General features: G+C 40.2%; 98 protein-coding genes, 1 tRNA gene, 1 pseudogene, 1 CRISPR repeat array and 2 riboswitches (2 of these 103 running past the window's edge). Of the genes and pseudogenes, 49 read left to right on the top strand and 51 right to left on the bottom strand.

Annotated features, from left to right (window positions below):
- On the bottom strand, positions 1 to 637 hold the beginning of the coding sequence (locus ACMX3D_RS22095) for an iron uptake porin (RefSeq protein WP_482752400.1). It extends 1022 nt beyond the left edge of the window; 637 of the gene's 1659 nt are visible here — the first part of the coding sequence; it begins with the start codon at positions 635 to 637; its stop codon lies beyond the left edge, outside the window.
- A gap of 237 nt (positions 638 to 874) precedes the next feature.
- Between ACMX3D_RS22095 and ACMX3D_RS22090 the strand changes: the two genes are divergently transcribed.
- Positions 875 to 2293 (top strand): hypothetical protein, encoded by a 1419-nt coding sequence (locus tag ACMX3D_RS22090; protein ID WP_482747963.1) that lies wholly within the window; start codon positions 875 to 877, stop codon positions 2291 to 2293.
- 102 nt (positions 2294 to 2395) lie between these two features.
- Here ACMX3D_RS22090 and ACMX3D_RS22085 read toward each other — a convergent pair whose 3' ends face one another.
- The 6 genes from ACMX3D_RS22085 to ACMX3D_RS22060 form a co-directional block, all read right to left on the bottom strand.
- Positions 2396 to 3007, bottom strand: coding sequence for a PEP-CTERM sorting domain-containing protein (locus ACMX3D_RS22085; RefSeq protein WP_482747962.1), 612 nt, complete (start codon positions 3005 to 3007; stop codon positions 2396 to 2398).
- A 294-nt stretch (positions 3008 to 3301) separates the two neighbouring features.
- Positions 3302 to 4231, bottom strand: a complete 930-nt coding sequence (locus tag ACMX3D_RS22080) for a type I restriction endonuclease (RefSeq protein WP_482747961.1) — start codon at positions 4229 to 4231, stop codon at positions 3302 to 3304.
- Positions 4232 to 4364: 133 nt separating this feature from the next.
- Complete coding sequence (gene nifN, locus ACMX3D_RS22075) at positions 4365 to 5648, bottom strand: nitrogenase iron-molybdenum cofactor biosynthesis protein NifN (RefSeq protein ID WP_482747960.1); 1284 nt, start codon at positions 5646 to 5648, stop codon at positions 4365 to 4367.
- Positions 5649 to 5721: 73 nt separating this feature from the next.
- Positions 5722 to 7011 carry a nitrogenase component 1 gene (locus ACMX3D_RS22070; protein WP_482747959.1) on the bottom strand — a complete coding sequence of 430 codons (1290 nt, stop codon included), beginning with the start codon at positions 7009 to 7011 and terminating at the stop codon, positions 5722 to 5724.
- A gap of 355 nt (positions 7012 to 7366) precedes the next feature.
- The gene (gene nifH / locus ACMX3D_RS22065) at positions 7367 to 8341 is read right to left on the bottom strand and encodes a nitrogenase iron protein (RefSeq protein WP_482747958.1); all 975 of its coding nucleotides are present in this window, start codon (positions 8339 to 8341) and stop codon (positions 7367 to 7369) included.
- 263 nt (positions 8342 to 8604) lie between these two features.
- Positions 8605 to 9738: a substrate-binding domain-containing protein gene (locus ACMX3D_RS22060; protein ID WP_482747957.1), complete on the bottom strand. Its 1134-nt coding sequence runs from the start codon at positions 9736 to 9738 to the stop codon at positions 8605 to 8607.
- A gap of 474 nt (positions 9739 to 10212) precedes the next feature.
- Between ACMX3D_RS22060 and ACMX3D_RS22055 the strand changes: the two genes are divergently transcribed.
- Entirely contained in the window at positions 10213 to 10572 is a 360-nt protein-coding gene (locus ACMX3D_RS22055) for a hypothetical protein (protein ID WP_482747956.1), read from the top strand.
- Between the two features lie 169 nt (positions 10573 to 10741).
- Here the strand turns inward: ACMX3D_RS22055 and ACMX3D_RS22050 are convergent, their stop codons facing one another.
- Positions 10742 to 10951, bottom strand: a complete 210-nt coding sequence (locus ACMX3D_RS22050; RefSeq protein ID WP_482747955.1) for a TOBE domain-containing protein — start codon at positions 10949 to 10951, stop codon at positions 10742 to 10744.
- A gap of 284 nt (positions 10952 to 11235) precedes the next feature.
- Here ACMX3D_RS22050 and modA point away from each other — a divergent pair, with 284 nt between their 5' ends.
- Together modA and ACMX3D_RS22040 are read left to right on the top strand one after the other, a co-directional pair.
- Positions 11236 to 12069 (top strand): molybdate ABC transporter substrate-binding protein, encoded by an 834-nt coding sequence (gene modA, locus ACMX3D_RS22045; RefSeq protein ID WP_482747954.1) that lies wholly within the window; start codon positions 11236 to 11238, stop codon positions 12067 to 12069.
- 188 nt (positions 12070 to 12257) lie between these two features.
- A complete protein-coding gene (locus ACMX3D_RS22040; RefSeq protein ID WP_482747953.1) occupies positions 12258 to 14150 on the top strand; it encodes an iron uptake porin in 1893 nt (630 codons plus the stop codon).
- 350 nt (positions 14151 to 14500) lie between these two features.
- Here ACMX3D_RS22040 and ACMX3D_RS22035 read toward each other — a convergent pair whose 3' ends face one another.
- Entirely contained in the window at positions 14501 to 14692 is a 192-nt protein-coding gene (locus ACMX3D_RS22035; protein ID WP_482747952.1) for a hypothetical protein, read from the bottom strand.
- Positions 14693 to 15132: 440 nt separating this feature from the next.
- On the opposite strand from ACMX3D_RS22035, the gene thrC reads away from it, so the two are divergent.
- The 3 genes from thrC to ACMX3D_RS22020 all read left to right on the top strand — a co-directional run bounded on the left by thrC (position 15133) and on the right by ACMX3D_RS22020 (position 22984).
- Positions 15133 to 16224, top strand: a complete 1092-nt coding sequence (gene thrC / locus ACMX3D_RS22030; protein WP_482747951.1) for a threonine synthase — start codon at positions 15133 to 15135, stop codon at positions 16222 to 16224.
- 170 nt (positions 16225 to 16394) lie between these two features.
- On the top strand, positions 16395 to 21308 hold the full coding sequence (locus tag ACMX3D_RS22025) for a PAS domain-containing protein (RefSeq protein WP_482747950.1): 4914 nt from the start codon (positions 16395 to 16397) through the stop codon (positions 21306 to 21308).
- 5 nt (positions 21309 to 21313) lie between these two features.
- The gene (locus ACMX3D_RS22020) at positions 21314 to 22984 is read left to right on the top strand and encodes a hybrid sensor histidine kinase/response regulator (protein WP_482747949.1); all 1671 of its coding nucleotides are present in this window, start codon (positions 21314 to 21316) and stop codon (positions 22982 to 22984) included.
- Here the strand turns inward: ACMX3D_RS22020 and ACMX3D_RS22015 are convergent.
- Positions 22976 to 23851: a shikimate dehydrogenase gene (locus ACMX3D_RS22015; protein WP_482747948.1), complete on the bottom strand. Its 876-nt coding sequence runs from the start codon at positions 23849 to 23851 to the stop codon at positions 22976 to 22978. The genes ACMX3D_RS22020 and ACMX3D_RS22015 overlap by 9 nt on opposite strands.
- A 205-nt stretch (positions 23852 to 24056) precedes the next feature.
- Here ACMX3D_RS22015 and ACMX3D_RS22010 point away from each other — a divergent pair, with 205 nt between their 5' ends.
- Positions 24057 to 24992, top strand: a complete 936-nt coding sequence (locus ACMX3D_RS22010; protein WP_482747947.1) for an alpha/beta fold hydrolase — start codon at positions 24057 to 24059, stop codon at positions 24990 to 24992.
- 676 nt (positions 24993 to 25668) lie between these two features.
- Here the strand turns inward: ACMX3D_RS22010 and ACMX3D_RS22005 are convergent.
- The 5 genes from ACMX3D_RS22005 to ACMX3D_RS21985 form a co-directional block, all read right to left on the bottom strand.
- Positions 25669 to 26994, bottom strand: a complete 1326-nt coding sequence (locus ACMX3D_RS22005; RefSeq protein WP_482747946.1) for a CO2 hydration protein — start codon at positions 26992 to 26994, stop codon at positions 25669 to 25671.
- Between the two features lie 27 nt (positions 26995 to 27021).
- Positions 27022 to 27618 carry a CDP-alcohol phosphatidyltransferase family protein gene (locus ACMX3D_RS22000; RefSeq protein ID WP_482747945.1) on the bottom strand — a complete coding sequence of 199 codons (597 nt, stop codon included), beginning with the start codon at positions 27616 to 27618 and terminating at the stop codon, positions 27022 to 27024.
- 33 nt (positions 27619 to 27651) lie between these two features.
- Positions 27652 to 29154, bottom strand: a complete 1503-nt coding sequence (locus ACMX3D_RS21995; protein WP_482747944.1) for an NADH-quinone oxidoreductase subunit M — start codon at positions 29152 to 29154, stop codon at positions 27652 to 27654.
- Between the two features lie 290 nt (positions 29155 to 29444).
- Positions 29445 to 31304: an NAD(P)H-quinone oxidoreductase subunit F gene (locus tag ACMX3D_RS21990; RefSeq protein ID WP_482747943.1), complete on the bottom strand. Its 1860-nt coding sequence runs from the start codon at positions 31302 to 31304 to the stop codon at positions 29445 to 29447.
- Positions 31305 to 31667: 363 nt separating this feature from the next.
- Positions 31668 to 32174 carry a GNAT family N-acetyltransferase gene (locus ACMX3D_RS21985; protein ID WP_482747942.1) on the bottom strand — a complete coding sequence of 169 codons (507 nt, stop codon included), beginning with the start codon at positions 32172 to 32174 and terminating at the stop codon, positions 31668 to 31670.
- A 223-nt stretch (positions 32175 to 32397) separates the two neighbouring features.
- Between ACMX3D_RS21985 and ACMX3D_RS21980 the strand changes: the two genes are divergently transcribed.
- On the top strand, positions 32398 to 33906 hold the full coding sequence (locus ACMX3D_RS21980; protein ID WP_482747941.1) for a UbiD family decarboxylase: 1509 nt from the start codon (positions 32398 to 32400) through the stop codon (positions 33904 to 33906).
- Positions 33907 to 33970: 64 nt separating this feature from the next.
- Here ACMX3D_RS21980 and ACMX3D_RS21975 read toward each other — a convergent pair whose 3' ends face one another.
- Positions 33971 to 34852, bottom strand: coding sequence for a TauD/TfdA family dioxygenase (locus ACMX3D_RS21975; RefSeq protein WP_482747940.1), 882 nt, complete (start codon positions 34850 to 34852; stop codon positions 33971 to 33973).
- A 227-nt stretch (positions 34853 to 35079) separates the two neighbouring features.
- Here ACMX3D_RS21975 and ACMX3D_RS21970 point away from each other — a divergent pair, with 227 nt between their 5' ends.
- The 3 genes from ACMX3D_RS21970 to ACMX3D_RS21960 all read left to right on the top strand — a co-directional run bounded on the left by ACMX3D_RS21970 (position 35080) and on the right by ACMX3D_RS21960 (position 37491).
- Positions 35080 to 35619 (top strand): SH3 domain-containing protein, encoded by a 540-nt coding sequence (locus ACMX3D_RS21970; protein WP_482747939.1) that lies wholly within the window; start codon positions 35080 to 35082, stop codon positions 35617 to 35619.
- A 125-nt stretch (positions 35620 to 35744) separates the two neighbouring features.
- Entirely contained in the window at positions 35745 to 36566 is an 822-nt protein-coding gene (locus ACMX3D_RS21965; RefSeq protein WP_482747938.1) for a DUF4058 family protein, read from the top strand.
- 34 nt (positions 36567 to 36600) lie between these two features.
- Positions 36601 to 37491, top strand: coding sequence for a LysM peptidoglycan-binding domain-containing M23 family metallopeptidase (locus ACMX3D_RS21960; RefSeq protein WP_482747937.1), 891 nt, complete (start codon positions 36601 to 36603; stop codon positions 37489 to 37491).
- Positions 37492 to 37534: 43 nt separating this feature from the next.
- On the opposite strand, the gene ACMX3D_RS21955 is transcribed toward ACMX3D_RS21960, so the two are convergent.
- Positions 37535 to 38572 carry a cysteine hydrolase family protein gene (locus ACMX3D_RS21955; RefSeq protein WP_482747936.1) on the bottom strand — a complete coding sequence of 346 codons (1038 nt, stop codon included), beginning with the start codon at positions 38570 to 38572 and terminating at the stop codon, positions 37535 to 37537.
- A gap of 556 nt (positions 38573 to 39128) precedes the next feature.
- On the opposite strand from ACMX3D_RS21955, the gene ACMX3D_RS21950 reads away from it, so the two are divergent.
- From ACMX3D_RS21950 to ACMX3D_RS21940, 3 genes are all read left to right on the top strand, one after another.
- On the top strand, positions 39129 to 41054 hold the full coding sequence (locus ACMX3D_RS21950) for a galactose oxidase early set domain-containing protein (RefSeq protein WP_482747935.1): 1926 nt from the start codon (positions 39129 to 39131) through the stop codon (positions 41052 to 41054).
- A gap of 82 nt (positions 41055 to 41136) precedes the next feature.
- A complete protein-coding gene (locus tag ACMX3D_RS21945) occupies positions 41137 to 42573 on the top strand; it encodes a Dyp-type peroxidase (RefSeq protein WP_482747934.1) in 1437 nt (478 codons plus the stop codon).
- A 21-nt stretch (positions 42574 to 42594) separates the two neighbouring features.
- Positions 42595 to 42726, top strand: a complete 132-nt coding sequence (locus tag ACMX3D_RS21940; protein WP_482747933.1) for a hypothetical protein — start codon at positions 42595 to 42597, stop codon at positions 42724 to 42726.
- 6 nt (positions 42727 to 42732) lie between these two features.
- Here ACMX3D_RS21940 and ACMX3D_RS21935 read toward each other — a convergent pair whose 3' ends face one another.
- Together ACMX3D_RS21935 and shc are read right to left on the bottom strand one after the other, a co-directional pair.
- Positions 42733 to 43620, bottom strand: coding sequence for an NAD(P)-dependent oxidoreductase (locus ACMX3D_RS21935; RefSeq protein WP_482747932.1), 888 nt, complete (start codon positions 43618 to 43620; stop codon positions 42733 to 42735).
- Positions 43621 to 43888: 268 nt separating this feature from the next.
- Positions 43889 to 45802: a squalene--hopene cyclase gene (gene shc / locus ACMX3D_RS21930; RefSeq protein ID WP_482747931.1), complete on the bottom strand. Its 1914-nt coding sequence runs from the start codon at positions 45800 to 45802 to the stop codon at positions 43889 to 43891.
- A gap of 116 nt (positions 45803 to 45918) precedes the next feature.
- Between shc and ACMX3D_RS21925 the strand changes: the two genes are divergently transcribed.
- Entirely contained in the window at positions 45919 to 47079 is a 1161-nt protein-coding gene (locus ACMX3D_RS21925) for a glycosyltransferase (protein ID WP_482747930.1), read from the top strand.
- Here ACMX3D_RS21925 and ACMX3D_RS21920 read toward each other — a convergent pair.
- Positions 47067 to 47360, bottom strand: coding sequence for a type II toxin-antitoxin system YhaV family toxin (locus ACMX3D_RS21920; RefSeq protein WP_482747929.1), 294 nt, complete (start codon positions 47358 to 47360; stop codon positions 47067 to 47069). The genes ACMX3D_RS21925 and ACMX3D_RS21920 overlap by 13 nt on opposite strands.
- A gap of 203 nt (positions 47361 to 47563) precedes the next feature.
- Positions 47564 to 50070: a CRISPR direct-repeat array (repeat unit 37 nt; unit sequence ATTGAAATTTCACTTAATCCCTATCAGGGATTGAAAC).
- Between the two features lie 93 nt (positions 50071 to 50163).
- Between ACMX3D_RS21920 and ACMX3D_RS21915 the strand changes: the two are divergent.
- A pseudogene (locus ACMX3D_RS21915) lies at positions 50164 to 50856 on the top strand (IS1 family transposase).
- Positions 50857 to 51201: 345 nt separating this feature from the next.
- A complete protein-coding gene (locus tag ACMX3D_RS21910; RefSeq protein ID WP_482747928.1) occupies positions 51202 to 52335 on the top strand; it encodes a peptidoglycan-binding protein in 1134 nt (377 codons plus the stop codon).
- Here ACMX3D_RS21910 and ACMX3D_RS21905 read toward each other — a convergent pair.
- On the bottom strand, positions 52330 to 52785 hold the full coding sequence (locus ACMX3D_RS21905) for a DUF2141 domain-containing protein (RefSeq protein WP_482747927.1): 456 nt from the start codon (positions 52783 to 52785) through the stop codon (positions 52330 to 52332). The two genes, ACMX3D_RS21910 and ACMX3D_RS21905, sit on opposite strands and share 6 nt — an antisense overlap.
- 597 nt (positions 52786 to 53382) lie before the next feature.
- On the bottom strand, positions 53383 to 54768 hold the full coding sequence (locus ACMX3D_RS21900) for a sensor histidine kinase (RefSeq protein WP_482747926.1): 1386 nt from the start codon (positions 54766 to 54768) through the stop codon (positions 53383 to 53385).
- Between the two features lie 446 nt (positions 54769 to 55214).
- Here ACMX3D_RS21900 and ACMX3D_RS21895 point away from each other — a divergent pair, with 446 nt between their 5' ends.
- Together ACMX3D_RS21895 and ACMX3D_RS21890 are read left to right on the top strand one after the other, a co-directional pair.
- Positions 55215 to 55388, top strand: coding sequence for a hypothetical protein (locus ACMX3D_RS21895; protein WP_482747925.1), 174 nt, complete (start codon positions 55215 to 55217; stop codon positions 55386 to 55388).
- A 234-nt stretch (positions 55389 to 55622) separates the two neighbouring features.
- The gene (locus tag ACMX3D_RS21890) at positions 55623 to 56522 is read left to right on the top strand and encodes a S66 peptidase family protein (RefSeq protein WP_482747924.1); all 900 of its coding nucleotides are present in this window, start codon (positions 55623 to 55625) and stop codon (positions 56520 to 56522) included.
- A gap of 70 nt (positions 56523 to 56592) precedes the next feature.
- On the opposite strand, the gene ACMX3D_RS21885 is transcribed toward ACMX3D_RS21890, so the two are convergent.
- Entirely contained in the window at positions 56593 to 58041 is a 1449-nt protein-coding gene (locus tag ACMX3D_RS21885) for a GTP-binding protein (RefSeq protein WP_482747923.1), read from the bottom strand.
- A 473-nt stretch (positions 58042 to 58514) separates the two neighbouring features.
- Here ACMX3D_RS21885 and tpiA point away from each other — a divergent pair, with 473 nt between their 5' ends.
- Positions 58515 to 59240: a triose-phosphate isomerase gene (tpiA, locus tag ACMX3D_RS21880; protein WP_482752399.1), complete on the top strand. Its 726-nt coding sequence runs from the start codon at positions 58515 to 58517 to the stop codon at positions 59238 to 59240.
- Positions 59241 to 59381: 141 nt separating this feature from the next.
- On the top strand, positions 59382 to 60221 hold the full coding sequence (gene folP / locus ACMX3D_RS21875) for a dihydropteroate synthase (RefSeq protein WP_482747922.1): 840 nt from the start codon (positions 59382 to 59384) through the stop codon (positions 60219 to 60221).
- Positions 60222 to 60418: 197 nt separating this feature from the next.
- On the opposite strand, the gene ACMX3D_RS21870 is transcribed toward folP, so the two are convergent.
- The 6 genes from ACMX3D_RS21870 to ACMX3D_RS21845 all read right to left on the bottom strand — a co-directional run bounded on the left by ACMX3D_RS21870 (position 60419) and on the right by ACMX3D_RS21845 (position 67615).
- Positions 60419 to 61240: an SPFH domain-containing protein gene (locus ACMX3D_RS21870; RefSeq protein WP_482747921.1), complete on the bottom strand. Its 822-nt coding sequence runs from the start codon at positions 61238 to 61240 to the stop codon at positions 60419 to 60421.
- 210 nt (positions 61241 to 61450) lie between these two features.
- Entirely contained in the window at positions 61451 to 63109 is a 1659-nt protein-coding gene (locus ACMX3D_RS21865) for an alpha/beta hydrolase (protein ID WP_482747920.1), read from the bottom strand.
- Positions 63110 to 63189: 80 nt separating this feature from the next.
- A complete protein-coding gene (locus tag ACMX3D_RS21860; RefSeq protein ID WP_482747919.1) occupies positions 63190 to 64704 on the bottom strand; it encodes a polysaccharide biosynthesis/export family protein in 1515 nt (504 codons plus the stop codon).
- 539 nt (positions 64705 to 65243) lie between these two features.
- Positions 65244 to 66227, bottom strand: coding sequence for an ABC transporter ATP-binding protein (locus tag ACMX3D_RS21855; RefSeq protein WP_482747918.1), 984 nt, complete (start codon positions 66225 to 66227; stop codon positions 65244 to 65246).
- A gap of 272 nt (positions 66228 to 66499) precedes the next feature.
- Positions 66500 to 66584, bottom strand: a tRNA-Ser gene (locus tag ACMX3D_RS21850).
- Between the two features lie 113 nt (positions 66585 to 66697).
- Positions 66698 to 67615 (bottom strand): TIGR04168 family protein, encoded by a 918-nt coding sequence (locus tag ACMX3D_RS21845; RefSeq protein WP_482747917.1) that lies wholly within the window; start codon positions 67613 to 67615, stop codon positions 66698 to 66700.
- A gap of 620 nt (positions 67616 to 68235) precedes the next feature.
- Between ACMX3D_RS21845 and ACMX3D_RS21840 the strand changes: the two genes are divergently transcribed.
- The 5 genes from ACMX3D_RS21840 to ACMX3D_RS21820 all read left to right on the top strand — a co-directional run bounded on the left by ACMX3D_RS21840 (position 68236) and on the right by ACMX3D_RS21820 (position 72386).
- The gene (locus tag ACMX3D_RS21840; RefSeq protein ID WP_482747916.1) at positions 68236 to 69105 is read left to right on the top strand and encodes a zinc metalloprotease HtpX; all 870 of its coding nucleotides are present in this window, start codon (positions 68236 to 68238) and stop codon (positions 69103 to 69105) included.
- A 76-nt stretch (positions 69106 to 69181) separates the two neighbouring features.
- Complete coding sequence (locus ACMX3D_RS21835) at positions 69182 to 69586, top strand: hypothetical protein (RefSeq protein ID WP_482747915.1); 405 nt, start codon at positions 69182 to 69184, stop codon at positions 69584 to 69586.
- Positions 69587 to 69823: 237 nt separating this feature from the next.
- Complete coding sequence (aspS, locus tag ACMX3D_RS21830) at positions 69824 to 71611, top strand: aspartate--tRNA ligase (protein WP_482747914.1); 1788 nt, start codon at positions 69824 to 69826, stop codon at positions 71609 to 71611.
- 64 nt (positions 71612 to 71675) lie between these two features.
- Positions 71676 to 72152: a Uma2 family endonuclease gene (locus tag ACMX3D_RS21825; protein ID WP_482747913.1), complete on the top strand. Its 477-nt coding sequence runs from the start codon at positions 71676 to 71678 to the stop codon at positions 72150 to 72152.
- A 6-nt stretch (positions 72153 to 72158) separates the two neighbouring features.
- Complete coding sequence (locus ACMX3D_RS21820) at positions 72159 to 72386, top strand: hypothetical protein (protein ID WP_482747912.1); 228 nt, start codon at positions 72159 to 72161, stop codon at positions 72384 to 72386.
- A 132-nt stretch (positions 72387 to 72518) separates the two neighbouring features.
- Here ACMX3D_RS21820 and pirA read toward each other — a convergent pair whose 3' ends face one another.
- Positions 72519 to 72674, bottom strand: a complete 156-nt coding sequence (gene pirA, locus ACMX3D_RS21815) for an arginine synthesis PII-interacting regulator PirA (protein ID WP_482747911.1) — start codon at positions 72672 to 72674, stop codon at positions 72519 to 72521.
- 111 nt (positions 72675 to 72785) lie between these two features.
- Here pirA and ACMX3D_RS21810 point away from each other — a divergent pair, with 111 nt between their 5' ends.
- The 4 genes from ACMX3D_RS21810 to nadA all read left to right on the top strand — a co-directional run bounded on the left by ACMX3D_RS21810 (position 72786) and on the right by nadA (position 76118).
- On the top strand, positions 72786 to 73589 hold the full coding sequence (locus ACMX3D_RS21810) for an SAM hydrolase/SAM-dependent halogenase family protein (protein ID WP_482747910.1): 804 nt from the start codon (positions 72786 to 72788) through the stop codon (positions 73587 to 73589).
- A 41-nt stretch (positions 73590 to 73630) separates the two neighbouring features.
- Positions 73631 to 74287 (top strand): DUF2301 domain-containing membrane protein, encoded by a 657-nt coding sequence (locus tag ACMX3D_RS21805; RefSeq protein WP_482747909.1) that lies wholly within the window; start codon positions 73631 to 73633, stop codon positions 74285 to 74287.
- Positions 74287 to 74976, top strand: coding sequence for an ElyC/SanA/YdcF family protein (locus ACMX3D_RS21800; protein ID WP_482747908.1), 690 nt, complete (start codon positions 74287 to 74289; stop codon positions 74974 to 74976). Before ACMX3D_RS21805 ends, ACMX3D_RS21800 begins: the two co-directional genes overlap by 1 nt.
- Positions 74977 to 75143: 167 nt before the next feature.
- A complete protein-coding gene (gene nadA, locus ACMX3D_RS21795) occupies positions 75144 to 76118 on the top strand; it encodes a quinolinate synthase NadA (RefSeq protein WP_482747907.1) in 975 nt (324 codons plus the stop codon).
- A 172-nt stretch (positions 76119 to 76290) separates the two neighbouring features.
- On the opposite strand, the gene ACMX3D_RS21790 is transcribed toward nadA, so the two are convergent.
- The 3 genes from ACMX3D_RS21790 to ACMX3D_RS21780 all read right to left on the bottom strand — a co-directional run bounded on the left by ACMX3D_RS21790 (position 76291) and on the right by ACMX3D_RS21780 (position 77647).
- Positions 76291 to 76674: a C6orf136 family protein gene (locus ACMX3D_RS21790; RefSeq protein ID WP_482747906.1), complete on the bottom strand. Its 384-nt coding sequence runs from the start codon at positions 76672 to 76674 to the stop codon at positions 76291 to 76293.
- Between the two features lie 135 nt (positions 76675 to 76809).
- Positions 76810 to 77373, bottom strand: a complete 564-nt coding sequence (locus tag ACMX3D_RS21785; protein ID WP_482747905.1) for a hypothetical protein — start codon at positions 77371 to 77373, stop codon at positions 76810 to 76812.
- A gap of 49 nt (positions 77374 to 77422) precedes the next feature.
- Entirely contained in the window at positions 77423 to 77647 is a 225-nt protein-coding gene (locus ACMX3D_RS21780; protein ID WP_482747904.1) for a 2-oxoglutarate and iron-dependent oxygenase domain-containing protein, read from the bottom strand.
- Between the two features lie 539 nt (positions 77648 to 78186).
- On the opposite strand from ACMX3D_RS21780, the gene ACMX3D_RS21775 reads away from it, so the two are divergent.
- The gene (locus ACMX3D_RS21775) at positions 78187 to 78693 is read left to right on the top strand and encodes a fatty acid hydroxylase (protein WP_482747903.1); all 507 of its coding nucleotides are present in this window, start codon (positions 78187 to 78189) and stop codon (positions 78691 to 78693) included.
- A 309-nt stretch (positions 78694 to 79002) separates the two neighbouring features.
- Here the strand turns inward: ACMX3D_RS21775 and ACMX3D_RS21770 are convergent, their stop codons facing one another.
- Positions 79003 to 82122: an MFS transporter gene (locus ACMX3D_RS21770; protein ID WP_482747902.1), complete on the bottom strand. Its 3120-nt coding sequence runs from the start codon at positions 82120 to 82122 to the stop codon at positions 79003 to 79005.
- A gap of 515 nt (positions 82123 to 82637) precedes the next feature.
- On the opposite strand from ACMX3D_RS21770, the gene ACMX3D_RS21765 reads away from it, so the two are divergent.
- The 3 genes from ACMX3D_RS21765 to ACMX3D_RS21755 are packed head-to-tail and all read left to right on the top strand — an operon-like array spanning position 82638 to position 83351.
- Positions 82638 to 82841 carry a high light inducible protein gene (locus tag ACMX3D_RS21765; RefSeq protein ID WP_482747901.1) on the top strand — a complete coding sequence of 68 codons (204 nt, stop codon included), beginning with the start codon at positions 82638 to 82640 and terminating at the stop codon, positions 82839 to 82841.
- Positions 82842 to 82878: 37 nt separating this feature from the next.
- Positions 82879 to 83097: a high light inducible protein gene (locus tag ACMX3D_RS21760; protein ID WP_482747900.1), complete on the top strand. Its 219-nt coding sequence runs from the start codon at positions 82879 to 82881 to the stop codon at positions 83095 to 83097.
- Positions 83098 to 83138: 41 nt separating this feature from the next.
- The gene (locus ACMX3D_RS21755) at positions 83139 to 83351 is read left to right on the top strand and encodes a high light inducible protein (protein ID WP_482747899.1); all 213 of its coding nucleotides are present in this window, start codon (positions 83139 to 83141) and stop codon (positions 83349 to 83351) included.
- Positions 83352 to 83413: 62 nt separating this feature from the next.
- On the opposite strand, the gene ACMX3D_RS21750 is transcribed toward ACMX3D_RS21755, so the two are convergent.
- The 10 genes from ACMX3D_RS21750 to ntrB all read right to left on the bottom strand — a co-directional run bounded on the left by ACMX3D_RS21750 (position 83414) and on the right by ntrB (position 94143).
- Complete coding sequence (locus ACMX3D_RS21750; protein ID WP_482747898.1) at positions 83414 to 84538, bottom strand: sensor histidine kinase; 1125 nt, start codon at positions 84536 to 84538, stop codon at positions 83414 to 83416.
- Positions 84539 to 84563: 25 nt separating this feature from the next.
- The gene (locus ACMX3D_RS21745; protein ID WP_482747897.1) at positions 84564 to 84977 is read right to left on the bottom strand and encodes a hypothetical protein; all 414 of its coding nucleotides are present in this window, start codon (positions 84975 to 84977) and stop codon (positions 84564 to 84566) included.
- Positions 84978 to 85475, bottom strand: coding sequence for a Rab family GTPase (locus ACMX3D_RS21740; RefSeq protein ID WP_482747896.1), 498 nt, complete (start codon positions 85473 to 85475; stop codon positions 84978 to 84980).
- A gap of 2 nt (positions 85476 to 85477) precedes the next feature.
- Entirely contained in the window at positions 85478 to 87265 is a 1788-nt protein-coding gene (locus ACMX3D_RS21735) for an OmpA family protein (RefSeq protein ID WP_482747895.1), read from the bottom strand.
- A 77-nt stretch (positions 87266 to 87342) separates the two neighbouring features.
- Entirely contained in the window at positions 87343 to 87951 is a 609-nt protein-coding gene (locus tag ACMX3D_RS21730) for a hypothetical protein (RefSeq protein ID WP_482747894.1), read from the bottom strand.
- 156 nt (positions 87952 to 88107) lie between these two features.
- Complete coding sequence (locus ACMX3D_RS21725; RefSeq protein WP_482747893.1) at positions 88108 to 89445, bottom strand: SLC13 family permease; 1338 nt, start codon at positions 89443 to 89445, stop codon at positions 88108 to 88110.
- 261 nt (positions 89446 to 89706) lie between these two features.
- Positions 89707 to 90351, bottom strand: coding sequence for a universal stress protein (locus ACMX3D_RS21720; RefSeq protein WP_482752398.1), 645 nt, complete (start codon positions 90349 to 90351; stop codon positions 89707 to 89709).
- Between the two features lie 198 nt (positions 90352 to 90549).
- Positions 90550 to 90686: riboswitch (cyclic di-AMP (ydaO/yuaA leader) on the bottom strand.
- A 17-nt stretch (positions 90687 to 90703) separates the two neighbouring features.
- The gene (locus tag ACMX3D_RS21715) at positions 90704 to 91543 is read right to left on the bottom strand and encodes an ABC transporter ATP-binding protein (RefSeq protein ID WP_482747892.1); all 840 of its coding nucleotides are present in this window, start codon (positions 91541 to 91543) and stop codon (positions 90704 to 90706) included.
- A 54-nt stretch (positions 91544 to 91597) separates the two neighbouring features.
- Positions 91598 to 93040: an ABC transporter substrate-binding protein gene (locus ACMX3D_RS21710; protein ID WP_482747891.1), complete on the bottom strand. Its 1443-nt coding sequence runs from the start codon at positions 93038 to 93040 to the stop codon at positions 91598 to 91600.
- 251 nt (positions 93041 to 93291) lie between these two features.
- Entirely contained in the window at positions 93292 to 94143 is an 852-nt protein-coding gene (gene ntrB, locus ACMX3D_RS21705) for a nitrate ABC transporter permease (protein WP_482747890.1), read from the bottom strand.
- Positions 94144 to 94239: 96 nt separating this feature from the next.
- Positions 94240 to 94435, bottom strand: a riboswitch (cyclic di-AMP (ydaO/yuaA leader).
- A 305-nt stretch (positions 94436 to 94740) separates the two neighbouring features.
- Between ntrB and ACMX3D_RS21700 the strand changes: the two genes are divergently transcribed.
- Both ACMX3D_RS21700 and ACMX3D_RS21695 read left to right on the top strand, forming a co-directional pair.
- Positions 94741 to 95940 carry a sensor histidine kinase gene (locus ACMX3D_RS21700; RefSeq protein WP_482747889.1) on the top strand — a complete coding sequence of 400 codons (1200 nt, stop codon included), beginning with the start codon at positions 94741 to 94743 and terminating at the stop codon, positions 95938 to 95940.
- Positions 95941 to 96017: 77 nt separating this feature from the next.
- Positions 96018 to 96470 (top strand): hypothetical protein, encoded by a 453-nt coding sequence (locus ACMX3D_RS21695; protein WP_482747888.1) that lies wholly within the window; start codon positions 96018 to 96020, stop codon positions 96468 to 96470.
- A gap of 19 nt (positions 96471 to 96489) precedes the next feature.
- Here ACMX3D_RS21695 and rnc read toward each other — a convergent pair whose 3' ends face one another.
- The 4 genes from rnc to ACMX3D_RS21675 all read right to left on the bottom strand — a co-directional run bounded on the left by rnc (position 96490) and on the right by ACMX3D_RS21675 (position 99448).
- A complete protein-coding gene (gene rnc, locus ACMX3D_RS21690) occupies positions 96490 to 97173 on the bottom strand; it encodes a ribonuclease III (RefSeq protein ID WP_482747887.1) in 684 nt (227 codons plus the stop codon).
- A gap of 141 nt (positions 97174 to 97314) precedes the next feature.
- A complete protein-coding gene (locus tag ACMX3D_RS21685) occupies positions 97315 to 98106 on the bottom strand; it encodes an NYN domain-containing protein (protein ID WP_482747886.1) in 792 nt (263 codons plus the stop codon).
- A gap of 462 nt (positions 98107 to 98568) precedes the next feature.
- Positions 98569 to 99156 carry a Uma2 family endonuclease gene (locus tag ACMX3D_RS21680; RefSeq protein WP_482747885.1) on the bottom strand — a complete coding sequence of 196 codons (588 nt, stop codon included), beginning with the start codon at positions 99154 to 99156 and terminating at the stop codon, positions 98569 to 98571.
- 112 nt (positions 99157 to 99268) lie between these two features.
- Positions 99269 to 99448 carry a hypothetical protein gene (locus ACMX3D_RS21675; protein WP_482747884.1) on the bottom strand — a complete coding sequence of 60 codons (180 nt, stop codon included), beginning with the start codon at positions 99446 to 99448 and terminating at the stop codon, positions 99269 to 99271.
- Positions 99449 to 99631: 183 nt separating this feature from the next.
- Here ACMX3D_RS21675 and bchD point away from each other — a divergent pair, with 183 nt between their 5' ends.
- Both bchD and ACMX3D_RS21665 read left to right on the top strand, forming a co-directional pair.
- Entirely contained in the window at positions 99632 to 101674 is a 2043-nt protein-coding gene (gene bchD, locus ACMX3D_RS21670; RefSeq protein ID WP_482747883.1) for a magnesium chelatase ATPase subunit D, read from the top strand.
- Between the two features lie 135 nt (positions 101675 to 101809).
- Complete coding sequence (locus ACMX3D_RS21665; RefSeq protein WP_482747882.1) at positions 101810 to 102388, top strand: Uma2 family endonuclease; 579 nt, start codon at positions 101810 to 101812, stop codon at positions 102386 to 102388.
- Positions 102389 to 102645: 257 nt separating this feature from the next.
- Here the strand turns inward: ACMX3D_RS21665 and ACMX3D_RS21660 are convergent, their stop codons facing one another.
- Complete coding sequence (locus ACMX3D_RS21660) at positions 102646 to 103431, bottom strand: RNA polymerase sigma factor SigF (protein WP_482747881.1); 786 nt, start codon at positions 103429 to 103431, stop codon at positions 102646 to 102648.
- A 715-nt stretch (positions 103432 to 104146) separates the two neighbouring features.
- Between ACMX3D_RS21660 and ACMX3D_RS21655 the strand changes: the two genes are divergently transcribed.
- The 8 genes from ACMX3D_RS21655 (at position 104147) to ACMX3D_RS21620 (ending at position 110282) form a co-directional block, all read left to right on the top strand.
- A complete protein-coding gene (locus tag ACMX3D_RS21655) occupies positions 104147 to 104875 on the top strand; it encodes a Bax inhibitor-1/YccA family protein (RefSeq protein WP_482747880.1) in 729 nt (242 codons plus the stop codon).
- A 187-nt stretch (positions 104876 to 105062) separates the two neighbouring features.
- Complete coding sequence (locus tag ACMX3D_RS21650; RefSeq protein ID WP_482752397.1) at positions 105063 to 106124, top strand: PCRF domain-containing protein; 1062 nt, start codon at positions 105063 to 105065, stop codon at positions 106122 to 106124.
- 129 nt (positions 106125 to 106253) lie between these two features.
- A protein-coding gene (prfB, locus tag ACMX3D_RS21645) for a peptide chain release factor 2 (protein WP_482747879.1) occupies positions 106254 to 107376 on the top strand; the annotation gives its coding sequence in 2 pieces (ribosomal slippage) (positions 106254 to 106325 and positions 106327 to 107376; 1122 coding nt in all).
- 135 nt (positions 107377 to 107511) lie between these two features.
- Positions 107512 to 107664, top strand: coding sequence for a DUF3285 domain-containing protein (locus ACMX3D_RS21640; protein ID WP_229541808.1), 153 nt, complete (start codon positions 107512 to 107514; stop codon positions 107662 to 107664).
- A 42-nt stretch (positions 107665 to 107706) separates the two neighbouring features.
- On the top strand, positions 107707 to 108213 hold the full coding sequence (gene ybeY, locus ACMX3D_RS21635; RefSeq protein WP_482747878.1) for an rRNA maturation RNase YbeY: 507 nt from the start codon (positions 107707 to 107709) through the stop codon (positions 108211 to 108213).
- A gap of 139 nt (positions 108214 to 108352) precedes the next feature.
- Complete coding sequence (locus ACMX3D_RS21630; RefSeq protein WP_482747877.1) at positions 108353 to 108805, top strand: diacylglycerol kinase family protein; 453 nt, start codon at positions 108353 to 108355, stop codon at positions 108803 to 108805.
- 106 nt (positions 108806 to 108911) lie between these two features.
- On the top strand, positions 108912 to 109511 hold the full coding sequence (locus ACMX3D_RS21625; RefSeq protein ID WP_482747876.1) for an anthranilate synthase component II: 600 nt from the start codon (positions 108912 to 108914) through the stop codon (positions 109509 to 109511).
- Positions 109512 to 109514: 3 nt separating this feature from the next.
- Complete coding sequence (locus ACMX3D_RS21620) at positions 109515 to 110282, top strand: MBL fold metallo-hydrolase (RefSeq protein ID WP_482747875.1); 768 nt, start codon at positions 109515 to 109517, stop codon at positions 110280 to 110282.
- Between the two features lie 84 nt (positions 110283 to 110366).
- Here ACMX3D_RS21620 and ACMX3D_RS21615 read toward each other — a convergent pair whose 3' ends face one another.
- Positions 110367 to 111392 (bottom strand): ABC transporter permease, encoded by a 1026-nt coding sequence (locus ACMX3D_RS21615; protein ID WP_482747874.1) that lies wholly within the window; start codon positions 111390 to 111392, stop codon positions 110367 to 110369.
- 215 nt (positions 111393 to 111607) lie between these two features.
- Positions 111608 to 113260, bottom strand: a complete 1653-nt coding sequence (locus ACMX3D_RS21610; protein WP_482747873.1) for an ABC transporter substrate-binding protein — start codon at positions 113258 to 113260, stop codon at positions 111608 to 111610.
- Positions 113261 to 114055: 795 nt separating this feature from the next.
- On the opposite strand from ACMX3D_RS21610, the gene ACMX3D_RS21605 reads away from it, so the two are divergent.
- Positions 114056 to 114382 (top strand): hypothetical protein, encoded by a 327-nt coding sequence (locus ACMX3D_RS21605; RefSeq protein ID WP_482747872.1) that lies wholly within the window; start codon positions 114056 to 114058, stop codon positions 114380 to 114382.
- Between the two features lie 630 nt (positions 114383 to 115012).
- Positions 115013 to 115343, top strand: partial view of a photosystem II chlorophyll-binding protein CP47 gene (psbB, locus tag ACMX3D_RS21600; protein WP_482747871.1) — the beginning only. The gene runs 1199 nt beyond the window's last position; the window shows 331 of its 1530 coding nt (coding positions 1-331); its start codon is at positions 115013 to 115015; the stop codon falls past the right edge of the window.

Genomic DNA, 115343 nt, shown 5'->3' with positions numbered 1-115343 from the left:
TGATGACGTTAATGTTTGTCCCATTATCATCTGTATCTTTTACCCCATCTCTGGGATTAACATCACCACGATTGGCAGTTCGTCCTTGAATACCAGCAATTAACAGTCCGTTAAGTTTAGTTGTGGCAGAAAATTGGTTGGCTTGAATTTCCGCGTTGCGTGCTTCTAAGCTATCTACTCGTCCCCGCAAAGTTACCAATTCGCTGCTAAATTCTGTTTGTAGACGTTGGATAGTATCTAAATCTGCGCGAGTTACTAGTTCAGTGCTGGGTGCTGCGGCTGCGATAATTTGGTTAATTCTGTCTAAGCAAGCGTTCATCCCGGCGGCAAACTCATACCTCGTGACAGCGCGATCGCCACGAAATAAATTATTAGGATAGCCGGCAATGCAGTTATAGCGTTCTACTAAAGATTGCAAAGCCTCAAAAGCCCAATCTCTAGGTTGGACATCATTGAGTTGCGACACCGATGTGACTTGTGCCATCGGCTCAGTATTTTCTGTTACACCATGTTCTGGAGAAGCGATAGAAAATATAGGGTGATTGCTATTGTCTAAATTTAGACTTGGTTCTTTTTCTGTATTTGTATAATCTTGAGCGGATGCTGTTTGTGATCCGTTATGTAATCCCGCAATCATCAAAGATACGATTATCAAGACTTTTAAATAATTGTAGCGAATCACTTTAGCTTTCAAGTTCTTACACTCTACACACAACACTGAAGTAAGAGTGTAAGCAAAATTATCAGGTTCGGCATGAGAAATTTTACCGAGTTTATACTAGATTAGACGAAAATTATTCTAGGCAATAAGAGAAAACGCGAGTATAAAAGTAAGACAGCCTCACCAAAAATCCTAGATTGACCAAGAAGCAATATGGCACAACACTCGCGCAAACTATCGCTAAAATTTTTTAGACGCAATCAAACTTCCACCGATATAGAAGACAAAACGCCACAAAAGGGAGGTTTGTTGCCATCAACACTAGCGATCGCTATTTTATTTAGTACTGCTGGGTTAATTTTTGTGTTTGCTTGGATTAGTGTGCTGTTTATCTTCAATCCCGAAAAAATAGTTTGGCTGAATAAATATTTACCAGAATGGGCGCAAATTCCCTTCGGTTACAGCGAACATCCCCACACCATACCAGAAATTCAAGCCAGCTTGCGCGAACAAAAACAAACATCCGGGGCGACTCTAGCATTAGATCAAGACAAGAATTCAATTTTGTTGCCAGTTTTTCAGCAACGCGCCAATTGTCAGTCTAATTGTCAAGAACTAGTAGCACTGCGGATTTATCAACTAGCAAAAGACTCAGAGTTTCAATCACAACCAGAAAAATACTATCGTCTAGCCACGCAACTATCAATCACTGGGTTAGAAAAATCTTTTGTTGAAGGTACAGCAGAAAATGATGAGACTAACCCTCTGTTACCTTTCACAGAAGTGAAGCGTTTTGAAGATGAAACACCTGCATCAGGAGTTTGGTTTAATTTGCAAGGGCAATATAAACAAGCTAATAATGCGATCGCCTATGGTCAAATTTTGTACTACAATCCAGAACGAACTAACGTACTACAACTTCTGTCTTGGAAGACTTCTAACGGTCAGTTACCGAAATGGCAGCAAGTTACTGGTAACGATGTTAAAGAATTAATTATTGATCAAACAGTAGGCTTGGAACCGCAGTTACGCATTTACCAAGTTAAACCTACTAAGTTGTACCTCAACCCAATTCAGCTAGATAAAATTTCGCTGAAACCACCAGCTATCAAAGATACAGCTTACCAAAATGCTTTATCCATTGCCCGTAGCGGTTTGTGGACACCAGCTTTAGAATCTTTAAAATCTCTTCAAAAACAACGCAAAAACGGTTTACCAGCAACAGCACAAGCCCAAATCGATTTAATTCGCTTACATGCTGAAATCACCCAAGCGCAAGCTGAAAAAACTTGGGCTAGTCCAAGTGAACAAGTTTTAGCAGAGTTGATTGATGGACGTTGGGGCAAAGCTTTAAAAGTATTTAAAGCATCATCCCAAAATGTACAAGAAATTTCTATCCTCTTAAAAGCAGACAAAGGCAAGTTGTGGAACCGTGTAGCAGCAGCATTAGAAGTTAATCCCCAACAACCAGAAGTGCTATCCTGGGCAGCATTAATCATAGCAGTTCAACAAGGAGAAGAAAGCACTACTTCCTGGCTAAAAAAACAGCCAAAAATAACTAAAGCTACCATTGCAGATATTCAAGACTTGCTAAAACGGCTGAATCATGAGTCGGCAAAGTCTCCAAGCTAACCACCACAGCCAGAATCACTCAAAAATAAGTTGCCAATATCCAATAAAAGCTGCATAGTACTGATCGCACCTGCATCGGAATTGGCAATCAAAAAGTTACAACTAACTGCCAGTTATTCTAATACGCTTGCCTTTATACAAAATTAGAGCAATACCACTAGCTGTTAGCATACCAAGTGTTAATGCTGGTTCAGGAACTTTTGTAATTTTACCGGAACCACTAATAGTGTTAGTAAAAGCACCAAAATCAGTTGACTGACGACCAGTTGTGACTAAAAAGTAGTTTTGTCCCGTGTTTAATTGTTGGTTAAAAGCAAAAGTCCCGTTATTAGGAGCATTAATCGATACTAAAGCATTATTCAATTGATCAGTAGGATTAAAACTATTTTGATATAAAACCAAAAAATTATCCCAGGCTCCATTAGTAGGTAAAGTAGCTCCAGGTACAGTACTTGCAAAGGTATACAAACCTGATTCTTCTACAACAAACTCAAAAGCATTATAAGGCGGTCTCATCCCAGGCCCAGCGTCTGAACCACTAACTCTAATAGGGGGAGTTCCTGGTGCAGTACGCAGCCAAGTCGGCTGATTTGTTGTATCACCTTGGTAAGTTAATACAGAGGCTGTTGCGGGTGTAGCAATCAATAAAGCAGCTAGTCCCATCCCAATATTAATAATCAGATGTTTTTGGAATAATGTTGCTATTGCCACCATAATTTATAAAGGTTATGCTCACGAAGTTAACCTAGTTTTTTATCAAATTGGTCAGAAGAAATAACACAGTTTTTGCAAGACTAATAGCAAATCATCAATGTTTTTCTGACTTACACTTTTTGAAAAAACTAAGTATATATACGGTTTATTTTACCAATTAAATTGGTATTTATCAATATGGTTGGTAAGTAAGTGATAACAAAATCAATTTTTATTAAAAAGTAAGATGCTATTTGCTGTGTATATACAGCAGATATTGTGATATAAATTTTGATTTGCTTGTAACTGACAAACCTATTGCACAGTACAAAAAGGATAATGAAGTAATTTTTTGCTGAGACTGATTCCATTGTGTTCAAACACTATAGAATGTTTGATTAATTCTAAAAAGCGTCGCTTGTCAAAGATGCCTTGGATTAGCACATCTATTTCTGTTTCTTGTGGATGTGGAAAGTCTTCACCATCTATTGTGTGCCAAGGTAAAAACTCTTTCGAGGTACAAGTTAATGTCCCAATACTTGCTTGATTGCCATAAACAATTAATAAAAAAGCATTATAAAAAAATAATGTTGGAATATTTTGAATATATTTTTGCAAACACTCTTGAGCTTTTTTCAAGGTAACTGTTTTATAGCTTGGTTGATTCCATAGCACAGCCAAAGGTAAACCATTAATAAAAATAAGTGCATCCAACTGATAAGTATGATGATCAGCAACAATAGTAAATGGATGAATTACTAACCAATCATTGTTCAGCAAATTAGAGGAATCTATGAGCCATACTTTTTCGATAATTATTTGATGATTAATTATGTATGTAATATCAATTCCTTGAGTTAATAATTTGTGGAAATAAAGATTATTTTCAATTAGGTTATTATTTGGTAGAGCAGTCAACTGTCGGATAGTTTCTTGAAGTGCGGCTGATGAGATTTGCGGATTAATTCGCTGCAACGCATGATGCAGGCGATCGCTTAAAATGACTTCAGTCAAATTATTGCGTTCTTTTGGGTGTCTCCCAGCAGCAATATCTGCTTCTAGTTCTACGGTGTAGCCGATAACTTCAAACCATGTTAGTAAAGACTCTACCGCAACTGATGATGTCAAATCCCAGTCAGGACGCAATTTTTTAGCCAAGCTAGTTGCTTTGGCTATTGTTCTACTTAACTTGATAGGATGATTAAGACTCAAAGACTTGATTTTGAGTCTATGCCATGTTTTCACCTTACTTACTAATCTTGGTTGGTATAGTTTCCCTAATCAGCATCAAAGCGGAAATCGGCGATCAAGTTTGTATCAATTGCATCTTTTTACCAATTAGGTTGGTAATATTTTGGTAATTGACAACATAAGATGATTAATACCTAAAAAATAAATTAGCGATATCCAACAATAGCTGCTTAGTACCTTGGTAGCCAACTTTAGTAGATAAAGCATTGCCTAAGCGGTCGAAAATTGGGATTCCTTGATGGTAGAGAGGAATATTGAGACGTTGAGAAATTACCGCCGCGTAGGAATTAGCTATTAACAAGTCAGAACCAACCGCCATCTGTTCAAAATCTTCTAAATCACCGATAGTCACACAAGGAATTGCCAGTTTTTCCAGCACAGGAGAACGTGTAGTCACTGCGGTGTGAATTTGCACTCCCATTGATTGTAAAAAAGCAATGATTGACCAGAGTAAATCAGGTTCCAGTGCCACAGAAACGCGCTTCCCACTAAAGTAAGTATGAGTATGCAGCATCAAATCTTGGAGTTGACGGCGTTGGCGGCGGTATTTTTCTGGTACAGGTTGACCGCTAATATCTGCTAAAACTTGTAAAAATCTATCCGTAGCATCTAATCCTGTTAGTTCGCTAAAGACTTCGTAAGGTATGCTAAAGCGTTGTTCTAAAATTTTGGCTGCACCGCGCATACTTTCACCCAAAGCCAAAGTAAAGACAGAATGACCAACTTGTTGTAACTGTGCCAAAGTCGTACCACTGGCTGTGATACCTCTGTAGTCATGATTCCACTCACTATCTAATAAACCAGAAAGGTCAGGGATAGCGATCGCCTGCAAGCCAAAAGCCGCTATCATTTCTTTTACCTGTTCGATATCTGCGGGTGTAAACGCAGAACTCGCCAATACCACAACTTGTCCAAGATGACAGCCGCCAGTGTCTTGCGGAATTTCCTTAACTATACTTTCCACAGTTGCCGCAAAACCATCTTGCAAAGTCCCTTTAAAATCTGGCGTAGAAACCAAGACAATTGGTAAATCTTGCAATTCTGGATAACGCTGGCGCATATCTTTAGTCAAACGCCGCAAATCATCACCTTTAGTTTCCGTTAACCCCGTAGTACATAAACCGAGAATTTCCGGCTGATATCTCTGCACCATCTGTAAAATTGCCTGTTCAACCTTGTCCTCACCACCCATAATTGTCGAAACTTCAGTCATCGCCGTACTAGAAAGGGGAATTGCCTCCCGTAAATGCTGTGCTAGAGGACATTTAGTAAAAGCACTGCAACCAGGAGAACCATGTAATAAAGGCAGCATTCCCTTTAAGCCTAAAAATGCCAAAGTTGCACCAATAGCTTGACTTTGTTTCAGGGGGTTGACTGTAACTGATGTACTCGTAACACTAACAATTGCCATATTTCAGTTTGCTAGAAATTGATTGATGAGTGTGAATTAACGAAACTCCTTATTCTCTCTCTGCGTGAGAAAATTATTCCCAAGGTGCAGACTTGTTTACCTGTTGCCAAACAGGACTATAGATATTTGCATACAAGTCTTGTGCTGCTGCTAAAACCCCGGCGTAGCCTGCATAAAGTTCGCTATTGATATTCAGGAAAGGGACTTTGGCTTTGATGGCGAGAGATTGTAGATGCTCATCAGCTATAATTGCATCCACTTGATATTCATTGATTATCTGAATCATCTCTTCCAGGTTCTCATTTACCAAAACTACATCATCTTTATTCAGGCATTGTTGTAGCCTATTTTTATCCGCTTGATTCAATTTTCCCTGACTGATAGGAATCACTTTCATTCCTAAACTATTTGCAGTGGAAATTATGCCCCAAGCATGGAAATCACTAATATCAACTATTACCGTTTTATCTTGAAGTTTTAGTTTATAAAAAATTAGCTTTTCTACTAGATCATTAACTTCTTCATCAATTAACTTTTTGGTACGTTCTTGTAGCTCATGATCACCTAATTGTGCCGCAATATTTTGCAAAATCTCAGTTATATCATCTACACCATACAGTGATGCTTCAATATATGGTATATCAAACTTCTCCTGCATTTTTTTGGCAAACTTGAACATTACCTTAGAATAAATTAACACATTCAACTTAGCACGATGGGCATAACAAATTTCTTTGTAATGACTATCACCAGCAATTTTAGCTAATACTCTAATACCTAGTTTTTCGAGCAGAGGTATTATGCTATTAACTGCCTCCGCCATATTATATTCACTAATAACATTGATGTCGTAAGGTGTCGTAAACTCAGGTTCTGCTGTACCAATTACCTGTTCTATTAAAGTTTCACCCGCTAGACGAACACCTAAGTTTTTTCTCCCAGAAAAACCAGGAGAATCAACAGGAATAATCGGTATTTCTGTTTGTTCATAAGCTTCTTTACAAGCTCCATGAATATCATCACCAATCAAAGCTGAAACACAAGTAGAATAAACAAATACAGCACTAGGTTGATAACGTCTAGCCAACTGCACAATAGCTTGTTGTAATTTTTTCGCAGCACCAAAAATGATATCGCTTTCCTCCATATCCGTTGTAAAGCGAACTTTATGCAGCCTAGAATCTGATGACAAAGTGCTGTTATTTTTCCAAGAATTGCTGATACAACCACTTGGCCCGTGAATTAAATGTGCAGCATCAACAATAGAGATAAGAGTCAACATTGCCCCATCAAAAGCACAATCTTCATGAGCTTCTAACGCTGAAGGAACTTGTGTACCAAATCTATCTTCATTGTCTGACATTGAATTATGAGAATGTCTGTTAGTGTTTTCTTGATTAACTTTCATGGCTCGTGATTAGTAATGATACTTCTGGATTTAATCTCAGAAACTCTTCTTTGCGCCTTTGCGCGAGATAAAAAAAGGAATGGGAAATAGGACATTCCCATCCCCTCGGAAAATAGACAACCAACCAAATAGTAGAGAAGGAAAACAGTCTAAAGAAAATACTAACTCCGCATTAAAAAATCGAAAAAGTTGCGGTTAAAAGCGGTAAAGCGAAAACATCCAAAACAATAAATCAGCTATGAGAGTACCTCCAAATTTCGTTAGATAGAGTGGGCTATCATGCCCACCCAATGCTTGTAACTAACAAGCTTTACTTATCGCTACCAGAAACAACCTCAACGTTACCTTTTTTGATTGCTTCTAGTGCTTCACCTTCAGCATCTTCTTGGCGCTTTTCCTTTTCGTCTTGCGCTTGTGCTGTGGCGGTAAGTTTCTGCACTTGTTCATCGCTTTCCAGAATACCGAACTCAATCAACAAGTCTTCTAACTCATCCATCTCTAAAGGAGTTGGAACAGCCATAAAGTCGTTGTTGATAATCTTTGTAGCGAGTGTGCGGTATTCATTAGCTTGGTTACTATCGGGTGCGTACTCGTTAACTGTCATCCGACGTAATTCGGCGTGTTGAACGATGTTGTCACGAGGTACGAAGTGAATCATTTGAGTGCTAATTCTTCTAGCTAATTCACTAATTAAGTCCCATTCGCGGTCTGTTTTGCGGCTGTTACAAATCAAGCCACCTAAGCGCACACCGCCAGAGTGGGCATATTTGAGAATACCGCGAGAGATGTTGTTAGCCGCAAACATCGCCATCATTTCACCAGAGGTAACGATGTATATTTCTTGCGCTTTGCCCTCACGAATAGGCATGGCGAAACCACCACATACAACGTCACCTAATACGTCGTAGGAGACGAAATCTAGGTCTTGATAAGCGCCGTTTTCTTCGAGGAAGTTGATGGCGGTGATAATACCACGTCCCGCGCAACCTACACCGGGTTCAGGGCCACCAGACTCCACGCATCGGATATCACGAAAACCATTGATAACTACTTCTTCTAGTTCGAGGTCTTCGACTGCGCCTTTTTCGGCGGCGAGGTGTAGCACTGTGGTTTGGGCTTTACAGTGGAGGATCAGACGAGTGGAGTCAGCTTTGGGGTCGCATCCCACAATCAAAATTCGCTTACCCATTTCTGCCATTGCAGCGAGGGTGTTTTGAGAGGTGGTAGATTTACCAATACCACCTTTACCGTAGAAAGCTATCTGTCTAATGTTTTCGTCGGACATGATGATGTAGTCTCCTAGTAGTGTGTGAATTTGTTTGGGTCTGCGATGTGAAGAGTTCGCACGATGTAGAACGTCGTTGGAGGCGATCGCTCTACGCCCACAACCGTTAAAATCAAATACATATTCAATGAAGTGAAAAATCTAAAGTCTGAAGTGTGAAGTTTTACTTTACTTCCTAGTAAAGTATGGTGACAATGAAGCACTCACAATAAATCGTTGACAAGGTTACTGTGGAAGTATATTCATTTCATACTTCATACTTTTCAAACAGTTGCTACTACTTCCCCAATTCTGCTAATGTCGTAGCCACCGAGAACTTCTAACTGTGAGTGAACCACGCGATGTCCCAAGGTACTCAGCAATTGTTGTATGGGTGCTTCTTCGAGATATTCCTTGAGAATTACTAAGTCGTAGCGTGATTGATGTAATGGGATAAATCCTAACCCGAAGGTTGCAGCGATGGATGCGGTGCTAATACCTGCGTCAGCTAAACCTAACGCCACAGCTTGGGCAACATCTTGATGGCTGGTAACGATTTGGTCAAATCCTTTGACAGCATCAAATGATATCTGCGCTTCTTGCAGTTTGCGTTCTAACAACATCCGACTACCAGCACCAGGTTCTCGATTAATAATCGTTGCTTTGGCCTTGACTAAATCAGATAATGTTTCCCAGCCTTTGGGATTACCAGATGATACTAATAATCCTTCTTCCCATAAACCAAGGGTAATCACAACTGCTGACTTGTCGGCTAAAACTTCTCGCACAAACGGAACATTATGTTCACCTGTTTTGGGATCATACAGGTGCATCCCAGCAATGTGGGCTTCACCTCTGCATAAACTGTGCAATGCAGCCATGCTGTTGGCAAAGGTAAAATGGACTCGCAACTGCGGATGCCAGCGTTCGGTAGCCCTTGCCCAGAGCGAGATTACAGGCGAACAACCAGCAATTACTACTGTATTGTGCAGTACTTCGAGATTGTCATCTAAAAGCCTGACTTTGACTTTATCTGCACCAACTTGCTTTGCCGCTTCCCCATCAGCAGGTGTCATATCTTGACGGAATGCGTCTTTTCCCACTAATGGGTAAGCTATCCATTGTCCGCCGACTCTCGCTAGGCTAACGCGCAGAGGTTGATTAATTGTGACAGGTTTAGCGAGAGTTGCTTCAATTTCCGGTAAATCTTGCTCTAACCAGAATAGATCCTCTACTTGACAGCCAAGTGCTTTCGCTAGTTTTAGGGTGATGGCTACAGAAGGAGCATATTGCCCTGACTCTACACCACTAATAGTTTGACGAGTTACCCCAGCAATATTAGCTAAATCTTGCTGGCTCATCCCTAAGCGGGTTCTAATTGACTTCAAGTTATTGCGGAGGTCGCTATCCTGCTTCATTGGCTTCCTTTTTTCTCAACTGTAACTAAGCCGGAGCGGATTTACCTGTATCGGTGCTTGCAAAAGATTTACTTTGTTTTTTGTTTTGCGCTTTCGATTCCCTCTACAGAAAGAATAACATACGTCTTGCTAGTTTTCTTGCCAAAAAATCAAAAATTTTTGCGCCAAGTTGATTTTCCCTGCGTAATGTTAAGAAATTTGGAAGCCAGAACGCTGATCAAATCAGCTTTTCAGGTTTTGAATCTGAGATAAAATTTTTCGGAAATTTTGCTTTTATCTTTTTTGTTTATACCATTTAAGTTGGTAAATAGCTGTATTTGATACAGTTTTTGAGTTGAGTTTCGGCTTTGATGCTGTTTAGGCAGGTAATCTCGCTAGTGAAGTATATACCAACCAATATTGTGACAGGGATCAAGCGATCGCACCTTTAACTATTCAATATCCCTTCCTGCAAGATTTTAGAGGCAAGCAAGTATGATTACCGAAGAAGATTTGGCACAGCAATTTGCAACTATTGTCGAACACACTCATCCTAGTGCATGGGAAGTAATTCGCCACTGTTATGTGAAAGTCAATAACCCCCAATTCCGATATCTGCATCCGAGTTATTTTCACAAACGATATGTAACTATTTATTGTCCAGACAAGCTGATGAGTGCAGTTCTCACGCAAAAAAACTTACTGCGAGAAGTAGCACAGTATTTAGGACTGATGGAAGTTGTGTGCTTAAATGCTACCAACTTAGTACGAGACCCTATGTCTCAACTTAAACACACTCACCCGCAATTATGGTTAGATTTATTATGGATTTTATCAACTAAATATGAAAGGTAATTCTCATAATTTCACCTAAAAAAACTTCTAGATTAATTCTAGAGATGGATGTTTTTTTAGATGCAATCGCCTGCTTTCATATATGACTTGATTTAGTTGAGAATTACACATAATAAAGGGCAGATTAACTGCCCTTTATTTGCTCTATTTAAAAACTGATGTAAATTAATTAATCAATAGCAATCATCACATCAGTAGCTTTTACAATGGCATAAACCTGCTTACCTTCAGCGAGTTTCAGATTTTCCGCAGATGATTTTGTAATAATTGCTGTTACTTCTACGCCATTGGCAATTTCTACGGTGACTTCAGTATTGACACTACCAACTTCAACTTTTTTAACTGTTCCTTTTAAAGCGTTACGCGCACTAACTTGCATTTTAGATTGCTCCCTGGTTCGGTATTCTTAACAGATTAAATATAGCACCTACTATCTTTAAAATTTAGCGATATTGAGTTGATCACCGTTTTTTAACCATATTTTTATATTCATCCCGTGTCAGGATATTTTTACCATTTAAATTGGTATAAACCAATAAAGTTGGTAATTTAACTGTAAGATAATCTGTATACTTACCTAAACAACGAGTGCTAATTCAAGCACATAGTTGTCTTCTCAGGAAGCTACAGGATAAGTATTTTGTTTAAATGTATAAATTAATTATGTACAACCGTAATCATACGCACTCAAGGATTCATCAAGGTTTACTTCAAAAGCAGCGATCGCAATTTGCATTCATCTTGCTTTTAGTCTTATCAATACTTTTTTGTGTAAATCTACCAACTAAAGCCCAACAGGCAACACCAATAACTTTGACTGTCTCAGCTGGTGCAGGGTTGAAATCAGTTATGGAGGAAATTAAACAAATTTACCAGCAAAAACAACCATTAATTAACATTAATTATAACTTTGCTGCTTCTGGTGTTTTAGCACGACAAATTGAGCAAGGTGCAAATATTGATATCTTCATTTCTGCTTCCAATAAAAATATGAACCAACTACAAAAGCAGGATTTATTACTAGCAAATACTCGTCTTAATTTAGTGAAAAGCCAAATTGTCTTAATTACGCCTAAAAACCATTTAGCTATCTCTGGCTTTCAAGATTTACCTAAGTCTACTGTGCAGAAGATAGCTATAGGCGAACCCCGAAGTGTTCCGCTTGGTGTCTATGCCCAAGAAGTTATGAGATATTTTGGAATATTAAAGCAAGTTCAGCCAAAACTCGTTTATGCCAGAAGTGGCTTAGAAATTCTTAACTTTGTTGCTTCAGGCAATGTTGATGTTGGTATTGTTCATGATACAAATGCCAAACAATCACAGCAAGTTAAAATTGTGGCTATAGCTCCAGAAAATTCACATTCTCCTGTTATCTATCCAGTTGCTGTTTTGAAAAATAGTAAAAATCAAAATGCTGCTAAGTTGTTTGTGCAATTTCTATTTCAACCTCAAGTAAAGCAAATATTTAATAAGTATGGCTACACAATGGCTAACTAACGAGATTTAGTTTAGCAACTTGCATTTTTTGCGGTAACTATTATTAATTGTTAACATTTCCACACAACTTCATTAAGCAAACTTTTAAACTGCCCTTAACCCATGATAAACTAACTTTACCAACTTTTTTGGTTTAGTATATACTTTTACCAACTTATTGGTCTAATTTTAAGTCAGGTGTGAGGCGCATGAATAGTGTTTTCCGCAGCGCAGTATGGATAAGTCCAATACTGTTACTTGCTAGTGTCGTTACGACTCAAAAGGCGTTAGCAAATTCTGTAATTCAATCTCCAGATGAATTACAAGCAGAAAGTATCAAGTTAGTTTCACCACAATTACAAGATACTTTTGTGGCTCAAACAGAAACTGAACCCCATCAAACTACTGTATTGGAATTAACCAAAGAAGCTGACAATTCCGATACTATGAATCAAGTAACATCCGTATCGCAACTATCAGATGTCCAACCAACAGACTGGGCATTCCAAGCTCTACAATCTTTAGTTGAGAGATATGGGTGTATTGCAGGTTATCCCAATGGTACATATCGGGGTAATCGTGCCATGACGCGCTATGAATTTGCTGCTGGGTTAAATGCTTGCTTGGAAAGAATTAATGAACTAATCGCCACAAGTACCGCTGACGCTGTTAAAAAAGAAGACTTAGAAACCTTACAAAAATTACAACAAGAATTTGCCGATGGTGTAACAGAGTTGCGAGGCAGAATTGACCCATTAGAAGCACGCACCGCTGAACTAGAAGCCAATCAATTTTCCACCACAACCAAATTATCAGGTGATGTGATTTTCACCTTCGGTGGTGTGTATGGTGATGAAAAAGCTTTAACTTCTGATGCGTGGCGAACTATCAATAATACGCCAGGTGGAAATAGAGCAGCCAGAGAAGCCACAGCCTATAATAATGCTGGTGGTCGCGACGTGGAAGATAACACTATCTTTGCTGACCGGGTGCGACTGATACTTGATTCCAGTTTTTATGGTCAAGACCGTTTGCGTGTGATATTGAGAGCAAATAATACTCTGGCTTTTAACGGGACAAATCAAGTCTCTGGTACAAATATGACTCGCTTGGGTTGGGATACAACTCTTGAACCAGATAACAGTGTTGGAGTTGCGAAGTTATTCTATAACTTCCCGATAGGCGATAAGTTGAATGTGACTGTTGACGCAATTGGCGGTTCGTTTTTTGATAATTTCAATACAGTTAACCCACTGTTCTCGGCTGCAACAACTGGTGCCATTTCTCGGTTTGGTCGTTTTGCACCGATTTATCGTGCTAGTAACTCTGGACTGGCGGTTGGTAGAGGTTCTGGTATCAGTGCTATCTTTAAGCTGAGTGATGCTATCACTTTATCAGGGGGTTACATAGCTAGAAATGCTGAAAATCCTTTTGATGGTAGAGGTTTGTTTGATGGCAGTTATGGCGCATTAGGACAAGTAGCATTTCAACCAAATAAAAACTTTACTCTGGCTTTGACTTACGCCCACTCATACTTTAGTGCGGTTGATGGTAATGGAATTGCAACTGGTGATGTGAATGTCTCTGGTTCGGAAGGAAGTACATTTGCGAATAATCCTTTTGGTACAAATGCCAACCCAATTGCCACATCAGCTAATCATTACGGTATTCAAAGTAGTTACAAGTTGAGTGATAAATTTATCTTATCTGGTTGGGTGGGTTATACACAGGCGATCGCCGAAAGCAATTCTGGTAGAAATCCCGTAACGAATACAGTTAATAGAGGCGATAAAGCAGATATTTGGAACTGGGCTATCACTTTAGGATTTCCCGATTTGGGTAAAAAAGGTAATGTTGGTGGAATTATCTTTGGTCAGCCACCAAAAGTTACAAGCAATGATTACGGCCCCCAAACTCTTACCGCTACCAGTGCGCGTCGTGAAGATAGCGATACTTCCTACCATCTAGAAGCTTTGTATCGTTATCAAGTGAATAGCAATATTTCAATCACACCAGGGTTTATTGTTCTTTTCAACCCTGAACATAACAGTAACAACGACACCATCTATGTTGGTGTTGTGCGGACAACTTTCCGATTCTAGAAATATAGCAGGGGACAGGTAACAGGCTTGAAGGTCTTGTGTTACAGGCTTTTTGGTGAAAACTTGTACCTCGTTCACCTGCAATCTGCTGTAAATTGTGAAATTGCCTCGTGAAGCTGTTTGAGCATTTAAACGCTCAAACAGCTTTTCATCGCACATTCACACAGGAAATTGCGGAACAAAAGCAGAAAATCAGTAATATCTACCTATTTGTTTTTGATAGTGGTAGATTTATCATAAGCAAGATCGCAATACTAAGCTATGGGCAATCTCTAAGTTTCCTGGTTGAGAATGCCCGAAATATTCGTTGTCAGATTAAAATCAATCCAGATGCCTTGGTAAAACTGAATTTATTCCTCTTCTGGATGAGTAGTAGCCAACCTTTGCTCTTTCAAGTTTTGCAATTGCTGTAACAAAGAATCTACCTCTGCTTCCAGATTTTTAAACTTTGCTTGCTGATCGGCTTGATAGTAAGACTTGTTCAATTCACTGACCAAAGTAGCTTGGGACTGCCGTTCTGAAACACTAGATAAAGTAGACATCGCTTACTAATATAGATACACAACTCAACTCACACCAATATTAAATATTATAGTAATGTCGGTTTAAGGTTTGTTAAATGATTGTATAGTTTTAATCACATCATCTAATAGGTTATGAGTTTTGTGATAAGTGACGGCGATGATGATGCTAGTGTTCCACAGTTGCGTAGACGTTTTGCATCTTGTCGCCAGACATCACTGTGATTCAGATTTGTACCATTGAGCCGAAAAATCAAGGGTTTAGATGAAAGATGTAGGTAAGTAAACGGTTATGATAAACTAACAATCTGCACAAAATAAAAATCATCTAAAAAACTACACCAAACAAAGATAATATTTTTCTGGAATACAAAGTGCCAAACATGGAGATAGAAAGCTAAGTATTAGCTTTCATTTCCAGCCATAATCTACCAATCTTTAGTGAAAAACTGTTAAAACCTGTGACTGTGAGCTTGTCTGTTGCTAAATCTCATCGCCAACCTTGGCCCGGACTGATAGAAGCCTATCGTGAGTATTTGCCTGTCAGTGATAAAACGCCCGTTGTTACTTTGTTAGAGGGTAACACTCCCTTGATTCCGGTGCCGGCGATCGCAGAACGCATTGGTAGACAAGTCAGCGTGTTTGTCAAGTACGATGGTCTCAACCCTACAGGTAGTTTTAAAGACCGGGGTATGACAATGGCCATTTCCAAGGCCAAAGAAGCAGGCGCAAAAGCAGTGATTTGTGCTAGTACAGGTAACACCTCCGCCGCCGCCGCCGCCTATGCCAAGCGCGGTGGGATGAATGCTTTTGTCTTAATTCCTGATGGTTACGTCGCCCTTGGTAAATTAGCGCAAGCTTTACTTTACGGCGCAGAAGTACTAGCTATTAAAGGTAATTTTGACCGTGCCTTAGAAATTGTCCGGGAAATGGCCGAAAGCTATCCGATAACTTTGGTGAATTCGGTCAACCCTTACCGCCTAGAAGGACAGAAAACAGGAGCCTTTGAAGTAGTTGATGCCTTGGGTAACGCTCCCGATTGGCTCTGTATCCCTGTTGGTAATGCTGGAAATATATCTGCATATTGGATGGGATTTTGTCAATATCATCAAGCAGGTAAATGCGATCGCCTGCCAAAGATGATGGGATTTCAAGCCGCAGGTGCAGCACCCTTAGTCAACGGTCAACCAGTAGCTCATCCCGAAACTATTGCCACAGCTATTCGCATCGGTAATCCGGCAAGTTGGGATAAAGCGATCGCGGCTCAATCTGCAAGTCAAGGCAATTTCCAAGCCGTCACCGACGCAGAAATTTTAGAAGCTTATCGGCTTTTAGCTGCATCTGAAGGTATTTTTTGCGAACCTGCCAGCGCGGCTTCTGTAGCGGGATTATTAAAAGTCAAAGACCAAGTACCCACAGGTGCAACAGTTGTTTGTGTCCTTACAGGTAATGGACTGAAAGATCCAGATACAGCTATTAAGCACAGTGATAGTCAATTTAAGCAAGGTATCTCGGCAGAAATTACAGCCGTAGCCGCAGCAATGGGATTTTAAATTTTTTGAGTCAAGGGTCAATAGTCAATAGTCATTGGCTGTTACCTCTTACTTTCTGTCCTTTTGCTTCTACTTATTAGTGTTGTCTCACCATTTCCTCTTGCCTATTTTCTACGCCCTATCCTTAAGATAGATGTAACTTGTAGGCAAGGAGTGTTTGAGACAAATTCATGTTGGAATTTTTTAAAATCCTTTTAGCCTCAAAACAGTTTATTCCTCACGGTCATTGCTATCTTTGGCAGTCAAAGTTACTAGGGCTGCATATTGTATCTGATAGTTTAATTGCCCTTGCTTATTATTCTATTCCCTTAACACTACTTTATTTTGTTCGCAAGCGCCGAGATTTGCCATTTCATGGGATATTTTTGCTGTTTGCTGTATTTATTATCACCTGTGGCACTACTCACCTAATGGAGATTTGGACGCTCTGGTATCCCACTTACTGGTTAAGTGGCGGCATCAAAGCGATCGCGGCTTTAGTATCACTGTACACAGCTTTTGAACTGATACATTTGATGCCACAAGCACTTGCTTTTCCCAGTCCTGCACAACTGGAGGAAGCAAACCAAGAACTTAAGCGGGAAATTAGCGAACGGCAACAGGTAGAAGCAGCTTTACGATACAGTGAAGAACGTTGGCATTTAGCTGTTGCTGGTACTAGTGAAGCAATTTGGGATTGGAACATACTCACTAATCAAACTTTCCGGTCTGAGCGTTGGTATGAGATGTTGGGATATGAACGTCATGAACTCAGCACTAACGATGATGAATGGAGCCAGCGCATTCATCCTGATGATTATGAACCAGTCATGGCTGCCCAACAAGCTTATTTATCGCAACAAGCCCCAGAGTATAACGCCGAATATCGTCTTCGCCGTAAAGATGGTAGCTATGGATGGTTTAGATCGCGGGCAAAAGCTGTCTGGGATGAGCAAGGAAATCCTGTACGCTTGGTTGGTTCATTAGGAGAAATTACAGATCGCAGACAAGTAGAACTGGCATTACAAGAGCGGGAAGCCTTGTTGCGGCGGATTGGGGATAACCTGCCAAATGGCGCAATTTATAAAGTGATCCGTGAATTAGATGGCAGCGATCGCTTTTATTATCTGAGTGCAGGAATTGAAAAACTAACGGAAGTCAAAGCAGAAGATGCACTCAAAGATTCCAGTCTGCTTTACAGCCAGTTTATCCCAGAAGATGTTCCTCTCCTCCAGGCAGCTGTTGATGAGTCTATGCGCAATTTGTCAGTATTTGATATACAACTGCGTATCAGAACACCCAGCAATCAACTGAAATGGTTTCATTTTCGTTCCTCACCACGTCAGTTAGAAGATGGCCGCATAGCCTGGGATGGACTGGTTGTAGATATCACTGACCTCAAGCTTACCGAAGAAAAATTATGCAAGGAAGAAGCTTTACTCGAAGAATCACAGCGAGTCGCCCATCTTGGTAGTTGGGAGTATGAAATAGCTACTGGCAAAATTACCTGGTCGAAAGGATTGTTTGAACTCTTTAAACGAGATCCTCAACTTTTGGCTCCCAGCTATGAAGAAAATTTAGAGTTGTATCACCCTGAAGACCGAGAAAAATTAGACCAAGCTGTAGCGCGTGCGATTTCAACTGGGGAATCTTACAAATTAGTTCTGCGTGCTACTAGGTATGACAATGTTGAAATTTATGTTGAAGGAATTGGATATGCAGAGTTTAACACGACCGAAGAGGTAGTTCGCCTTTTCGGAACCGCTCAAGATATTACCGAACAGCAAGTAGCACTGCGCGATCGCATTCAGGCAGAAGAAAAATTGCGCCGTAGTGAAGCACAGCTAACTGCTGCTCAGCATATCGCCAATGTGGGTAGTTGGGAATTGAATTTACAGACTCAGCAGCGTACTTGGTCAGATGAAACCTTTCGCATTTTTGGTTTAGAGCCTACACAGCCTGAACCAACCCCGACCGAATTTTTCCAGATGATTCACCCAGATGATCGCTCTGCATTGCAGGCTCAACTGGAACAGATAGAGACCAACCTCACTCCTTTCAGTATGGAGTATCGGATTATTCGAGCCGATGGCTCAATGCGCTATCTTGAATCTAAAGCCGAGGTAGTCCAAAATTCCCAAGGACAAGCAGTTAAGTTATTGGGTGCTATTCTAGATATTACAGAGCGTAAACAAACTGAGCTAGAAATTATCCAAAGCCGCGACTTACGAGAAGCGATTTTTAATGAATCTGCTGATGCTTTATTTTTAGTTGATCCACAAACATTATTAACTACAGACTGCAATAATCGCGCAGTAGAATTATTTGCCGCCTCATGTAAAGCTGACCTGATTGGAATTGCCGGACATACCCTGCAAAAACGACATTTCACTTCTGAGGAGTCTGCTAATATCGTTGAACAAATTAACCAGCAAGGATTTTGGACTCAAGAAATTGAATACGTTACTAAGCAGGGCAATTGTTTTTGGGGAAGCATAGCAGCCAAAGAAATTAAAATTGCCGAACAAGTGATGCATCTGGTAAGAGTTGCAGATATCAGCGATAAAAAACGTGCTGAAGCCTTATTATTAGAGCAAACTAAACTGCTAGAGCTTGCCCACGATGCAATAATTATCCGAGATATGGATAGCCGCATCACCTGCTGGAACCGAGGTGCAGAGTATATCTATGGCTGGACAGCAGTGGAAGCTATTGATAATTATAGTCATCAATTTCTCCAGACTGAGTTTCCCATTCCCTTAAATGAAGTGTATGCAATTCTGCTGGACTTGGGATATTGGGAAGGTGAATTAGTTCATACTCGGCGAGATGGGGAGAAAATTATTGTTGAAAGTCGCTGGGCTTTATTGCGTCATGCTGATGGTACACCAGTATCGGTACTAGAAATCAACCGAGATATTAGCGATCGCAAACGCACAGAAGCAGCCTTAGCTAGAAGTGAAGAACAACAGCGACTAACGTTAGAATTTACCCATATCGGTCTCTGGGATTGGAAGATTAAAACAGGAGAAGTGACCTGGAACGACAACCACTTTCGTTTACTCGGCTTAGAACCAGAAATATCAACACCCCAATATCAACTATGGCGTGATGCTATTCACCCAGAGGATGTGGAACGAGTTGAACAAGCTTTATTCAAGGCTTTGGCAAAGCATAGTAATTTTGAAGCAGAATATCGGGTAATTCACCCTAATGGCGAAATTCGCTGGCTCACAGGAAAAGGACACGGGATTTACGATACAGATGGCCAGCCTATCCGAATGTTAGGTGTAATCTTTGATATTAGCCAACGTAAACAAGCCGAAGAAAAGCTTAAGCAAGCGGAATTGCGCTATCGTACTGTTGTTGAACAAATTCCCGGAGTAGTTTACACAGCACCTGTCAGTGGTAAGTCAGAATTTGCCTACATCAGCCCCCAAATTCAAACATTACTCAATGTTCCGCCACAAGATTGGGAAACAGGTTTCCATAACAGCTGGTCAAACTATGTGCATCCAGACGATCACCAATTTGTAATTCAAGCTGTTGAAACCGCCGTCGCTACAGGACAGCCGTATAACATTGAATACCGTATGATTACCCAGGATGGCAAAGTCGTCTGGGTACAAGATCAGGCGAGTTTAGTGTTAGCGCCCGATGACAAAACTCCAATTTTGCAAGGGGTAGCTTTTAATATTAGCGATCGCAAGCAAGCAGAAGCAGCCTTACGAGAAAGCGAAGCTCGGTTTCAAGCATTTATGAATAACAGCCCAGCCTTAGCTTGGATTACAGATATGGCTGGGCATTTGATTTACTTCAGCCAAGCCTACCTGCACACATTTGATTTATCTCCTGAGCAAACCTTTGGTAAGTCTGTTTTTGAAGTATTTCCAACCGAAATAGCGCAACAATATTTTGATAACAACCAGACAGTTATCCAAAATAACCAGGTACTTGAAACTGTCGAGGTTGCGCCTCGAACCGATGGTTCTCTTGGTAAATTCTTGGTATACAAATTTCCGATTCCAGTTGTATCAGAACAAAAGCTAATTGGTGGGGTAGCAATTGATATTACAGAACGCCAACGTGCTGAACAGATGTTGGAACTGCAAGCAATCATAACTCGCAACATAGCTGAAGGTATTTGCTTGATTCGAGCGGATGATGGAATTATTGTCTATGCCAATCCTAAATTTGAGCAAATGTTTGGTTATGACACTGATGAATTAATCGGTCTACATGTATCAAGTGTCAATTATGCAGATGATCAAACTCAAGCGGAAGCGGTTAATCAAGCAATTAGGGCTGCTGTTTTAGAAAATGGCGAAACTACCTATGAAGTTTACAATGTCAAAAAAGATGGCACACCGTTCTGGTGTAGTGCCACTACTTCTGTGTTTGAGCATCCTGAGTACGGTACAGTTTTAGTCGCTGTTCAACAAGACATCACCAAGCAAAAACAAGCAGAGGAACAAATCAAAGCATCTCTCAGAGAAAAAGAGGTATTACTCAAAGAAATCCATCATCGTGTCAAAAACAATTTAGGAATTGTCAGCAGCTTATTACAAATGCAGTGCCGACGCACACAAGACCCCCAAGCAACGGCAATTCTACGCGATAGTCAAAACCGCATTGCTTCTATTGCCTTAGTTCACGAAAAACTCTACCGCTCAGCAGATTTAGCAAATATAGATTTTGCTCAATACATTCCAGATTTGACAACCCATTTATTTGATTCTTACAATGTAACTCCCAGCTGTATTCAGCTGAAAATTCAAGTTGATCATGCCAGCTTAGATATTGAAACCGCCATTCCGTGTGGTTTAATCATCAATGAACTAGTTTCTAATGCTTTAAAATACGCTTTTCCTGAGCAGCGTGCAGGTGAAATTCTCGTCAGCTTAGAGCAACAAGATAATTACAATTTAATACTCATTGTTCGGGATAATGGAGTTGGATTACCTAAAGATTTTGATAGCACAAAGACAAAAACATTAGGTATAATTCTTGTCCACGGTTTAGTTAAGCAGCTAAGGGGAACTATTGAGATTAATTCTCAGCAGGGAACAGAATTTAAAATTACTTTTACAAAAAGCAGGACATGAAGATTATGAATATCTCTTCTGATACAAAGAAAATTAACACAGTTCAAGTCCTGATTGTTGAAGATGAGTATATTCTTGCCATTAACTTACAAGAAACCCTAGAGTCCCTGGGATACAAAGTAGTTGATATTGCAGATACCGCAGAAGCAGCTATTGAAAAAGCAACTCAACTGCGCCCAACCTTGATTTTGATGGATATCCGGTTGCGAGGCGAACTTGATGGTATTCAGGCGGCAGAACAAATTTGGGAGCAATTACAAATCCCTGTAATCTACGTTACAGGACACTCTGATCAAAGTACTGTAGAGCGAGCAACCCTGACGTTTCCCTTTGGTTACATTCTCAAACCGATCAGGGAACAAGAACTCTACGTTGCGATTCAAACAGCGCTGAATCGCTATCAACGAGAGCAGTTTTTGAGTACTGTACTGCGAAGTATGGGGGATGGGGTAATTGTGGTCGATTCGCAGTTGCAGATCAAGTACATGAATCAGGTAGCAGAAGCACTTACAGGTTGGCAATTGCAGGAAGCAAAAGACCAAATATTAGATCAGGTTTTTCAAATTTTTGACGAACAAACTCAGCTACCCATAGCAAATCCGATTAACTTAGCTTTAGAACAAGAAACTACTATATATTTAGGCGATCGCACTTTACTAATTACCAAAGATAAAAAAACTATTCCCATTGCTGATAGCGCCGCACCGTTACGCGACAACAACGGTACAATTACAGGCGCAGTCATGGTGTTTCGAGATGACACCCAACGCCGATTAACTCAAGAACGCAACCTCGCCACAGAACGCGCCCGTCAATTAGAAATTCAAATGGTAGAACTTCAACGGTTGAACCAGTTGAAACAAGATTTTTTAGCAGCTACGTCTCATGAAATGCGCACGCCATTGTCAAACATTAAAATGGCAATCACTATGCTCGAAACTATGCTTGATCGACGGCGGATGATCCAGTCGGGTAAACCTCCAGAATTAAATACAGTAGCTCGTTACATCAATATATTGCGTTATGAGTGCGAACGCGAGCTAAATTTGGTAGACGATTTGTTAAATATGCGCTTCATTGATGCAGACATGTATCCCTTAGAATTAACTTCGATTCGTCTGCAAGATTGGCTACCCCACATTGCTGAAAGCTTTCAAAAAATTGCCCAAAATCAGCAGCAATCTTTGACAGTTGATGTTCCGCCAGATTTACCAAGTTTAGTGAGTGATTTGGGTATCTTGACTCGGATTTTATCTGAGTTATTGACGAATACGTGCAAATATACGCCCTTTGGGAAACCCATAGCAGTTACTGTTCAACTTACCACTTCCAATTATCCAAACTCTCAGGAACAATCACCTGACACTCCAATTCCCTGGGTAAACATCATGGTGAGTAATTTTGGAGTAGAAATTTCGGACAAAGAACAATCTCAAATCTTTGAACCGTTTTACAGAATATCCCAACTTCAAAACCAAGATAAATCCTCGATTTTTGATTCTACTTACCAAATTCCGCAAAACGAATCGGTACAAGATAGCGGTACAGGGCTGGGTTTAGCTTTGGTGAAAAAACTCGTAGAATATCTGCGAGGTACGATCGCAGTTACTAGTTCTGAGGGTTGGACAAGGTTTACAGTCCAGCTACCATTAACCTTGCCACAGAATTCAAATTAAACCTAAATGTTGGCGCAGTGCTTGGCGCATCACATCAACTGGTACGGTTTCTGTTTGTAACCAAATTTTTAAGGCGGCTGCGCCTTGTTGAACAAGCATTTCTAATCCATCAATCGCAATTGCACCTTGTTTTTGGGCTTGTTGCAGAAATTTTGTGGGCTGGGGAATATAAATTAAATCATAGGCGATCGCACCTTCAGACAAATCAGCCATTTCTGCTGCACTCAACGGCGAGTCATTTACCTTGGGATACATACCAATTGGTGTTGTATTCACAAGTAAATGGGCTTGAGGAATCAGTTTTGCGAGAGTATCCCAGGTGTTAACTTGTAACTTGTCAACTATGGGTGAACTTCCCCAACTATCATAAAAGTCTTTTAATCGCTGTTCGTTACGCCCCACAACATAAATTTCCGCAAAACCCAGTTGGTAACAACCTGCAACCACAGCCCTAGCCGCACCACCATTACCTAAAATTACGGCTACCTTTTGACTCCAATCTTGCTGATATGTTGTTTGTAACGGTGAGATAAATCCCTCAATATCAGTGTTTGTTCCCGCCCATTGATTATTGTTGCGGGTAACAGTATTAACTGCACCTATAACTTGGGCTAAAGGGGTAATTTCTGACAATAGCGGCATAATTGCCTGTTTATGCGGTATTGTCACACTAAAACCCTTGACCCCAATTGCGGCAAAACCTGCGATCGCTACTTGTAAATTCTCTGGTTCTATCGGGAAAGGTAGATAAACATAATCTAATCCTAAAGCTGCAAGTGCAGCATTATGCATCACTGGTGACAGGGAATGTTCCACCGGATGCCCAATTACACCTAAAAGTTTAGTTGTACCTGTAACTTTTGTCATTGGTCAATAGTCAATGGTCAATGGTCAATAGTTATTTTCCCCTAATCCCTACGCTATATTCCCCATACCCATACTTAATCCTGTTTTACAGTGGTAGTCACTTAGGTTAGAACAGTGTTGATTGCTCAAAGCCTTGTAGATACTGGATTTATACTCAGCACTTTGCTATACAATTATTAAGAGCTACTTAACATTACTGAGAATCATGCAGGTAAATACAGCCCCCTCTACAAAACCAATTCCTGGTCAATATTGGCAGTGGCGAGGGCAAAAAGTTTACTATGTGCGTGCGGGAAAGCCACAAGCGCAACGTCCTCCTTTGCTATTGGTGCATGGGTTCGGTGCTTCCACAGACCACTGGCGGAAGAATATCAATGGGTTGGATCAAGATTTTGAAGTGTTTGCGATCGACTTGTTGGGATTTGGGCGATCGGCTAAACCTAAATTACAGTACAGTGGCGATTTATGGCGTGACCAACTCCATGATTTTATTAGTGAAGTGATTGGTCAAAAAGCTGTCTTAGCAGGTAACTCTCTTGGTGGCTACGCCAGCTTATGCGTCGCCGCCCAATATCCTGATAGTGTTGCTGGGGTAGTATTACTGAATAGCGCTGGCCCCTTTAGTGAGAACCAACCTTCAGCTGAACCAGAAGCTTTACAATCACAAATTCAACCGCCTAAACAACCTTCACCGCTACAGAAAATACTAGGTGATAGCGTCAAGTGGATTTTTCAACAATCTTTTGCTCAGTTTCTGATATTTCAATATGTGCGACAGCGTTGGGTAATTCGTCAGACTTTAGAGAAAGTTTATTTAGACAAAACTGCAATTACAGACCAATTAGTAGAAGAAATTTATCGCCCTGCTTATGATATTGGGGCTTTTGATGTCTTTGCTTCCGTTTTTAGCACTCCTCAAGGCGAAAAAGTTGATGTGTTGTTGAAGCGATTAACTTGTCCTTTATTGTTATTATGGGGCGAAGCTGATCCTTGGATGAAAGCTAGAGAACGTTCGCAAAAATTTCGGCAATATTATCCTGAATTAACTGAATATTTTCTCAGAGCAGGTCATTGTCCTCATGATGAAATACCAGATCAGGTAAATCAACTTTTAAGCGATTGGGTGATGTCTATTTCTTAGAAATTTAGGAGATTGGGTGAAGGCGCATCCAAGATATCTATATTTGCGCTGTCATCCAAAATAAGTGCGATCGCATAATTTTCAGCCTCACGCATAGACGCACAACACCACAATACGGTTCAGTTAAGATAATTCGTTATGTTTTGTAATATCAAGTTTGGATGAACACTTAATAATTAAACCGCCCTGGTTTTTGGCCACCAGTGGTAACAAGTTAGACCAGAAATTAAATCATGTTGCTTCATCAGTTCTTGACAACGAAGCACTAACAAAGTTTCTAGTTCATCTAAAGAACTTGGAGGGGTATTGGCAACAATCTCATGAGCCAGAGGCCACAAACGTTCTGCGGGTTGTAATTCAGGCGAATATGCAGGTAAATAAATTAAATCAATACCTTCTGGTAACCTAAATCATTTATGTACAAAAGCTAATCCAGCTTAAAAGAAACCAAAGTCATCTAGAACCCAAAAAACAAGGTGGGACAATGAAGGGCAAATTGGATGAGTACGGTAGTGAATTAGCCTTCATGGTTTAAAGTCATCCAGATGCAACTTTATCCGAATTTGCTATAGCTGTGTCATTTCACTACAAGACAGGCAAACACACTTAATTTACATAAAAAACCTCCCTTGTTCAGAGAGGTGAAGTAATCTAAACGCTGTGGTATAAAAATTAATTATCGATAATTTTGGTTTTGAATACTCCGCAGACGGGCAGCATCACGCATACCATAATCAGCACGAGTAAAGCGATTTAATTGTTGTTCAAAAAACTCACGATTGGCTTGTAAATGTTTAGGATTAGGGTCATCTAAGGGATATAAAAGAGCAGTTCTCAACGCTTGAATAACCGCAGAAGTCACATTGTACATTGACCGTTGGAAACTAATCCCTAACTGAATCAACATATCATCTTCACCACGGCAATATTGTTTGTAGTAATCAACCAAATATTGCGGTAAGAAGTGCAACATATCTTGCATTAATAATGTGGGTGGAATACCAGCAGTTCCTACCGGAAAGACATCGGCGTAGAGAATGCCGTAGTGGAAATCTTTTTGGTCTTCTGGTACTTGACGGGCTTGGGCGTTATATGATTTTGTACCTCTAAAGGGGGCAGTGCGGTAGAACACAGCTTCTACGTATGGTAAAGCTGCTTCGTACAACCAGGTGAAGCCTTTTGATTTGGGGATAATTTCATAGCATTCACCACGAATATAAACATGATGGTAAATTGGACGACCTGCGATCGCAAATATTCCATTCACCAAAAAGTTCATTGCATCGGGTACACCCTTAAACCCGCCTTCATCATAAATGTCGGACATTTCAAAGAATACCGGGGCCATAACTTCCCAGAATAAGCCGAGGTTGGCGTAGTATGACATCTGGCGACACTGTTCCAAAAACATATCGGGAAACAGTTTGTACAGTCCCAGCATTACAGGGTTGCCTTGGAAGTATGCTTTAATTGCCTTGTCAGCGTTGGCTTTGTATTCTTCCGAGTCGAGATAAGCATCAAATTGATTGACTGGCGCATACATATGTCGATGCCAAAGCATTGCCCGCATACAAGCTTCCGCAAATTCCATATTTATGCGATCGTGGAATAAGTGATGCAATAATTTTGGCATTTTAAAGGTTTCACCCTTTTCCATAAATGCCAAAAGTTCAGGATGGGCTGTTGCTTCACCGCGCCAAATTCTTAAATCAGCCGTATCACCAGCATAATGATTATGGAGTTCTAAATACTCTTTGGGTAAGAAGTATTTAGAAAAAGCAAATGGCTCTAAAAATACCCGTTCAGCTATATACAATAAGTCACGCCAGTAAAAATCCATCGGTACAGCGTAAGCTTTATAAATACCGATAATTTGCATCAAATTTTCTGGCGTGTCCGGTAACATTGAACCGCCTGCTTCTAAACGATGAATTACTTCGGCAAATTCATGTCGAGAAGGCGGGAGTTTAGTAGTCACAGATTTTTCAGGAGTCTGTACCATGTTGTTTCCTAGATGTTAAATGTATTTTTAGACAGTAGAAATATCGGTTGTTTGTAATTGCTGATGTATCTTTAAAGCATGAAAAATACTCAAAACATCATGCGTCCAAACTGGCAATATTAATGTCATTGCAATTTCTTCAATGCTGTAAATAGTTCCAGCAATACAAGTTAGCCATAAAGCTATGCCAGCGTAGTTAAATCCAAAAAGCGCGACAATGGCGATAAATAATGTAATTCCCCAAAACTTGGCTGAGTAAGTGTGATAGCTGGCGGGTTTACCATACTTAATTAAATTAACTATCCACCACACCACTTGAGCAAAAATCACCATCAACAAAGGTAGGCGATAAGCTATCAAAATCTCTCGATATCCCAGCCAAGCACTTAAAAATATGCAACTGAAAAGGCAGGTATCAGCCCAGCTATCAGCTTGTCGCAATTTGGCATTGCTAACACCCAACCGCCGGGCAATAATGCCATCAAAGATATCGGAAACAAAAGCAGCGGTAAAACCCACCAAAAACCAAATACTCGTATCACCATCCCAGGAATCCCACAGGAGGAAGGGTGCTATTAAAAAGCGAAATAGTACAAGACCACTGGGAATTAAGGTGAGATTCATGTTTCCTCCTGTATCGGCTGCGTAATTCTCTTGTTACTTCAACGCAACTTGAGAAATTACGGTTTTTTCCGCTGGGGGAATTGTCGCTACCATTGCTGTGGTCGTGGTTTCACTCCAACGCACTAACCAAGTGGGTTGGACTCCTAAAAAGATGATTAAGCCTGCCAAAATTAGTGCTGGCATTTTTTCAGACCACAACACTTTGGGATAGTAGGCTAAGTTGTTGTCGAGTCTACCAAAACAGGTACGGTTAAGCAAGATGACGAAATATACAGCAGTTAAACCACTGGCGACGACACATAATATTGTCGGAATGGGGAAGATAGAAAAACTGCCTTGGAAGACGATAAATTCAGCGATAAATCCTGTTAAACCGGGAATACCAGCACTAGCCATACCACTTAATACAAGTAAGGAACTAATTAAAGGTATGCCACGGATAGGACTCATTAAACCGTTGAGTTTGTCTAACTCGCGTGTGCCAGCTTTGGCTTCAACAACTCCTACTAGATGGAAGAGAATGGCGAGGATGATGCCGTGGCTAAACATTTGGGAAACTGCACCAACTAGGGCGAGGGCGTTACTAGCAGCACTGGCCAGCAAAACATAGCCCATGTGACCGATGGAACTGTATGCTACCATGCGCTTGATATCGTTTTGAGCGATCGCAATTACTGCCCCATAAATCGCACTAATTGCACCCCAAATTGCTAAGGTTGGTGCCACAATACTCCAAGCGTTGGGGAACATCCCCATGCCAAACCGCAATAAACCATAGGTTCCCAGCTTTGCTAATACACCACCTAACAGAATGGCGATGGGTGCGGAAGCTTCAACGTAAGCATCAGGTAGCCAAGTATGGAAGGGAACCAAAGGAATTTTGATACCAAAACCGAGGATGATTCCTGACAACAGCAGTAGTTGTAGTCCAGCAGAGAGGGTTTGAGTAGAGACAGCATCAAAAGCAAAACTGGTAGAACCTGTCAACCACACCATACCCAAGAAGGTGGCTAAAATTAATGCGCCGGAAACCGCAGTGTAAATCAGAAATTTAATCCCGGCATAAGCCCGTTTTTCGCCGCCCCAAATGGAGATTAATAAATAGAAGGGGATTAATTCTAATTCATAGAACAGGAAGAACAAGAGTAAGTTTTCGGCGAGGAAAGCCCCAGCAACGCCACCACTGACTAACAAAATCATTGAATAAAATAGCCGAGGGCGTTCTGTTTCTTTGCTGCTGCTGTAAATAGCAATCCAGGTGAGGAGGCTATTTAAAATCAACATTAATATTGATAGCCCATCTACTCCTAACTGATAGCTTAAACCGAGGGTTTCGTTCCAAGGTAAATACTCTTGAAACTGCATCCCTGGGTTGCTAAGGTCAAATTTCAGTAGGATGAATAAATTCCAAAGAAGAATTAGACCGGATAGGGTGAGGGATACCAAGCGCAGGCGACTTGCTTGGATCGCATTATTAGGCCAAAACCCAATAATTAAGGAAGCGATAATTGGTGCCCAAATTAAAACACTTAGCATGGGATGTTAACCGCAGATGAACGCAGATGATTAGCAGAAAACTAGGGAAGAAACAAGAATTACAAAGCAATATTGACTATTGATCATGGAACATTAAGTCTTAGAGTATGTTTGAAAAGTCTTCTTACTAACATCGGAATCTTAAAAACCTAACCCCCCCTGCCCATTCCCTACAAGGGAATGGGGGTTTCAAAGCCTCTCTCCTCGCAGGAGAGAGGTTTGGAGAGGAGTTTTTAATATACTTATCAACTTTTCAAACATCCTCTTAACCCTTGACCCTTGACCATTGACTAAAAAATCAAATCTAAAAACTGCACACCCCAGTATGGCCATGTAACCCACATTCCTATAAGACCGATTCCTAAGAGGACGGTAAAGGCATAAGTTTGAGTTTGACCGGAGGTACTGTATTTTAGACCTTCTCCACCGAGGAGTGAGAACAACCCCACGAAATTAACGATGCCATCAACTACAAAGCGGTCAACCATATCAGCGAATTTAGCAAGTTGGGCAACGCTGAAAATGATGGTCATACGGTAGATTTTGGGAGTGTAAAAGTCGTAAGCCAACAAGTCTTGCAAACCTTTCCAAGGTAGACGAACTGGTTTAGGAATATTACCGAGATAAATCACGCCAGCAACACTGCAACCAAAGATAGTTGACCAAATCAACAAGAGTGCAACATCTTTATTCATGCTTACCCAGTCGGGAAAAAGTGATAAGCTTTGCAACACTAGGGGCAGATGTAAAACAAAGCCCAGTAGAATCATCATTGGTAATACCATTGGCCAGTGAACTTCAGGCGATCGCTCGCTCATCTGCTTCGGTTTACCAGCAAAAATTAAGCCGAATTCTCTGGTTAAACTAATGGCTGTCAAAGCATTCACCGCTATGACTATCCCAACTAACCAAGGGTGACTATCCCATAACCCATCAGCTAATTCCATCAATGCCCAAAAGCTACCGAGTGGTGGGAAACCAATTAATCCTAATGTGCCGACAATAAAAGCAATTCCAGAGATGGGGCGACGTGACCACAGTCCGCCTAGTTGGGTGACATCTTGAGTAATGCTATTCCAAATAATGCCGCCAGTACTCATCACCAACAAAGCTGCGGCTATGGCATTAGTGAGAACCAACAACAACGCAGCATCATCTTGTTGTGTGCCTACAGCAATGAACACCAAACCCATGTAAGCACTAACAGAATAAGATTGACAGCGTTTGATGTCAATTTGAGCGATCGCAATTAAAGAAGCACCAACTGCTGTTACCGCGCCTATTGCTACCATCACGGTAGAAACCAGAGGTGACAAAGTTAACACAGGTTGCAATTTAATCAGCACCCACGCGCCACTAGCAACTACTACCGAGTTCCGCAAAACCGTACTGGGAACTGGGCCTTCCATTGCCTCATCTAACCACAAATGCAGTGGGAATTGAGCGCATTTGCCCATTGGCCCGGCAATTAATGCTAAACCTACTAAGGTAATTACTGTAGGGTCAACTTCCGCAGTTTTCGCCCATTGGGCTAGTTCGTTATAATCCCATGTTCCTGCTAGAGTCCACAATCCTAAGACCCCAATTAACAAAAACAAGTCTCCTACCCGCTTGGTTAAGAAAGCGTCTCTCGCACCTGTTACTACCAAAGGCTGACTGAACCATAAGCCAACTAAGAGGTAGGTTCCCAAGGTGAGGATTTCCAGGATTACATAACTAAAGAACAAGTTATTACATAAGGCTAGGGCGCATAATCCCGCTTCAAATAAACCTAATAAAGAATAGAAGCGTCCCCAACCCCAATCCATTTCCATGTAGCCAATGGCATAAATCTGCGCCAGCAAATTTAAACCTGTAATTACTACCAATGCGCCTACACTAATTGACGAAATTTCTACAGCAATGGTCAGTTCTAAACCTGCTGTCTTTAGCCAAGGAATAAATACTTCTTGGAGTGGATGATTCCAAGTTGCTTGTAAGGCGATCGCACTATGGGCAAACGCCAAAAATGTCATTACTAAATTTACATAACCTGCGGGCCTTGGCCCAGTATTACGAATGATCCCTGGTGACCAAGGTATGGCTAATAATCCGCCAATTAAGGCATATAAAGGAACTAGCCAAACAGTCTCTAGTAGAAACTGAGCCATGAAATTACCTCTAGATTAAAACAAAACTTAGGGTTATGGAATCAAATCGCTTTGATCCCTCTGCTATCCATTATTGAAAAATGCAAGTTTATATTTGCTTAATTTTGTTAGATTAAGCTTACCGTTATCTGAGGCAAAAGGGAATTAGTTGATTAGATAAATCAGCGATAATTACTCTAATTAATTCTTATATATCTATGGATTGGATTAACTAATACTATCTATTGATTAAAATCTATAGTTAAATCATAGATAAATTCATATAGTAATCATTATTCATATCCTGAGATAGTTGCAATTAATCGTTGAGACTGATAAAGTTCAAATTCTCGCCTGATTTTTCTGAATTTCATACTTCATACTTCAAACTTCACAGTTTTCGCCAATCCGCAGACCCATAATTACTAAATCACGTTCTACCCCATCTAGTTCTGCGACTTGAGGTAAATGTCCCCAATGTTGAAAACCTAATGTTTCAAAAAGTTGCAGACTGGCGTGATTATGGGCAAAAATAAAGCCTAAAAGCGTTTTTAAACCTAAATTAGGGCTTTCAGTAATTGCTAGGGTTAAAAGTTGTCGTCCTAAGCCGCAACGATGAAAAGCTGGCGCAATATAAATACTGATTTCGGCAGTTGAATGGTATGCTGGCCGACCGTAAAAAGATTGAAAACTCAGCCATCCTGCAATTACACCCTGTTGTTCAATTACCCAAAGTGGGCGCTTATTTGGCGATCGCCCACCAAACCATGCACGGCGACTTTCCACAGACACAGGTTCTAAATCAGCAGTGGCGAGGCGGCTAGGAATCGCTGCATTATAAATAGCTACGATCGCAGGTAAATCAGTTTCAGTCGCATGGCGGATAGTCATCGCTGCCGTGTCGGAGAGAATATTGTAGAAAATATTCAAAAATCATACAGTGTTCATCAAAAGAATTCTATGCCTGCTTGACTCAGAGGAAATGAGGAGAACACTTACAAGTGCAGGTTTTTACTCCCCATTCTCAAAAGATGGGATGATAGGGAAGCGAACAATAGCTCATAATATTAAAACAGCGCTTCATACTTCTTAACTATTTAGCTTTATTAGAACAATGGCGAGAGATTTGCGGGGATTCATCAAAATTTTAGAAGAAAGAGGACAATTACGGCGGATTTCAGCCTTGGTTGACCCTGATTTAGAAATTGCGGAGATTTCTAACCAGATGCTGCAAAAAGGTGGGCCGGGGTTGTTGTTTGAAAATGTTAAAGGTGCTTCCTTCCCTGTGGCGGTGAATTTGCTGGGGACTGTGGAAAGAATATGCTGGGCGATGAATATGCAGCATCCCCAAGAGTTAGAAACTCTGGGAAAAAAGCTGAGTATGCTGCAACAGCCAAAACCACCGAAAAAGATTTCCCAAGCGATAGATTTTGGCAAAGTACTGTTTGATGTTCTCAAAGCCAAACCTGGAAGAGATTTTTTCCCAGCTTGTCAGCAAGTGGTCATTCAAGGCGAAGATTTGGATTTAAACACCTTACCGCTAATTCGTCCTTATCCTGGTGATGCTGGCAAGATTATCACGTTGGGGTTGGTAATTACCAAAGATTGTGAAACAGGTACACCGAATGTTGGTGTTTATCGTTTGCAATTGCAATCTAAGAATACAATGACCGTTCACTGGTTATCGGTGCGGGGCGGGGCAAGACACTTGCGCAAAGCTGCTGAACGTGGGAAGAAATTAGAAGTAGCGATCGCACTTGGAGTAGATCCCCTAATTATCATGGCCGCTGCGACACCCATCCCTGTAGATTTATCAGAATGGCTGTTTGCTGGGTTGTATGGCGGTTCTGGTGTACAGTTAGCAAAGTGTAAAACAGTTGATTTAGAAGTTCCCGCTGATTCTGAATTTGTTTTAGAAGGAACCATTACACCAGGGGAAGTTTTACCCGATGGGCCTTTTGGTGACCACATGGGTTATTACGGCGGTGTGGAAGATTCGCCGTTAATTCGTTTTCAATGTATGACGCACCGCAAAGACCCAATTTATTTAACCACATTTAGCGGTCGTCCACCGAAAGAAGAAGCGATGATGGCGATCGCACTTAATCGGATATATACCCCAATTCTGCGACAACAAGTCACAGAAATTGTTGATTTCTTCTTACCAATGGAAGCTTTGAGTTACAAAGCCGCAATTATTTCCATTGATAAAGCATATCCCGGACAAGCGCGAAGGGCAGCTTTAGCTTTTTGGAGTGCTTTACCGCAATTTACTTACACCAAATTTGTCATCGTCGTTGATAAAGATATCAATATCCGCGACCCCCGACAAGTTGTTTGGGCAATAAGTTCTAAAGTTGATCCCACACGCGATGTCTTTATTCTGCCGAATACACCCTTTGATACTTTAGACTTTGCCAGTGAAAAATTAGGTTTAGGCGGACGTATGGGAATTGATGCAACTACCAAAATTCCACCAGAAACAGAACATGAATGGGGTGCGCCACTAGAATCAGATCCTGATGTAGCTGCAATGGTAGAAAGAAGATGGGCAGAATATGGTTTGGCAGACTTACAGTTAGGAGAAGTTGACCCCAACTTGTTTGGCTACGATATGAAATAAGTTTTAGGCACTAACAAATAACTCTGTATTACCCCACCTTATTTTAAAGGTGGGAATTTTTATTTTAGAAAGAAAAAGCTGGCGAACACAACCGAATATAAATATCTCTTTTAGCATCTGTAAAAGCTCTTCTACCGTGCATTATTCGGGTATTATCCACCATTAAAATATCTCCTTTTTGCCAAGTAATATTTGTAGTTAATTCCTCCGCAATTTCATTTAGCTCGACCATAACTTCAGGGGAAATTTCGGAATCATCATCAAACTTTAAAATCTGCGGATTTAACTGCATAGTCGGCAGAAGGCTATTAATAAAAACTTGATATTGTCCACATCTACTAGGAATTATGGCTGGACAAATATACTCAATACGAATCGATTCATTTGGATAAATATAGAGATTCGTATAATTTTGATAACAATTTTCTTTAAGTTCATTAATGTCTTCCGTTTTATATTTCTTCTGCCACTCTTCTTTATTCATCTGCACAGTAAATTTTAATTTCTTGTCCAAAAATAAACTTTTTAGCTCAACACTGAGAGCTTCAAAAAATTGCCTCCCATCACACACAGTTGTTTCACCATGTTCTGATGCAGGGTGAGCGCAGAAAAACCACAACATCAGTGGCATTTTCTTTTGGTAGTACATTTCTCCATGTAGCTTAATATCAAACTGATAATCATTAACACTTAAAATAGTGTTATCGCCATTAATATTCCTTCTATTGAAAGCACCAGCAGCATAATCTAGAAAATCTGTACTAAATAAATGAGTAAATTCTCTAAAAATGTTAGTATCAGTTGCAAATCCTCGAAATAGCAGCACCCCGTAAGATTTAAATAAACTAATAATTTCTTCTTTACTAATTTCTAAAATATTTTGGTCATTACTATTAATAATTTGTTGACCTATTTTTCCTGAGATTGGCTGTTTAGAAAAATTCATATAACTTTACCAAATCCATTATTTATATTGTTGATAGATAAATATCTTAATGAGTAGCTTAACCACCATCAAACTGAGGCAATTGAGTTATGAGTAACTACAGAAATTAAACTAATTGTACCTAATCTGAGCTATGTTGCCACAAAGTTACATTTAACTTATGTAATTAAAAGCTAAGATATAAATAAAGCAGATGTTTTAGTCAGTCTGCTAAAAAGCAACTAAATATGAAGGAAAACACCTATTATTCCCTGCCAAAACTAGTAGTGGGATTAGCGCTTACGAGTATCAGTGTATTTATCAATACTGGAATAGCTGGGCAAATTGTGTTTGCAAAATCAACTAATGTTAATAAATGCGATATTTTCGCCTATGTTACTGACACAGATCCCCAAGGTTTAAATGTAAGGAGTGGTGCAAGTGTTCGTAATAAAATTTTGGGTCAAATATCCATAAACGAAACAGTTCAAATTATTGCTGCTGCTAAAAATTGGGTACAAATTACAAACGCAAGTGATGGTTTTTCTGGCACTGGATGGGTATCTGTAGCAAAATTAGGCTTGTCAACCCGTGGTTATGGTACTAATGGTGTGAATCTTTATGCTAATGCTAATCAAAAAAGCCGAAAAATAGGAAAAGTACCTGCTGATACGACTGTGAAATTATTAGGTTGTCAAGGAGATTGGGCGCAAATAGAATATCAAAGTATCAAGGGTTGGTTAGCTAAAGAAGATCAGTGTGGTGCTGCTCTCACAACTTGTTCATGATATTGCAAGGAATGAAGAAGGCAATTTAAACTAAATTTTTATTGGGGATAAACTGATTTAAAACTATTTAGTTACTATAAGAATTAGTACTCATAATCCAAAAAAATTACGTTCGAGGTAGATAAATGCCTTCTCCATTCCCAGGAATGAACCCTTATTTAGAACATCCTCGTATATGGCCAAGTGTACATCATTTATTAATTAGTGAAATTGCTAGATTTTTATCTCCTCAACTGCGCCCCAAATATCGAGTTGTTGTAGAAGTAAGAATGTACGAATCTAGTTTAGAAAATGCATCATTAGTTGGCATACCTGATGTAGCAATTCAAAGTTCTCAAAGTGTAACTAATAGCAACAATGGTAGTACTAATATAGCAGTTGCAGAACCAGTGACAAAACCAATCAAAGTTAAAATTCCTACACCAGAAGTTATCAAAGAAGGTTATTTAGAGGTGCGAGAAGTTGGTACAGAAAATGTAGTTACTATCATAGAAATTTTATCTCCAACTAACAAGCGCCGAGGAAAAGGCAGGCAAATTTATGAGGAGAAACGGCAAGAAGTACTAGGAAGTAAAACTCATTTGGTAGAAATAGATTTACTACGGACTGGGGAAAAAATGGTATTTTTTGATACTGAGGTTGAAAGCCACTATCGTATTTTAATTTGTCGTGGCGATCGCCGTCCTTATGCTGATTTATATGCGTTTAATCTACAAGATGTAATACCATCTTTTTCCTTACCTTTACGTGTAGGAGATAACGAACCAATTATAGATTTGCAGACATTATTAAACGAGGTGTATGAAATATCAGCTTATGATTTAGTCTTAGATTACAATCAAGCAGCATTTCCACCATTGTCTGAAGCGGACGCAGCTTGGGCGGATGGAATGTTGCAAGCCAAAGGTTTAAGTTCAACAGCCAACAGTCCTGAAATCCCAAATTAAAATCTAAAGTTAGGGTTTCTCTTAACTTAGACTCATGACATTTTCTTATCGTCTGCTTTTGCTGTGTAGCGTAGTCAGTACATTAGGACTAGCATTGTCACTGCCAAACTTAGAAAGCGCTCAGGCGCAAATCGCTAATTGTCCAACTCCGGCTTTAAATCGCTTTCAGCGCCATAAAGTTGTGCGTGGTGAAACATTAGAGAGCATAGCACAACGCTACAATCTTGCTCCTGAAACACTCATTGTTATGAACCCAAATGTGAATAATGGCCGGGTTAGCGTGGGTAGCGAACTGCAAATACCACCCTACAACGGAATTGTTGTGGAAGTACCTAGTGGACAAAGTTGGCGAGAAGTAGCAGCAAAGTATAAAGTTCGTCCTGATGCACTATTTGAAATTAATGGTTGTCAACAAAATCCTAAAATTGTGTTTGTACCAGGGTTGAATTGGTTACCAAATGCGCCGCAAACGACATCTCTTATTCCAGCAACTCCAAACACCCAAACTCGTGCGTCTATCAGTGGCTATCCTTTGCCGAAAGTTGCAACTGCGGGATTAGGTTATGGTTGGCAGATTAATCCTAATAATGGAGAAGTGTTTTTTCACAGTGGTATAGATTTGTTAGCCGCCGTCAGCAGTCCTGTACAGGCGATCGCACCTGGTAGTGTAGTATTTGCACAAGAGCAAGGTAGTTATGGTCAATTGGTGATTATTAACCATAGTGGCGGACTGCAAAGTCGCTATGCTCATCTTGGTACTATCAAGGTTAAGGTCGGTCAGCAAGTAAATACAGGCGATTTATTAGGAACTGTAGGAACGACGGGAGAACCTGCTAGTAAAGAACCACATCTCCACTTTGAAATTCGTTCTAGTTCATCTCAAGGATGGGTAGCACAAGACCCAAAAAGTTATTTGAAGAAGTAAGAAACGCAAAGTGTCGCGGAGGTTAACGCGGAGTCTCGCCAAGTTATATGAAAGTTGAAATTAGTTCGGTTGTTTTAATAATGTGCATCCCTGCTTCTGCAAATCTGAAAAAGGCTGCATCTGCTTGTTCGGTATAGTCTACAACACCTGGAACTACAACTGGCGAAGTGGAATCTTCTAAGAGATAAACTTTTTTGGCAAGGGTTGCATCTACCTGTTTAATTTCTGTTAATAAATCGTCAATTGTCCAAGCAACACAATGGCTTTTTGCTTGACCCCCAATAATCACAGCATCAAATTCTAAAAGTTGTTTGATGAGTTTGATATTCTTCTGTGCAAGTGGACTCTGATCAAAGCCAATCAAAACTTCTGGACGTAATATGGAATAATTTTCGGTTAAGGTATTCTCACCTTTAAGTTCAAATTGGGTCTGACTTTGCCGCGCAATGCAGTGAAAAAATATTGCTTCTTCCACAGAGGAGACTAAAGCATGACCGATTCCACCCAACATAGAATGGTAAGGCCAAATAATTAGCGGGTATTTCCCATCTTGACTTAGCTGTTTAATGTAGTGGTAAGCTTGTTTTTCTAATAATTCATAGTCACCATTAGTAATACTGTTAGCAACTGCGGGGTTAACTTTCCAAATACCTTGTTCAATATCTGATTGAGTAATATTGGTTGCGGCTGGTATGGGATGTTCTCCGTTAGCATTTACCCAAAAAATCGGGTGAAAAATTTGCATTGCTGTATGAGTATCTAATGTAGGAATAATTGTTGTAATTGTTCCTAAGTTACGATAAATAAATTCACACAATCTGCGGTTATCATCTACTGCCGCAGTGCCAGATTTCCCACCGACAAATAATTCAAATCCAGGAATACAAAAGGTATTTTGAACATCAATTAAAAGTAAACAAATACGAGTTTTGTCTGACGCTGATGGTTGAATATTATGTTGCTTTGCCCATGTTTCGGCGGCGGCTGCACATTCTTGGTAGGGTACGCGCCAGACTTCGCCTACTTTATCGGGGTTGAAGTGTGGGGGAATGGGTAGTTCGTTGGTAATGGTTGTATTCATAATTTAGCTGGTAGTAGTTGCGATCGCCTCTATTAATCAGAGCAAACTCAGTAAATTTCATGATTGCTACTCTATTAACGGCAATTTCATTGAGAATTGCTGTACTTTTCTGTTAATTTTTGTAATTTTTGTTTTACTCAGCTTTTCAGGAAATGGCTAATAAGGTATTTTCGGATCATCAAGCAAGTATCTTGTTTTCTTGCGTATTTTAACTGTAGTAGATAGCTTGTTCAAGAAATAGAAAAGTTGATGTAAACTTCCCCTGCGATTATAGCGATCGCGTGGGTTGTAAGCATTGCATTGTTGATTAAAGCCTAGAGCATCGATTCAGTAATCAAAAACCTAACCCCCCAGCCCCCTTCCCTACTAGGGAAGGGGGAGCCAAACTCCCCTCTCCTCGTAGGAGAGGGGTAGGGGGAGAGGTTCTTCCAGCATTACTGAATTGGTGTTCTAGACATAGCTTTTCCAGAAATATTAAGAGGTGATTCGATGAACATTTCGTAATCTACACCTGTTCTACGACAATGTTTCTTTATTTTTTACAGAGAATAAATCCGTGAAGAAAAGACTAGCAATTCTAGTAATTCTGCTGTGTTTTGTAGGATTACTCATCAATCCAGGATTAGCCATAGCTCAGACAGATCCCAATTCACCCAAAGAAAAAGGTCAATGGGAAACAGTTCCCTTCCGCATCGATGGGATACAAGCTGTTCATACAGCGCTGTTGCCTAATGGCAAGGTACTAATTGTCAATGGCAGCAGCAATCGTAACACTTTGACTACAGATAACACATTTGTCGATGGAGTCAACGGCAGCGATCCACAAGTAATTAATAACTCAGCCATTTTTAATCCTGAAGATGGTACATTCAAACGCATTTCGTCCCCTCTATCTGTGCAGAATGGGCAAAGCAACGATCCTTTTTGTTCGGGACACATACATCTAGAAAATGGGAATGTTCTGTTTATTAGTGGCTCGAATCGTTACTACCCAGGTGAACTATTTGAAGGCTCGAAACAGACCAACGTGTTCGACTGGAAAACTGAAAGCTGGTCAACATTCGGTTCATTGAGAGAAGGACGTTGGTATCCTAGTCCGATAACTCTAGCTGATGGCAAAATTGTTATTTTCTCTGGGCTTAAATATGGTAAACCTGGTCAGATTACGCCCACCATTGAAATTTACGACCCCATAGATAACAAATTTCACTATATTGATCTGACCTATGTAAAAAACAGCCCATTCAATACTAAGGTTTCCACTGATACTTATGACACTATCGATGTTTATCCCCGTGTCTTTCCCACTGCTGATGGCAAATTATTCATCTCAGGTGATGGGGCTGGTAAATTCCCTCTGGAAGTTCATAAGAGCATCAAGAGCTATTTGATGTCTGTGAACAAAGATAGTACAGGAAAATATACAGTTAGTTTTGAACCAGGCCCCGACAGAAAAGCCATATCAAAAGTTTACGGAACTGGGCTATTAGATCCCAATAACGAAGGAGATGTTTTGCTCATTGGAGGCATATTAGGCACTAATGACATTAACGCTGGTAGGCCTTATCTAGGGAAGTCCAAAGAAGAACTAGAGAAAGAGGGAATCTCAATTGCTGCCAGCTTAGAACGTTGGGTTGCTCCACAACATACTGATCAGCCGAATGGTGAATGGAAAATTGTGGAGAACTTTTTGGATAAGCCTCGTGCGATGAATTTGGCCGTGATTCTGCCTACGAAAGAAATCTTGACCATTAATGGTGGTCAATTTGCAGAATACAACCCGGTCTATGAGCCATTACTAATGACTGCTAATAATATGTCTCCAGGTGGTTATCAAACCACTCCGATGAATCCTGCTAAGTTTCCCAGGTTGTATCATAATGGCGCTCTTTTGTTACCAGATGCGCGTGTGTTAAGCATTGGTGGTAATCCTAGCCGTGCCGCTAGACTAGAAAATGGCGCAGTGCGGGTTGATGTCCTACCAGACCCCAAAGAGTATTACAAAATCCCGACATTGAGAGATAAATCAGGGAATGTTCAAGTATTTTCTGTAGAAAAGTATTACCAAGATCCTCAACATTACTTTGCAGAAGGCGACCCATTACCCTTCGTCCCCGCTGAAATTTGGCAAGCAGAAATCTTTAGTCCACCTTATCTGTTCAAAGATGGCCCTCGTCCAGTAATCACAACAACTGAACCACTCACATTGACATACGATACATCCAGCACAATTACAGTCCAGGATGGTACTGCTGGCGGATCTGTGGTGCTAATCAAACTGGGTACGGTAACTCACGCTTTTGATTATGGTCAACGGCTGGCAAATTTGGAAATCACACAAGACCTCTCAAATACTAACTCTGCGCTCAGCTTTAAAGCACCGAAAAACGCCAACCTTTACCCACCTGGGTATTACATGCTGTTTTATGTCAATAACGCTGGCTTTCCTTCCAAGGCCAAAATAGTCAATCTCAAAGCGTGAGCGATCGCATCTTATCTCTACTGTTGCTGTTATGGAATACGGCAACAGTACTATCCAACCCTCAAAAAAGAAGCTCAATATCATGGCACTCACAGAAGAAGAATTGCAAGAAATCCCAGCAGAAGGAATTGACCCGACAAATCCTGGTAAATATGCGACTTTGCTGAGCGATTTACAAGGTAATATCCTTAAAGGTCATGGACGAGACTATGCTGTGCATCTATTTGTGCAATTTAAACCTGATCAAACAAATGCACTCAAGCAATGGATTAAAAATTTTGCTCCTCAGGTGACATCTGCGCAAAAGCAGTCAAACGAAGCTCAAATTTACAGAACCAACAAACTCAAAGGCATTACTACAGAAAGCGATCCATTTATCAATTTCTTGTTAACGTGTAAAGGTTATGAAGCTTTAGGATTTGCACCATATCAAATCCCTGGCAATGAACCTTTTCGCTTTGGCATGAAAAATAATAGTATCAAAAATCTGTTACGTGATCCTGCCGTTGAAGATTGGGAGCCAGGTTTTCAGCAAGAAATTCATGCCTTATTAATAATAGCTAATGATAATTTGGTGGAATTACTACAAACAGCTAACCAAATTACGCAAGAACTTTATTTATTCGCGCAAGTTGTTCATCGAGAAGATGGTTTTGTCCTCAGAAATGAAACTCAAGAACCTATTGAACACTTTGGCTTTGCTGATGGGGTTAGCCAACCATTATTTTTGAAGCAAGATGTGAGAAAAGCCGACCTGCGTGATAGCTTTGCAAATTGGGATCCACGAGCGCCTTTAAGTCTCATTTTGGCTCAAGATCCCAACGGTAAATTAGAGGATAGCTACGGTAGTTATTTAGTTTATCGCAAACTCGAACAAGATGTTCCAGCCTTTTTGAGTGCTGAACAACTTTTGGCAGAAAAGCTAAATATAGATAGGGAATTAGCTGGTGCTTTGATTATGGGTCGTTTTCGGGATGGTACACCAGTTACACTCTCGGATATACCTGCAACAATCACTAATGACTTTAACTATAGCTCAGATGTGACGGCAACCAAATGTCCGTTCCACGCTCACATCCGTAAATCTAATCCTAGAGGAGATACAGGCCGTGTGGTATCTTCTGGTGTAACGGAAGAGCAGGCTCTAGAGACAGAAAAAAATCATCGAATTGCTCGGCGTGGCATCAATTTTGGAGCTTGTGACCACACTCAAGCCGAAAGCACAGGTTCGGGTTTGTTGTTCTCGTGTTTTCAAGCTGATATTACCAATCAGTTCAATTTTATCCAAGCTTCCTGGTCTAATATCAATAACTTTGTTCAGGTCAATGTCGGCCCTGATCCTGTTATTGGTCAAACTGTACCAGATGCAGAAAGAAAGCAAAAATGGCCGCTCAAATGGGGGGAATCAGAAACAACTGATCAATTTGACTTTCAACTTTGGGTACACATGAAAGGTGGCGAATACTTCTTTGCACCTAGCATTAGTTTTCTTAAGGAACTGACTCCAAATCAAGAGTAATACCATTTGGGATTTGGCATTGTGAAAGAGTTATTGATCAACACTTTTAACAGGCCAGATCCCGTAATTATGAGTTTAATTCCTGATTTTCACCTAGAGAAAATTTATGAATTGCCGCTACAGGTGGGCGATCGCTTCATAGTAATATCATGATTGGAATTATGATTTCACAATCGTTCCCGCTTCTAACTCTAAAGCTTTGATAAATGCAGTCGCATTTTCTTCGCCCCAACCTAGATTTACTGCTGCCTTGATTGTTTCTCGTACCATTGCCGCCGCAGGCATTGGTGAATTCAAATCTTGAGCTAATCGAGCAATCAAATTGACATCTTTAAGTAAGTGTTTTAACGCAAAGCTCGTTGTAAAGTCTCTATTGCTCAATGTTTTGCCTACACCATCAAAAAGAGGTGAGCGAAAATCTACCACATGCAGCACATCAAGCACATCTTTGGGATTAAGTCCGGCTTTAGTTGCTAAAACCATTGCTTCTCCTAAAGCTGCAATCTGCGTTGCAACTATCGAGTTGCCAATGAGTTTCATGGAAGCTCCTTTACCAGTATCACCCAAGTAATGTGCTGAGGCGCTGAATGTCTGCAAAAGAGGTTTGACTCGCTCAAATACCTCTTGTTTGCCACCAACAACAATCCATAATCCTCCAGATATCGCTTCATTTTTACTACCAAATACAGGAGCATCGAGAAATTCAACATTCTTTTTGGCATAAGCTGCGGCTTCTCGATGAGAGGTATCAGGATGAACCGTACTAGTATCGATCGCAATTTGTCCTGATTGTACGTTCGATAAAATGCCATCTTGCCCAAAGACAACATCTTCAATTGCCTGTTCATTTGACAAGCAATAAATAATCACATCAGCATTTTGAACAGCTTGTGCAGGTGTTTGTGCTTGTTTTGCACCTTGTTCAATCAAAGGCTTACAAGATTCAGGGCTGCGATTCCAAACCGTGACAGGATAACCTGCTTTCAGCAAGTTGGTTGCCATGCCACTACCCATGATCCCAAGTCCTAAATATGCAATACGTTCCATGATTTTTCCCGGATGATGTCTGATTTAAAAGAGTTTATAGTGATATTTTTGGCGCAATAAAAAGAAACTTTATGTCCGCTGATACCCTCTGTTTAGATTACTGAGCCTTTTAGTATAAATTCATCTTCCAATTGATAGACTCGCAGATAAACGTAGATAAATTTGTATCTCAGCAGACTCAAAAACACTATTTTTTATAAAATAAAAAACCACAGATGAAGACTGATAAATTTTTCATCTGTGGTCTAATTTATAGAAAACTTTTGCTTTATTTAATCGCTTGATATCGCCCTAAAGCAATTAATGGAAAATACTGCTGATACATGTGATATTTGAGATAAAAATGACAGGGGAAGCCAGTTCCAGTAAAGTCGGCTTCAAACCAAGTACCATCTGATTTTTGTGTTGATACTAGGTAATCAATACCGCGTTCAATTGCTTCCATCAAGAATGTGCCAGTTGCTTCACCTGCGGCTATTAGCCCAATTAAAGCCCAAGCAGTTTGAGATGCGGTGCTGCGTCCTTGACCTTTGAGACTAGGATCGTTGTAAGTGCGGCAAGTTTCGCCCCAACCACCATCAGAATTTTGACAGCCAACTAACCAAGCCGCGCCTCGTTCTATCTGCCGTTGATACTTTTGCGGGTTAATTAAAGCTAAAGCTGAGAGAACACCACTAGTTCCATAGATGTAATTTACGCCCCAACGACCAAACCAACAACCTTCCGGTTCTTGTTCTGCAAGGAGGTAGGTAAGGGCGCGTTCTAAGTTGCGAGAATCAATGGATAAGTTACAAGCACCCAGCATTTCTATAACTCTGGCGGTGACATCAGCCGTGTTGGGGTCAATCATAGCTTTTAAGTCACCGTAGGGTATAGCATTGAGCCATTCTTGATCATTATTTAAATCAAAAGCTGCCCAACCACCAGCTTGACATTGCATAGATGCAACCCAGTTTACAGCACGAGCGATCGCAGCTTGTTTTAATTTTTCATTAGGCAGTTTAGCAGCATCTAAAGCCATCACCACCACCGCCGTATCATCCACATCAGGATAAAAGCGATTGTCAAATTCAAACGCCCAAGCACCTGGCTTTCCTTGGTGATTTTTCACCACCCAATCACCATAATCGAGAATTTGCTTTTGTAGTAACCATTCTCCGGCTTTCACAATCGCCGGATGATCGGGTGCAACACCAGAATCTATCAAAGCCCGAATTACCCAAGCTGTATCCCAAACAGGTGAAACACAAGCCTGGACGCAATACTTATCTTCAGTTTCAATGGCAAAGTTATCAATTGCTTGGAAGCCCCGTTCCACAATTGGGTCGGCTTGGTTATAACCTAAACACCGCAAAGCCAGCATAGAATTGAGCATAGCAGGAATAATGCCGCCCCAGTCGCCGCTGACTTCTTGTCGTTCTAAAATCCATTTTTCGGCGGCTTTGATACCTTCTTCACGGAAGGGAACTAAATTTAGGCTTTCAGCTAATTTAAAACCTTGATCTAAAGTGAGGAATAAATCTGTCCAATCACCTTGGCGGGGTAATTCATACTGGACTTGATCAATACCTTCAGCGTATAACTCATCTAAATTAATTGCGGGGTTAACCTGAAAAACAGGTTTACCGTCACACACAATCAACAGCGGTACAGTACTAGAACGCGCCCAGCTAGACATTTCATAAATATTAACCGGGAATGCTGTTGGTAAAAGCATTATCCAAGGCGGGAGAGAAGGAATACCGCGCCAGTTGTAGCAACCAATCAAGGCTAAGTGTAATTTGGTAAAGATGCGAGTTTTGCTGATACCGCCTCGTTGCAGAATAAAGTCTCGCGCCCGAATCAAAGCTGGGTCGGTTGCTGGTACACCCAACAGCCTCAGCGCCATATATGCTTCTACGGAAGTGCTAAGTTCGCCGCCATCATCATAAAATAGTTCCCAACCGCCATGCTGCCGTTGCTGAGAACGCAAGTAGTTTTCTATTTTATGTAATGGCAATGACCGAGTTTTATCTGTTCCCCAAATTTTATGTAACAGAACCACCTCAGCCGTAATGGTGACGTTAGATTCTAACTCCGCCCACCAGTAACCTGCGGGATATTGCATCGAAAGCAGGTATTTTTGACTAGCTGCGATCGCATCTGCGAGTTGATTGACTTTTACCCTGTCTTGTGTTTGCATCAACTGAAGTATGAAATATCAAGTGTGAAGTCTGAAAGAAAGATACCACGGATAGTTTTTATGATCTGTGAAAGGTATAAAATACCAAGGTTTAATTCTTCATCCTCTCTTTAGTCATGGTGGCAATTGTACTAGGGTTGGTGGTCTTATCCTTATTAATTTGGTTAGGATTACTGAGTTTGCGGGGACAGTTTTGGCGAGTAGATCAGCAATTAGAAGTAACACATCCTCAGCAAGAATCTTTACCCAAGGTGTGTGCGGTGATTCCAGCGCGTAACGAAGCTGATGTTTTACCTATTAGTCTGCGATCGCTTTTACTACAAGATTATGATGATAATTTGACTATATTTTTAGTAGACGATCGCAGCACTGATGGTACAGCAGCCTGTGCTGAAGGAGTCGCCCACGCGGTAGACAAACCCCAGCAATTGCATGTTATCTCTGGTGACGTATTACCTTCTGGCTGGTCTGGTAAACTTTGGGCAGTACAGCAAGGTATCCAACAAGCAAAAGCATTTACACCGGACTATTTTTTACTTACCGATGCAGATATTGAACACGATGTCAATAATCTGCGGCGACTTGTTGCCAAAGCTGAACAAGAAAATTTAGATTTGGTTTCGGTAATGGTGCGGCTGCGATGTGAAACCTTTTGGGAAAAATTTTTAATTCCAGCTTTTGTCTTCTTCTTCCAAAAACTTTATCCTTTTCGCTGGGTGAATAATCCGAGAAATTCCACAGCGGCGGCGGCTGGTGGCTGCATCTTAATTCGCAGAACAGCTTTAGAAAAAATTGGTGGTATTGGAGTTATTCGCCAAGCCTTGATTGATGATTGCGCTTTAGCCAAAGCTGTAAAATCCAGCCAAGGACGCATTTGGTTAGGTTTGAGTAATTTAACACGCAGTTTGCGCCCTTACAATTCTTTAGAAACGATTTGGGAGATGGTAGCGCGAAGTGCCTATACTCAATTGAATTATTCACCTGTATTATTACTGGGAACGGTAGTAGCAATGACTTTGATTTACCTAATTCCACCTTTGGCTGTGCTGATTGGTGCAGTGTTGGGTAATTGGATAATTGCAAGTATAGGTTTAGCGACATGGTTGTTGATGACGTTAACTTACTTACACACTATCCGCTTTTATCAATGCTCACCTTGGCTTGCTTTTAGTTTACCTGCGATCGCCTTTCTCTACACTTTAATGACTATCGATTCTGCTATCCGCCATTGGCAAGGACGCGGCGGTGCATGGAAAGGACGAGTTTATCCTGGGTAACTTATCAGCAAGGATGCAGGGCTGCAAGGGTGCAAAGGAGAGAGTTTTGCTGTTTGTGTACAGATACATCGAATCTTTTTTACCCTACTGTAGCGTTTTAACGCTCCTGTCAAAGCAAAATGACTCGCAAAAGGATCAGCAGGAATCTTAGTTTCAATTGCTACATTAATTGCAGCAAATAACTTTACTGTTGCATGAATTTTATATTCAGCTTCTGGTAACTGCTCTTGCAACCGAGAAACACGCTCAAATAATTCTTGCGCGGATAGGTAGGTGTACAAAATCGCTCTTGCGGCAAAATCGCTGGATTCCTTTGACTACAAGCTTTTGCAGAAAAATAAAATTAAAATCAGCCGCGCACCTTATGTAGTCTATATGTCAGCTATTGTTAGTAAATCAATTGACATTTTATCATGTTACAATCAACCCATCCGCGAAATCGAACCTTGAAAACTAAATATAGATATATCTTTCGGCTCCCGCCATTGAAATTTCACTTAATCCCTATCAGGGATTGAAACACGCGATACCCCAACCACGTTACCACCCGCCGCCGCATTGAAATTTCACTTAATCCCTATCAGGGATTGAAACGAATACTCTGCACATCAATTTAATAGGCGATCGCCATTGAAATTTCACTTAATCCCTATCAGGGATTGAAACGTTACCAGCGTTACTACCACAGTTAGCGGCAAATTGAAATTTCACTTAATCCCTATCAGGGATTGAAACATATAAACCTCTTGGGTAGCCTCAGCCAGAATAGTATTGAAATTTCACTTAATCCCTATCAGGGATTGAAACAAGACGCAGTAATGACTCAAAATAGGGCTAGGGTTATTGAAATTTCACTTAATCCCTATCAGGGATTGAAACGTATGCCTTCTAAGTAGGGGAGAATGGCGTTTATATTGAAATTTCACTTAATCCCTATCAGGGATTGAAACCTATCAACTACATAACCTCTAGCAGTCCAGACATGGGATTGAAATTTCACTTAATCCCTATCAGGGATTGAAACATGTTCACGCTGGTACACCTCCTTTAGAAGATGTGTAAAATTGAAATTTCACTTAATCCCTATCAGGGATTGAAACTTAAGATAGCGTTGTGTTCATCTATTAAATTAGATAATTGAAATTTCACTTAATCCCTATCAGGGATTGAAACGTAACTGTATACCTGTATCCGACCCAAGATACCTTATTGAAATTTCACTTAATCCCTATCAGGGATTGAAACCCATAAATACACCGTGACAGCGCAATCCTGCGGTGAATTGAAATTTCACTTAATCCCTATCAGGGATTGAAACGATTTCTATATCTTCACAATCTAGTATTTACAATTCTATTGAAATTTCACTTAATCCCTATCAGGGATTGAAACGCATCAATCGCGGGTAATTGTCCAATATTGCCAGAACATTGAAATTTCACTTAATCCCTATCAGGGATTGAAACTTAAAGCGTTGATAACTCTCAAACATTCACTCTCTGAATTGAAATTTCACTTAATCCCTATCAGGGATTGAAACGTGCTGGATTGTATTGCAAAGATATTCCATCACATTGAAATTTCACTTAATCCCTATCAGGGATTGAAACTTTAATTCTGCGCGTACATTCTCAACTTCTGCCAAAGATTGAAATTTCACTTAATCCCTATCAGGGATTGAAACGATTAGTCGCCAACCGGGGAAACCAAATCTTTACTTTATTGAAATTTCACTTAATCCCTATCAGGGATTGAAACCTAGACTCTATCCGCTGCCAACAAGGCAAGCCTTGCATTGAAATTTCACTTAATCCCTATCAGGGATTGAAACGACAGCTGCACGAACTGACAGAGTAACTATTCGCTATTGAAATTTCACTTAATCCCTATCAGGGATTGAAACGAGCATTCCCCCAGTAACTGCTGTTCCGGTGCTGAAGAATTGAAATTTCACTTAATCCCTATCAGGGATTGAAACTGTCTCTTGGCGCTCAAGGTCGATCAGGGCTTGGTTATTGAAATTTCACTTAATCCCTATCAGGGATTGAAACAAACCGATCCGGTGAATCAGGATCGGCGTGGTCGATCGGTATTGAAATTTCACTTAATCCCTATCAGGGATTGAAACGTTTGTGACGACTACTACGACGAATTCCAAAACGATTGAAATTTCACTTAATCCCTATCAGGGATTGAAACAAAAATGGTATTGAATATAACATTGATAACAGAGGTGAATTGAAATTTCACTTAATCCCTATCAGGGATTGAAACTTCCCATCTATGGCGTTACAGATGTTTCCTTTAACATTGAAATTTCACTTAATCCCTATCAGGGATTGAAACAAGTCCTCATCAGCTACTTCAACGTAGTCTATCTCCATTGAAATTTCACTTAATCCCTATCAGGGATTGAAACCCAAGCGCAATTGTTTTAGTGCCAAATGGTACAAGATTGAAATTTCACTTAATCCCTATCAGGGATTGAAACGCATCATCATATTAATAATCACCTCCACGTAATTGAAATTTCACTTAATCCCTATCAGGGATTGAAACTAAAACCCTGTTAACTATCTGTTTATGTAATCCAATTGAAATTTCACTTAATCCCTATCAGGGATTGAAACAGCTTCCGCTAACGATGGCAGAGGAAAAGTAGAATTGAAATTTCACTTAATCCCTATCAGGGATTGAAACTAAAAGTATTAAAGATTGTTCCGATTTATCTGTAAAAATTGAAATTTCACTTAATCCCTATCAGGGATTGAAACATTAGAGTAGGGGAATTAACTGGAACAAAACCCATCCATTGAAATTTCACTTAATCCCTATCAGGGATTGAAACGTTTGGGGAATCTGCCACCACTGTACAATCTTCGCATTGAAATTTCACTTAATCCCTATCAGGGATTGAAACGCCGTATGCTGGGTTTGACTTCGATCGGGGCTTGATTGAAATTTCACTTAATCCCTATCAGGGATTGAAACGCGATCGTTGAGGGTATGCCAGCGGAACAAGCCGCTGCGTAAGATTGAAATTTCGGCGTTGCATAATAGAGGGATGAATTGAGGTACTCTACTGTGAATTGTCCATACTGCGGCTCTACTGAGATTAGGAAAAATGGCTGGCGGCGAGGTAAACAGAATCACATCTGTACTACGTAGTGATCGCCAATTTATTGATGTCTATAGCCCACCAAAAGGATACTCAGATGAGAAAAAAATAGAATGCTTAAAAGCATACGTTAATGGTGCAGGCTTTAGAGCAATTGAACGTCAAACAGGGGTTCATCACACGACGATAATTAACTGGGTAAAACAAATCGGCGGAAAGTTACCGGAGGCACCGCCAACAGATAAAATACCATCAGTTGGGGAATTAGATGAACTGGAAACTTTTGTGCGGTCAAAAAAAACAAAATTTGGATATGGACGGCGTTAGACCACTTTAATAGGGGAATTTTGGCTTGGGTTGTAGGAGACCATAGTGCAGAAACCTTTAAACCTTTATGGAATATTGTTAGCTTCTGGGGATGCTATTTTTACGTCACAGATGGATGGCCTGTTTACGCTAGTTTTATTAACCCAGGAGACCATATTATTAGCAAAACATATATGACGAGAATTGAAGGAGAAAATACACGTTTACGCCATTATCTGGCACGTCTACATCGCAAAACATTATGTTACTCCAAATCTGTAGATATATTTAAGCTATCAATGAAATTGTTACTACACTACTTAAAGTATAGAGAAATACCCGTATTTAGCTGATTCATCCCGTATTTATGCAACGCCGGTAAATTTGTGCAATCACAAATTCTATCCGCGTTTATCTGGGTTTAGCTACGATTAATTGCTCTACATTGCTCAGTTCATTTTGAGGACTTACGTAAGAAAACAGAAAATTAAGTTTTTATAGCAGGGTGTAGGTGTTAAAAACCCTTACACCCATCTCAACCGAGAATCTTTGTGCGTCCTGGGGGAGTTAAAAACTGTTGGTTAATGGACTAGAGTAAAGTTATTGTGGTATGGATAACTTCAAAGCACGTTCAGGCTGAAACTTGCAATATGAGGCTATGTCCTTCCTCTATACTGATATTCATCTGTTTTACTTGTGTGAGTTTGTACCCTAATCGCCCAAGTACAGCCACATCTAACCCTACATCCCTAACAATTACCCAAGTCAATTCCCAGCAGTCTAACAAGCAGACTGTTCTTAAACTTGGTAGTCAAGGGCTAGATGTGCAGAGATTACAATCTCAATTGAAAGATTTAGGGTTTTACAAAGGAGCGGTAGATGGAAAGTACGGCTCAAGTACACAAATTGCTGTATCTCAATTTCAAAAAAGCAAAAATTTAAAAAGAACAGATGGTGTTGCTGACCAGACAACTCAAGTGAGTTTACGAGCCGCTATTCTCGTGAAAAATCAGTTTCCGAGTTCTTCAATTGTGGCTTCACCTAGCTCAGATACTCAACCAGCTGCTCAAGCCAAGCCCAAGCAAAAAGATTTCATTTGGTGGTCATTATTAGGAGTGGGAATTTTTGGCAGTATTGGCGCAATTCTTTTTTTATTAAGATGGTTTCGTCAGGTCAAGCAAGCACAAAAGTCTCAAAATTCTCAGCTTCCTGCTTTGAATGCAGCCGATGAAGACTCAGTGAAACCACCGTTACCAGAATTGGATAGCACCTCAATTAGCCCAGAAACCTCTGCACCAGAAACCAGTATACAAACAACATCATCACTACCAACAACAGTTTTGCCACTGGAAAAAACTTCTCGCTTGGCTAAACTCAATATTGTTGATGAATTAATTAAAGATTTACACAGTACCGACCCGACAAAGCGGCGAAAGGCGATTTGGGATTTAGGACAGCAAGGTGATTCGCGGGCAATTCAACCTTTAGTAGACTTATTGATTGATGCAGATTCCCAACAACGCAGCTTAATTTTGGCAGCTTTGTCAGAAATCAGCATCCGCGCTCTTAAGCCAATTAACCGTGCTTTAGCTATCTCTTTGCAAGATGAAAGTCCACAAGTACGGCAAAATGCCATCCGTGACTTGACTCGTGTCTACGATATGATGGCACAGATGAGCCAAATGCTAGGCCACGCAGTCGAAGACCCAGATGCAGACGTGCAAGCAACTGCAAAGTATGCTCTCACTCAGATGAAGAGAATGCGTGGCTTACCAGTTCAACCGAATTTACCAGAAGATAATCACAAAGATTCAGGACAATCAGCCTTATAAATATTTCAACTGAATTTTGATATCTGTATTTGCACCTGCAACGAGAACAGCGGCCTCGTCAAATTTGGGTGGTCGGTCACGAATTTCTGGGTTTTGGGAAAATCCAAAGCCTTCGAGGGGAAAACCTAAGTCATTACGATTAACTATGAAGTCGTCATTTTCATCGTGCATTACAGCAACAGCATAGTTACCTGCTTTTAAGTTGGTAAAGGTAATTTTTACAGATTTGTCAGTGATTTTAGTACACTGTCTTTCTAATACACGATCGCGATCGCTAGGAAATCCTTGACTGCTGGCAAATATACTGGCACAGACTTGTCCAGTTGTGTTTTTTAAGCCATCAATTTCTACATTCAAGTTCCCATTAAAATTAGCCCTAGCAATCAATGGCGAGGCAAAATTTCCTAAAGCTGCAAGCAGAATCATGCTGACTTTCAATCTTTTGCTCATAAAATTTCTTTGAGGAAAACAAATATTACTAATACTCAGTTGCACTTTGATTTGTAGGTGCAGAGTTATACTGCCATGATTTGGTTAAAATTTGCAAGTATAGCAAAGTCCTGAGTATAAGCCCATTTGTAGTGTGTCTGGTCAAATACTTGTCATTAAAGCTGCAAGGGTGCAGGGGGAGCCAGCGAGATGGGCAGGTTTCCCGACTTGTAGCGACTGGCGTTGCAGAGAAGAGGGTTTTGGAGGTTCTGTACAGATGTAACGAATTATCACTGATCAGTTGGACATGATATCACTGCTATTCCATGCTTTAAACTTTATGCTCTTTCCGATATCTCTAAAAATATAGGACTCATATTTGATTAGTGAAAAAAATCAGTACACATCTAACTTTCCTGTTATCTGTTCGAGAGAGGCAACAGGGAAGAGGCAACGGGTAACAGTCAGATGTCATCAGGAGGAAAGCTTAACAGGCAACAGGTTGTTTCTTTCTATTCCCTGTTCCCTGTTCCCTATTCCCCATTCCCTGTTAAGAGTTCCCTACCTACACAAGGATTTTCAGTAATCAATTCGGATTCCTATAGAAAGTAGAAATTTTTATGGTAGTCTCACGGGTATTTGAATGATGAACTCAGTTCCTTTTCCCAGAGTAGACAGACATTTTAATTGTCCCCCATGCTTTTCCACAACAATTTGATAGCTGATAGATAGTCCTAATCCTGTACCTTTACCAACAGGTTTAGTAGTGAAAAAAGGGTCAAATAAGTGTTTTTGAATATCCTCTGGAATGCCTATACCATTATCAGCAATCCTAATATTGACTTGGGCATCATCAGTAAGTTCAGTCCGAATTTGAATTACTGGTTTAACTAATAATCCAGAGTTCTGAGGATGTAATTCTTGATTTTTGATAATTGATTCTTGTAACGCATCAATTGCATTTGCCAAAATATTCATAAAAACCTGATTTAGTAGCCCAGCGTAGCACTCTATTTCAGGAATATTGCCATACTCTTTAACAATACTGATTCTTTTCCCATTGATTTCTTCTTGGAGGCGACTGCGTAAAATTAGCAGAGTACTATCAATACCTTCATGAATATCAACTATTTTTTTCTCAGCTTCATCAAGACGAGAAAAGTTTCGCAAAGATTGAACAATTTGCTGAATGCGATCGCAACCTAGTTTCATTGATGCCAATAAATTTGGAAAATCTGCGGTGATATAATCTAAATCAATTTCCGAAATTTTATTTTTAATCTTTTTAGCTGGCTCTGGATACTTTTGTTGATATAGACTAATCAAGTCAAGTAAGTTATCCGTGTAATCAATAGCGTGGACAAGATTACCTGCAATAAAATTCACAGGATTATTAATTTCATGGGCAATACCAGCAACTAATTGTCCTAAAGCTGCCATTTTTTCATTTTGTAATAAGCGGGTATAATTATTTTGCAAATCTTGAAAACCAGCTTTGGCAATTTGTGATTGTTCTTCAACAAGTTGAAGATGAGTTAAGGTTAAAGCATAAATTTGGGAGTAAGCTAAAAGTAATTGATGAAAATCAACTAGCCCATACTTTCCTGATGGATTTGCAACTAGAATTGGCTCATAAACTAAATGAAATGATCTTTGTAATGCTTTCTGAGTTGCTTCTACAACAGGTAATTCTCCAGAAAGTATGAATAAATCTGGTTGAAGAAAGTTATACAAGTTTTCAATTGGTCGCCGAGAAAATAACCCAAAACTATAAGGGCGACTCATGTGTTCAAAAAACTTTTGCCGCGAAATCATCCCTACAAAAGATTGTTTTTTAGTCAAAATAATTCCTGGCAGTAAAGGTTCTTTGCCAAAGAGAGTAATTAAATCACCACCTGGACAATCTAATTCAACCTGAACTTCCCACAAAGGTAATTCTTGCAAAGTTGACTCTAATCGCAGGTTAATCTCATTAGCATGTGTCATACCATGCATAGCAAGCATAATATCAATCCTTTGCCTTTTAGGTTATATTTCTGGTTTTCGCCCTGAACAATAGTTACAAAGTAAAGTATGAAAAAGCAGTATTGTCATTTTTAGTTTTCCCAAAGTTAAATCACAAATCTTGACTTTGGGCAAAGTTTTGCATAAGAATTCAGAAGTCAGAATTCAGGAATCAGAACAAGAAAAAGAGGATTTAAAACCGCTTATTCATGTACCACTCATACAGAACTCAGTACGAATTCTGTATGAGTGGTACAAGTATTCTATTTTGATAAATTTCGCCTGATGTGGTGATGAGATCGCTTTGTAATATAACAAGAATCGGCATCTAGCATCTATCTCATGTTGCACAATCACCAACAGCTACTTCTTTCTTCGGCAAGATAGCAAAATTTTTCCGCTTGATCAAAATAGGTAGGCATAATCTCTGCAAGAAGGAAATTCTTATGAAGAATATAGCATCTGTTGCTGTAGCAGTGCTTTTGAGTACTGCTATTGGTGGAGTCTTCTTTTCTGATTCTCAAGCAGCCAATCAACCAGACATTTTAATTGCACAGCAAGGGCGGCCGTCTCCTAGACCAACAACACCTCCACCTAGACCTCCTCGTACACCTCGATGATAATTTGGATTGAATAAATATAACGTTTAACAGAGTCAAGAATTATGATTGACTCTGTTTCTTTCATGAGTGTACATCCCATAGACTAAAGGAAGTATAGTTTAGGACAATGTTAATTGCTCAAAGCTTTGAGGTGATTGGGTTTATACTCAGCACTTTCAACTCAGCACTCAGCACTTTGCTATAGTTGGAGTTCTGCTAATTCTGAAATACTGACTCCGGAATAAGTTATTGATGAAATCGACAATTTTACCCACACCGTTAAAACCTGGAGATTTGTTGCGCGTTATCGCCCCTAGTGGTGCTTTGCGAGAATTTGATGCTTTTGAGCGGAGTATAGAAATTTGGCGATCGCGCGGTTATCGTGTGGAAATTAGTCCGAATATTGACCAAAGTTGGGGATATTTGGCAAACAAAGATGAAATTCGTCGTCATCAGTTAGCCGCAGCTTGGCAAGACCCCAATTGCCAAGGTATTCTCTGCGCTAGAGGTGGTTTTGGCAGCACTCGCATTTTAGAAAGTTGGGATTGGCAAAGCAAATCCATCACTCCAAAGTGGCTGATTGGCTTTTCTGATATTACTGCTCTTTTGTGGAGCCTTTACAATGTGGGGATTTCTAGCGTTCACGCGCCTGTACTGACAACTTTTGCCAACGAGCCAGATTGGTCTAGAGAGCGGCTATTGAATTGGGTAGAAGGAAAAAGTATCGACACTCTCAAAGGTTGTGGCTGGGGTGGTGGTATTGCATCTGGAATTTTGCTTCCTGGTAATCTTACGGTAGCCACTCATCTTTTAGGCACACCACTGCAACCAAATTTTGCAGATGTGATTTTGGCTTTTGAAGACGTGACCGAAGCGCCATATCGTATTGACCGGATGCTAACACAATGGCGGTTAAGTGGTGTTTTATCAAAAGTGCGAGGAATTGCTTTGGGAGGCTTTACTCGTTGTGAACCTCCAGCCAACGTGCCTAGCTTTAGTGTCGAAGAAGTTTTACGCGATCGCTTGGGTGATTTAGGTATTCCCATTGTCTCTGATTTACCCTTTGGTCACGGCGAACAAAATGCTGCTTTACCAGTTGGTGTACAAGTAATTTTAGATGGCGAGCAGGGAACATTAGATGTAGCCATGTAATAAAACAGAGGCTAAAGACTAGAAACTAAGGACTAGTATTTTTACTCAGCACTCAGCACTCAGTACTTTCTTATACTTTCAACTTCAATTGCAACTCATCTTTAATGCGGTTGAGAATAGAAGCTTCATCGAGGTTAGCCAAAATCTTAGTGATGACTGCTTTTGGCCCCTCTGGCCCCCACGTTGCACCATTGGCTAAATAAGCTTTCGTGACTTGGCCAATGCCGTATGAAGATACACCAGCTACACCTGCTTGGGTTAATGCGACTGTAACGTAAGGCCCAAGGGTAGCGCCTGCTGTAGCGGGTGCAGAGATACCTAGTAAAGTTTTTAAACCACTTAAACCTAAGTTTGCTAGTAATTCGCTAACACCAATACCGCCCATACTTAAAGCTATTCTTTGCAGTAATTTTACAGCACCAGCTTCGGTCATAGGTATGGCGTAGAGTTTGGATAAACCTAAAATCAAAGCAATATCAATGACGATGCTACTCAGTATATCTACTACTGTAACTGGATTGAGTGCGATCGCCAGTGCTTTGGTCATAACAGCTTTCCAAATCAACTGATTGGCGTTCTGTTCTCGAATACTGAGTTTACGTTGTACCAGTTGCTCATTTACAGTGTCAGCATACAGCATCGAGTTCAGCGCTACTAATGCTTTACCTTCACGCTGCAAAATTTCTAATATTTTCAGCTTCAGTTCTTCTACTTGGGCATTTCCTGTACGCAACTGCAAACCCCTACTACCATCAGGGCGAATTACCGCTGTCTTGACTAAAGGCGAAGCGGCTGACATAACAATTTCTAAAGGTGTAAGTAATTCCTTGACCCTTTCATCTCGAATTTTTTCATAAATTGCCATGCGATCGGCTTCGGGATATTGGTCTACTTTGTTAAACACCAAAATTATCGGTTTCCCCGCCTCACGTAACTGAGAAAGGGCTTGGTGTTCTATCTTGGTCATGTCTCCTGAAATCACAAACAAAATCAAATCTGCTTGTTTGGCGATTTGTTCCGCCAAAGCTGCACGAGTATCACCATCAATTTCGTCTAACCCAGGAGTATCAATTAGTTCTACCTGCGATTGACCAACACTTGGTAAAGTGACTCGCAAAGCCCGTTCATTTGTCCCAATCAGTTCTTCGTGAATACTCCAATTAACTCTTTGTGCTGCACGAGTGACACCATGTAAGGGGCCTGTTTCAAATACTGGTTGTCCCACCAAAGCATTCAGTAGAGATGATTTACCCCGACCTACCATGCCAAAAGCAGCAATCTGCACTACCATGCGATCTAATTTTGCCAGCATGGTTTCTAAATCAGCCAGTTCTGTTTCTAATCCTGCTTTTTCTCGTGTCGTGAGGTCAAGATTAGCTACCAAGTTTCGCAGGGCTGTTTGTGCTTGTTTATAATTCAGTTCCGCTTGAATGTCTTCAAAGCTAAAAATGGCACTATCGAGTTCTTCCTCCCAGTTAGGCGAGTCATTTTGATGCGGTTCTGGCAATTTGGACGGCATGTTAATTGGAGATTTTTGCTTTACCTCATTTTTAATCCTAGTTATTTTTTACCGGATATGAGGGGAAATTGTCTTCATCGCCCAGAGTCTCAAGAAGAGGAAAATACCGCAGCTGAAGATGAGATGCGATCGCCCTCAGTCTAAATTGGTATAATTACTGCTTTAATTTGAATTATTAGACACTTTATTTACATATCTAAATTGACAATTTTTTAAGTTTATATAGAAATTGCGTTCATAATTTAATCATTACAACATTAAGTAAATTTTTGCATTATTTTTAAATTCTAAAGTAAAAAATATTACATTTATTTTTGAAGTTTAGTATAAGTCTCTAGAAAAAACTAGCGGCATAAATAAAAATAAGAATCACTTTCAATGGCACTTTAAGCTCTTGATGGGCTTGGAGTGTCATAAAAAGTAGTAGAGTGAAAAATGCATCTATTAGCGTTAGGAATTTAACTACATCACCTGTGCGGAAAATCGTTATTGCCGGTAACTGGAAAATGTTCAAAACCCAGGCAGAGACTCAAGATTTCTTGCGAGGGTTTCTGCCTCATCTAGATGAAACGCCCCAAGAGCGAGAAGTATTATTGTGTCCGCCTTTCACAGATTTAAGCATTTTGTCTAAAAGTTTGCACGGCAGCCGTGTACAACTTGGAGCGCAAAATGTTCATTGGGAAGAGTCTGGAGCTTACACTGGTGAAATTGCCGCTCCCATGCTTACAGAAATTGGTGTTCGTTATGTGATTATTGGTCATAGCGAACGACGGCAATATTTTGGAGAAACAGACGAGACAGTTAATCTACGTCTGAAAGCTGCTCAAAAACACGGTCTAACCCCAGTTTTATGTGTAGGGGAAACTAAACAACAACGAGATGCAGGACAAACTGAATCACTAATTACTACTCAGCTAGAAAAAGACCTAGTAAATGTAGATCAAGATAATTTAGTGATTGCTTATGAACCAATTTGGGCAATTGGTACTGGTGACACTTGTGAAGCAACCGAAGCCAACAGAGTTATTGGCTTAATTCGCAGTCAGTTGAAAAACCCCAATGTTTCGATTCAATATGGCGGCTCAGTCAAGCCAAATAATATTGATGAGATCATGGCTCAACCAGAAATTGACGGCGTGCTTGTGGGAGGAGCTAGTCTGGAACCTGAAAGTTTTGCCCGGATTGTAAACTATCAATAGTCTCATGTGCAACGCCTTTTCCCTGGCTTTGCCAGGGAATGGGAATACCAATTTTGAATTTTAGATTTTGGATTTTTGATTAGACCAACAGTTAACAGTCAACAGAATATTTAATGCAGCACATCTGAGACAAAGGGTTGTATGTCCGGTCATTTAATAATTCGAGGGCGTTGTTTCGACTGGGGACAACGTACTTATTTAATGGGTGTGCTGAATATGACACCTGATAGCTTTAGTGATGGTGGGGATTTTAATAGTACATCTGCGGCGTTAGCTCAAGCCCAAGCAATGGTAGCTGCTGGTGCTGACATAATTGATGTGGGTGGACAATCAACTCGGCCGGGTGCAGAGCAAATTACTCTGGCAGAAGAATTAGAGCGAGTCATCCCCATAGTGCAGGCAATACGCGCTGAAATTCCAGTATCAATTTCTGTAGATACAACTAGGGCTGCTGTAGCAAAAGCTGCAATAGAAGCTGGAGCAGATATTGTTAATGATATTTCTGGCGGGACATTTGATTCAGAAATGTTGCCAACAGTTGCTAGTCTAGGCGTGCCGATAGTGTTGATGCATATTCGGGGAACACCACAGACGATGCAAAAAATGACACAGTATGAGGATTTACTGAGGGAAATAGCAAGTTTCTTGGCAAAACAAATTGCAGCAGCAACCAAAGCAGGTATTGACCAGGAAAAAATCATTATTGATCCTGGGATTGGCTTTGCTAAGAACTATGAGCAAAACTTAGAGATTTTACGTAACTTGCGATCGCTCACATCACTAAACTGCCCTATCTTAGTAGGCGTATCTCGGAAAAGTTTTATTGGTCGCATTCTCAATCAACCAAATCCCAAAGCACGCGTCTGGGGAACAGCAGCGGCTTGTTGTGCTGCTATTGCCAATGGTGCTGATATCCTACGAATTCACGATGTCAAAGAAATGCGTGAAGTCTCTTTAGTTGCTGATGCGTTATTCCGATAAGTAACAGGGATTAGGGGCTAGAGGCTGGTACAAAAAGACTGAAGTATGTAGACGCGTAGCGGCTTGCCGCAGGCTAGTATGAAATGAAGAAACCCATAGAATCAGCTTGAGAGCGATTTATAATGGGTGCTTTATTTCTGCCATACTGTACTAGTAATTTTTACTCAGCATTTTTTTACGCTAGGTAAACACTTTGACTATTGACCATTACCTTCAGTGCTAACTGTGTCCCCCAGCATTTGATCTATTGCTCCTTCAGATACACTGGGGTTGAGAAATACTATTTTGGCATTAGTACTAGCACCAAGTTTTTGACTAGCTTCTAATTGTTCTTGAGCCACAAGATACCTGAGAATTTCTTTTGTCTCTGGTCTAGCAGTTACAGCTTCAGAAAGGATGCGTATTGATTCTTTTGTTGCTTCGGCGCGTTTAATTGCAGCTTGTCTATCGCCTTCTGCTTCTAAAATAGCTGCTTGTTTTTTAATTTCCGCTGCTTGTTGTTCTGCCATTGATTTCTGGACACTTTCTGGGGGTGTAATACTTTGAATATCTACACGGATAATCTTCACTCCCCACTTTTTACTTGTCTCATTCACAATCTGTAAAAGCGATTGGTTCATTTGATTTCTGGCAGATGTGGTTTCTGCTAGTGTTCTATCGGCAATGTGGGTACGGAGTTCGACTGTTACTAAGTTGGACAGTGCTATTTGCACATCTTCAACTTTATAAAAGCTGTCTTCCATGCTGGTAATTTGCCAAGTGACAACACCATCAACTTCTAAATAGACGTTATCTTTAGTAATGACTTTCTGAGGCTTAATATCTAAAATCTGCTCTCTTGTGGTGTCTTCCATAACAATCTGATCCACAAAAGGCACAATAAAGTTTAAACCTGGTCTCAGTGTGCGGTGTCTTTGTCCCAAGCGTTCGACTAAGGCTTCATTACCTTCATTGATAATTTTGGCAGATCCGAATGCATAGCCTACAAGCGCTAAGACTATAGCAATAATTGGCTCCATAGATGCTCCTATTTAGCAATTGGGAGAATTAACTGTTAAGGATATGGTATTTGTCCTATCTTTTAGTCTAATCTCTGGAGTTTGTGCTTTTATATGCACTTACTCACAGTACAGCATCTGTATATTTGCTATGTTTTAAGCAGATAGGACAGATTGGCAGAATGCGATCGTTATTAAAGCACCTTGATAACACACTGGCAAGAAATTTACTTACTTCACTGCCAAATCGAGCCAAGGTTTGATGTTTGTTGGTAACTCGGCATTCAGGCGTAGGGGTAGTTCAGGTGTAGATAGAGACTGAGCATAAGCCGCTGTTAAAAATGGTTGATAAGTCTTAGCTTCGGGTGTGAGTTGCTTAACAAAAGCCAGACTGACACCACGAATTAGCTGACGCAAGGGTTGAGTTTCCTCACCACGCTTTTCTTGAATAATTCTGGCAGCTTCGCCAGCTGGATATGTCGGGTCAATAATACTCAAATGAGTTGCACCAATGGCAGTTAACAGATACTTATTACCTCGCAACTGGGTAAAAGGTCTGATTTGGTGAGTTAAGGATGGGGTTAAAGCATCTTCAGTTGCAGTCAAAATTAACACAGGCTTGTTAATGCGTGAGAGTCCCTGTTTACCAAAGAGTTTACCTGTAACAGGGTTGAGCGCGATCGCACTTTTAACTCGTTCATCCCGCAACTGAATTTTTTTCTCTTTTAAAGATGCGGCGGCGCATTGCAACCAATCACCAAGGGGTTCAACAACACTCAAAGAAGTTTTGCAAAATTGTCGCACTTCCTCTAAGTTAATTTCTCCACCCACTAAAGCTAAAGCGGTATAGCCTCCTAAAGAATGACCAATCACAGTGACTTTCTCAGTGTTGAGTTTTCTTTGCAGTTGTCCTGGTTGAGTGTTGAGAATAGCCAGTTCGTTGAGTAAAAAGCTCACATCCTTGGGTCGCTCCAGAAATTCTGTAGCTGGTAATAATTTTGCTAAATCCCCTTGATTGGAAGCGTTATTAATTGCCACAGCATTACTACCAGGATGTTCAAGGGATGCAACGGTAATACCGTGAGAAGCTAAATGACGCGCTAAATAGCTGGCAAATTGACGATTGGCTCCAAAGCCGTGAGAAATCAATACCAGTGGTGCTGTTGTGTCTGTTTTTTGGCTCCAGTAAATATCTACCGGAATGCTGCGTTGACGTTGTTTGTCTTGTAAAGTGAGTGTTTGCTGTTGTACTGCTGCTTGCCCGGTGGCGGCAGGATCGAAACTAGGCTTAAAGGGTGTATTGGTTTTAACTGTTAAATCTCGTGCTAATAAACCTCCCAGGGCTTGGCTTTGTAAGTTGCTGGGGTTAAATTCAGTCGCAATTTGCAGTAATTGAGTTGCGTCTAGATTAATATTCTCGGTTGGGTAAGCTTTCAGGAAACTAACGACGCTCAAACCGTTGACTTGACGCAGACCAATGCTAATAGCTGCTTGTAAAGTTTCTGTTGTACTACCTGGAATTGCCGTTTCTAATGATGTCAGAATTTGTTTACCTTGTGGTAATAAAACTAATTCATCGACGAATTTATCGGCAAATTTCGGATCTACTTGCACTCGTCGATTAAGCAATTCTCGTAATTCTGGAGTTAGGAAAGATTCGTAAGCTTGAAGAGTTTTGGATAGTGTTCCAGTTTTAGCAAATTTTTCGATATCCGCGATCGCCACCGATTGCTGAAACGGGCCGAAACGAATAATTACTGTTTCTGCGGCTATAGTAGCGGGTATTGCCCAACCCCAACCCAAAACAAAACTTAGACTAAACAAAAATCCTTGCAAGCGTTCTCGCCTGCAAGGATTTTTGCTGAGTTGACACTGCAAAGAAGCTGCCATTTTCTTTGAACCAAAAGATTACCAGCTATGGGGACGAATAAATATTGATTATTGTCCCCAATTTTTAGCTGTATCCTATACTAAAATCCAGTGAATAGTCTGATGACATTCAAAATAACCCCAAAAGGCCCTGAGATCGCACCTAAAGTGTCAGTACCTTTAGTGAGACCATTGCGGCTCACTACTATCACATCGTTATTGCGCAGGATGGGATTAGTATCTTCGTTAATTCCATCAGCAAAATTTACTTTGACAACGCGTTTGGTAACAGAACCATCAGGGTTAAGGCGAATCAAATCGACAGCGCCTCTGCTGGCTCTAGTATCGTTAAATCCACCAGCAGCTAGTAGAGCTTGGTTTAAAGAACTATTCGGTCTAAGTTCTGTAGCTCCTGGTCTTTTAACTTCACCTACAACACCGACTTGAATCACGTTCGGAGATAAAGTTGTAGCCGCTAGTTGTGTAGCTTCTGCTGCTGTCAGTTCTGTGGCAGTGGGAATTACAATCGTGTCTCCGTCCTGCACAATGATATCTTGATTGACATCACCACTCTGAAGTAACTGCCAGAGATTAACATCGATAGTTTGTTCACCACCAGTTCTAGTAGGACGACGGAGTTTGAGACTGCGAATGTCAGCTTGTCCTGTGATTCCACCCGCTAATTGAATTGCTCTTGTGACTGTAGGTAAACCACCACCAGCTGCGGTTCCTTCTCCACCACCACCTGCTGTCACAACATACGAACCAGGACGGTTAACTTCCCCGATAATCGCTACAGTGCGGGGTGAGGTAGGATTAGCGGCAAAGTTAGCTGCTGCTAAATTACGTGCTTCAGTTTTGTCGAAGTTAGTTGCAGTAGGTACAAAGATGGTGTCGCCATCTCGTAATGTGATATCCTGCCCAATTTGACCTGTTTGCACAGCATCTTTCAAGTTGAGGGTAACACGTTGTTCGCCACTGCGTCCGACTTTGCGCCGTACTTCTACTTGGGTGACATCAGCTGCTAAGGTAACACCCTGAGCTGTAGTTAACGCTGCTAATACAGTTGGGTATTGTACACCGGGATTATCTCCTGCTCCACCACTTAAGCTAAGAGTATAAGCACCAGGCCGTGTCACTTCTCCAGCAACAAAGATATTAATGGGGCGAGGTGACAACAGGTTGACAGAAATTAAAGGCCGTTTTAAATAACGGGAGTATCTTCTAGCAATTTCATCAGATGCTTGTTCAGTTGTTAACCCAAGAACTGGAACACTACCAATTAGAGGTAAAGTGATTGCTCCACCGGGAGGAACTTGATATTCTCCTGTGTATTCGGGCACTTCAAATACGTTAACCCGGATGCGATCGCCTCCACCCAAGGTGTAATTGGTATCTAGTTGTTGCGCTGTCGGTGATACCTGCTGGGGCGGTAGTGTGAATTGGTTTCTATTTGGCGGTATTGTTTGTGATGGTGGTATTACTGGTTTTGATGTTGGTAATACTGGTTGTCCCTGAGCTAGGCCGACCGGCGACACAGCGAAATTGATAGCTGTACAAAAAGCCGCACCCATTACTGGCTGGGTGAGGAATTTCCATAAACCTGTGTTAAACATATTTACCTTAGACTCTGAGACTACGATCGGCAAAGTACTGTCTAAACATTTTAATCTTGACTATACTTAAGTATTCTCGTTTCCCGACAATCTTATTTTCCTAGAAGGATACTCTTTTCCGGAAGCATAATTATTTATGGGATTTGAATTTTTAGTAAAGTTAGTTTAAAGATCTACTTACTGATACACAAATTAAGCATTTATTAATATCGGTATTTTTTGCCACAAATACCATCTTTTTGTAAATTTATTCTGGTTGTAAAAAATACAATGTGCCAACAATTACTTTTGTTACTAGCATATATTCTATATCAATCACAATATCAACTTGTACCTTTTTTATAGCAGTTATGGCAGGGGACAGGGAACAGGTAACAGCTTTGAAAGCCGCCTAGTGTCAATGTTTGAGCATTAGTCCTTGTCCTAATCTATGCTTCGACTGCTATATAAATCATGTGTGTATATAAGATCCCCAACTTATCAAAGAAGTTAGGGATCTGAAGCATACAATTTAAAAATTTCTTATGTAATATCAAAATTTAATGCACAGATGTATTTTGTTGTTGAATTTTTTGAATAAAAAAGTCTTCCAGGGAATGACGTGATAAATCTAGAGAAATTATATGCCCATCCATTAAGCGAAGACTATCAAGAAAATCATAGTAATCATCTTGTAAAGTGCCTTTCCAAGAACCATCATGACTAAATACAAGGTCAGGCATCCATTTGTGCAGAATTTCTCTATCACCACCTTTACCTTTGATGTGGTAGGCGTTAGTAACATCTAATAATTCATTGAGAGAACCAACACAAATTAATTCACCTTTAGAGAGGATAGCAATGCGATCGCAAATTTGCTCAACTTCACTCAGAATATGACTGTTGAAAAAAATTGTCTTCCCGGCGGCTTTTAACCCTAAAACAATTTCGCGCATTTGGTAGCGTCCCAGAGGGTCAAGACCAGACATCGGTTCATCAAGAAATATGATTTCTGGATCGTTAATTAACGCCTGCGCCATACCAACACGTTGTAACATCCCCTTCGAGTAACGGCGCATTTGTTTTTTGCGTGCATCAGCCAAAGGTAAACCAACTAATTCTAAAAGTTGGGGAATGCGATCGCGCTGTATTCTCTGAGGGATTTGGAAAATTCCCGCAGCCAACTCTAAAAATTCCCACCCAGTCAAATAATCATATAAATAGGGATTTTCTGGCAGATAGCCGATGTTTTGTTTGACTAAGCGATCGCCTAACGGTTTACCTAATAATATTCCTCGTCCCGCAGTCGGGCGAATAATTCCCAGCAACAGTTTTAATAAAGTTGTTTTACCAGCACCATTCGGCCCCAACAACCCAAAAGTTTCCCCCTGATAAACCGTCAAAGAACAGCTTTTGAGAGACACGACTTTTTGATTTAGCCAAAAGCCACTGCGGTAGACTTTTCGCAAATCAAAAGTTGAAACCACTGGCGGAACATCGGTAGGTTGCGGTTGAGATTCCGGGGTATCTACAACAGACTTCATATCGTTTTAATTACTACTGACCAAAGTTATAGCCAACCAGTGTAACCTACATCTAAAAAGTGCCAACTGATTAGTCAGTAGTGGCGTGAGGGTTGGGGAGGAGTCGTATCCATGTGTCGCATTCTTTTTTCAATTTAGTATGACTACCTGTTTTATGATCAAAAGCAATACAACCAGAATCAACAAACCTATGTGTATTAACTGTATCTGCTGACAATTCAGTCAACCCACACGGAACACACGAACACGGAGTACAAATGAACGCAAAATAACGGAGAGGGGGAGATTCGAACTCCCGGAACCTTTCGGTTCATCCGATTTCAAGTCGGACGCAATCGACCACTCTGCCACCTCTCCAGTAAAACTGTCGAGCAACTGCTTACCTTTACACTCTTTGGTGAGCAACAAAGCTGACAGATAATACTATATCTTACATCTAGGCAGGTTGCACTACTCAACGCGAATATCTATTACTCACTAGGTGAATGCTCATACAAAATTTGCTCTGATATTACCTGTAAATCTTTACCTACCCACACTAAAGCTGCTTGTGTGACGACATCCGCCTCTAAGTTAACAATAGAGAAATTACGCTGCTTGTGTCCTTCATTTTCTACAATCCTGGGGACACTGGCTGCATTTAAGTAAATTGTTCCTTCTGGACTTCTAAACACAGATTTGCGTAGTACTGTTTTGGTGTGCCGCAGAGTGTGGTGCATGTGTCCAAAGGTGACTAGGGGAATGGTTTTACCTGTAGTGAGAGCTTGAGAAATAGCTTCGGCAAAATCTGGATCGCCAAAGTCACCGCCTATGGGATGCCAATCTTTACCACAGGGGTCTTCTGGGCGATCGCCTAACCCACTCGGCCCGTTGTGACCGAGAAAAATAATTGCATTACCAGCAGCACTTTTGACCGCAGCCATAATTTTAGCTGCTGATTCTTCTGGAGTTGTAACACCGTAACGTTCTTTGCAGATATCTGCAAATCGCCATTCTGGGCCACCCCAAGTAAAAGGACGACCTCCAACTACTGTTAAATTCCATTCAGGAAAATCTAGCTTGCTGTAACCGACATGGGCAGCACCCAATAAATCAAGTTGTTCTTGCACCCAGTCTTCTTTAGAGCGATCATAGGGACATTTTTTTCGTCCCCATTCTGTAGCAGTGTACCAAGCATCGTGGTTGCCCATGACTGCTGCTTTGGGGATTTCGAGGGAAGCGATCGCTCTCACCACTTCCACTGATTCATTGCCAAAATCTCCCACAAATAGCACCAAATCCACACCCAAATGTTTGAGTGCAATGGCATCGTCCACTTCCCATAGGTCGTGAATATCTCCAACTACAGCAATTTTGAGAGTTTTTGATTGTTTTTTCTGACTGGTCATGCCGCTTTCCTTGCTGTCTATCTCCAGCATAGGAAACTCAGCCACATTTGAACACAATCTTCTCAAGAGTCTAGAAGAGAACACTACTACAAAGCGCGATCGCTCAACTATAACTTGATGTACGGGAATTGATTTTTCTTTGTTTAAGATATATAGGAATCAAATCGGATTCCTGAAAACATTTGTGTAGGAAGGGAACGGTGAACAGGTAAGAAGGAATCAAAGTGTACCTAGCTTCGCATAAATCAAATATAGGAATCCGATTTGATTACTGAAAATCCTTGTATAGGGAGGGAATAGGGAACGGGGAACAGGGAACGGATAAGAGGGAAGCTAGATTTTTAAGAAATAAATATTATTTAGACTGAGCATTAATTACTATTTTTTACTTAATTGAGAGTTTAATTTCATGTAATGACTTTATTAACTGAAGCCTATTTTTTTACTTTTCAACTAAGTCATTATTTGGTGACTTGAGTAGGATAACCGTACTGAAGTGGGGCGCAATCTCTACCTGATAAATATGTGTTTAGTTGGATACAATCATTGTGTGGCTTAAGTAATGCTGTTATTTAGAAAAGCTAAAAAAATTAATACAGCATTAATAGGAGAGCATAAATATGGGAAATCAATTTAAAACAGTTGCTTTGCTGGCTGCGCTTAGTGGATTATTAATTGCTATAAGTTACTGGGTAATTGGTGGCACTAGCGGCTTAATTATAGGTATTGGTTTAGCAGCAGTTACTAATCTATTTTCTTGGTATCAATCAGATAAGATTGCATTAGCAGTATATCGCGCCCAGCCAGTGAGTGCAGCAGAAGCACCAGGACTATATCGTATGGTGGAGAAATTAGCGGCACGCGCTAACATCCCTATGCCTGGAGTTTATATTGTTCCTAGCCAAACCGCTAACGCTTTTGCCACAGGACGCGATCCAGAACACGCTGCGGTTGCTGTGACCGAAGGGATCTTGAATATCCTGCCAGAAGATGAACTAGAAGGTGTAATTGCCCACGAACTGACTCATATCATTAATCGTGATACATTAACCCAAGCAGTAGCTGCAACGATCGCTGGTGCTATCTCTTTCCTGGCACAAATGGTAAGTTACGGTTTGTGGTTTAGCGGCGGTTCCCGCGATGATGATAGAGGCGGTAATCCGTTAGGAATATTGCTAACTGTATTGTTAGCACCACTAGCTGCAACAGTAATTCAACTAGGTATTTCTCGTACACGCGAATTCTCCGCCGATGCTGGTTCTGCGAGATTAACAGGTAATCCCCGTGCATTAGCCCGCGCCTTACAAAGATTAGAAGCAACAGCACGACAGTTACCTTTAGATGCTAATCCAGCTTTTGAACCGTTATTAATTATCAATCCTATCTCCGGAAAGTTTTTGGGTAACTTGTTTTCTAGTCACCCTGACACAGAATCACGAGTTGAACAATTGCTGAAATTAGAACAACAACTGTCAACAAAAGCGTATTAATTGTCCAAAGTCAAAAGTCCAGAGTCAATAGCAAGAAGGCTTAACTATTGTCTGCTAATTAAAGGAGTTTTGAATCATGACTACTGATAATTTTGAATCCATTGAATCTACTGTAGTTGTAGAAATCAGTTCTCAAACCAACGAAATGGTAGAGACTGAAATGGCTGGTGAGACTGATGAAGTGAAGAACGAAACCAAAGCTTTAATTGAAGCACTCAAAAGACGCGCCCAAGCTGAAGCAGAATCAGCCGGAACTCTCACCCGCGAAACTTATTTAAATGCTGTCCGCCAAGCACGCCAAGCCATTGAAGGCGAAAAACTAATTGAACGCGATCGCCTAGAAAATGCTTGGGCTGTGATCCAAGAAGAATCTGAGAAAAACTGGCACTTACTGTGGAAAGAATTTGCTGATTTTGGCGATCGCCTCCAAAGTGCAGCCAAAGCCGCCTGGGAAGCCTTTAACGCCCCTCGTCATCATTAATTCACAGGTTTATTGAATAAAACTCTTGTAGGGTAAGCATTTTGCTTGCCCATTTTTTTTAACCCAAACCCAAAAACTTAGAAATCAACGGCAAAAGTTTGCTACTTGCCTGCTGGCTTCTGCCGTCTGCTAAGATATTATGCCATCGGTTCTTCAATTAGATACGATTGATGCTAGATAATGGGAAAGCTTTGACTTTTATTGACCCATCTAGCCCAGAAGAACAGATTAACTACTATGCGAACTCACTATTGCGGCGAACTCCGAAAAGAAGATATTGGAGAAACTGTTACCTTGTACGGATGGGTAGACCGTCGCCGCGATCATGGGGGCGTGATATTTTTAGATTTACGCGATCGCTCTGGAACTGTCCAAATTGTCAGCGATCCGCAACGCACCCCCAACTCCTATGAGCAAGCCAATGCTTTGCGGAATGAATACGTCGTCGAAATCACCGGCAGAGTAACGCAACGTCCCGAAGAATCTCTCAATACTCGCATTCCCACAGGTGAAGTGGAAATTTACGCGGATAAAATTACATTGCTGAATGCAGTCCGTAAGCAGCTACCATTCCAAGTTTCTAGTGCTGACACCGAATCAGTGCGGGAAGACTTGAGATTAAAATACCGTTATTTAGATTTACGGCGCGATCGCATGGCGCAAAATATGCAACTGCGTCATCAAGTCGTCAAAGCCATGCGGCGCTATTTGGAAGACACAGAAAATTTTATCGAAATTGAAACACCAGTCTTAACTCGTTCCACTCCCGAAGGTGCGCGGGACTATGTTCTACCCAGTCGCGTCAACCCTGGCGAATGGTTTGCTTTACCGCAATCACCGCAACTATTTAAACAAATCTTGATGGTATCCGGGATGGACAGATACTATCAGATTGCTCGTTGCTTCCGGGATGAAGATTTACGCGCTGACAGACAACCAGAGTTCACCCAATTAGACATGGAAATGAGTTTCATGTCTCAAGAAGAAATTATTGAACTCAACGAAAAACTCGTTTGTCACATCTTCAAAACAGTTAAAGGAATTGAGTTACCTCGTCCTTTCCCCCGCTTAACTTATGCTGATGCAATGGCGCGTTACGGTAGCGATAAACCCGATACCCGCTATGATTTGGAATTAGTGGATGTTTCCGATGTTCTCAAAGACTCTGGTTTCAAAGTCTTTCGTGACGCGGTAGCCCACGGTGGTATCGTTAAAATCCTTCCCATTCCCAACGGTAACGAGCAAATTTCTAACGTCCGCATTAAACCAGGCGGCGACATCTTCAAAGAAGCCAGTGAAGCTGGCGCTAAAGGTTTAGCTTACATCCGCGTCAGAGAAGACGGCGAAATTGATACTATCGGTGCAATTAAAGACAACCTCACAGCCGAACAAAAAGCTGAAATTCTCCGCCGCACAGGTGCGAAAGCTGGACACTTGTTATTGTTTGGTGCTGGTGATGCTGGTACTGTAAATAAAACTTTAGACAGATTACGGCAATTCGTAGCTAAAGAATTTGGGTTAATCGATCCCGAAAAACTCAATTTGTTATGGATTGTTGACTTCCCAATGTTTGAGTGGAATGCTGACGAAAAGCGTCTGGAAGCATTACACCACCCATTTACCGCACCTCATCCCGATGACTTGCACGACTTAAAAACTGCCCGCGCCCAAGCTTATGACTTAGTATTTAACGGCTTTGAAGTTGGCGGTGGTAGTTTGCGGATTTATCAACGGGAAATTCAAGAACAGGTGTTTGAAACTATTGGCTTATCACCAGAAGAAGCCCAAAGTAAATTCGGTTTCCTCTTAGAAGCTTTTGAATACGGTACACCGCCGCATGGTGGTATCGCTTATGGTTTAGATCGTTTGGTGATGCTGCTGGCTGGGGAAGAATCTATCCGCGATGTCATCGCTTTTCCGAAGACACAACAAGCCCGTTGCTTGTTAACTGATGCGCCTTCTGGAGTAGATGCGAAGCAATTGAAAGAATTACACGTTGCTTCGACATACAAACCAAAGCCATAACAAAACTCAAGGGGATGAGTGATGCTGTCACAATAGAATCAAGCTCCTATCCCCTAACTTATTTATGAATGAGCCTATCACCTTGACAGAAGATTTGTTACCAGATGTTAGCCATTTGGTGACAGAAGATAATCAACCAGTGGATAATCTACCATCAGAAAAACAACAACGGTTATTAACAGAAACCCTTTACAGTTCTTGGAACGGTGCAAGTAATTCCCAAGGGTTTCTTGTGGCTGCAAATGTGGGCTTGTTTGCAAGTAGCAATCAACCAGCGATTGTACCTGATGTATTCTTGAGTTTAGATGTACAAGTAGCCGAAAACTGGTGGGAAAAAAGACATCGTTCTTATTTCTCTTGGGAATTTGGCAAACCACCAGAAGTAGTGATTGAAATTGTCTCGAATCGAGAAGGCAATGAAACAGGGCGTAAATTCTTAGAATATGCCCGAATGAGGATTTTATACTACATTATTTTCTACCCATCTCAGCAACTTGGTGGTGAAGTTCTCCAGATGTACCAATTGCAAGGACGGCACTAGGTACCTATGAGCGAAGAATGGTTGACCGAGGTTGAGCTAGGGTTATGTTTGTGGGAAGGTGTGTATGAAGGCAAACGAGATGTTTGGCTCAGGTGGTGTGACATTGAAGGTAATGTGATTCCTACTGGTGCAGAACGCGCCGAACAAGAACGACAAGCTAAAGAAACTGCCATACAACGTGCTGAACGCTTGGCAGAACAATTACGGGCTTTGGGTGTAGAACCGGAAGTGTGAAGTGTGAAATTTTACCTTTTTGACTATTGACTATTGACTCTTGACTATTCACAAATAGTCAACAAAAAACCCGCCGAAGCGGGGGTTTCCACACAACAAAACTATAAACAATCAACTCCTGTTTTAGCGGCTTTAGCCGATATATCTCATTTCTGCTTCTAGTTGATGAATCAATTTTTCATTGCCTTGCGCTCTAGCTACTTCTAAGCGATGTTCCAGGCTTTTTCTGAGGTTTTCTCTGTGTACTTCTTTGGCTTGTCTCATAGCTTGTAGTCTATTTTGGCTCATAGTGATTACCCTCTTTATGCTTTTTTATGTTTAGTATTCCTAACATAACATAAATTTTGTAGCTGTTGCTACAGAAAAATATGTCTTAGTATATGTAATGATATTCTGATCATGGTAGAGAGTCAAATAAATCAGCGATCGCTCCTAACTTTACTCAGCGATTTTGGCGATCGCGATGTTTATGTCGGGGTAATGAAGGGTATCATCGCCCAAATCAACCCAGAACTAAGGGTTATAGACTTAACACACCAAATTCCGCCACAAGATATTGCTGCTGCTAGATTTTGTTTACTAAATGCTTATTCCTACTTTCCAGATAAAACAGTGCATATAGCAGTAGTAGATCCGGGAGTGGGTAGTAAACGCCGAGCGATCGCAGTAGAATTTGCAAATGGGTTTTTAGTTGGCCCTGATAATGGCATATTCAGTGGAGTATTAAGTCAAACTCCCGCAGTCGCAGCCGTTGAACTAACAAACTCTAATTACTGGCGAACTCCCGAACCTAGTCGCACTTTTCACGGTAGAGATATTTTTGCACCTGTAGGCGCAAACCTTGCGAGTGGTGTTCCCTTGAAAGAACTAGGACAAGAAATAGATATAGCAACTTTGGTACAGCTAGATATAGGAAAATGTCAAAAAACTAGTCGTGGTTGCTTGGGTTGTATTCAATATATAGATCACTTTGGTAACTTAATCAGCAATATTCCTGGAAATTACGTGGAAGGTAAAACTTGGGGTGTGCAAATTGCTGGGTTGACAATACCAGGGTGTGAAACTTACAGTAATGGCGAAGTTGGCGAAGCTATAGCCTTAATTGGTAGTCATGGTTGGGTAGAAATTGCCATTAATGGAGGTAATGCACATTCACAGTTGCAGATACATTGGCAAAATACTTTAGAAGTGATTAATTATTAAACTAGAAATTGAGATTACTGCTCACTCATCACTATTGTTTTATGACTACACAAACTGTATCTCCATCACAAGTTTATCAAGGCCAGTTTGGAGAGTTTACCATTGATCAAAGCGATCGCACTGGGGTAATTATCTATCGCACTGCCTTAATGATAGCCGCACTCAGCTTTGCTATCGGTACTGCTTTGGTATTGTTCAACAATAACCCGACTACCATCCAAGCAATTACGCCTTTGTATACCTGCTTTAGTTTAGCTCTCGGTGTGAGTTTGCTGACTATCCACATATATATGGCTCCTCTACACCGAATTTTACAAGTTTTTTGGTTAATTGGGAGTATTTCCTCGTTTATCTTCGCCCATGTTGACAGCCAACCTTTTGCGGTTACTCTGTACACAAACCCGCTCACTATTTTAGGAGTAGGTTTTACTTTTGCAGCATTGACAGGCATTTATTTTAAAGAAGCATTTTGCTTTAATCGTTTAGAAACTAAAGTTTTAACTTTTACAGTTCCTTTGCTTTTATTAGGACATCTTGTTGGAGTTTTACCTATTCAGGTAGAACAAATTCTTTTAGGAGTTTGGGCAATTTTATTTTTAGTATTTGCTGTGCGGAAAACATTTCAAGTTATTCCCGCAGATATTGGAGATAAATCTGTATTTGCTTATTTAAAATCTCAACGCTTATCTAAGAATTAATGCCGAAAAAAAATCAGCACACTCATAAAATTCCACAAATCCGATTACTCAAACGCCAAGAAATATGGACACTAACGGCGCAGGGATGGGCTTTATGTTTGGCGGCTTCTGCTTCTGCCATGTTTTTTGTGATTTACAATTTGTACCCATTTCTCGCCGTAACTTCTCCACTCAAATCAGCAGATACATTAGTCATTGATGGCTGGATATCGGATTACGCCTTAGAGCAAGCAGCAGTAGAATTTAAAGCTGGTGCTTACCGCCAAATACTTACTATCGGCCCAGAAATAGACCAAGGATCTTATCTAGCTGAGTATCAAAATTTTGCCGAAATTGCTGCTAGTACATTATTTAAATTGGGTATACCTAAAGAAAAAGTAATTGTTGTTCCTACTCCTCTTGTAGCTAAGAATAGAACTAATGCTTCTGCTGTATCATTATTGCAGCATATATCAGATAAAAATTTACAGATAGAGTCAATGAATTTGTTTACAACTGATGCTCATGCTCGTAGAAGTTGGTTGATATTTAGAAATATATTTGCTCCCAAAATTCAAGTCGGCATTATTTCGGCTAAAACCAAAAACTATGATTCGCAAAAATGGTGGAATTCTAGTGAAGGAGTGCGGGTAGTCATTAGTGAAGCGATCGCCTACATTTATGCCAGATTGGTAAATTGGAAGTTATAGTCAATAGTCAAAAGTCGGTAGTTACAGACGTTTTACCTTACACCCTGCACCCCTACACCCTTAAACCCTCATAGAGTCTTTAATCTTACTGCCTCCTATTTTTGGTAAAAACTACTATAATTGAATCCACTGGATAAAACATTTGCAACCCTAAGCAACCTTTAACTGTGTTTACAACTGCATTTGCACGAACAGACAAAACCCAACCGGGTGAACTACCACAAGATTTATTTGCTGCTATTGAGCATCTTAAAAAAGAACTCAACGCGGTCATCTTAGCGCATTACTATCAAGAGCCAGACATTCAAGATATTGCAGACTTTATTGGTGATTCATTACAACTAGCGAAAGCCGCAGCACAGACAAACGCAGATGTAATAGTCTTTGCTGGTGTACACTTCATGGCAGAGACAGCCAAAATACTCAATCCTGATAAGTTAGTACTTTTACCTGATTTAGCTGCTGGTTGTTCTTTAGCAGATACCTGTCCACCACAGGAATTTGCCGCTTTTAAAGCAGCGCATCCCAATCATTTGGTGATTTCGTATATTAATTGCTCGGCTGAAATTAAGGCGATGAGCGATATTATTTGCACCAGTTCTAATGCTGTTAAAATTGTGCAGCAGATACCAAAAGACCAGCCAATTATTTTTGCGCCAGACCGGAATTTAGGGCGCTATGTAATGGAACAAACTGGTAGAGATTTGGTACTGTGGCAAGGTAGCTGCATTGTGCATGAAACCTTTTCCGAAAAGAAAATTGTTCAGTTAAAAATAGCACATCCTCAAGCAGAGGCGATCGCTCACCCAGAATGTGAAACTAGCGTTTTGCGCCACGCCAACTATATTGGCTCGACAGCAGCTTTACTTAAATATTGTCAAACCAGCCCAGCCAAAGAATTTATTGTGGCTACGGAACCAGGAATTATTCACCAAATGCAAAAATTTGCACCAGATAAACACTTTATTCCTGCGCCACCGACAAATAACTGTAATTGTAATGAGTGTCCTTTTATGCGGCTAAATACATTAGAAAAACTGTATTTGGCAATGAAAAACCGCGCTCCTGAAATTACAATGTCTGAGGAAATTAGACTGGCGGCGCTGCGTCCCATGCAACGAATGTTAGAAATGAGTAATTAGTTAGATGTAGTAGGGAACAGGGAACAGGGAACAGGCTTGAAAGCTGTTTCGTTTTTATGTTTGATGATTAATCCTTGTCCTAATCTATGCTTCAACTGCATAAATCTTGTAGAGACGTAGCATTGCTACGTCTCTACTTTGAAAGGAAATTAGTATTTGTTGTGTCAATCTACTACTTTTGTGGAAAGAAATGTTGTTTTAGGACATCTGCGCGTGAACAGTTCCAATAATCGATGTGAGAAATAATTAAGTTATCAGAGTTGAGACGTAATTCACTCCAGCCAGTAATAGAAATGCGAGGTTTCCAAGGTAAAGGGCTGTTCCAACTAAGTGTCCACTCTGTTTTGATGGTGTCCCCCAAACGTTGAATGTTGTGTAAATCCATCTTGGGATTTAAAAAGAAAGTTTTGATGAAATTAATCATCCATTGATAAAATTTGATACCATGAAATTTAAAAACCGCGTCTTGAAAATAAACATCTTCAGCGTAAATTGAATATGTTTGATTTTCCGGAAATCTTTGATAGTCATCTTTGAGAATTTCGATAATATCCATAAGTAAAAAAGAGATTAGGGGCTAGAGGCTAGGGACTAGAGAATTTTAGATTTTAGATTGAAAGATTGTCCTCATCTAAAATCCAAAATTTAAAATTCAAAATTGATTCACTCAGCACTCAGCACTTTGATTTCGCTATATTTCATTCCAGAGGCGTTCTAGTTGATATTGCCAAGTGGCTAATACTTGTTCTCTATCAGTAGCAGATTGGTTAATTTCACCCATCAAACCTTCTGCATAAAATCTTTCTAAATTTTGCATTGTGGCTTGCAGAGATTGTCCTTGTTGTTTCGCGGCTTTGATAATTTGTCGGAGGCGGTTTTCAATAAATCGATTGAAGACATCATTTAAACCAGATTTATGTAGTGATACAAGTCTTGCGATCGCATTTGCAAAATCTGCACTCACTAATGTACCACTGTTGTGGTGATACACTCCCCAAACTACGCCGTCATAAATCGCGTAACGGGTTTCCTGAGTTTCATCAAAGTTGGCTTCTAAAAATTGTGTTAAAAATGTTTCAGCTTCTTGTAGCGGCACAATTGGCAATAATATTCGCAGCCAAGTTTGGTCTTCTGACAGCAGCACTAACAGGCGAAAATCAGATGAGTCTACTTGCCAAGATCCAGGTGCGATCGCATTAACTTCTTGTGTACCAAATAATTCTGTTAGTGTTACCGCAATTTCTTCAGGTGTCATAGTTTAAATTTGAGCTTTACCATCTAGCGTAACGCTTTCAGGTCAGGACTTACGCACAAAGGTTGTCTGTCGAGAGTGGGTGCAAGGGTGTAGGGGTGTAAGGGTTTTGAACACCTACACCATGTCCGACAATATAAAAAAACCCATATTTACGACAGGCTTGTCCAATTTCAAATCCTACGTGGTTGCGATCGCCACATCCTGTAACTAACGTGCTGATATCTATAATCGGAATCTGCTGCTGTCCGTAATCTACAATTTGTGTGATGTCCATACTCGTAACATTTTAGGTAATATTAATCACATAAATTTTAAATATATTTGATTTCAATACTCTCAAATATCATAGTTTTTACTTGCTAGTACAAGTAATTTGCCTTTAGTTTTTATGTATAAATAAATTCCTTAATTTAAAAATTTTCAACTGGCTAAATTTGTTCAAAATTCTATCTGTTTAGCAGTTAATCTTTGCTAAATAAATTTATGGAAAACCTTAACCTAAATTTGTACTAATTTTAACTCATCCTTTGCTCATTCTGTCTGTCTTAGTAAGAAGATTATGGGGTAACAATGATAAAATACACTAAATATATCGATAATTAGCTGTATTTGTCATATTTATTTCAGACAGAAGTTAAATGGAGTCGCTCATGGCGTTGGCTGAATTTTAAATCGCACATTCATAAAACCTTCAAATTAGGCATAGTTTAAGCCTAAATCACAGAAGTGTAGACCTCAAAAAAGATATCTACATTTCAAATATCATCTGGGAATTTTTTGTGTGGATTGTTTGATTGAACGTGAGGAGTAAAAATGCTTGAGGCTATCGTAGTTGCTTGGCTATTATTGTTTTTTGGCGATTTTTTATCTACATTCGTTTACCACATACCTGAGCATGTTTTTGGTAGCCTCCACTTGCGAACACATCATTCTTGGAAGAAAGACTTTCGCCACTATGCCATATTAACGTTAAATTTTCAGGTACTGTTAGATGGGATTTTGGGAGCTTTGCCTTATTTAATTATGGCAGTTATTCTTTGGTCTTTCTCTCCCGTTGGTGTGATTTCTGGATTGCTATTAGGTCAGTTTCATGTGTGGTGGAGACACGTTAGTGTTTTAGGTTGGCAGACTCCAAATTTCATCAATGTTGTGTGTCAAGTTCTATTCATTACAACTCCAGAAAGACACTGGCTGCACCATCATAAAACTAACCTGGGCTTTGGCGATATTTTTACTTTCTTTGAGCAACCTGCACAAGTTTGGTTAAGATGGTTGCGTCTTTTGAGAGTACGTCTGCGTTACATCAATTTTGGATTTTAGATTTTGGATTTTGAATTGTATAACAGGTGACAGGTAATATCGTGTCCGGTAAAAGACTTATCATAAAGACCGCAGGGTGCAGGGCGAGGAAGGGTTTTGTCTTTCTGCACAGATATGCTGAATCATAACTGATTTGCCGGACATGATATAACAGGGTTAAAAGTCTTTTTCTATCTACGTTTTATCATTTGCTGATGTCCTAACTGTCTTGGCTATTGCTATAAAATCTTACGAAGCTCAAGGGTGTAAGGGAATAAAAAAGCCTCCCATATTGGGAGGCTAAAACTTTAGCGGAGACAACTTGTTAGCCTAGACAAACAGAACAGCGATCGCTCCACCAAATGCGGCGAAAATAGCGGAAACGATGGCTGTGGCAAATAACCACCAAGCGGCTGAAGCGGCGGCTTTGCGCGTTTCTTCGGCTTGTCGTTGGGCTTGATGCTTGACTTCTTCCAGACGGCGTTGTGCTTCGTGTTGGATGCGTTCTGCACGTTGCAATACTGTGTTGCGGGCGCGTTCTACTTGGTCAATGATGCGGTTGGCATCTTCCTCGGAGATATCCTCACGGGAACTCATGATTGCAACTAGAGTCTCACGGTTGAAGGCGGATAAGCGATCGCGCAAGGCATCAAATCCAGCTTGCGGATCTTCAAATAACTGGCGTACATCATGCTTAATGCCATCATAGTTGAGTTCTGGACGATCTAAGGCGTTGAGATAGTTGCGGATGCGGGCAAAAATGCCATCAATGACATCTTGTATCCGCCGTTGGATACTCCGCACTTGCTCGACAAATTGATCACGTACCGCAATCATATTATCAGCGATTCTGGCTGCTTCTTCATCGCTCATATCTTCCCGGATCTTCAGCAAGGCGATGATTGTCGAACGGTCAAAATGAGCCAAGCGATCGCTCAAACTTTCTACCCCTACCCGTGGATCATGCAACAATAAATGCAAGTCACGCTTAATGCCTTCGGGGTTGAGTTCTTCTTTACCAGTTTGCCGCAAATATTCTTCCAAATAAGCTTTGAATGTGTCCATTCTTTGCTGTGTCCGAGTCGCCAAACGGCGCGGCGCACGAACAATATTGCGGATTGATGTTTGCATAGAGTCAATCACTTGGTTGACTTGTTCTTCACTCAAGTCTCGCCGTTGACTCAGCAACTTCACTAAGGTATCTCGGTCTACTTGTGATAACCGCCGCCGCAGTGCGACTGCACCTTCTCTAGGATTTTCAAACAAGCGATTTAAATCTCGTTGAATACCTTCTGGGTTGAGTTCTTCTTTACCTGTGTGACGCAGGTAATCTGCAATGGTAGTTGTTACAGTGTCATATTGCTCTTTGGCTTTATCTGCTACTGCTTGCGGTGCATGGCGAATACTGTGCCAAGAATCTTCTACAGTATTGATAATGCTGTTAACTTGGTCTTCGCTCAAATCTTGGCGCTGACTCAACAGTTTTACCAAGGTATCACGGTCAAAGCGAGACAATCTGGCGCGAATTGCACTCATCCCAGCTTGGGGATCTTCTAATAAACGCTTTAGATCGGCGCGAATCGCATCAGGGTTTAATTCTGCTTTGCCTGTGTTACGCAGATATGATTCAACATTCAACCACAAAGTTTCTGCTTGATATCTTGCTTGTTCTGCAAGGCCTTGCGCTTCAATTAAAACGCGATCGCGCTGTCTTTCCAATTCATCTAGAATTGGTTCTACTTCGTATAGTTGGATATCGTTGCGTTCTAGCAGAATTTTGCGCATTTCTGCCCGGTCAAGGACTGCTAGGCGGCGTGACAAAGTTTCAAAGTCTGCATCTGAGTCTGTCAACAAAGGATGGAAATCGCGTTCAATTCCTTCTGCATTCAAATCTGATTTTGGTGTTACCAAGAGATAACTTTCGACTCGTCGTTGCAAGTCTTGGGTGATTTCTCTTTCTTCTTCGGCTGTGACTGTGACTAATACTGATTGACGCACAGCTTCTAGTTGGTCTGCAATCCGCTGAATTTCGGCTTGGGTGAGTAATCCCCGTTGTTGCAGAATATTGACGAAATCGTTGCGCGACAGGCGGTCTAATTCTCTTTTGATGATGCCAGGATCAGCGGCTGGGTCATAAATGACATCGCGGAATTCTTGAGCGATTCTTTCTTGGCTGAGTTGCCAAGCAAAGGTATTGTGCAGATAGTTTTCGATATCAGCACGAATTGGGCTGTAAGGTTGCGATGGTACGGGAAGCCCTAATTTATCAGCTTGTTCTGTGGCTTTATCTTTCGCACTAGCCAGCGATCGCAAAATCTTTTCGACATCGATATCTGACAAATCAGTCCGTCCCAAAACAATACCAGTCAGGGCTGTTATTCCCTGTTGAAGTGTCTGCTGAATAGGGCCGGGTGTGGATTTTTGGTCAGCTTCTTTAGAAGTACGAGTTTCGGCGATTAACTGTTCGAGTTTGGCGTTTAGTTCATCGGTTTTGGTTTGTCCTGGCGGTAAAGATTTGAGGTAGTCAATTAATTCACCCAAATGGTCTTGCACAGGTGGCTGTTGCCCTACTACTTGTTGCCAAACACTATATAGTGTATCTGCGATGCGGTTAGCGTCGCGTTTGGAAAGGTCTGTACGGTTGCTAACTAAATCGACAAATTTTTGGCGGTCGATGTTGCGTAAATCAGGACTGCCGGCGATCGCTTTTAATTGTGGATCGTTGAGTAATCTTTCAAATTCACCCCGCATTCTCGATATATCCAATTCAGGAGGACGTAACCTTTCTAGGTAATCTTCGATATTTTCTCGAATGCTGATGGGGTCGATAGCACTGCCTAGTTCTCGGCGCACAGCAGCGGCGGCGGCTTCTGCGGTTGCTACCACTTGCTGATTCACAGCTTTCGCACCCAGGGCGGCGGTAGCAGTTCCCATAATGGCTTGAAAACCAGAGGTAGCGGTGTTAACCACTGAACCAATTAAGGAACCTACGGTAGTGGAACTTACCCATACTAGTAACAAGAAGTATGCCCCCCAAATTACTAAGCCAAGAATAGCTCCTAGTCTGGGGTCGAAGATGACTAAGCTTAATTTTACTGCTAAGAAACTGGCGATTAATAAGGCGATCGTCACAGTGACTAGTGTCCAGATACCGACAGCAGTACCAATTTTGCGAATTGTGCCGCCAAAACTGCCAGTTTCTTCATGACTGGAATCTGAATCAGCAGAATGTCCTAGGTAGGAAATCCCAGCTGCAACGGAGAGATTTGTTAGCACTAGTTGAAAAGCAAAAGCTAAAATCACGCCGGAGATTAAGGCGACAAAAAAGCGTGGCCCGGATGTCAGCACTGATGCCTGCGCTGGCGTAACATTTGAGGGATCTACAGAAGTTTGTGCTACCCATAATAATGGTTTGTAGAGTCCCAACATAATTCCCGTACTTTGAATCATTGTATTTCCTTCTTTTAAAGTTTAACTTTGGAGGGATTTAAGAATGGTGTGAGCAGCAACTATGCATTTATGTGTGTGACTATCGCCATACCTAACTCTCGTAGATCTCAGAATCCAAGAAATTAGGCGATTTCAGCATCCACCTGAAGTTTGAAGAATATATCTAGCGTCGGGTAGAAGTTTGATTATCCATGAGATTTAATTTTTAGGATATTTATGGAAATAATGAAGAGAATTGCTAGTTTTACAGATGTTTTGGCAGCTAATTATTAATTATTAAAACGGTATTAGTTCCTATGTTTTAATCGTAGCTTAATCACCCTTTAGCTAATATTAATTTACATTTATTTACAAATATGGTTTTTATCACCCTCTGAAGGTGGATATGTTGACACGTTCAGGCTTTTTATAATCGTCCACAAGAAGTGCCTAGAGTTTGTACCTAGAGACAGAAAGCAGTCTAGTTTTAAATAGCTAAGTTTAAGTTAAGTAACGAATGAATTTGGAATTAAAAAATGGAAACTCGCTCCTCCACGAATTTACCACCAGTTGCGACAGAATATAACGGTATTGACCGTAATGCTTTTGTTTACGGCTGGACTCCTCAAGCTGAACTGTGGAATGGTCGTTTGGCAATGATTGGATTTCTAGCTTATTTACTGTGGGATTTAGCAGGTTTTAGCGTTCTGCGCGATGTCTTACACCTAATTGGCTACTAAAAAAAATCAAAAAACTAGCTTAATTTTGGAGGAAAATATGGAATCTCGCACTACAGAAACTCGCCCTTCTACCGATTTACCAACAGTTGCTAATGCTTATAACGGTATAGACCGCAATGCGTTTATTTTTGGTTGGAATCCTCAAGCTGAACTGTGGAACGGACGTTTAGCAATGATTGGATTTCTAGCTTATTTACTGTGGGATTTAGCAGGTTTTAGCGTTCTGCGCGATGTCTTACACCTAATTGGTTACTAAAGAAAAAATTGGCAAAACTAGCTTAATTTTGGAGAAAAATCATGCAAACTCGTGAAACTCGTCCTTCTACCGATTTACCCACAGTTGCTAATGCGTATAATGGCCGCGATCGCAATGAATTTTTGTTTGGCTGGACACCCCAAGCTGAACTGTGGAATGGTCGTTTGGCAATGATTGGATTTCTAGCTTATTTATTGTGGGATTTAGCAGGTTTTAGCGTCCTGCGCGATGTCTTACATTTGATTGGATATTAAATTTAGGGAACAGGGAACAGTAGATGAGGGTAAGAGTTTTGCTCACATACACCTTCACACCCCTATACCCCTTTACCCTTAGGCTTTGGAAGGCGGAACCAAAATCTGGAACCGCCTTCTTGGCGTGGTAAATAACCGATACTTCCTCCCCAACGTTCAATAGTCATACGGCAAAAATAAAGACCAATGCCACCTCTACCTGAGTTATCTTTACCTTGGGAAAACTTTTGAAATAAATTATCTACCATCTCTGGTGGTACACCTTCCCCTTCATCATCAAGAGTGAAGAGAATATATTCTGCCTCAGCTTGCAAACCAATAGTTACAGTAGAATCTTGTGGAGTGTGGCGATAAGCATTTTCTACAAGATTTGTGATTACCCGATCTAAACGCGATTGTTCACCAACAACTTTCCAATCTGCGGTTATGTCAATGTTAGCAGCAAGCTGTAACTGTTGATTAGTCAGCGCAAAAGTAGATTTAAAAAGCTCCATAGTTTCTTGTACAGAAAGTAAAATATCAGGAGCAGTCTGAATATCTACTATACAATTTTCTAGCGATCGCACCTCAGCAGAAAATGCATCTAGTATATTTCTAATTAACATTTCTTGCTTGATTGATTGCTTGCGAGCAATTTCTAAATTTTCTTTGCCTTTAACTGATAAATTTTCAAATTCCAGCAAAGCTAAACAACAATTTATTGCACTTAGTTGCCCTGCTATGTCGTGGATAATACAATTTATCAACACTTCTTTTTTTTGATTTTCTTTCACTAAGTGCTGATAATTTAATTCCTGTTCTCTACCTATTTGAATTAAGTGTTGTTTATCTTGAAATTTATCTTCCGCTAATTCAATTAACAAGATTTTACTACTATTTATACATAGAGCATAAGCTTCAAGCTGCTCTGCATAACCATTTAAATTTATTTCACTCCATATATCAGAACTCAGCTTACCAATGCTATTGTTAGACCAAAATTCCTCTGCATCAAACAAAAAATTTTCTAAAAACGCAAATTCCTCTTGCGGAATTAACATATCCATTCCAAATGTTAAATTTTGGCTACAAAAACGCCTCAGCCAATCAGGTGGCTTAGAATTAACTCTAAATAAACCAATATCAATTCTTTCCAAAACCAAAATATTTAATGTGACTAATAAGTCAGATAATAGAGTTTTATTCATAAAATAAATATACAAAATTTAATTTTTATTCTTGAGGTGGCTGATTCACGAATTTAGTAAATTTTTCTTGTACTAAGCTGGAATCATTGGCTTCTTGTTGCATGGCAGAAAGATGCTTTTCATCTAAAATACTATCTAATAACAATACCCAATCACCTTCATCTGAGGGAAAAATATGGATATCTGCACAGATACCGATCTCAATTTTAATCAAGGGTAGAAATAAAGGATCATCTTCTAATGGTAATAAACCTTCTAGGAAAAAAAGCTGTTCACTTACCTGCATTCCTTGACTGAGATTAGTAATACCGTACTCAGCTAGTTTTCCACCCCATACTAATAGAGAACCATCTTTTTTGACTAAAAGATACGCGAGCGATCGCTCTTCTATAATAAAGTTGAGAATATATAAAATTACATCATTGGGAATTTCCGCCATTTATCCATTTACTATTTGATTAGTAAGAGTTTGAAAAACTTTTTCCACACCCTGTCCAGTTTTAGCACTAGTCTTAATAGCAGTCCAACCTTTCTGGATAATAGCATCTAGCTCATGAGCTTCAATTTCCCATTCATCTGTCATATCCCATTTATTCAGTACCAAAATAAAAGGTACTTTTCCAATACTTTCTTCTACTTTAGTTTGTAATTCAAAAGCTTTATCTAGAGTGTTGCGCCGAGTGCCATCTACAACTAATATATAACCAGAGGAACCTCTAAGGTAAGACATCCGAACTTTTTGAAATTCGTCTTCGCCATAAAGATCCCAAAGGATTAAATTTAAGCTTTTGCCTTCAATATCTATAGTTTTTTTATCTATTTTAACTCCTACAGTAGTATAGTATTTATCTGAAAAAATACTATAGACAAATCTTGAGACTAAACTTGTTTTACCTGTAGCAAATGCACCTACCATACAAATTTTTTTCTGAAGCATATTTATTTAGTTTTATCAGTTATCAATACTTGAAAAGAAACTCGACGATTTAGCTTTTTAGCATCTAAATTCAATTCAGGCTGGTAAGGTAGTTTAGAACCTACAGCAACAAGCTTAAATATATTCGGGTTAATTCCTTGAGACTTTAAATAAGATATTATTTTATTAGCACGAGTTTGACTCAGTAACAAATTTTGCTTTTCTGTTCCCGTAGTATCAGTGTGTCCTCTGATTTGAATTTGGACATCTTTATCTAAAGCGTTAGCAGTGTTTAAAAGCTTGTGGATAATCTCGCTTAAATCATGTAACTTGTTAGTTTCTCCTGGAACAAACTCATCTTTTCCTTCTTCAAATAAAAATATTTTTTCTTCAACTTGTTTTTTAAATAACTCTAATTCTCTGAGTTCGCTTGGTAGAAGATTTTTATCTTGAAATTGTGTGATTCCTGGGATGAAACGCCATAGTTTATGCGCTTCTAAAATCCATTGACGAGGTGCGTAGCCCCTAGCCGAAAGAATACCGTTATTATCAACTTGTAGTGCTACAGTGCTTGGTGGTTGCAGTAGTTTTGCACTTCTTTTAGTTAGTAGTTCTGGTTCTAAAGATAAGTAAGGTTGCCACTTACCAACAACTGTTTTAGGGTTAAGATTTGTTTGCTGTATGAGTGTGTTGGGATCTACAGCCAAAGGATCGCGCATTCCCGAAATAAAATGTTTACCATTATGGTGCTGAGTATTTATCACCACAATTCCTGGCTGAGAGTTCAGTTTATTAAGATAAGCTTGCCAACGTAGGTGTTCTCTAAAAGTAAAAAAGCCCCAAGTTCCAGCCGCGATCGCCATCAAACCCAATAAAGCCCAGGCATAAGTATAATTATTTTTAGAAGCAGTTTTATACTGAATTGCTAAACAGCTTTCTAAATAAGGTTTACTAGCTTCAAATGGTTCTGTTTCCCCCTCAAAAGTATGCAGTTCTGTTCCTAGTTTGAGATGAATTTTTTCGATTGCTGTTTGAAAAACTTCTCGTAATTCTTGTGGAGGTTTGCCACGAATTATTCCTGCTAAAATTGCTTGTGGCCCGGCTTCAATCCAAATTGTCAGTTCACCAAATCGCAAACTATTTAATGTAGCTTCTTGGTTGACAGTAAAAGAATCTTTAATAAAATCTTGAATTGCTGTCAACATCGCCGCCACTAAATCTGGATCTTGGGCAGCTACTTGCTTTAACATTACATGGTGCAGCAATAATCCAGTTTTTCTATGAATCAAAAATATTTGTTCTACTCGGTAAAGTAAAGTCCGTAGCAGGACAATTTCTGCAAATGATTTCCCTGTTCGTCGTGCTTCTAGTCTCCATTTAAAGCTTTCTGGCGACAAGCTATGTTCTAGAGTTTGATTTAGCGATTGCATCATCTCGTCTAAAGCTGTGGCGATCGCTTTGCGGGTGGCTGGCCCTATGATGGGAAAGAATGATTCTGAAAGTACATTTTCATCTCGCGTAACAGAAGCTTGAATTGCTTCTTCCACAGTTGAAACAATAGCTTCTACCAGTTGTTTATCTTGCTTGGAACGCAAAACGACAGCTTCGGGAAGCAAGCGACTGATATCTTCTGGTTGAATTTGAGGATTATTTAATCTTTCGTAGAGTTTATTAAGTTGTGTCGGTTCAACACCAAGCAGGACACTGCGAAGTAAACTCAGTTCATCTTGATTAAGAGAATCTAAATTAGAAGATTCACTATTGCTGTTTGTAGTTTCTAGAGATACTCGATTCGGGGAATAGCTACTCATTGCCCAAATCCCTTAATTTACAATTAATATACAGTCGCATTCTATGGAAGAAACTGGCAATAGACTTAACTAAAGCTTTAAGATTTATTGTCAGCATTTAACCGAATAGCTAATTCTGAAAACAAAGCAGCCAGCTTAGAACGGTCTGTTTTATCTTTTTGTAGTTCTTGAGTTTCGCGTTTCAGCAAAGCCAAAATTTCTTCATATTTTTGCTGAAGGTCATCTTGTAAATTTTTAGATTGGTTAAGTATCTGTTCGCGTAGTTCTCTTTGATGGTTAGTAGTTTGCTCGTCAAATTGAGCAATTTTATTTTCTAATGATAAGTTAATATTTTTTTGTTCTTCAGAGAGCGATCGCACCGCCATATCACGTTCTGCTTGCTCTTTTTTCAGCCGTTCTGTTAACGAATCAACCTCTTGTCTAACATAACTTTCTAAAGCATCTAAACGCTTGCGTGTCTCATCCCGCACGTTAACAAGTTCAGCAATTAAACGTTCTTCCAAGCGTGCAAATCTTTTGTCAACCTCTCGTATCTGGTTGCCAAAAAGAATATCTCTCACTTTATCTAAACTATTACTTTCGCCAATCCCATTAGTACTAAATTGCAGCTTGTTATTTTCAGGATTTGACCCCCCTAGCCCTGACTCTACCGCATTATGATTAATATATTCTTCAGGCGGGTTCATATCTTTGATCCTTCTTGAAGCTGAATTTGGTTTTGTGCCTATATTTGTATGATGCTACATTTAGAGCCTAGACAAAACCATACATATTAGTATATTTAGATACATTTCGATGCTTAATCCTCCTTAAGGTATAAACAGACTTGACTTTTGTGGTTTCTAAATCAGAAATCGCATCAACACATATAAAGATGCAGTTACTAGTTGCAAAAACATCACAGGAATGCCGTAGTGGAGAAAGGTTTTAAATGAAATGCGACGACCGTGCTGTTCGGAAATTCCAGCTGCAACTATATTAGAAGATGCTCCCACAAGTGTGCCGTTACCCCCCAAGGTTGCACCAAGCATCATGGCGTAAAACAAAGGTAAAACTTCAACCGGAAACTGCCCTTGAAAGTCTTGTGCTAAAACTCCTGCTGGTGCTAACCCTACGCTGACAAGATATTGCTTGAGTAAAGGTACCATTCCCACTACCAAGGGAATATTAGGCACGACGCTAGATAATATCCCCACAAAAAATACTAAAACTAGCGAACCGAGAACAATATTTTTTCCTAAAATGGTTGCTAAAACTCCTGACAAAGCATTAATTACCCCTGTTTTCTCCAAACCTCCAATCAGCACAAAAATACTCATAAAAAATATTAATGTACTCCAATCTACATCCCGCAAAATATTATTAACTGTATCGATGCGACTTTGATGAGATAGTAATAAAGCCAACGCTGCACCCAATAAAGCCACAGCAGCAGGTGAAATCGGAACTGGTAAAGATTCACCAATTACAAAAAATACTAATACGAATGTTATAATCACTGCCCCCACAGTTAAAACTCGTGGATGATTAATTTGTGGATGTGGCAGTTCTTCAAGATTATCAAGTTTAGTTTGCCAAATTTTCCGAAATAAAAATGGTAGTGTGGCTACGACTGTAACAATTGCAACGACTCCTCCTAGACTTAATTGCCATAAATATTCTGTAAAACTGATATTAATAGCATCTCCAACAATAAAAGTAGCAGGATCACCAACTAAAGTTAACAGACCAGCACTATTAGCTACGAAAACCATTAATATCAGTAATGGTACAAAATTAATCCCTATTTCTTGAGCTATTGGCGGAATTAAAGGTGCTAATAACATGACTGTTGTGGCATTGGGTAATACTGCACAAATGGGAGTAACAATACCAACAATACTTAATAAAAGACGTTTGCCGTCGCCTTTAGCTAAAATGACTATTTGTGTTGCTAGATAATCAAATATTTTTGTGGGTTCAAATGCTCGAACCAGTACCATAACACCAAAGAATAAGCCTAATGTTCCATGACTATTGCCGATATAACCCACAGCTTCTTTTAATGTCATGACGTTGGTGAAAACTAGTAGCAATGCTCCTAATAAAGCTGCAATAGTCAGATGCACCCATTCCGTCATAATTAGGATAATTACACCCAAAAATGTGAAAATGCTCAAGAGAGCTTGCCAGTTCTCCACTTCATTCCTCTTTATTTCTGATTAGTTGCATATTACAGAAAAAGCCACCTAAAGTATAGGTGACTTTCCATAAATCTTACTTAGCTAAGAGGATGTCTGAAAATTTTTTGGTGTTGTAATTTAGCTCCCCCTAATTCCCACTTAAAAAGGGGGAATTGGAGATAATTTTTCCTATTATTAAGGGGGGCTAGGAGGGATCAAGATAAGTATTTAATACTTCTTAGACATCCTATAAACAATTACTGCAATTTGATATAGACTTTATTCATCAATGCCATTGGGTATACCTAAAACAGCACAAGGAAAATTAAAACCTAGTGTCTGAATGAGGGAATGATTAATAGATTTACACCCCAGAAATAAAACATCAGCCGCCTCTGACTCTACGACTTTTTTCAGTTCTTGAGCAACGTTACCAAACCGCAAATGTGATTTAAAAGAACCTTGCCATTCTTCAGCCAAACTTCGTGCTTGCCAAAGAATTTTATCTGCTTGTTCTAGAGGCGCTAAAGTTTGTGCTTTTAAATGTTGCGTGATTTCTTGAAGTTTTGGTTGAGTTAAGACAGATGTTGCAGATTGGTAGACATCACTTACACCGCATTCACATGAGGTTAAATAATTTGCCCAATTCACTTTATCTAAATACTTATCACCCTGATTCTCTTCTACTACATAAACTGCTTGTACTGTAACTTGCAAATTTGTAGCTAAACGTGTTTGATGAGCAATCCAAAAAGCAATATCTAGTGCTGTATGACTATTAGGTGAAGCGTTGTAAGCAACAATTAAGTTGACTGCTTTTGCTGTTTGAGCATTTTTAAACGAACGTCTTTTTGGCTCTGGTACTAATACCATTTGCTCAACTAAATCATCTCTACCTATGGCGCTTTGGAGGCGCACTAACATTGGCTTAATGTTCACAGTTTAACTTCTCCTAGAGGGAACGAATGATGAATGAGAAGCAGGGTGAATAAAGTGTGAAGTATGAAGTGTGAAGTATGAAGTGTGAAATTCATCCTTGAGACTTTATGCTTCGAGCTTTATCTTGTAACCTTTCGTTAAAGAAACCCCAATAACAACTGTTATTACAGCCAAATTTTTGGGAGTTCCTTCCATTGCCGACGGAGTTAGCTGACGGGCTAAGACTGGAAGGTGTCTCTCTTAAAGATTAGCCCCATATATTTGGTTCCTCCGCTTCAAATTATGATTTTTGATTAATTTGAATTAGGCGACCCGCTAAAAGAAATAATAAACTAATTTACTCGTTTTGTGTGAAGTATCTATCAAGAAAATTCAAGGCATAATTACGCAATTCAAAATACTCTTTAGAATTACGCATAGCAGCGCGATCGCGTGGATGTTTAAAAGGTACTTCTAAAATTTCCCCGATATTAGCTGCTGGGCCATTGGTCATTAATACGATGCGATCGCTCATATAAATTGCCTCATCGACATCATGAGTAATCATCATTACTGCTTGTCGATTGTTTTCCCAAATATCTAATACTTGTCGCTGTAATTTACCTCTGGTTAATGCATCTAACGCTCCAAAAGGTTCATCCATCAGCAACATTTTTGGGCGAATTGCTAAAGCTCTCGCAATCCCTACTCGCTGTTTCATACCTCCAGAAATTTCATCAGGATACTTATCGGCTGCCGGGGTTAAGTTTACCATTGCCAAGTGTTCGTTAACAATGCTAATTTTTTCAGCGCGAGTTGCATTTTTTAACACTTCATCCACGGCTAAACGAATATTTTCTCTGACTGTTAACCAAGGCAATAAAGAGTAATTTTGAAATACCATCATCCTTTCTGCACCTGGCTTGCGGATTTCCTTACCATCTAGCCGCACTGACCCAGAAGTTGCAGTTTCTAAGCCAGCAACAATTTTTAATAAAGTTGATTTCCCACAGCCAGAGTGACCAATTACTGAAATAAATTCATCTTCCCCAATGCTGAGATTCACACCATCAAGAACCACAAAATTACCTTTATCTGGTGTCGGATAAGACTTGACTAAATTTTCAATTTCTAGAAAATTAGTGCGAGACATAACTTCTTGATGAGTATTTATTGATGTTGCTGTATATTTCGTCATCGAATGCTCCTAAAACCTTGTAACTATTTGTTAGTTAATGTTGAGAATTAATACTCAAGACATAAAGAAACGAGTCGGTGATTTTGCCCGAATTTCAAAACTATTGAGATAGCCTACGGGGTCACTAGGATCAAAGCCTTTTTTGTCAATAAAGACTTCTGGCGGTTCGACTTTGTAATCATCTTTGGGACACTCAATACCCATCTCAGAGGCTATTTCCCGATACAAATCTGTTCTCCAACCTTGGGCAGCTAGTTTTTCGGCATTTTTGGGAAATTCCTTAATTTGTCCCCAACGGGCGGCTTGAGTCATTAACCAAATACTTCTAGACCGCCACAGGAATGTTGAGTGTTCACCCGGCTGTTTGGGCAGGTTGTCAGGAATATCGTAGAAGATGGTAGTATCGGCAGCTGTTACAGTGCGGTCTTTGCCATCAAACCCCCCATAGTTGTAGTTACCTAAAATTGCTGGGGCTGTAAACTTTGTGATTGGCGCATTCTTATTTTTCGGTCTAGCACCTGTAAAGGAACGGTCTGTCAGCAGTTCGGCAACTTCTTGGTAGTTTTCTGGTTTGCTGCAATACTGGCAAGCCTCAATCATCGCTTTCACCAGAGAACGATAAGTCTTAGGATATTTTTCGATGAAGGATTCCATCACACCCAACAATCTATCTGGGTGTCCTAACCAAACTTCTTTACCTTGGGCGAAGGTAAAGCCAATGCCTTCATTACCTGTAATGGCTCTGGTGTTCCAAGGTTCGGCTACCATGTAAGCTTGCATTGCCCCAATTCGCACGTTTGTTACCATCTGGGGAGGTGGGACAATAATCACGCGAAATTCTTTTATGGGATCGACACCAGCCGCCGCAGATATATAACGAATGAAATATTCGTAAATTGCGGAACTCAAGACTACTGCCCAAACTTTATTTTCTGGTGATTGCTTGTCAAAGTAGGCGCGGAAATCTTTGCCAAAGGCTTCTAATGCACCATCACCATATTGTTGTTGATACTCGTACCAAGGACGCAGCCCAAAATCCCACATGGCTTTGTTCATGGTCATGGCGTTACCGTGGCGGTGAATGGTCATAGCTGCACATAAAGGTGCATGGCGTGCGCCTTCCGCCCCAATTCTGGCATTAGTGACAGCACCAGAAACGACAGGCGCAGCATCTAAACGACCAAAAATCAAACCATCACGGGAAGTTGCCCAACTCGCTTCGCGGTTGAGTTTGACATTCAAACCATACTTGCGAAAGAAACCTTTTTTCCAGGCGATCGCAAATGGCGCACAATCATTAACAGGAACGTAACCAACAGTAATATCAGGTTTTTCTAAGTCTTGAGATCTAACTACAGGTTTGACGGCTAAGGCTTCTTCTGTCAGTCCTGATGCAGATCTGTCTCCCGAAATTCCACAGGAAGACAAAGCAATTCCAGCAGTTGTTGTGCTAATTCCTAATAAAAAATCTCTTCTAGTCCAGTTATGATCACCCATTTATATAGCTCCAGTGGTGACTCATGCTTCGCGTGCCGAGTCTAGTTGCGTTTTACTTGTATTGATGGCTGCTGAGTTCTGTTATCTAACGTAAGTTCGATGAACCTCTCCCCAACCCCTCTCCGACGCGGAGAGGGGCAAACAAATTTGAGCAATAATCAGGTTTTCAAAGCCTCTCCCACCGTGGGGGAGAGGTTTGGAGAGGGGTTTTTCAAATCCTCACCTTATGTATTGATTTCTGCTGAATTCTGTTATTTCGCAGTTGTCGGGCGATGAGTTACAAATTCTTGAAGTTTACCCACAGCGAAATCGAGAATTAGTCCGGTTACACCGATGACGAATACAGCCAGGAAAACTGAACTAAGATTCAAACGACTCCATTCATCCCAAACAAAGAACCCAATTCCAATACCGCCTGTTAGCATTTCTACGGCGACAATAACTAACCAAGCAATTCCTAAACTAATTCGCAAACCTGTGAAAACATAGGGCAAACTGGCAGGCCAAATAATTTTGGTAATTCTGCGCCAGCGAGGCATTTCTAGTACCCGTGCTACATCTAAATAATCTTTGGGAACGCTGGCAACTCCCAGGGCGGTGTTAATAATTGTCGGCCACAAAGATGTGATAAAAATTACAAAGATTGCTGAGGGATCTGCCAAGTTGAAGATGGCTAAAGCAATTGGTAACCAAGCCAAGGGTGATACGGGCTTAAAAATTTGAATGATGGGATTGAGGGCTAACATGGCCGACTTGGACATCCCAATGAGAAATCCCAAGGGAATTGCTACGACTGCACCTAACAAAAAACCGATTAAGACGCGTCGCAGACTGGCGATTAACAACCAGCCAATGCCTAAGTTGCCCGGCCCGCGTTGATAAAACGGATTTAAAATATAGTCTAAATTAGCTATTAATGCCTCTGGTGGCGTGGGCATTAATTCATGATTGGCTAAGGCAACCACCCACCACAACAAGATAATTCCTAAAAAACCTAGAATAGGTAAAAAGACGACATCCTTAGTAATTATGGGCTTGGTCTTTTGCCACGCAGCTTGACTAGTGATCGCCGCGATCGCTGCTAAATTTAAGTGCAATATCATCTATAGCCTCAGCAGGTGTAAGTACAGGTACAAGAATCTGAGCAGTACCAGCCTTGGACACTGATGAGATCAACACATTCTAAAAATGCTATCTCTTCAGTCTCCTCTCAATGCCTACGAAGTTAGCTGACGGGCTAGGGCTGAGAGATGCCCCTCTCTGATAAGTGCTGAGTAATGAGTGCTGAGTGCTGAGTTCAACTCTTGGTCACTTTTTACTTTTCACTTTTTAAGAGATACGCCCCAAAAATTGGTTCCTCCGCTTCAGCGTTATGTAATTTGACACGCTGAATTAGGCTGACTTACTCGAATTGGCAACAATATAGCGAAATATAACATCGTTGTCCAGTAAAGACAACTTCTTGGGATAGATTCTATTTGTTGATCTAGCCGAATTTAATCACTCTTTAGGTTGGTAATGATATGTAATGCAAATGCACCTAAACTAAAGGTTAATAAATAAAATCTATTCATATAAGTAGATAATTTCTTTCTGAATGCAGTTGAACTGTGCGGATTTTTTTTACAAAAAAACCCTGTTCCCGATAAACTATTTCTAGATAAAAATTTCTTTACTAAATTTTTACAAAATTTAACATAATGGATTTTAGTCTTATACTGGCTGAAAATACTAACAGTATCATCGAGAAATGGGTGGCAGCAGTTCGTCAAGACAGGCAGATTGAAAGTGCTGATGACTTATCTTACACCGCAATTAAGAATCATATTCCTGATATTTTTCAAGCAATGATTAATGTCCTTGCCCAATCTCAGGATAGTGATATCAAGTCGATACTTACAGCCAGTTGGCAGCATGGGTTACTCCGGGCTGAACAAGGCTTTGATCCTACAGAAATTGCTAGAGAATATCGTCTACTGCGGATAGTTATATTTGATACTTTAGAAGCAGATTTATTGCAAGGAACACCTGCGGAAATTATTCGTTATATGCGTTTAATTGATGCTGTAATAGATGAAGCGATCGCTCGGTGTTTTAAAAGTTATGTTGATGAGCGTTTACGAGAATTAAAGCATCTGCATTTATCATTAACCCTGCATAATGAAGAACTCACACGCTTAATTAATGCCAATCAAGATACTTTTTCCCAACTAGCGCACGAACTGAAACATCCTTTAACATCAATTATTGGCTACTCAGATTTATTTTTACGCCAACAAAGACGTAACTCTGGCATCAAAGATACGTATACAAATTTAGAACATATTGAGCGAGTATTACGGAATGGTAGACACTTACTCCGCCTCATTAATGATGTATTAGAACTATCAAGATATGATGCTGGTAAAGTACAACTGCAAGTCGCACCCACCAATGTAAAAGAATTGGTGATTAATGTGTGTGAAATGTTGGAGCCTTTAGCAGAAGAAAAAGAATTACAAATTATTGTAGACTGTGATCGCTGTCCCCAAGAAGTGCTAACTGATGAGTTTCAATTACAACAAATTATCACCAATCTTGTCAGTAATGCGATTCGCTACACAGAGTCAGGTATGATTAGCATAGTATGTCAAACGTGGAACGACAAAAATTGGTCATTTGCTGTTACTGATACAGGAATTGGTATTGCACCAGAAAACCAAGCACAGATATTTGAACCTTACTTTCGTGTAAATAAAAGCGCTCGTTCCTACCTACCTGATAGTACAGGATTAGGGCTGGCGATCGTTTCTCGCTTAGTAAACTTGCTCCAAGGAGAAATCAATCTCCAATCTCAACTAGGAGTTGGTTCTACTTTTACTGTTACCTTTCCTTTAGAACTCAATATATTACAGAGCTAACTGCATCCTTCACAAGTTCCTCAAATTTTTTGCCTAAATTAAAAACCGGGCAACCATAACAGAATTTGGGAGGCTTGATGATGATTAATTACAGAGAACGAATCATTGCTCTTTGGACAACATTTCTCCTAGGGACATTGTTTCATACAGAACTAGGTTTAATGCCCTTATTTCATGGTTTATCTGTAGTCGAATCTCAACCCGCCTCAAAACTGAGTGATATTTCTATAATTTTATGGTTAATGTTGGTATTTTTTGTAATACCGATGTTTGCAATAATTGCTACTTCATTTACAGATTCCAAGCGCTACCGCGTTTTTCATTTTGGATTGACTGTATTGTATAGCATCATGAACTTGCTCCATCTGGTTGCCGATTTATTAGTTCCGCTAATTTTGTGGTATCAGATAGCATTGATGGTGATTTTGTTACTTATAGGTTTAGTTTTAAACCTTGTGTCTTTTCAATGGATGAAACTACAACCTAGAAGCAACACACCACAAGCAAGGCTAACATCTCCGCACTCTTAGAATTGATGTTAATCTATCTTTACAACTTACCTTCTTGCTTCAACTTAGCGAGTGCATTTTCAGCAGCAGCTTTTTCAGCTTCTTTTTTGTTGCGTCCCTTACCTTCTCCATATTCTTTTCCATCAACGAATACTGTAGCTACAAACTCTGGCGCATGAGATAAACCACCTACTTGCTGCGTAACATATTTAGGCGGATTTGTTGTCACATTGCGTTGTACCCATTCTTGAAAACGGTTTTTCGAGTCTACATTCGAGCGAACTACAACAATATCCTCAGGTACAGAATCAAACAAGGGTTCGACAATTGCCCGCACTGCTTCAATATCAGAATTATTATCCAAATAATAAGCACCAACAACAGCTTCAAAAGTGCTACTTAATAAATTAGGATTTTGATAACCACCATCTCGAATTGTACCTTTTCCTAACCGCATTCTAAAATCTAAACCAACCTCTTCAGCGAACTTTGCTAATTGCTTTTCATCTACTAACGCAGAACGCCGCCGTGTCAATTCATCTTCTCCCCTTTCTGGATGGCGACGATAAAGATACTCACCACTTAAAAAATTAAGTATAGCATCACCGAGAAATTCTAAGCGTTCATTATGTTCCCCTTCCCCTGGATTTTCATGAACATAAGAACGGTGAGTCAGCGCCCGACGTAAAAGTTTTTCATCACGAAATATGAGAAGTTTATGCATTTTATTTTTTGCTTTGTTGCAGATATTGGCTGTTGGGAAACTTTACAAGTGCATTGTATTTAAACATGAAAAAACCGCAAATCGCGGTTTGTTTTTTTATAAAACCCAGCTTTTTAACTAACTGGATTTTTAAAAGTTATTTTAGGCAACCAGTTTATTGAACTCTATTAAAAATAATTCCTGACTCTGTATTTGGACTTTACCATCCTTGACAGCAGAATTAACAAACTGACTAAAGTTTTTAAATTTTTTGCCGTTAGGCATAGAAACAGAAGAAAATCCCTGATATTTAGAACAAAGCTGACGCATCAATGTATCAATACGATGGAAGGCTGTAGGCTGACCTTGGCTTAATGTAATTTTGATAGCTTCGATCATATACTCTATAGCCTGATTATAATCAATCCGTGACTCAAATTTAGTGCTTTGAGTTTGATTTTTATTCTGAATTAACTCAGCTAATTGCTCTATAAAGTAAAATTCATCAGCAAGCTCTTTTAGTGCTTGTTTTACTTTTCCTATTTGAGCTAAAATGATAACTTTTTTACCTAATTTTTGCAGATTGCGGACTAGTTTTACAAAGTCTCCATCTCCTGATACAAGAATAATTATGTCTGGAGATATATTGTCGCTATCAATATCTTGTAAGCAGTCGGCTATTAATTGGTTATCTGCACTGTTCTTCAGTGGACAGGGAACATCTAAACATTTAAAACCAAGATTAGCTATATAATTTTTTGCAACAGATTGCTCTTTTATCTGTGAATTATAGTAAACATTTTTGATAATTGCACGCCCTTTTGAATCGGCAAAATCCAGTAATAATTTGGCTATATCTAGACTTAAGATAGCGTTCTGATAATCCCAATAAATAGAAACTAAGGGTAACTGCTGGCTTGTTTGTATGTTTGAGGCTTGATGAAGGTCTTTCATTTTAATATGTCCAGATTTTACTTTGGTTAACTGGACAGCAGTAACAAGTCACAAATCTAACAACAGAGAATCTTTTTGTGAAAGATTAACACTCATAGAATATCTACCTTTTACGAAGGTCTCTGCTGTAACACCTTTTGGTTCAGTCTCAGAAGCAAAAATCCTGGCTTCCTACCAAGCTTTACATCATCCTTTCCCCTGAATATTCATCCGAACATCTCATCTTCCCGTTGAAAGTCTAATCAATCATTTGAATTGACGTTGGGCTGAACACTCAGCCGAAGGGATGACTCAAAGCTCAGTAGGAAACTAGGAATCTTGCTCCTGAGACAACACCAAAAATTTGCGCTTTAGAGTGCGGTTATTTTGCTGTCTTAAGTATAGATTTGCACAGTTAATACTGAATGTCAATACATTTTTTTATAAAGAATTGCAAACGCCAATGTCCAATATCGATAAGCTTTAAAAGTTCAGCTTTGGCGGAAATACTTTGTTCAAATCTAGAGATAAATCAGGAAAGCAAGGCAATACTATTACTTGATTAGGTAAAACAATGCGCTTATTTAAATAACCATATTTATCATGACTATCTTGATAAGGTTTGCTGTAACATTCTAAATGATTATCAAATAAATTAAATATCCAATAATCAGAAATACCAGCTTGAGCATAAAGAGGAATTTTCACATCTTGGTCATAACTTAAAGAAGAGTCTGCAACTTCCATCAATAAAAAAATATCAGCAGACTGAGGATGACTTGATAGATAGTCATCCTCACGGTTTTTGACAATAGCACAATCAGGTTCAGGTTCACTGTTAGGCGGCAAAGTAATTGGTGATTGACATTGCAAAGTAGCTCTATCTCCTATAAGTTTTGGAAGTTCCTTCAGTAATTTTCGCAAACATGTTTCGTGGAAAGTTCCTTTTGCCGCCATTTGAATAATTTCCCCGTTGATTAATTCAATGTGGTCATCCTCATTAAAAAAGCCCAATTCTGTTAGTCTGCGATATTCATCTAGTGTGAAACGTTTAGCTTGAGTAATAGTCATAAATTTTACATCTAAGAGCGATATAACTTTTTATTGCTGCAACTATTATTCTAAAATATTTTTAGAATAATTATCTACGATTTAGTTTGAGCGATCGCACTATATAAAATCCCTAATAGCGAGATTTTTCTGAACTGATAGCTACGGCCAAGTCAACATTTTCTTGCAATATAGTAGACAATAAATCACTACATTCTTGTTCTGGTACATTTGCAAATAGTCCAGAAGACTCGTGAATAGTTAATCCAAAAGAATCAATAATTTCACTAAGTTTAAAGTCACTATAAGCCATAAAGAATAGTGAAAAAGAAGGAATAAAATATAACTTGATTCTAAATGCGTCAGAATATTGATATGCTAAAAACCGAGACTAGTGAAGCATGGCAGCAATAATTCAGAAGTCTTAGCTCCTGCCTCACTTAGACTACGCTCAGTGACCACCTGCCTCCTGCCTTCATCATAATTTTTGCAAACAATGCCTGCGCCTACTATCACTCCAACGATCGCCTCCTTTCCCTTGACCGCCGTAGTTGGTCAAGAAGCGATAAAATTAGCCTTGCTGTTAGCAGCGGTCGATCCTGGCTTGGGGGGAGTGGCGATCGCAGGTCGTCGCGGTACGGCAAAATCTGTAATGGCTCGTGCTATCCACGCCCTACTACCGCCGATTGAAGTTGTTCCAGATTCTATTAGCAACTGCGATCCCACCCGCCCCGATGAATGGGATGATCTACTGTTGGCAGAGTACGCCGAAAAAGATATTCAGGATGTCGCTACACAAATCATTCCTGCGCCTTTCGTGCAAATTCCTCTCGGTGTGACTGAAGACCGACTTTTAGGTTCTGTGGATGTAGAACAGTCGGTGAAGCAAGGAGATACAGTTTTTCAGCCTGGGTTACTCGCCTCTGCCAACCGGGGTGTACTGTACGTAGATGAAATCAATTTATTAGATGACCAAATCTCCAATCAACTTTTAACAGTATTATCCGAAGGTCGCAACCAAATTGAGCGGGAAGGAATTAGCTTTCAACATGCTTGCAAGCCTTTATTTATTGCTACCTATAACCCAGAAGAAGGCGCATTACGAGAACATTTACTCGATAGAATTGCGATCGCCCTGTCTGCTGATAGTGTACTCGGCCTAGATCAAAGAGTACAAGCAGTTGAACAAGCGATCGCTTTTTCCAAATCTCCCCAAGAATTCCTTCAACAGTACAGCGAAGACATTGACGGGCTGAAAACCCAAATCATCCTGGCGCGGGAATGGTTGAAAGAAGTTACCATCACCCATGACCAAATCGCCTACTTAGTCAATGAAGCAATTCGTGGTGGTGTCCAAGGACACCGTGCCGAGTTATTTGCTGTACGGGTAGCCAAAGCTGCCGCCGCCTTAGAGGGACGCACCACCGTCAACGCCGATGATTTGCGTCGGGCTGTCGAACTGGTAATTGTACCAAGAGCAACCGTCGTTCAGACACCACCACCTGACCAACCACCACCACCTCCTCCCCCACCACCGCCACAAAGTCAAGACGAGTCAGAACAAGACCAACAAGACGAACAGGAAGAGGAAGACAAAGAAGACCAACCAGAAGAACCACAAGAGCAAGAACCACCAAGCATCCCCGAAGAATTTATCTTCGACCCAGAAGGTGTAATTCTGGACGACAGTGTGCTGTATTTTGCTCAAATGGCGCAACGTCAAGGCAAATCTGGTAGCCGCAGCTTAATTTTCTCCGAAGACCGGGGACGTTACGTTAAGCCGATGTTACCCAAGGGTAAAGTCCGGCGCATTGCGGTAGATGCTACACTCCGATCCGCCGCACCTTACCAGAAAGCAAGGCGTGAGAGACAGCCAAATAGAAAGGTAATTGTTGAACAGGGCGATATTCGCTCAAAACGCTTAGTACGTAAAGCTGGGGCGCTAGTAGTATTTGTGGTAGATGCTTCTGGTTCGATGGCACTCAACCGGATGCAGTCAGCTAAAGGTGCCGTAATGCAACTGTTGACAGAAGCTTATCAAAACCGTGACCAAGTAGCCTTGATTCCCTTCAGAGGAGAACAAGCGGAAGTTTTATTACCGCCAACACGTTCTATTGCATTAGCAAAAAATCGTCTGGAAAGATTACCTTGTGGCGGTGGTTCACCCTTGGCACATGGTTTAACCCAAGCTGTGCGCATCGGCTTAAATGCCCAGATGAGTGGTGATATTGGGCAAGTTGTAATTGTAGCGATCACCGATGGGCGAGGTAATATTCCCTTAGGGCGTTCTTTAGGTGAACCCCAAGAACCGGGAGAAAAGCCAGATATCAAAGGCGAATTATTAGAAATTGCTGGCAGAGTCCGGGCTATGGGAATGCAACTATTGGTGATTGATACGGAAAGTAAATTTGTTTCCACTGGCTTTGCGAAAGAATTAGCGCAAACAGCCGGAGGTAAATATTATCACTTGCCGAAAGCTACTGATAAAGCCATTGCTGCTATGACCAGAGGTGCGATCGCTGATCTAAAATCACGATAGTTAGTCAATGGTCATTGGTCAATAGTCAATGGTCACTAGTTCAGAAAGCATAAATACAGAAGGATGAAGAATAAAATTTCATCCTTCATACTAGCCTGCGGCAAGCCGCTGCGCGTCTACACACTTCATACTTTTATGGTTCAGTCTTCTAACCAACGCCTAACAGTGGAAGAATTTCTGGCACTTCCTGAAGGTGATGTTACATACGAATTTGTTAATGGTGAAGCTGTTCCGAAATACAAAGGCGATGAAATGTCGCCTAAGTTTTTCCAAGCTTCGACTACTGGTGCTTTATTAATACTATTGTCTGAATGGGCAGTAACAAAAGGACAGGTTTTAAGTAAATGGGCAATCAAATTAACCCGAAATCAACAAGATTGGGTACCCATACCTGATTTGACTTATATTTCTTATAATTGTCTTGCTGCTGATTGGTTGCAAGATGAAGTTTGCCCAGTTGCACCCGAATTAGTTATTGAAATTATCTCACCTGGACAATCTTTTGGAGACATGGCTGAAAAAGCAACAGATTATCTCAAAGCTGGTGTTGCTCGTGTTTGGGTGGTCGATACAAAAGCCAGAACTATCACTGTATTTGCACCGACTTCTTTTCCCATTACTTATCGAGATAACCAAATAATTACAGATGATTTATTACCAGAGTTAGAAATTACTCCTACCACCATCTTTCAACGTGCAGGTTTAAATACCTAAAGTTTATTTCAATAGTAAAATTTTTTGGCGATGCCTACGGCGGGCTATGCCTACGCACCCTTATATTCCAAGCTCATTATCATCGATACTGAGCATTATATGTTAATAAATCCTGTAGCAGGAGAGCCACTGAGTTGCGCGGAGAACCTGTGTAAGTGGCGTTGAAGCGTAGCGTAACCCAACAAAGTGCAGCGTAGATGTTGGGTTCCACTTCGTTCTAGTTGTTAGCACTTGAAAAAAGTTTGGATGATTAATCATTAAGACCCTGACGCTACTGCTTGAGGCTGTAAATAACACATTAAATCATTAATACCTTTTTGCAGATACCGTGTTACCGTCATCGGACTAGTACCAATGTTTTTAGCTGCATCCTTGCGTGAAAGTTCTTTTAAAAAGACCATTTCTACTGCCATGCGGGGCTTTTCTTCTAGCATATTGATTGCCCCTTGGAGTTGTTGACGTTCTTCTTCTTGTTGTTGCATCACAGCAGAACGAGGACAAGGAAGCGCTTCACCTAAAGTGATTTGACAATCAACATAGTGAACTGCTGTAGCATCCAAACTCAAAGGCATCCGGTTTTGTGCAGCTAATTTGGTTTCTTGCCATTCTTGCACAGATACTTTTAGCTTACTGGCAATTTCCGCATCCTTGGGAGGACGACCCAAAGATAAAGCCAATTCTTTGCGAATTTTTTGCCCTTCATTGTACAGTTCTTGCCAACGACGAGGGATTTTTAAGAGTGTACTGCGATCGCGCAGAAAATGCAGCATCTCACCGCGAATATATGGCACAGCAAAAGAACTGAAAGCATATCCTTGACTGGGGTCAAACCGCTCAATTGCCCTAATTAAACCAAAATAACCGATTTGTTCTAAATCTTCATAAGGTTCATTACATTGATGGCTAAATTTATGAGCCATCTTCCGCACTAAGCCAGTATGTAACTGTACAAGTTGATTACGAAGTTTAATAGAAGGATTCTGGTGGTATAAGTGTAATAACTCTATCCCATCAATTCGCATAGAAGACTCAATTGCTGCCATATCAATTCCTTTGTGTTAACTCCTTTTCCTGAAAAAACGGAGTTGCGTATATGTTCTTCAAAGCTGTAATTATTTTCCTTAGACCACGCTGATTAAACCATCGTCGTTCCACTGAACTTACTTCAGCACTATCTCTTGCGTTCAGTGTTTTTACGCATGATTTCACAAGTTCAGTTGTTACAGCTAATTTTTGTTTTGTATACAAACTTGGTAAGTTAATTAATGTTTATTTTTTGCTGCTAACTCTAGCTATTTCTGTAGTTAAATGCATAGCTTATCCAAAGACATTTAGCCTTACCTCAGCAATATAGAAAAAATCAACAGTCTTAATTTTTGATTTAGCTTATATATCTCTACAAAAATAAAAATACAAGCAAAATAATAAAAGTAATATTGGCTGAAGAAATTTCTTGATTATCAAAACTAATGAAATGCCTGATCTCAAACTATAGAGAACTTGACGAAACTGGGTGTTATGAAGATGCGACTGCCCAAATGATTTTTTAGTATTGACGAAAGCTAAGTGTATTTCAGTTCTAGAGTACAGAAATCCTGTAGGACAAAGCAGGAACTATAATCTCGAATATCTCAGACAAATTAAAATATATTCATCAATAAGTAAAACCAATTTTTCTAGTAAAATACCCTAGCTGGTCACTAAAAATCTTGGTAAGAATAGGAATATACAGCACTTTTAAGAGCGAAAAACTCCAGTATGAGCAATACAAGTAACTTTCGTGAAGCTATCCGAGACGCTAGAACTCAAGCCGTCATCGGCCCAAATGTAATTGCCAATGCCCTACCTTACGTCGGTGGTGGTCTTGTCCTCACAGCCTTAGGAACCTATAGTGGTTTAGGCGTTATCCGTAGTAACCCTCAAATTTTCTTACCCACCTTTATTGGTGCAGTAATTCTAGAGTTAATTTTGTTCTTTGTTGCCCAAAACGTTGCTGAGAAAGGCAACAAGGCTATTGCACTGCCTTTATTGGCGACCTACAGCCTCTTGTCTGGGTATACTCTCAGTGGTTTAGTATTTGTCGCTTTAAGAACCCAAGGCGTAGGCATTCAAGGCATCGGTTTGGCTGCACTCGGTTGCGGTGTTACCTTTATTGTTGCCCGTCAAATTGGTTCAAATCTGTCTGAACAAGACGGAATGGCTTTGACAAAAACCATCAGTCTCGGTGTTATTGCCTTGGTGGTTGTCTGTGCAGTGCAATTTATCTTTGCCTTGTTTGGTGTTTATACCCCAACTTGGTTAGAAATCGGTATTTCTGGTTTAGGCGTATTTTTGTTTGTGGGCGTATCTGTCGTAGATTTTTATATCCTGCCCCGTACTTACCGCAACGACCAATATTTACCTGCTGCTTTGTCGATGTACTTGACTTACATCAACCTGTTTGTGTTTATCTTACGGTTGCTGATTGCACTCAACGGCCGTGATTAAGTAACCATAGCTAAAAAAGTTTAATAAATTGTCAACCGTGGTTCAAACTCAGTAACCACGGTTTTTTCATTGCTGTGAAACATTGAAAGTAATTTTTGTAATACGATATGTAGTGATGGTTGATTGTAAGTAAGTAAAACTATGCTGACACTCTTAAGTCTCAAATGCAAAGTAGAAAGGTTATCGAATATCTTGGGTAAGGCTGAGGAGTGTCTTTGACCTAAGAGAACTGAATACGAGAATTCAAAAATTAGAGCAATTAATTATTCAACCGAATTTTTGGGAAAATCCAGAGCTTGCCTATCAAACACTTCAAGAAATTGAGTACATCATATATTACAGGCAGAAACAATATCAGCAATGGTGTTCCAAATTAGAAGATATCAAAGTTGCTTTAGAATTAGTCGAAATATCAGCAGATGAACAACTGCTACAAGAGGCACACACTAACCTTGCTCAACTTCAGCAAGAACTCGAAACAGCAGAAATCAGACAATTACTATCTAGCCCCTATGATAAACAGGGCGCATTCCTGAGTATTACTGCTGAGTGTGATGATGTAGATGCTCAGAAATGGGCATACACTTTGTTCAAGATGTACTATAACTGGTCGAAAAAGCAAAATTACCAAGTACATCTGATAGAAGACTCTTTTGGTGATGGTGGCATTATATTTGCTAGTTGGGAAATTACAGGACGTTATGCCTACGGTTGTCTAAAATCAGAATTAGGAATACATCAACTTCAACGAATATTGCCTTTTGATACTAGCGGTAATTTGCAGACAAGTTTAGCTAGGATAGAAGTCTTTCCTATCTTAGATGAGTCCTTAGAATTTGAAATACCACATAAGCATTTAGAAATTACAGTAGCTCGTAACCAGGGAAATAGAAACCATGTAGAAACATGGGTGCAGGTTGTTCATCTTCCTACTGGGATTACTGTATTATGTGACCACGAACGCAGTCCGATAGAAAATAAAAAGAAAGCCTTGGCTATTCTTAAGGGTAAACTGGCTGCGATCGCATTAGCTCAAGGTGTCAATTCAATTACTTCTATCCAACCTAGGCAAATAAAAGATTTATCCAACAAAATCATCCGTGAATACATCTTGCATCCTTACACAAAGGTCAAAGATTTACGCACCAATGCGGAGACAACTACTGTCACAGAGGTTTTCAACGGTGAAATTAACTTGTTCATCAAAGCGTATCTGCAACAAAACTCACCTCACCCAATCAATAGCTGATCCTTTTTGTATAATTTCACGGTTGTGACAAGAGAATTTGCTCAACAACCGCTAAAATCAAAAAACAAATAAAATCTAAAGAGCAAACTTTGAAAATCCATCCAAAGCGCTCTTAATTTAGCAAGCACTATGGAAGTCTTAGAACTCAAACGCGAAATCGAAACGTTGTCTAGCCGCCTGGGTAAAACCCAGGACTATCTTTGACGTACCTGCACTGACAGCGAAAATTCACGACTTAGAACAAATAGCCGCACAGCCAGAATTTTGGGACAATCAAAATCAAGCCCAAAAAACACTGCAAGAACTTAATGACCTCAAAGCCCACCTGGAAACTTATCACCAGTGGCAAGCCAGCTTAGAAGATACTAAAGCAGTAGTAGAACTGTTGGAGTTAGAAACCGACGAGTCCCTACTGCAAGAAGCGGAATCTACTATCACTAAGCTCAACCGTGACCTTGACCAATGGGAGTTACAACAGCTACTCTCTGGGCCTTATGATGCGGAAGGGGCAGTGTTGACAATTAACGCTGGTGCAGGTGGCACAGATGCTCAGGATTGGGCATTTATGCTGCTGCGGATGTATACCCGTTGGGCAGAAGCTCACGGCTATAAAGTAGCACTCAGTGAAGAATCTGAGGGTGATGAAGCTGGCATTAAATCAGCAACCTTAGAAATTACTGGGCGTTACGCTTATGGCTATCTGCGGTCAGAAACAGGCACACATCGCTTAGTGCGGATTTCACCTTTTAATGCCAATGGCAAACGGCAAACTAGTTTTGCTGGGGTGGAAGTTATGCCGCAAATAGATGATTCTGTGCAATTGGATATTCCAGAGAAGGATTTGGAAATCACAACCTCTAGGGCTGGTGGTAAAGGTGGGCAGAACGTCAACAAAGTAGAAACAGCAGTCCGAATTGTGCATTTACCTACTGGTCTAGCTGTGCGCTGTACCGAAGAACGATCGCAGCTGCAAAATAAAGAAAAAGCCCTCGCCCGCCTCAAAGCTAAACTGCTAGTTATCGCCCGTGAACAAAAGGCACAAGAAATTGCCCAAATTCGCGGTGATATGGTGGAAGCTTCTTGGGGTAATCAAATTCGTAACTACGTATTTCATCCTTACCAGATGGTAAAAGATTTACGTACCAATGCCGAAACAACTGCGATCGCTGATGTAATGAACGGCGACCTCGATATGTTCATCCAAGCCTACCTCCGGCAAGAAAATCAGCTAGTAGACAGTAATTCTGCTTAATCGAAATCCACAATGGGTAATAGATGACTCTGTTACCCATTTCTTAATTCTCGAACCGAAAACAGACAAAATGGCAAGCGAACTTCAAGGAAACTGTTACATTTATATGTAAAAGAGTTGGTCACAAAACGAATTATGAGCAATCCTTCAACGGAACCTCAACCAAGCTATGTCAAGCTTGCCATGCGGAACATGGTACGCAAAGGTGGCACTTCCATTAAACATTTTCTGTTAAGTGCTGTGGGGCTATTAGCTGTTCTCATTGGTCTTGCTTATCTAACCCGTTAAAGACCAAGCAAAATCCAAAGTGTTGAGGAGCGTTTGTATTTAGTGCAAGTTGAACTAAATTTGCAGGATATTTTTTCCGAGTCTTCCCCGCAATTAGCTGTCAATGTTGCGGCCCAAACCTGGGAAAACTGGTTTCAACGCTGGTTAGAAAATCTTCAACCTTATTTACCACCAGCGCCAAGCTATGAAATAGGGCTACGTTTGACAGACGATGCAGAAATTCAATCATTAAATGCCCAATATCGCCATCAAGATAAGCCCACAGATGTTTTAGCCTTTGCCGCTTTAGAGACGGATTTTCCGTATGATGCGGAAATGGAGGATGAGCCTGTGTATTTAGGTGATATCGTGATTTCGGTCAATACAGCCCAACGACAAGCCCAACAGCAAGGGCATAGTTTAGTAACTGAGTTAGCTTGGTTAGCATCTCATGGGCTGTTACACCTTTTAGGCTGGGATCATCCTGATGATGAGAGTTTAGTGCAAATGCTCAAGCAGCAGGTAATAATACTGAATACAATTGGTATTGATATTGACATAGATTATTAAAATTTTTATGCCTGTCAGTGTTAATTTTGAGGCATCCTTTTATAATACTCGTGTAGAAAATTGCCGAGAAGTTGATTGGATGATTACAATCAGCGAAAATTCCCAGTTTACCTAAATTTATTGTTCTATTTTTTAGCTTATGTCCCAACAAGTTTCTCCCCCACCACCAAACCAGTTTTCAAACCTGATAACAAAGGAAAGGGAATTTTCGTGGCAAGTTGCTGCTAATTTACTGGTTAGTTTTAAGTATGCTTGGGCTGGCATCACTTATAGTTTTCAAACTCAACGCAATTTTCGCATCCACGTCAGTTTTTGTGCTTTGGCGATCGCTTTAAGCATATTTTTACATTTATCACCTGTGGAAATAGCAGTAATTGGTATTACTAGCGGCTTAGTTCTAGCCCTAGAACTGCTCAACACCGCGATCGAATCACTGGTAGACTTGACAGTTAAGCAGACTTACCACGACTTAGCAAAAATTGCTAAAGATTGTGCTGCTGGTGCTGTGTTGGTATCAGCTTTAGTCGCAATTTTAGTTGCTTGTACTTTATTGTTGCCGCCTTTAGTAGCGTTAATTATGTCAAATTTCTAAGTTTGGGGATTAATTACACTCATCGGTGAAAATTTTTAAATTACGAATTCAATAATTACTAACGCTGACGGCTAAAATCTGGTAATGATAGCCAGGAGTCTAGGCCGTGATTGTAGTTATAGATAATTACGACAGTTTTACATACAATTTGGTGCAATATTTAGGAGAACTAGCAGCAGAGTTCCCTGTAGCATCAGACATTAAAGTTTTTCGCAACGATAAAATCACCATCGAAGAAATTCGGGACTTACAGCCCGACCTTATAGTAATTTCTCCTGGGCCTGGTCGCCCAGAAGATGCTGGTATATCTCTTGATTTAATTCAACAACTCGGCCCAACCTTACCAATTTTGGGCGTATGCTTGGGGCATCAAAGTATTGGTCAAGTATTTGGTGGTAAAATCGTCTCTGCTCCAGAGTTAATGCACGGTAAAACTTCGCAGGTAACTCACACTAATGTAGGTGTTTTTCAGGGATTAGAAAATCCTATGACCGCTACCAGATATCATAGTCTGGTGATTGACCGCGCAACTTGCCCCGAAGTGTTAGAAATCACTGCTTGGGTTGAAGATGGCACAATTATGGGAGTGCGACATCGGAACTATCCTCACATCCAAGGAGTCCAGTTTCACCCAGAGAGTGTCCTAACTTCTTCAGGAAAACAGTTATTGCGAAACTTTCTGGAACAATTACAGACGAGAGAGTGATTAATGAAACGACGACAGTTGATGGGCTATGCTGGGGCGGGGTTAGTCACAGCTTTAGTTACTACATTAGGTTCTAACTCTGAAGCTGACGCACAATCTGGCAGTTTATCAGTTCAGTGGTTGGGTCATACTTGCTTTCTAATTACTGGTGGTGGAGTAAAAATTCTCGCCAATCCATTCCGCACAATCGGCTGTACTGCTGGTTATCGTGCGCCGAAAGTTAGTGCAAACTTAGTGTTGATTAGCAGTCAATTATTAGACGAAGGTGCAGTAGAAGACTTGCCAGGAAATCCTAAGCTAGTATACGAACCTGGAGTTTATGAGTTTCAAGGTATCAAATTCCAAGGAATTTCCACAGATCACGATCGCAAAGGTGGCAGACAATTCGGTAAAAATGTCGCCTGGAGTTGGAAGCAAGCGGGAATTAACATCCTACACCTAGGAGGTATTGCTGCACCCATTTCAATTGAACAAAAAATCCTGATGGGTCGTCCTGATATCCTCTTCATCCCTGTCGGCGGTAGTGCTAAAGCTTATAACGCTGAGGAGGCTAAACAAGCAATTGATGTGTTAAATCCCAAACTAATCATTCCTACTCACTACCGTACCCAAGCTGCTGATGCTAATGCCTGTGATATTTCACCCTTAGATGAATTTCTCAACTTGGCGCAAGGTATTACAGTACGTCGTAGTAATAGTGACACTCTTACTGTTACCTCTGGGAAGTTACCGGAAGATAAGGTGATTCAGGTTTTAAGCTATAAATTTTAAATTTATTTCATGGCAGGTTGATCAACCTGCCATCAACACATCAACTATGAATTATCTGTAGGGGCGCAAAGCTATACGCTCTTACTAGTAACGAATTCGAGGATCAACATAAGCATTAATAATGTCGATTAAAATACTTGCACTAACAACGATCGCCCCAAAAAATACTAATACACCTTGGACTGTGGGATAATCGCGATCGCTGATTGCTTGATACAAACGATTAGCTAACCCAGGCCAAGAAAATGTCACTTCAGTTAAAATTGCTCCACCCAACAAAGAAGCAAAGGTTAATCCCAAAACCGTAATTACTGGAATCAAAGCATTTTTTAACGCATGAGACACTAAAATTTTCTTTTCTGGAATGCCTCTAGCTCTCGCTGCTTCTACATAGTCAGCACGCAGAGTTTGTTTTAAATTCACCCGTACAATGCGCTCAAAAATCCCACTGAGCAAAATTCCCAATGTCAGGCTAGGGAGGGCAAGATGGTGCAAAGAAGCAAAAAACTGAGTCAAGTTACCACTCAGTAAGCTATCAAATGTATACAACCCTGTAATTGGCGATGGTGGCGGTAGCGTTGGCGGAAAACGGTTAGAGTTAGGAAACCAACCCAGTTGTACAGAAAAAATTAACTGCAACAGCATTCCTGCCCAAAACATCGGTAATGCGTAAGTAATAATCCCGAATAACCGTCCACCCACATCAAAATATGTTCCAGGACGAGAAGCGGAAAGTGTACCTACCAAAATACCGACAATCAGAGCTACTGCCATACTAAATACCGCTAACTCCACTGTCGCCGGAAAGTATTGGCCAATAATTTCCCAAACATTTTGTCCGCGACTTGTTAAAGAAGTTCCTAAGTCAAAACGCAGTAAGTTACCTAAATAATTTAAATATTGTAGCCACAGAGGTAAGTTTAATCCTAATTGCTTTCGCAATTCTTCTTTTGCAGCTTCTGGCGCACGTCCCCCCAGAATTGCATCAGCTGGATCTCCTGGTGTAGCTCGCAATAATAAAAATACGATGGTAATGATAGTTAACAACTGAAGCGGCGCTAGGAGCAACCGCGAAACAATGTAATACTGTATGGCTTTGGAGCGAGACATTTTTATGAAGTATGAATTATGAAGTCTGAAGTGTAAAGGGTGAAGAATGAAGAGTAAAGAGTGAAATATAAATTTTATATAGCAATTCTATTTGATTTGTGAAAATAACTTTTTATATCCCCGACTTGTTAAATAAGTCGGGGATATTGTTATTCACGCATAATTTAGAATTGCTATATTTCATACTTCATACTTCACACTTCATACTTCATTAGCTATTTTTTGATTGTTTTATAAATCAAATTCTGGGTAGGATCAAGTTGCACATTACTTACACCTTTTTGGGCAAATACATAGTCTTTGTTTTGCCAAAGAGGCACATAAGGCACATCATTAGCTACTTGGGTTTGAATTTGGGCAAAAATTTTCTCTCTTGCTGCGGGATTTTGTTCTTTGCGTTGTTGGTCGATGAGTTTATTCATGGTTTCGCTATAGTAAAACGAACCCTGAGTTTGACTACCGCCATCTTCGCAACCTTTGGCATCGGAACCTTTTTGACAAGCTAAGAACGGTTGCACATAGTTATCTGGATCTAAAAAGTCAGGATACCAATCAAGCAAAGCGGCTGGATACAAACCTTTAGAAATGTCTTTAAAGAAAGTCGGGCCTTCTACTGTGTTAACTTCTAATTGTACGATGCCGTCCATTTTAGTATCGGCAAGTGATTTTAATGTTTGTGCTGCCAAACTCCGAGTCGGTGAACTAGAAGGATACCAAACTGGAATTTTTACCGGATTTTCTTTAGAAAAACCTGCTTTGGTTAATAATTCCTTAGCTTGATCAAATTTACCATCACCATATTTGTCTTTAAATAATGGCTGGGAAACTTTGAATGTAGTAGGAATCATACTGTAAAGTGCATCAGCTTGACCGTATAAGACTCGCTCATTTATTAGTGGACGGTCAATAATTGCCGCGATCGCTTGTCTAACTTCTGGTTTATCTAAAGGTTGTTGATTGCGATTTAATACCAGATAACTTACCACACTACCCTGAGCTGTAATCGCTTGCCAATTTCCTTTTTTAGCCCCATCCTCTAAACTGCGAATTTGATCAGGTTGTAATGATAAATAAGCTACATCTACTGCACCTGTCCGGAAGGCATTAAACAAGTTAACTGGACTAGTTTGAATTTGAACGTTAATTCCTTGATTTGCTGGTTTTTCTCCCCAATATTTATCAAACACATCCATTCGCAGTGAATCTGTACCATACTGCGCTAATTTGTAAGGGCCAGTCCCAACAAATGTATTTGGTTTAAATTTACCAGCACCAATTTCATAAGCTTTAGGTGAAACTGCACACACTCCAGAAAAGGCCAACAGTGAAGGAAATGCAGCAAAGGGTTTTTTGAGCTTGATTGTTAGCTCATTCTCACCTGTAGCGGTTACTGAGTCTACTGTATCAGCTAATAAAAAAGAAGGTTTACCTTTATTTTCAATAAATCGCTTAATGCTAAACTCCATTGCTTTAGCATTAAAGGGTGTGCCATCGTGAAACACTACTCCTTGGCGTAGGGGTATGGTGTAAGTTAAACCGTCTTGACTGACTTTTGGTAAACTTGTTGCCAATTGGGGTTTAATTTCTGTACTACCTGGTTCGTAAGTGTAAAGGCGATCGCTCATATTAAACACTAGACCTAAAGATGCCAATTCATAAGCATCCGCTGGATCTAAAGTTCTCGGTTTTGCAGTAGTACCAATAGTAATACGCCCATCACCCGTAGGAGTACTTGCAGAACCCGCTGGTGTGGTATTTGTTGGTTGTCGAGTACCACAACTGATCACTAAAAATAAACACAGACAAAACAGAGATAGGAATTGTGTAATTCGACCCCACCTTCGCATGGACAAGGGAAATAAAGTCATACCTTGGCAATTTCTCAAATCAGCGGTCAGTAATCATACTATATGTGTGGCAATAATACCCAATTTTTTACAATCAATGCAGGCTTAAGGCAAGCGATGCGACTTATTTTCTATATCACCCATCAATTTAATTGGATATTACAGATGATAAAAGCCTAATCAAGCTGTTCCACATAAAGCTTATATATAGGAATCATATTTGATTAATGAAAAAACTCAGTATACCTTAGAAAGCCTTCTTTCCTGTTCCCTGTTCCCTGTTCCCTGACTACGTAGATCGTTTCAGAAATCAAACCGGATTCCTATATTTAATTTAGTGTTGACAGTCAACACTCTATGCAATGAATACGTCTTTTAGTTTTTGGAATTTTATTTAACTATTGAGATATATCAACAAATGTTACAAAAACTCATCTAGAATTTTTCAGTATTTTCAGGTATTCACTGTAAGATTTTGCACAAACAAAATTGAATAGATCATAGCAAATTAATCAGACAGCCTGGGCAGTTTAAAATTGCAAGAACTTCATTATTTAATATTAATTTTATAAACTAAATAAAATTGTCTTAAATTAAGAATATTTTTGAAAAAAAATTTGTTAAGCTGCTCAATTAGCTCCAGTCATTAACATTTAAACTTTGCCTACTAGCTATTGAGGATAAGGCTTGAAGACAATAATCAGGAAAACTGCCATCCTGGCTAGAGTGGTAAAGCTTTTTTATTTGTAACATCTACCGAGAAAACTCTGAGGGTGTAGATATCAAAATTTATAGTCAAAATAGCGAGATACAACCGTGAAATATTTTTTTCTTTCTGAAGGATGGAATATAGGTAGAGTATGGTCATCTGATGGATTATGGCAGATTACCGCATGGCGACGGCAACCAGATATCCAACGCATGAATATTTGTATAGTAGAAAACAATGAATTCCTTTGGCTTTATCGCACTGAAGAAGCCGTTTTAACAGTGGAAGTTAAACCTACAACACCAGAAATTGCCAGCCAAACAATCGGTCAAGTAGTGCTAAAGCGTTTAATGAGTGCTGAACAGATAATTGAACGATTGAACACAGCCCAAGCCAAGTGTCAGCTACAAAACATCCACTTAGTGACACAGTAATTTAACTGAGTCGGGAATTGCCCAAAAACATTGTCTGTTGAAAGTAGGGTGCAGAGGTGTAAGGGTGTAAATGAGCTAAACCCATACACCCATACACTCTTAAGCCCTTACACCCCTTCTCACAGACAATTTTTGTGCGTAAGTTCTAGAGAATTACGTAAATGAAATTGTGACGGAGATTTGTGAGAAGATAACACAGATGGGATACCGATCGCATCTATTTACACGCTTGCAAACAGTTCCATCAATAGTTACACTTTTTAAAACATTCTCATTTTTGCATGGCGATTGCGTAGACGACCAAAAGGCAGCTGCCACAAGGTTAGCTCGCTTTATTACCCAAATACCCACAAGGTATTTGCCGAGTTCTCTAAGAACAAGGGAGAGTTTTATGAAAAACTACTTGGAGAAGACAAGCGATCGCTACCCCAAAAGGTAAAGCTACCGCAGCGTCTAAGTGTTGCCAAATAAGCCACACAGTCTAAATCATTAAGACTGAGCCGTGGTCAAACTCAGAACCCTGGCAATAAAAAAACTTAGAGATTTCTTTGAGAAGCGGCCTTCGCCTCCCAAAGAACTTAGTAAAAAAATTGCTTTGTAAACATAACTCTTCGAGGAGGAGCGTAGTCGATGGGACTACCTTGGTACCGAGTACATACAGTTGTTCTGAACGATCCAGGGCGGCTGATTTCTGTACACTTGATGCACACAGCCCTGGTGGCAGGCTGGGCTGGTTCAATGGCGTTATATGAACTCGCTATTTATGACCCCAGCGATCCTGTTCTCAACCCTATGTGGCGACAAGGGATGTTCGTGCTGCCCTTCATGGCACGTCTAGGTGTTACCCAATCTTGGGGTGGCTGGAGCGTTACTGGCGGCCCCGCCAGCGACCCTGGTTTCTGGTCTTTTGAAGGTGTGGCTGCTGCTCACATCGTTCTGTCTGGTTTATTATTCTTGGCCG

The sequence above is a fragment of the Anabaena sp. TISTR 8404 genome (assembly GCF_056847745.1).
This window is presented reverse-complemented; position numbering and strand designations above follow the sequence as displayed.

Coding starts and splice junctions, on each gene's coding strand:
- ACMX3D_RS21775 (WP_482747903.1), top strand. CDS start 78,187: ATGCTTGAGGCTATCGTAGTTGCTTGGCTATTATTGTTTTTTGGCGAT.
- ACMX3D_RS21760 (WP_482747900.1), top strand. CDS start 82,879: ATGGAATCTCGCACTACAGAAACTCGCCCTTCTACCGATTTACCAACA.
- ntrB (WP_482747890.1), bottom strand. CDS start 94,143: ATGATATTGCACTTAAATTTAGCAGCGATCGCGGCGATCACTAGTCAA.
- ACMX3D_RS21755 (WP_482747899.1), top strand. CDS start 83,139: ATGCAAACTCGTGAAACTCGTCCTTCTACCGATTTACCCACAGTTGCT.
- ACMX3D_RS21860 (WP_482747919.1), bottom strand. CDS start 64,704: ATGTTTAACACAGGTTTATGGAAATTCCTCACCCAGCCAGTAATGGGT.
- bchD (WP_482747883.1), top strand. CDS start 99,632: ATGCCTGCGCCTACTATCACTCCAACGATCGCCTCCTTTCCCTTGACC.
- ACMX3D_RS22015 (WP_482747948.1), bottom strand. CDS start 23,851: ATGACAAAAGTTACAGGTACAACTAAACTTTTAGGTGTAATTGGGCAT.
- ACMX3D_RS21630 (WP_482747877.1), top strand. CDS start 108,353: ATGTCCCAACAAGTTTCTCCCCCACCACCAAACCAGTTTTCAAACCTG.
- ACMX3D_RS21895 (WP_482747925.1), top strand. CDS start 55,215: ATGAAGAATATAGCATCTGTTGCTGTAGCAGTGCTTTTGAGTACTGCT.
- ACMX3D_RS21960 (WP_482747937.1), top strand. CDS start 36,601: ATGACATTTTCTTATCGTCTGCTTTTGCTGTGTAGCGTAGTCAGTACA.
- ACMX3D_RS21710 (WP_482747891.1), bottom strand. CDS start 93,040: ATGGGTGATCATAACTGGACTAGAAGAGATTTTTTATTAGGAATTAGC.
- ACMX3D_RS21935 (WP_482747932.1), bottom strand. CDS start 43,620: ATGGAACGTATTGCATATTTAGGACTTGGGATCATGGGTAGTGGCATG.
- ACMX3D_RS22050 (WP_482747955.1), bottom strand. CDS start 10,951: ATGCAAGTTAGTGCGCGTAACGCTTTAAAAGGAACAGTTAAAAAAGTT.
- ACMX3D_RS21675 (WP_482747884.1), bottom strand. CDS start 99,448: ATGGCTTATAGTGACTTTAAACTTAGTGAAATTATTGATTCTTTTGGA.
- ACMX3D_RS21800 (WP_482747908.1), top strand. CDS start 74,287: ATGCCGAAAAAAAATCAGCACACTCATAAAATTCCACAAATCCGATTA.
- ACMX3D_RS21665 (WP_482747882.1), top strand. CDS start 101,810: ATGGTTCAGTCTTCTAACCAACGCCTAACAGTGGAAGAATTTCTGGCA.
- ACMX3D_RS22070 (WP_482747959.1), bottom strand. CDS start 7,011: ATGTCAGACAATGAAGATAGATTTGGTACACAAGTTCCTTCAGCGTTA.
- ACMX3D_RS21740 (WP_482747896.1), bottom strand. CDS start 85,475: ATGCTTCAGAAAAAAATTTGTATGGTAGGTGCATTTGCTACAGGTAAA.
- ACMX3D_RS21805 (WP_482747909.1), top strand. CDS start 73,631: ATGACTACACAAACTGTATCTCCATCACAAGTTTATCAAGGCCAGTTT.
- ACMX3D_RS21790 (WP_482747906.1), bottom strand. CDS start 76,674: ATGGATATTATCGAAATTCTCAAAGATGACTATCAAAGATTTCCGGAA.
- ACMX3D_RS21715 (WP_482747892.1), bottom strand. CDS start 91,543: ATGACGAAATATACAGCAACATCAATAAATACTCATCAAGAAGTTATG.
- ACMX3D_RS21995 (WP_482747944.1), bottom strand. CDS start 29,154: ATGCTAAGTGTTTTAATTTGGGCACCAATTATCGCTTCCTTAATTATT.
- rnc (WP_482747887.1), bottom strand. CDS start 97,173: ATGCATAAACTTCTCATATTTCGTGATGAAAAACTTTTACGTCGGGCG.
- ACMX3D_RS21610 (WP_482747873.1), bottom strand. CDS start 113,260: ATGACTTTATTTCCCTTGTCCATGCGAAGGTGGGGTCGAATTACACAA.
- ACMX3D_RS21660 (WP_482747881.1), bottom strand. CDS start 103,431: ATGGCAGCAATTGAGTCTTCTATGCGAATTGATGGGATAGAGTTATTA.
- ACMX3D_RS21750 (WP_482747898.1), bottom strand. CDS start 84,538: ATGAATAAAACTCTATTATCTGACTTATTAGTCACATTAAATATTTTG.
- ACMX3D_RS21845 (WP_482747917.1), bottom strand. CDS start 67,615: ATGACCAGTCAGAAAAAACAATCAAAAACTCTCAAAATTGCTGTAGTT.
- ACMX3D_RS22025 (WP_482747950.1), top strand. CDS start 16,395: ATGTTGGAATTTTTTAAAATCCTTTTAGCCTCAAAACAGTTTATTCCT.
- ACMX3D_RS21685 (WP_482747886.1), bottom strand. CDS start 98,106: ATGAAAGACCTTCATCAAGCCTCAAACATACAAACAAGCCAGCAGTTA.
- ACMX3D_RS21965 (WP_482747938.1), top strand. CDS start 35,745: ATGCCTTCTCCATTCCCAGGAATGAACCCTTATTTAGAACATCCTCGT.
- ACMX3D_RS21785 (WP_482747905.1), bottom strand. CDS start 77,373: ATGACACCTGAAGAAATTGCGGTAACACTAACAGAATTATTTGGTACA.
- ACMX3D_RS21695 (WP_482747888.1), top strand. CDS start 96,018: ATGATGATTAATTACAGAGAACGAATCATTGCTCTTTGGACAACATTT.
- aspS (WP_482747914.1), top strand. CDS start 69,824: ATGCGAACTCACTATTGCGGCGAACTCCGAAAAGAAGATATTGGAGAA.
- ACMX3D_RS21870 (WP_482747921.1), bottom strand. CDS start 61,240: ATGGAGCCAATTATTGCTATAGTCTTAGCGCTTGTAGGCTATGCATTC.
- shc (WP_482747931.1), bottom strand. CDS start 45,802: ATGCAAACACAAGACAGGGTAAAAGTCAATCAACTCGCAGATGCGATC.
- ACMX3D_RS21825 (WP_482747913.1), top strand. CDS start 71,676: ATGAATGAGCCTATCACCTTGACAGAAGATTTGTTACCAGATGTTAGC.
- ACMX3D_RS21620 (WP_482747875.1), top strand. CDS start 109,515: ATGAAACGACGACAGTTGATGGGCTATGCTGGGGCGGGGTTAGTCACA.
- ACMX3D_RS21840 (WP_482747916.1), top strand. CDS start 68,236: ATGGGAAATCAATTTAAAACAGTTGCTTTGCTGGCTGCGCTTAGTGGA.
- ACMX3D_RS21780 (WP_482747904.1), bottom strand. CDS start 77,647: ATGGACATCACACAAATTGTAGATTACGGACAGCAGCAGATTCCGATT.
- ACMX3D_RS21700 (WP_482747889.1), top strand. CDS start 94,741: ATGGATTTTAGTCTTATACTGGCTGAAAATACTAACAGTATCATCGAG.
- ACMX3D_RS21925 (WP_482747930.1), top strand. CDS start 45,919: ATGGTGGCAATTGTACTAGGGTTGGTGGTCTTATCCTTATTAATTTGG.
- ACMX3D_RS21980 (WP_482747941.1), top strand. CDS start 32,398: ATGGCGAGAGATTTGCGGGGATTCATCAAAATTTTAGAAGAAAGAGGA.
- ACMX3D_RS21820 (WP_482747912.1), top strand. CDS start 72,159: ATGAGCGAAGAATGGTTGACCGAGGTTGAGCTAGGGTTATGTTTGTGG.
- ACMX3D_RS21955 (WP_482747936.1), bottom strand. CDS start 38,572: ATGAATACAACCATTACCAACGAACTACCCATTCCCCCACACTTCAAC.
- ACMX3D_RS21745 (WP_482747897.1), bottom strand. CDS start 84,977: ATGGCGGAAATTCCCAATGATGTAATTTTATATATTCTCAACTTTATT.
- ACMX3D_RS21655 (WP_482747880.1), top strand. CDS start 104,147: ATGAGCAATACAAGTAACTTTCGTGAAGCTATCCGAGACGCTAGAACT.
- ACMX3D_RS21900 (WP_482747926.1), bottom strand. CDS start 54,768: ATGCTTGCTATGCATGGTATGACACATGCTAATGAGATTAACCTGCGA.
- ACMX3D_RS21855 (WP_482747918.1), bottom strand. CDS start 66,227: ATGAAGTCTGTTGTAGATACCCCGGAATCTCAACCGCAACCTACCGAT.
- ACMX3D_RS21970 (WP_482747939.1), top strand. CDS start 35,080: ATGAAGGAAAACACCTATTATTCCCTGCCAAAACTAGTAGTGGGATTA.
- ACMX3D_RS22010 (WP_482747947.1), top strand. CDS start 24,057: ATGCAGGTAAATACAGCCCCCTCTACAAAACCAATTCCTGGTCAATAT.
- ACMX3D_RS21770 (WP_482747902.1), bottom strand. CDS start 82,122: ATGATTCAAAGTACGGGAATTATGTTGGGACTCTACAAACCATTATTA.
- ACMX3D_RS22085 (WP_482747962.1), bottom strand. CDS start 3,007: ATGGTGGCAATAGCAACATTATTCCAAAAACATCTGATTATTAATATT.
- ACMX3D_RS21905 (WP_482747927.1), bottom strand. CDS start 52,785: ATGAGCAAAAGATTGAAAGTCAGCATGATTCTGCTTGCAGCTTTAGGA.
- ACMX3D_RS21865 (WP_482747920.1), bottom strand. CDS start 63,109: ATGGCAGCTTCTTTGCAGTGTCAACTCAGCAAAAATCCTTGCAGGCGA.
- ACMX3D_RS21985 (WP_482747942.1), bottom strand. CDS start 32,174: ATGACTATCCGCCATGCGACTGAAACTGATTTACCTGCGATCGTAGCT.
- ACMX3D_RS21945 (WP_482747934.1), top strand. CDS start 41,137: ATGGCACTCACAGAAGAAGAATTGCAAGAAATCCCAGCAGAAGGAATT.
- ACMX3D_RS21765 (WP_482747901.1), top strand. CDS start 82,638: ATGGAAACTCGCTCCTCCACGAATTTACCACCAGTTGCGACAGAATAT.
- pirA (WP_482747911.1), bottom strand. CDS start 72,674: ATGAGCCAAAATAGACTACAAGCTATGAGACAAGCCAAAGAAGTACAC.
- ACMX3D_RS21720 (WP_482752398.1), bottom strand. CDS start 90,351: ATGTTAGTGCGCCTCCAAAGCGCCATAGGTAGAGATGATTTAGTTGAG.
- nifN (WP_482747960.1), bottom strand. CDS start 5,648: ATGGCAATTGTTAGTGTTACGAGTACATCAGTTACAGTCAACCCCCTG.
- ACMX3D_RS21680 (WP_482747885.1), bottom strand. CDS start 99,156: ATGACTATTACTCAAGCTAAACGTTTCACACTAGATGAATATCGCAGA.
- ACMX3D_RS22055 (WP_482747956.1), top strand. CDS start 10,213: ATGATTACCGAAGAAGATTTGGCACAGCAATTTGCAACTATTGTCGAA.
- ACMX3D_RS21835 (WP_482747915.1), top strand. CDS start 69,182: ATGACTACTGATAATTTTGAATCCATTGAATCTACTGTAGTTGTAGAA.
- modA (WP_482747954.1), top strand. CDS start 11,236: ATGTACAACCGTAATCATACGCACTCAAGGATTCATCAAGGTTTACTT.
- ACMX3D_RS21885 (WP_482747923.1), bottom strand. CDS start 58,041: ATGCCGTCCAAATTGCCAGAACCGCATCAAAATGACTCGCCTAACTGG.
- ACMX3D_RS21615 (WP_482747874.1), bottom strand. CDS start 111,392: ATGTCTCGCTCCAAAGCCATACAGTATTACATTGTTTCGCGGTTGCTC.
- ACMX3D_RS21735 (WP_482747895.1), bottom strand. CDS start 87,265: ATGAGTAGCTATTCCCCGAATCGAGTATCTCTAGAAACTACAAACAGC.
- ACMX3D_RS22035 (WP_482747952.1), bottom strand. CDS start 14,692: ATGTCTACTTTATCTAGTGTTTCAGAACGGCAGTCCCAAGCTACTTTG.
- ACMX3D_RS22020 (WP_482747949.1), top strand. CDS start 21,314: ATGAATATCTCTTCTGATACAAAGAAAATTAACACAGTTCAAGTCCTG.
- ACMX3D_RS21640 (WP_229541808.1), top strand. CDS start 107,512: ATGAGCAATCCTTCAACGGAACCTCAACCAAGCTATGTCAAGCTTGCC.
- folP (WP_482747922.1), top strand. CDS start 59,382: ATGTCCGGTCATTTAATAATTCGAGGGCGTTGTTTCGACTGGGGACAA.
- nifH (WP_482747958.1), bottom strand. CDS start 8,341: ATGTCCGACGAAAACATTAGACAGATAGCTTTCTACGGTAAAGGTGGT.
- ACMX3D_RS21890 (WP_482747924.1), top strand. CDS start 55,623: ATGAAATCGACAATTTTACCCACACCGTTAAAACCTGGAGATTTGTTG.
- ACMX3D_RS21730 (WP_482747894.1), bottom strand. CDS start 87,951: ATGAACCCGCCTGAAGAATATATTAATCATAATGCGGTAGAGTCAGGG.
- ACMX3D_RS22090 (WP_482747963.1), top strand. CDS start 875: ATGGCACAACACTCGCGCAAACTATCGCTAAAATTTTTTAGACGCAAT.
- ACMX3D_RS22040 (WP_482747953.1), top strand. CDS start 12,258: ATGAATAGTGTTTTCCGCAGCGCAGTATGGATAAGTCCAATACTGTTA.
- ACMX3D_RS21990 (WP_482747943.1), bottom strand. CDS start 31,304: ATGGCTCAGTTTCTACTAGAGACTGTTTGGCTAGTTCCTTTATATGCC.
- ACMX3D_RS22000 (WP_482747945.1), bottom strand. CDS start 27,618: ATGAATCTCACCTTAATTCCCAGTGGTCTTGTACTATTTCGCTTTTTA.
- ACMX3D_RS21810 (WP_482747910.1), top strand. CDS start 72,786: ATGGTAGAGAGTCAAATAAATCAGCGATCGCTCCTAACTTTACTCAGC.
- ACMX3D_RS21975 (WP_482747940.1), bottom strand. CDS start 34,852: ATGAATTTTTCTAAACAGCCAATCTCAGGAAAAATAGGTCAACAAATT.
- ACMX3D_RS22060 (WP_482747957.1), bottom strand. CDS start 9,738: ATGAAGCAGGATAGCGACCTCCGCAATAACTTGAAGTCAATTAGAACC.
- ACMX3D_RS22005 (WP_482747946.1), bottom strand. CDS start 26,994: ATGGTACAGACTCCTGAAAAATCTGTGACTACTAAACTCCCGCCTTCT.